Here is a 93,107-nt window from a genome sequence, read left to right on the forward strand (position 1 = left end):
GGGGATAGTATTCAAGGCTCCCCAAGCCGCTCAAACACGCAAAAAACACCGAGAAAGATACAAGAAACTTTGAGCGGCGCATTGCGCAATAGTCTCCTTCGGTTCATGCCTTGCTCGGGGAGCGATGTGTCACAAAAAAGGAGGCGAGGCCTAGTGAGTTACTAGATCTCGCCTCTGGATAAGAGTGTTTTGGGTAAAGCTATGCCCTCGTTTTATGGGCTTTGGCTCTCTCTTCTGCTATTCCTTCAGAGAGTCGTAGTAGGCATCGAGGAGCTTCTGCGCACCAACGAAGGAGGATACCATATCGTCTAGCACCTGTTGCTCGATGCCCGGACGCAGGGATTTGACCACATCGCTACCATAGAACGAGCGATGCAGTGCCTCGTTTACTGTTTCATACATCCACCATTTGGCCTGTCTTTGGCGCTTCTCGTAGAAGTAGCCAGAGTCCATAGCAAAGTGACGGTACTCATCGACCATATCCCAGATTTCCTTGATTCCGAGGCCGTAGAAGCCTGAGTAGGTCAGTACTTTGGGTTTCCAGCCCGACTCTGTAGGCGGGAATAGGTGTAGGGCATTGCGGAAGTGCGAGGCTGCTAGATTGGCTTTGGGGATATTATCTCCGTCTGCTTTGTTGATGATGATGGCATCGGCCATCTCCATGATCCCACGTTTGATCCCTTGCAGCTCATCTCCCGTTCCCGATAGCTGGATCAGCAGGAAGAAGTCTACCATAGAGTGCACTGCCGTTTCGCTCTGGCCGACCCCTACCGTTTCGACAATAATCGTGTCGTAGCCTGCCGCCTCGCAGAGCATGATCGTTTCTCGCGTCTTACGTGCCACACCTCCTAGAGAGCCTGCCGTAGGGCTAGGGCGAATGAAGGCGTTAGGGTGGTGAGAGAGCTGCTCCATACGAGTTTTGTCACCCAGAATACTTCCTCCAGAGCGTTCGCTACTTGGGTCGATTGCAAGGACGGCCAGCTTGCGCCCCTGCTTACACAGGTGTATCCCGAAGGTATCTATCGAGGTACTCTTACCTGCACCCGGCACACCCGTTAGACCAATGCGGATTGATTTGCCTGTGTAGGGGAGGCAACGCTCGATAATCTGCTGGGCGATGACCTGATGATCTGGGTGATTGCTCTCAACGAGCGTTACGGCTTGGCTGAGGATCGTAATATCCGATCGGAGTATCCCCTCGACAAACTCATCGACCGTGTACTGACGCCGTGGCACACGCCTAAAATTGGGGTTGAGCATAGGCTGTACACTCACACCCTGATTTACCTTGAGCCCCATGTAGGCAGGGTCGTTCTCGGGGTGATGCAGGAGTTCTTCGTTAATGTCCATGTTGTTGCTGTGGTTAGATGCGCTCGAGTACCATATCTATTAATCCCTCTATGCTGCCTTTGTAGTCGGTATTCATCTTCTCTGCCTTTCGTCCTGCGATGATGCAGCAGACCGTGAGGGCTCGATGTCCCATTAGAGCTGCTAGACCTGCTAGAGAGGAGCTCTCCATTTCGTAATTGGTGATGACCTGCCCGTCTAGGTCGAAGGCCTGAATCTTCTTGTTGAGCTCGGGGTCTTGTAGCGAGAGGCGTAGGCTCCGTCCTTGTGGGCCGTAGAAGCCATTGGCTGCAATCGTGTTGCCACGCAGAATGTCATCTTGGCAGATTTGCTCTAGTAGAGATGCATCTGCTGGTACGACGTAGGGCTTGAGCCCCTCGATCTGCCAGTCGAGCTGCTTGCATAGCTCAGCCTCGAATGTCTTATTGCGGATTTTGTCTGTATCGCCGTAGAAGTAGATTACGCCATCGAAGCCGATGCTGTGAGAGGTGGCTACGTAAGTCCCGATTGGGCTAACGTCTTGCAGGCCACCAGAGGTGCCGACACGCACGAGGGTAAGCTGTCGAAATTCGTCTTTGACTTGCCTTGTTTCGAAGTCGATGTTGGCTAGGGCGTCAAGCTCGTTAAGCACAATGTCTATATTATCGGTACCGATACCATGGCTCACTACGCTGATGCGCTTGCCTCGATACATGCCAGTAATGGTGTGGAACTCTCGGCTCGTGATGTCACACTCGATGCTATCGAAGCGCTTGGCCACTAGATCTACACGAGCAGGATCGCCAACGAGGAATACACGATCTGCTAATTGTTCGGGCTTGATATGTAGATGAAATATAGAGCCATCGGCGTTGATGATCAGTTCGGACGGTGGGATAACTCGCTTGTTACTCATAACTATAATCGAATTTTGATATTTATAATATATATACGTTGCTCCAAAGTTCCGATGATTAAGCCAATTTTCCAAATTTATTTGGCCCTTATTGCCTCAATCTACTCTCCCTATTTATTCACTCATTACATTGTATTCGCCGTCGGGTTCATACTCATTAGGCGTAGGTCAAGAGGAGCCTTGGCGTCGATCTGCTCGTGTCTGATCTGTACGATAACCTCCTGTCTTGGTAGCAGGTCGAAGCAGTTGCGACTGAAGCGAGCCTGTTGCTGGGCAAGTGTGAGCCAAATGTCTTTGATGAGTACTGGTGAGCTTAGGCGGAGCGTTGCTTCGCCTTGCTTCTGCTCTAGTATCTCGACCTTGACATGCTCCTGCTCTAGCTTCAGGTCTTTGGTCGGGCAAGGGTAATACTCTAGTTGAATAGGGTCATGATGAGCAAACTCTAGACTTATGGATAGTACTCGATCTCTAGAGCTGGGGTCCAACTCCCACTCCTGTGTCGAGATCGTCGATAGGTGTGTGAGCTGATTGGGTGGGCAGTTTGGTATACTGATGCTTGCCTGACGGATCTCTTTGCCCCCAAGTGCGTAGAGCCCTAGGCTTAGTTTGCCTTCTTGTAGAGCTTGTAGCTGGTCATTGGCTACATAGATGGCGATCGAATCCGATCCAAGTGGCTCGGCTAGTAGTGCAATAGGGGCGTAGGCCTCTCTCGTGGTGTAGTGCATAGCCTTGTAGTTTTGCCCGTAGTCGATGCTGCTCCATGAGAGAGCAGGCCAGACATCATTGAGCTGCCAGTAGAGCATACCCATACACACCGGTCGTTGGCTACGTAGAGTACGTATTGCCTTGGCCATGCCTCTGGCTTGTAATACCTGAGATACATAGACGAGTCTATCGAAAGACTGCGGTACTTGGTAGTACTGCTCCATATACTCCAATATGCGTTGGTTGCCAGTGGAGGCTTTCTGATGCACCCTCATCACCTCGGAGCCCAGATCATGATCCTCTGGCAGTGTAAAGCTAGAGATTAGGGCATGAGTCGGTAGGGACTGGAAGCCAAACTCGCTGACGAAGCGCATACCCCTAGCGGAGCGAAAAATCTCGAAAGGCTGCTGACCATACCAAAGTCCCCAATAGTGGCTGTCGCCATGTCCGAAACTCTCTGGTCTACCCCAGTTCGCTTGCATGGGAGAGCCGTGTATATAGCATTTTTGGCCGTCTAGGTTGGCTACCACCTCTGGTAGTGTCTGGCGGAAGAGTGGGGCGTATCCCTGCCTCATCTGTTGATAGTGCTCTGCGGAGTACCTGCTTGCCCAGCCCCAGTATTTGAGAGCCTCCTCGACTTCGTTGTTGCCACACCACAGGGCTAGAGAGGCGTGGTGGCGTAGGCGACGAACTTGATAATCAGCTTCTTGGCGCACTAGGGATAGAAACTCTCGATCGCTCGGGTAAGCAGTGCAGGCAAACATAAAGTCCTGCCAGATGAGTATGCCACGTCTGTCGGCCTCGTCGTAGAATCTCTCGTCCTCGTAGATGCCACCTCCCCAGACGCGGATCATATTCATATTGGCGAAGATGATGTCGTCGAATAGGCGCTCAAAATCCTTACCATGTCGCTTGGTCAGTAGTAGCTCCCCGGGAATGTAGTTCGCTCCCCGAATGAATATGGGGCGTTTATTGACCTCCCAGTAGAAAGAAGTCCCCCATTGGTCAGGCTGATTGACGAACTTAATCTCCCTAATGCCGATATGTTTGCTCCAGTGATCCAGTTCCTCTCCCAGCGCATTGCGTAGCGATACCGATAGCCGATAGAGGTAAGGATCTCCCCAGCCATTGGGCCACCATAGATGAGGTCGCTGCATTGTGAGCATTATAGGCTTCTGGAGGTCTGTGCTACGGCTCTTGGCGCAGATTTGCCCTTGCTCGTCCTCGAGAGCTACCTCATAGCAGAGGCCCGTGGTTGGGGTTAATAGAGTTAGCTCGGGCATAACCTCGATGCGAGCCTCTGTGGGCTGGTGCTCTTTGCTCCAGACGATGCTTGTGGATAGCGATACATCGTCTAGTCTGGCCTCCTCGTAGCTGCTTAGGCGTACGGGACGCCATAGTCCCATAGCGACGAGGCGCATTCCCCAGTCCCAGCCGTAGTGGTAGGGAGCTTTGCGCGTAAATGGGCTATATCGAATAGGGGCGTGATCGTTGTCGGCAGGGTAGTTGAAGCCATTGGAGAGATACTGTGCATGAGCCCTTTTGAGGGGGCTATGTATATGTACCGTTACGGTGTTCTCCCCCGAGGTTATATGTGGTGTGATGTCGTAGCGATAGGCCAGAAACATATTGCTCGTGCTGCCAAGATGACTACCATTGATATATATATCGGCATAGGTGTCTACACCGTCTAGCTCTAGGAAGTGCTTTTTATTCGCCGAGAGCGCATCTGTCGAGAGCACAAAGCTCGTGCGATAGATCCAGTCTTCTTCGCTAGGCCACTGCACTAGGGGCTCATTGGCTCGGTAGTGTGGGTCGGGTAGCTTGCCTGCTTTGATGAGTTCATCTTGGACGAGGCTCGGCACAGTGCAAGCTGTCCATAGACTATCGCCTAGCATCTGATACTGCCATTGGGTAAGTGGGGTAGAGGTGTGCCGAACCTTGGCTTGAGTGTTGGTTTGTCGGGGTTTCATCAAATGTAAATTAGCCCATAGGGTGGTATGGGCTAATAGTAGGATTAGTAATAGATACAGCCGATTCATAATGATTGTACAAAAAAGGGTCAGCTCATAGGTCGCTCTCGTAAGATAGCCCTTAGGGCTTGGTTGAGGCTATGATATTGAAATGCGAAGCCCTCTGCGATGAGTTTGTCGCAGCTGGCTGGTCTTCCTCTGAGTAGATCACGGCTCATCTCCCCTAGGGCTATTTGTATTAGTTTGCTGGGGACTGGGATACGCAGGTGGTCGTGCCCCGATATGCACGATAGACCGTACATAAATTGGTTGTTGGTCAGAGGAGCCTCGGCGCAAGCATTGTAGACGCCACTCATTTGCTCCTGCTCGATGGCGTGCGTGTAGATGCGACAGAGGTCGGCGATATGTATCCAGTTTACATATTGGTTGCCCTTGCCCAAAGGCGTGTTTAGACCAAAGCGTACGGGCAGGAGCATATTGGGCAGCCCTCCGCGATGTGGGTCTAGGACGAAGCCTTGTCGTAGCACCACGCTACGCACGCCAAGTAGCTCCTTTGCTCTAGAGGCTTCTGCCTCTAGCATCTCGTAGGCCTGAGCTAGGAAGCTGCGCCCTGCCCCTTCTTCTTCGTGGGCATAGATGCGCCCGCTCTTACTGGGGTAGAAGAAGAGTGATGATCCCCAAATGATTGTCTTGACGTGGTGCTCGATCTGTGAGAGGCGATTCACTAGTAGGCGTGCCGATAGGACACGGCTACGCAGGATATCTCGCTTGCGAGCTCTGGTCCATCGCTCGCCGAAGAGGCTCACACCAGCTAGATGAATGATGACGTCGGCTTGCTGTAGTGGGTGCTCTGCGATCAGTCGTTCCTCCATATCCCAGTAGAAAGCCTCGTCGCACTCCTCCATGCTCTCCTCTACATGGCGTGTGAGCCACAGAACCCTATAGCCTTGCTCTCTCAGATGTCGGGTAAGTCTTATCCCGATCAGGCTTCGCCCTCCGGTGATGAGAATGGTTCCTTTTTTGTCTTGATTATGCTCCATCGTCTTGAGTTTGTCTTGTCAATTAACGATATAAAGTTAGGAATAAAATCAGAGCCAACGCTCCAGAAGTTGAGTCGAGGGGATTTTCATGATCGCTTAGCCTAGATAGGTGAGTTCATTGTACTGAAGACCAAGGTGTGCTCGTATTCGTTTGTCTACACTTTTGTTAAGGTATGTAAATGGATTAGTGCTCATTCTTGCGAGCATAGGCTGGAGGTTCTTGAAGGTTGATACGGCTTTGCCGAAAAATTGAAGGACTAATCTGGGAGGATTGGTGGGCTAATCCTCTGCGATGTGTCCACTGACCTCAAAAGATTGATGGGAAGAAAAAACAAAACTCATGCCATGAGCTGACGAAAATGCTTGGCGTATTTATTTATATGTTTGTTTTCTAGTGTTTTGCATTTGGGCTGTTTTGGGTGGGGATCTTTGTTAGGCTGAGGAGAAGTGCTCAAACGAAGTCCAGCGCCGTGTCGAGCTTGCTAAGGGGGCAAATACGAGGTCTACACATTTTTGCCCAAGCACTCATGTGCTTTCCCATCAACAATCTGAAAAATGAGCGAAAATATAAATCCTGCCCCCTCCTGCGATGCTTGATTTTCGGCCTAGAATCCTAGTGGTTCTTCGGGGCGTGTTAGTTTTCTGAACTAATCATTTGGATAGCGTATCACGCAAGCAGATGTCGATAGCTCTCAATCGTACTGGTAAGGAAGTTCCAATAAATATGTTTGTTTCTTTGCAGAAAAAAAACTTATTTTGTAGATGAGTAAATTCAACTTCTCAGAGCGGGTTGATCCTTATCTCTCTAGATGTAGATAGGTATTCCCGTGAGAAGCAACACGTAGTACAAAGAAAGATTGTGTAATGATGGAAGCACAGCAATGTCCACAACCCCTCGCCAATCAAGACGAGGTGATCTCTTCTGCCACACCACAGACAGAGCAGAGTGAGTTAAGTCCCAACAGCGTTAATTACTCTACGCTAAATCCAAGCCAGCTTATTGACCACTTGGCCGTTATCCTGCAAGGAGCAGAGTTGCCAGAGCGTAAGCAAGTCGAGCTTATTCGCTCGATGTTCTACAAAAAGAAAGAGCAGCTACAGAGCGAAGAAAATGCCGATGCTCTAGCCCAAGCAGAGATCCAAGAGGAGCGCATGAATGATCTGCTACAAAACTTCAAGGAGCTAGATCGCAAGCGTATAGAAGAGCAAGAGCGTATCTATAAGGAGAATAAAGCTGTCTGCGATGATTTGCTCTCCAAACTAGAGGCTCTCTTGGAGGCAGGTGAGGACTTTGGTAAGGTCTATAGTGAGTTTCATCAGATCAGAGAGCAATGGGAGGCTGCACGCCCGCTAAGTCCACAAGACGAGAAGGCGCTAAGGAGCAGCTTCGGCGCACTACGTGATCGTTTCTATGAGCTCAAATCAATTAACGAGGAGCTCAGAGAGTATGACTTCCGCAAGAACCTCGAGGCCAAGACTCAGCTATTGGCCGAGATTGAACCTCTCGTCGGGCTAGATAATCCAGTGCAGGCGATTAAGGCGCTCAATCCTCTGGTCGATCGTTGGCACAACCTTGGCCCCGTGGCTCGTGAGCTGAGGGCTGAGATACACGGTAAGTTTAAGGAATTTACCACCGCTATCTATAAGCGGCACCAAGACCACCACGACCAAAAGCACCAGCAGGAGGCGGCTAACCTTGAGGCAAAGACGGCTATTTGCCTAGAGCTGGAGGAGTTGCTCCAAGAGGCTATGCCTCACCGCCGCAAGGGCTGGGACGAGCTGACCGCTCGCATTCATGATCTGCAGGAGAAGTGGAAGACTATCGGCTTCACGGGTCGCAAGGACAACGAATCGATCTATCAGAGATATAGAGCCTCGCTAGATACTTTTTTCCAGCGGAAGTCTGCTTTCTTCGATAGCTTCCGAGCCGAGCTGTCGGAGAACCTGACCAAGAAACGAGCACTGCTCGAGCAGGCCAAGGCGCTCAAGGATAGTACAGACTGGAACAAGACGGCAGAGGCGCTCAAGGCTCTACAAGCCGAGTGGACAAAGATTGGGGCAGTCCCCAACAAGTACAGCCAGCGCATTTGGAATGAGTTTAGAGCTTGCTTCGACTACTTCTTCGAGCGTCGCAAAAATGAGCGAGGAGCAATGCAGGGCAATCTACAAGCCAATCTGCAAGCCAAGCAACAGATCTTAGCCGAGTTGGAGGCATTGCGTACAGAGGAGGATATCAATCAGCTCCGTCTGCAGCTCGAGGAGTCGGGTAAGAAGTGGCAGAGCATCGGACATGTCCCCCACAAGGATAAGGACGAGGTAAACCGCAAGCACAAGGAGCTGCTCGATGAGCTCTACGGTCGTGTGCGCCAGCAGCGCACTCAGCGTCGCCTCAATGGTTACACCGAGAGTCTCAAGAACATCTCGGATCAGCAGGGAGGTCTTAGCCACGAGAGGCAGCGCATGACTCGCATCTTGGATCGTATGCGTAGCGAGCTACAGACTTACGAAAACAATTTGCAGTTCCTCAACATCAGCAGCAAGGGTGGATCTAGCCTGCTCAAAGATCTGGAGCGCAAGCGTGAGAAGCTCATGACCGATATTGAGCTATTAGAGGAAAAGATTAAACTGCTTATACAGAAAGAAGCCGAGTAGTACAGTGCTCGAGAGCCGCCTATGCGCTCTCGGATAGATGAATTACAGAGGGGGTTGCGTCGAAATACGTTTGGCGCAGCCCCTTTTTTAGGTGCCATCGGCAGGCTGTCTAGTATATGCCCCTTAGCTTGCGGTATGGTAGAGCAATGTGGGTGCTTTTTCTGCACTCTTATGTCCCTGTCAATGGATAGTATGCTGGCTTGATTGCGCTTGAGTGAGCGGTATTTAGTAGGTTGAGCAGGAGAGATAAATTGCCATTTATTGACTACCTTTGGCTTCACAATAATTTATTGAGCGAACTCATGGAGTCTATAAAACAGATATTTCGGATTGGGTATGGCCCGAGCAGCAGCCACACGATGGGGCCAGTGCGAGCCGCAGAAATGTTTCTCGAGCGCTGCCCCCATGCTGTGTGCTATCAGGTTTCCCTCTATGGTAGCCTTGCAGCCACGGGCAAGGGACACATGACCGATGTGGCTCTGCTACGCATCTTGGAGGCCAAGGCTCCCACAACCATCGAGTGGTTCCCCGATATCGAGTTGCCGTTTCACCCCAACGGCATGAAGTTCGACGGCTATGACCGTGATGGCAATATCATAGATACCTTCACGGTTTATAGTATAGGTGGTGGTACACTCGCCAACGAAGACTTCAATGAGCAGAAGATCAAAGATGTCTATCCTCAGAATACGATGCGTGAGATCATGTACGAGCTTAATCGCACCGGTATGAGCTATTGGGAGTATGTCGCCAAGTACGAAGATGAGGATATCTGGGACTTTTTGGCCGAGGTGTGGCGAGTCATGCAGCAGGCAGTAGAGGACGGTTTGGAAGCCGAGGGAATACTACCCGGTGGGCTAGGACTCAGGCGTAAGGCTGCTACCTACTTCGTCAAGGCCAATGGGTATGGCTCTGTGAGCATCAAGAACAGAGGCTTGGTCTATGCCTATGCCCTCGCAGTGAGCGAGCATAATGCTGCCGGTGGACGTGTCGTCACAGCTCCGACTTGTGGTAGCTGTGGTATTATACCGGCTGTGCTGTATCACCTCAAGAAGACTCGTGAGTTCCCCGACCAGCGTATTCTGCGTGCCCTCGCTACGGCAGGCCTTTTTGGCAATGTCGTGCGTACCAATGCCTCGATTTCTGGGGCAGAGGTTGGCTGCCAAGGAGAGGTTGGAGTGGCGTGTGCTATGGGAGCCGCAGCTGCTTGTCAGCTCTTCGGAGGCTCCAATCTACAGATTGAGTACTCTGCGGAGATGGGGCTGGAGCATCACTTGGGGCTAACCTGCGACCCTGTTTGTGGTCTAGTACAGATCCCTTGTATCGAGCGTAACGCCTTCGCTGCTGCGAGAGCTTTAGACGCCAATACATTCGGCACCTTCAGCGATGGGCATCATCGTGTTAGCTTCGACCAAGTCGTGGAGGTGATGCGTAAGACGGGCAAGGATTTGCCTAGCCTCTACCGAGAAACCTCTACTGGTGGGTTGGCTACAGCCTACGATGCGGACGAAGCTAAGTTCTATTAACATCATCTCACACGATAGCTATGTGTCGTCGATCTCCATGGCCCGCTTGGGCTACCCTGCTACTGCTCTACCTTGTGGGCCTGCTCGCAGGGCAGGTAGGCCAAGCCAAGGCTTGTGGCAGAGTACAGATCGATACCACTGCTGTGGTCAATCTTCCCTCTGTGCTGGTCCGCTCGTCCTACCGCACTCGTCCACTTAGTGGGGAGGAGCGAGCCGCCTATTGGCGGCGTATTAGGGACGTCAAGAAGACGCTCCCATACGCCAAGTATGTCGCCGCTACGATTATAGAGACCTACGAGTATATGGAATCTCTAGAGAGCGACGAGGAGCGTGAGGCGCATCTCAAGTGTGTCGAGAAGGAGCTTAAAGCCGAGATGGAGCCTAAAATGAGGGATCTCACCCTTCGTCAGGGGCAACTGCTCATCAAGCTCATCAATCGCCAATGTGGGCAAACCAGCTACGAGCTAGTTAAGGCTTTTTTGGGGGGCTGGCGGGCTTGGTGGTGGAATGCGTTTGCCAAGGTCGTGGGTGCTAACCTCAAGTCGCCCTACAACCCAAAGGAGGTCGAGGACGATGCCGTCACTGAGCGCATCATCAGGCTACTGGAGATGGGCCTGCTTTAATTCATTTGTCAGAATCGGATAAGATAGTATGATCATCAAAACGGCGGAATTCGTCATCAGCAATACGGACGTCAAGAAATGTCCCGATAGTGCACTCCCAGAGTATGCATTCATTGGTCGCAGTAATGTTGGTAAATCCTCTCTGATCAATATGATCACAGCGTACAAAGGGCTGGCCATGACCTCACAGAAACCGGGTAAGACGCAGCTTATCAATCATTTTTTGATTAATAAATCGTGGCATCTAGTAGACCTCCCCGGCTATGGCTATGCTCGCCTTGGGCAGAGCAATAGAGAGAAGCTCAAGACGATAATTGAGAGCTATATCCTCGACCGTGAGCAGCTTACCTGCCTATTTATCCTGCTAGACTGCCGCCACGAGCCTCAGAAGATAGACCTAGAGTTTATCGAGTGGGCAGGTGAGCATGGTGTGCCATTTGCGCTCGTCTTCACCAAGGCAGATAAACTCAGCCGAGGCAGGCTCTCGGCGAATGTGGAGGCGTACAAGCAAAAGCTGCGAGAGAGCTGGGAGGAGCTACCACCTATCTTCGTAACCAGTAGCGAAAAGAAGGAAGGGCGTGATGAGCTCCTTGCCTATATTGACGAAATCAACCAAACCCTCTAAGGCTAACTAAACGATAATAACTATATCACAATGAAAGGAAAAATCCTTGTAACGGGTGGAACTGGCTATATCGGTTCGCACACAACGGTCGAGCTGATCAATGCTGGCTACGAAGTCATATCCATGGACAATCTCTCCAACTCAAATATTGAGGTGCTTGATGGTATCGAAGCTATCACGGGTATTCGCCCTAAGTTTTACGAAACAGACTGCAACGACGAGGCAGCAGTAGAGCGTATCTTCTCAGAGAATCCCGGCATTGTCGGCCTAATTCACTTCGCTGCTTCCAAGGCAGTAGGGGAGTCGGTTCAGAAACCTTTGCTGTACTATCGCAACAATCTGCTCTCCCTCATCGTGATGCTCGAGGCTATGGAGCGCCACGGTACCAAAGGGATTGTTTTCTCCTCCTCTTGTACTGTCTATGGTCAGCCAGAGGTACTACCAGTGACGGAGAATGCTCCTGTGCAAGAGGCGCTATCGCCCTATGGCAATACCAAGCAGATTAATGAAGAGATCTTGCGAGATGCAATCTATGCAGGGGCTCCATATAAGGCCATTCGTCTGCGCTACTTCAATCCCATTGGAGCGCACCCCTCGGCGCTAATCGGTGAGCTACCTCTAGGCGTACCACAGAACCTAATCCCCTATTTGACGCAGACGGCTGCTGGTATTCGTCAAGAGCTAAGTGTCTTCGGCGATGATTACAATACGCCAGATGGATCATGTATTCGTGACTATATTAACGTAGTTGATTTGGCCAAGGCTCACGTCATCGCCATCGAGCGTATCTTAGATGAGGATAAGCAGAGTGAGCCGCTCGAAACTTTCAACATCGGTACCGGTCGTGGCGTTAGTGTGCTTGAGCTAATCAATACGTTTGAGCAGGTGACGGGTGTCAAGGTGCCACATAAGATCGTCGGCCGTAGAGAGGGCGACATCGAGCAGGTATGGGCCAATCCTAAGCATGCCAACGAGGTGCTTGGTTGGGAGGCTAAAGAAACACTCGCCGATACGCTCAAGTCTGCTTGGGCTTGGCAGGAGCGCATCACCAAGAAGGCGTAGAGGCTGCGACACTACATATTGTATTACCCATAGGGCTACCCACGGTCTACGACTAGGTCTAGCCCTATGGCTTTGCTAGATAGATATACTTGGATATGCCCTCGCACACCATTCGTACTGCAATCATAGGCCTTGGGTATCGTGGCTCCTATTTGCTACAGCTGCTACAGACGATAGGATTGTACGAGGTCGTTGCCGTTGCCGACCCCTCTGCCTCGATTGCTCTTTGCCCTAGCGCAAAAGTTTACAACCAGTCGGGAGAGGACTATAGACGTATGCTAGAGGAGCAAGAGATAGATCTTGTCTTCATCGCTTCGCCGTGGAAGATCCAGATGCAGCAGGCAGAGGATTGCCTGCATGCAGGCGTACACTTGGCTCTGGAGATCAAAGGAGGGTTGCATCAAGGGGAGTATGATGAGGTTATTCGTCTGAGCAGAGCCAAGGGGCTTAGAGTCTATCCTCTCGAGAATACACTATTTATGCGTGAGATCATGGCACTCCAGCAGATGGTATTGGCGGGTATATTGGGCGAGATTATTCATCTTAGAGGAGGATACCGACACGACCTTAGGACTCTCTTGATGCCCGAGGGGGCAGATGAACATTGGCGCACAGGCTACTACCATAGAGTCAATGGCGACCTATATCCCACTCATGGACTAGCTCCGCTCTGCTTCATAGCTGGTATTGGTAGACATGATCGACCTCTACACCTCACGGCAGTAGCATCTAGGGCGAGGGGGCTAGAACTCTATGCTCAACAAACTAATCGAGGGGATATAGAGCCTGTAGCTACTGGAGATATCATTTCTACTCAGATCACTACTGCGTCTGGAGTGCTCATTAGCCTAACTCACGACACAACTCTACCACGCCCCAAGAGCTTGGACTATGAGGTGCAGGGAACCAAAGGGATTTGGCAGGGCGATGGTCGCCGCATCTATCTGGAGGGTATCAGTCCAAGGCAAACATGGGAGTCTGATGGGCCCTACATAGAGCAGTATCTCCACCCCTGCTGGCACATCTGGGGAGAGGAGGCACTCCGACAAGACAAGCATCACCAAGGTATGGACTACATGATGCTACGTGTCCTTGGTGCAGACCTATTGGGTGAGGCTACTTACCCAGCCGACATCAAGGATCTTGCATTTTGGTGTAGTATTACGCCTCTATCAGCCCTCTCAATTGCCCAGAGAGGGAGCGTAGACTTTCCCAATACTTAATCCTTGGCATCTCTTGGCTGATCATGCAATTTGTGAGAAGCTAATATCATAGGTAGCCCTCCGATTTACGTACAACACACGGCTAAAAATCTTACCTTTGTGCTGGATATGAAGTGGGTCATCTATATATTTAGCTTGTATCTGCTGTTCTTATCGGCTATTCCTTGCCTTGATGCCCATGAGGGTGAGCATCATCATCATGCCGAGGCTCAGGTCTGTGCCGATATGGGAGCAGGGCATTCAGAGGGTTGCAGCCCGCTGTGTGCTTGTGCTTGTTGTGGTTTAATTATAGAGCCTACCATTAGATTTGCTGTGACGGTGGCAGTTCCCAGATATCCGACCGCCAAGCAAATCAAATTTGCAAACTACGAAGACAATCTAATACCTTCTTTCCTCGTCAGTATCTGGCATCCTCCACGATTGGCATAGTGTATCGAAGCACTTACATGGGGTGCCTATGCCCCTATTGATCTGTGCTTGTAGGCCCCCTGCGCCTACAACATCTTTATTGATGTGTTCCCTATATATAATAGGTTCGGCATATCAATCGGTTTTCACTATCAAACAATCATTATTATGCTAAATCGAATTATTCGGTACAGCATAGATCATAAGCCTTTGGTAGGCTTCATGACCCTCCTGCTAGTCGTTTGGGGCGTCTGGAGTATGACTAGGCTGCCGATCGATGCAGTGCCAGATATTACTAATAATCAGGTTCAGATCATCACGACCTGCCCTAGTCTTGCTAGCCAAGAGGTCGAGCAACTCGTGACATTCCCTATAGAGCAGAGTATTGCCAACCTGCCGGGGTTGGAGGAAGTGCGTAGTATTTCTCGCTTTGGACTCTCTGTCGTGACAGTTGTTTTCGACGAGGGAGTGGATATTTACTTCGCTCGTCAGCTCATCAATGAGCACTTGCCAGAGGCTGTCGAGCAGATGCCAAAGGGAGCAGGTACCCCCGAGTTAGCTCCAGTAAGTACAGGGTTAGGGGAGGTTTACCAGTATATTCTTCGGCCTAAGCCCGAGAGCGAGGGCAAGTATAGCTTGGAAGAGCTCCGCACGATGCAGGATTGGATTGTCGTACGTCAGCTCAATGGTACGCCGGGCGTAGCAGAGATCAATAGTTTTGGCGGTAAGGTTAAGCAGTATGAGGTAGCCGTAGACCCCAATAGACTTAGAGCTCTGGGCATTGGGGTAAGCGATATTTTTGAGGCTCTTGAGCAGAATAACGAGAATACAGGCGGGGCATACATAGACAAACAGCCCAATGCCTACTTCATACGAGGGATAGGTGTGGTAAGTTCCCTCGAGGATATTGGCAACATCAACATCAAGCACACGGAGCCGGGGCAACAACTACTCATACGTGATGTAGCTCGTGTGCAGATAGGCCACGCCACGAGGTATGGAGCGCTCACGCTAGATGGAGAGGGAGAAACGGTCGGTGGCATCGTCATGATGCTCAAAGGGGAGAATAGTGACAAACTCGTAGAGCGTGTCAAAGAGAAGCTAGTCAATATCCAACGCTCGCTCCCCGAGGACGTGGAGATTGTACCATTTCTAGACAGGACGGAACTTGTAGATCGAGCGATCTCGACAGTAGAGACCAATCTCATTGAGGGAGCCTTGATTGTCATCTTCGTCTTAGTCCTTTTCCTCGGCAATCTCCGTGCAGGCCTTATCGTAGCCTCTGCTATCCCTTTATCTATGCTTTTTGCCTTAGGAATGATGAACCTCTTTGGTATCAGTGCCAATCTTATGAGCCTAGGTGCGATAGACTTCGGGTTGATTGTGGACGGGTCTGTCATAGTTGTGGAGGCAACACTGCATCACATTGGGCTCCGAGCCATCAAAAGTCGCATGACACAGACAGAGATGGACGAGGAGGTGTATGAATCTACTAGGCGTATTCGTAGTAGTGCAACCTTCGGCGAGATTATTATTCTTATTGTCTATATCCCTATTCTCACGCTTGTTGGGGTAGAGGGAAAGATGTTTGCTCCTATGGCCATCACGGTTAGTTTTGCCATTATCGGTGCGCTTATTCTGTCGCTTACCTATATTCCTATGATGTGTGCGCTCTGCTTGAGCAAAGAGCCTCAGGTCAAGCGTACGGTATCAGATAGAATGATGGCTTGGCTACAGAGTCACTATACTCCTCTATTGGATAGAGCATTGAGGTTTAAGTATTGGGTTATTGGCGTTAGTCTTACACTATTTATTGCGAGTATCTTCGTCTTCCGTACGCTTGGGGGAGAGTTTATTCCTCAGCTTCAGGAAGGAGATTTTGCCTACCATTGTATCCTGCCACAGGGTACATCACTGAGTCAAAGCATAGCAACATCGATGCAGGCCTCACGTATTATGAAGAGCTTTGCCGAGGTACGTATGGTCGTTGGTAAGACGGGGTCTGCCGAGGTGCCTACCGATCCGATGCCACCCGAGGCGACAGACCTTATGGTCATTTTACACAACAAGAAGGATTGGCCAAACCCTAGTAAAACATACGATGAACTAGCCGATGAAATCAATGAAACTCTGACTGTAATCCCTGGTGTCTTTTTTGAGAAGAACCAGCCGATACAGATGCGTTTCAATGAGTTAATGACGGGTATCCGTCAAGATGTCGCAGTTAAGATCTTTGGCGAGAACTTGGATAGCTTAGCCTTATATGCAAATCGTGTAAGTAGTATCATTGGCGGTGTGCCGGGGGTTACGGCTCCTCAGGTGGAGCGTGTGCATGGGCTTCCCCAGATCAATGTTCAGTACGACCGTCTTCGCCTAGCGACCTATGGCATTACGATTGATATGGCCAATCAAGCTTTGAATACTGCTTTTGCAGGTCAGGCTGCAGGTCAGGTCTTTGAGAATGAGCGGCGGTTTGACCTTGTTGTACGCCTAGATAGTGCTTTTCGGACCGATATAGAGGATGTGCGTAATCTGCCTATTCCAAGTCACGACGGACTCCTCATACCACTTTCTCAAGTTGCCGAAATTAATTATCGCCCCGGGCCTGCTCAGATTAGTAGAGAGGAGGGTAAGAGGCGCATCGTTGTTGGCTTCAATGTATCTGGCCGAGATGTCCAGAGTGTGGTCAATGATATACACGATCGACTAGATGAGATGAAGCTGCCGACGGGGTATTACTTCACATACGGAGGACAATTTGAACATTTGCAGAAAGCAACGAGTCGTCTTCTTGTCGCTGTCCCCGTTTCACTTTTGCTGATTTTCTCTTTGCTGTATTTCACTTTCGGATCGGCTCGTTGGGCTCTACTTATTTTCACTGCCATACCGATGAGTGCCATTGGTGGGGTGCTAGCACTGTTGCTACGAGGAATGCCCTTTAGCATCAGTGCAGGTATAGGATTTATTGCTCTCTTTGGAGTCGCAGTTCTCAATGGGATTGTGCTGATCGGAACGTTCAACGAGCTGGAGAAGTCGGGCGTGAGTCTGCTTGAGCGAATTCGCCGCGGAGCCACAGAGCGACTTCGTCCCGTACTGATGACTGCCGCCGTGGCAAGTATTGGTTTCCTACCCATGGCGCTGAGCACCGGAGCTGGAGCTGAGGTTCAGAAGCCCTTGGCAACGGTCGTTATTGGAGGCCTGATTTCGGCAACTCTGCTGACCCTATTCGTGCTCCCTCTTCTGTATATGCTATTTAATCCAACTCCTCAAAAAATGAAGCACTCTAGGGTTGTTGGAGGGTTGATGATTGGAGGGTTACTCTTGGTTAGTACTTCAGCATATGCCCAAGAGGGGCATAAGCCGAAGATATCTTCCGTAGATGATGCGATAGCCTTGGCGATGCAGCATAACAGCCAGATACAGAGCGAGCGTATGCTTCTTAGAGCTAGTAGAGCGCTGCGCCCTACGGCATTTGCCCTGCCTCGTCTAGAGCTCTCGGCAGAGATTGAGGAGATGCCTAGCAAAGAGAAGGAGTTGTCAATTGAGGTTAGCCAAAGTATTCCTTTCCCGACGGTTTTTGCAGCCAAACGTAGCCTGCTCAAGACAGAGGAGGCCGAGCAAGAGGCCTTGATGAATGGTAAGATACGCCAGATCTTGACTCAAGTACGAGAGGCGTATATTCAGGCTATCTATTGCTGCGGTCGGCTCAAGCAAATGGAGCGGTTGGATAGTCTGTACACGAACTTTGTGCATCTCAGCCGATCGAATGTTAATAGCGGAGAGGGTAGCCCCGTGGAGCTAAATACGGCTCTCATCAAGCAGGGGAAGAGCCGGCAAGAGCTGGCAAGAGCACGCATCGACCTCAATCAAGCTCGGATTTACCTTGCTAGCTTATTGGGCCTAGAGGCTGAGCTTGACCTAAGTGAACATGATCATTTGGCTACACTTTCACTCCCTCGCCAAGGGTTGTCCAGTGATATCTCCGCACATCCAGAGCTCCGAGCTATCGCTCTTCAAGCTCAAGTTGCCAAGGATAGGGAGCGCCTAGAGCTACATGAAAGCCTGCCAGAGCTAATTTTGGGATATGCGAATAAGCCTCTAGAGGGGAGCCATGGCATTGGTCGAGGTAGCCTTAGCCATGGATTACGTAGTGAGGCTTGGAGTATTGGAGTTGCCATTCCTCTTGGTTGGGGAAGTAATAGGGCCCGCATTCGGTCTGAGAAGATGCGCCACTCCGCTCTATCCCTCTCTCATCGACAGCAGGAAAGAGAGATGCAAGCGAAGCTGCTGCGTACTTTAGCCGACTATGAGCAGAAGAACGCCCAGTGTGTCTACTATCAGCAGGAGGCACTGCCCATGGCCAAGGCGACATTGCAAGCAGCCCAATTGGCTTTTTCCACAGGAGAGATTAGCTACGTTGAGTATCTATATACGTTGGAAACAACGACCGAGCTAGAACTCTCTGCACTTGAGAGCGTCTACGAGCTCAATCAGTCTATCATACAGATTCATTACTTCATCAATCAAATTGACCAATCACGATGAAACCAATCATTATATATCTGAGTTTGATCTTTGGTATCCTATCTGCCTGTCAGCAGAGGCCTAACGTTCAACAAGAAAGAGAGAATCCAAATCAAGAGGAGGCGGAGTCGCACGACGATCCTATCGTGCACATTACTGCAGAGCAAATTAAGGCAGTCGGAATACAGCTTGGCCCTATTGAGCATAAGGAGCTGTCTTCTACGATACGTGCCAACGGATCGCTCAAAGTTCCCAAGACGCATAAGGGATATGTAACGACGCTCTACGGCGGTACAATTAGGCAGATCCACACACTACCGGGGCAGTACGTTCGTAGAGGCCAGCTGATTGCCACCCTTGCCAATCCTCAGTTTCTGCAGATACAAGAGGAATACCTCACTACTCTAAGTAGACTGACGTATGCACAGCAAGAGGTTGATAGACAGCAAATTCTGCAAGAAGGCGGTGCAGGGGCGACCAAAAATCTGCAGAATGCCAAGGCAGAGTTATCCAGCCTCAAGGCACGAACTGCTTCACTGGCTCAGCAAATGCGCTTGGCTGGCATTGATCCTAGTAGTATCTCGGCAGACAATCTCCGTGGCACGCTCTCTATTGTTAGCCCCATTGACGGAGTAATTGGTGAGATCATCGGCCAGATTGGTAGTTATATTGAGCCGTCCTCACCTATTGCCGAGGTCATCGATAATGCCTCTTTGCATCTAGATCTCAATGTCTACGAGCAAGATCTGCCCAAGATCAAGGTTGGGCAAACGATTCATTTTCGTCTGACCAACAGCCCGAACCGTGAGTATGACGCACGTGTCAATACTATTGGCTCTACCTTTGAGGCCAATAGTAGAACTATCGCCGTACACTGCGACTTGGTAGGAGATAAGACCGGGTTTATTGATGGTATGAATATCACAGGCGTTATTAGCCTTGGAGAAGAGCTACTGCCAGCTGTCCCCGATGCTGCAATTGTGCATGCCGATGGCAAAGACTATATTTTCGTACAACGGGATATGGGGCATAGCCATGAGGACGAATGGGAATTTACTCCAGTGGAGGTTATACGTGGGACATCTCAGTTAGGCTATACAGCTATTACTCCTCTTGAGAATCTGGAGGAGGGCGCTGTTATTGTGCTTCGTGGCGCTTTCTTCGTGAATGCCCGATTGAGAGAGGCTGATGCCGATCATGGTCATGCCCATTAAATGGTTGTAGAATGACGCGGCTCAAGTAGCCAATGGAATAGAATTAGGGGAGCTATGTCGCCGAGTTAATCTGCCGACATAGCTCCCCTAAGCGTTTGGGCTATTCTCTCCTTAGCGAAGATCTAGTTCCTCAATTAGACGAGGACATTTGCCCCATTTGTCAATCACGAATAGGACATAACGGATATCCACAGAGATTGTACGCTGCAGCTCGGGCTCGAACTCGATATCTCCACTCATAGCTTCCCAGTTGCCATCGAAGGCTAGTCCGATCACACGGCCATTCTTGTCGAAGACGGGGCTACCAGAGTTCCCCCCTGTGATATCGTTGTTGGAGAGGAAAGCTACATGCATTTTACCAGCATGATCCGCCCAACGGCCCCACTCTCCTTTCTTAACTAGATCAAGGAAGTCTGCCTTGAGATCAAATTCGGTTGATCCCGGTTGGTACTTCTCTAGGATTCCTCTTGGAGTCGTGTAGTAGTCATAAGTGATGGCATCGGCTGGTGTATATCCCTTGATGCTGCCATAGCTCATACGCATGGTGAAGTTAGCATCACTAGGCATTGGACGTTTAGGATCCATCTCCATACGACCAGCGAAGTACAACCGATTGCCCGAGTTAATATCATCACTGTATCTAGCTCGTTCGTCGCGGATTTTGCCGAAGAGCATTGTAGCTTGTGCCGAGAATAGCACGGCAGGGTCATTTTGTAGACGTTTCTTGAAATCTCCCTCCGAGAGGATCTTACTTACTTGCTCCTTGTGAGGTACGATGCTCCGGGTGAATAGATCGGCGGCAAATGCCTTCGTATCTCCGCCAAACTTCTGGTCGATGATGTCGAATACTATCTTGGCCTCATCAGTCTTAATGTTTTTTCTCAGTACATCAAGCATTGCAGGTAGCACTTCTTGGTCTAGTGCAGGTACATAATCCTTGTAGAATAGGTCGATCTGCTCCATGATACGTTTGCGAACCTTGGGGTCTTTCTCATCGGCATAGCGCTGTAGCATACGAGATATCTCTACAATCTCGGTTCCTCTAAGCAGAGTTTCGCTTACATATACAGAGCGACGATTGGCATCGCCCGATGCTTTATAGGCCTGCTCCATACGGCTCAAGACACCAGCATACTCCGGCTTGCTATTATTGTTGCGTACCCATGCATCAAAAGCCTTTTCTTCTGCCTGTTTACGCTCTACCACACCAAGGCGCTTGAGGCCCCTATTCATGCCGATGGAGTTCTTCCAGTAGTTTGAGCTAACGGCATACTTGCTAGCATACTTGATGCGTGTAGCCTGATCGGCATCCATTGCCTTGCGCCAGATAGCCTGCTTGATTCCACGCACTTCAATACGAGGATCATTTTCGTTGCTCATGCGGTTTTCAATGCCCCAAGATGGGATATACCTCTCAGTAGATCCGGGGAAGCCAATTGTCATTGCATAGTCCCCATGTCCGTAGCCCTGTGTAGAAACTGCCGCAAAGTACTTGGGTGTATAGGGCACGTTGTCCTTGTTGTATAGGGCGGGATTGTTGTTTTTGTCGGCATAGACACGGAAAACAGAGAAGTCGCCCGTATGACGAGGCCACATCCAGTTGTCTGTATCGCCACCGAATTTACCGATAGAGCTTGGAGGAGCGAATACCATACGTACATCACTGAAGACATCGTACGTAAGCATATAGTACTTGTTGCCTGCGTAGTATGGGCGTATGATGACTTCCTTGTGCTTGTTCTTTAGGCGCTTATTTTCTTTGGTGATAAGCTCATTGCTTAGCTTCTGGAGTTGAGTTAGACGATCGGTTTCGTTCTTTGGGTTGCGTAGCTTGGCCAGTAGGGTAGATGTTATATCTTTGATGTCACTTAGGTAGCGGATCTGCAGTCCCTCAATAGGTAGCTCTTGTTCTAGGGTATGGGAGATGAAGCCATCTCGTAGATAGTCGTGGTCCACTGTGGATTGGCTCTGGATAGCGTCATATCCGCAGTGGTGATTGGTCATAATCAGCCCTTGTTTAGATACTGTTACCCCAGTACAACCTCGACCGAAGATAACGACTGAGTTGGCGACACTAGGCTTGCTCAAGCTGTAGAGAGAGTCTGGTGTTAGCTGGAATCCAAGCTCTTTGATTTGTCGCAGATTTTCCTGCGAAAGCTCATTGAGGAGCCACATACCTTTGTCTGCCTTGGCGGTAGTCCCTAGGGATATGGCAGCTACACCAAGCATTAAGGCCTTTTTAAGAGAAAAACTCATAGTGAAAAAGCTTCTATTAATAAATTAAGAACTAAGCACAAAGATAAGAAACTAACCGTAATACTCTTGGGACTCAACAAAAGAGTATCCAAAGCTCTATGAGTAAAAAAGGGGCTGTGGACAAATTAGTTTTTGCCACAGCCCCTTCTCTTTGTTTTGATTCTTGATTTGTTGAAAGATCAAGGGTAAAACCTTATCGAAGCACCCTATAGTGGGTGCAAAAGCACCTATTATTGAGTGCATTCGCACCCACTATAAGGTGCAACACGATGCTTCCCCCCTTCAAAAAATGGCATTAGCCGAAACACAATCTGTATCATTTATCGAGATGCCAATTCTATAATATCGATAAGGGGCTGTGCAAAATTTGTTTTGCTTCAGCCCCTTTTAGTTTTAATACTTGACTTCTAGGCGATATGTTTTGCCCTTTTGGGTCGGGTAGCTCATCACATGGGCTTGCTTGGTGCGTTTGCCACGAATAACCTTACCGCTATGATCTACGAGGTTGTAGTGACCGAGAGCCTTGCCCATAATTTGTAGCGGTAGTCCAGAGCCTGAATGAATAGTAGCTTGTGTGATGCGTCCATTATTCCACTTGAAGCCTAGGGTGAAGTCGCCGGCAGCTTTAAGCCCAGAGATAGCACCACTAGACCAAGCCTTAGGCAGGGCTGGTAGCAGCTCGATGAAACCAAGGTGGCTCTGTAGGAGCATTTCGGCGATCCCAGCCGTAGCACCGAAGTTACCATCGATCTGGAAGGGTGGATGTGCGTCTAGTAGATTCTCGTACACACCTCCGTGCCTTACGTCCATGCTATTGCCTATCATCGATGTGTAGTTGAGGGCTTGTTTGAGTAGATGCCGGGCATGGTCACCATCGCCGAGCCTAGCCCAGAGCGCAATCTTCCAAGCACGGCTCCAGCCAGTACCGTCATCTCCACGGGACTCGAGTGAGATCTTAGCCGCCTTGGCAAGATTGGGAGTTGTATGCCAAGAAATCTGTTTGCCGGGATATAGGGCTATAAGGTGAGAGAGGTGACGATGATCGTCGCCCTTGATATCTTCTTTGATCTTCCACTCTCTGATTTGTCCCCAAGAGCCAATGACCATGCCTCGGTCTAGGTGCTTGAGCTTATCCTTGAGTTCGGCAACGAATGGCTTCGGAAGCTTAACCAGATCGGTGGCTTGTAGTGTTGCATCGAAGAGCTCCCAGATCAGTTGCTGAGCATAGGCAATGCCGTCTTCCCACGGACCATGCTCGGGCGACCACTCGGCGGGCGCTATCCATCGGCCATGCTCGTCTTTTTTTAGACGATCGAACCAGTATTCACAGGCAGAGCGCATGGCGGGTAGAGCAGTCTGCTCTAGGTAATGCTTGTCTTGAGTGAATAGATAATGCTGCCATAGGTGCATGGCATACCACGCATTGGTTGGGCGGTTGATGTTCCAGTCTGTATGGCTGAAGATGTTGCTCTGTGTGTGTAGACTCCAGCCACGTAGACCTTCGTTTTTGGCAGTTTGCCTCATGCCGCCATTTTCTTTGGCGGCCTCTACCGCTATATAGTGGAGGAATGGCTTATGGCACTCGGAGAGATTAGTTGTCTCGGCTGGCCAGTAGTTCATTTGGATATTGATGTTGGTGTGGATATCTGACTCCCAAGGAGGGGTGTTGCTATCATTCCATAACCCCTGCAGGTTGTTGGGTAGATCCATACCTCGGCTAGAGGCAATCATCAGATAGCGTCCATACTGGAAGTACAGCTCGTCTAGATAGGTCAGGCTCCTTTGGCGGCGAACGATCTCGTCGGTAGGTAGGGTTGGTACGATGCCCTTGGCTTCGGGCTCTAGATTGATTTTCACTCTATTATAGAGCTTTTGATAGTCGGCTATGTGGTCAGCCTTGATGCGTTCATAGCCCTTGGTGGTAGCTCTAGCGAGTGTCTGCTTGACGTGTTTGCGCACATCATCTAGCGAACCGGATGTGTAGGAGGCGCTATGGATATCGTAGTTCGTCTTGAGAGCAAGATACAGAGTTACGGTATTTGCGTCCTTGATCTTGATCCCGTTTTGTTCCTTGGTCAGCTCTATGCTCCCCCCCTCATTGATGGCTTGGAGCCCTGCCACGTAGCTCACTAGATCTAGTTCACCCTCGAAGATAGAGGTCGCACCCTGTGCTTGTAGTTGGCTCGTAGTTGCCTTGATCTTGTCGGAGGCTGGACGAGCATCTCTAAGGTTTATTTCAAGGCTTAGCTTCCCTTTTTGGTTGGGTGTCGTCAAGCGTACGGCGATGATGCCGTCAGGGTGGGAGGCCAGATACTCTCGCTCGTACTGCGTACCAGAGCTGGTGTAGACCACTCGCCCAATGGCGTCGTCTAGGCTTAGGCTACGCTTGTATCCATTGTAGTCGGGGTGATGCTCGAGGTCTAGGTAGAGGTCACCAAAGTTTTGGTAAGCCCCTCGGATCTGTGGGCTACCTATCCAGAGCGTTTTTTCGTTGAACTGGATACGCTCGTGGCGGTATCCTCCCATAAACATTGCGCCAAGCTCCCCATTGCCGATCGGTAGCCCCTGGGTCATCCAAGTGATCCCCGGACGATCGTAATGCAGGAGCATGGGGCGCTGAGCCGTCTGTGCACTCAAGCTCCCTAGGGTTAGGTTAGATGCTAGTAGACAGACTGCTAGAGTTTTGATGCTGTACTTTTTCATATAACTTGTGTTGTCCTAAAAATTGTGATAGCGTATTGGGCAATCTATGAGCATACCTCTAGTGGTAAGGCTAGTCGCCGATAAATGTTTCGTTGAGCACCTCTCGGTAGCTATTGAAGATTTTACTCTTGGAGATGAAACCAATGTAGCGCCCGTCGTCGTCTACGACGGGGAGTTTCCACTCATTGCTTTCGTCGAAGATCTGCATGATGCGCATCATTGGCATAGACATACGTAGCTTGATGCGTGGCGATACCATGATTTTCTTCACACTATGCCGCTCATACAGCTCGGGGCGGAACATGATGTTACGGATATTATCTAGCTCCACAACTCCGATTAGTATACCCTCATCATCTACTACGGGGAAAGAATTGCGGTGGCTAATAGAGATGACACGAACGAGATCCCCTAGATTCATCTCTGGTTTAACGGTTTCGAAGTCTGTTTCTAGCACATGCTCCACACTCATTAGTGTGAGTACAGCCACGTCCTTGTGGTGTGTCAGGAGCTTGCCTTGCTCGGCCAAGCGCAGTGAATAGATGCTATGTGGCATAAAGATACGGATCGTGCCAAAAGCTGTGATCGCTACAAGCATCAGAGGTAAGAAGAGGTCGTAACCCCCAGATAGCTCTGCGATCAAGAATACGCCAGTCAGTGGTGCATGCATCACTGCAGCCATGAGGCCTGCCATGCCGAAGAGTACATAGTTTTTGCTCGGCAGATACATCTTCGTAAAAGGGAGGTAGTTGATCAAGAAGCTAAAGAGAAAGCCCGTAATCGCACCGACGAATAGTGTAGGAGCGAATAGCCCGCCGCATCCGCCACCCGAGTTGGTTGATACGGAGGCAAATACCTTGAGTAGTACTGTCAGCAGGAGGAAGCCGAAGACAACCCAAAAGGAACCAGAGAAAGCCTCAAGCAGACTCCCCTCGAGCAAGCTCCCATACTGCCCGCTTAGTAGGAGGTTAATTGTATTATACCCCTCGCCATAGAGCGGCGGAAAGAGGAAGATGAGCAGGCTGAGGATTACGGCAGACGTCAGGTAACGCATCTTATAAGTGGAGATAGAGCGAATGCGCCCCTCTAGGCTAAACATAGTCTGAGAGAAGAAAAGAGCCATTAGACCGCAGAGCACACCGAGCAGAAGCATCATGGGGATATGCTCCATCTTGTATGGCTCGGTAAACGTAAAGCGGAATAGGCTCTCCCCCCCCGAGAACATATAGCTCACTGCCGCTGCCGAAACAGAGCTAATCAATAGCGGTAGTACCGACATCATCGTCAGGTCGAGAAGCAACACCTCGATGACGAATACCAACCCAGTGATTGGTGCCTTGAAAATACCTCCTAGCGCTCCAGCAACGCCACAGCCGATCAAGAGCATCAGATTGCGCTGCTCTAATCGGAAGGCTCGCCCGAAGTTTGACCCAATGGCCGCTCCCGTCAAGACGATTGGTGACTCGGCTCCCACCGATCCGCCGAAGCCGATTGTAATGGCAGAGGCGAAGAGAGAAGACCAAGTATTGTGAGGTTTGATGCGGCTTTTACGCTGCGATATGGAGCTGAGCACCTTGGTAACGCCGTGCCCGATGTCGTCACGAAGTAGATAACGCACGAATAGGCCGCTAAGCAGAATACCAATAGCAGGTAGGATCAAGTACATGTAGCTCCTGCCTTGTATCCCCTCGGTGAGGATATGCTCAAGGAGATGTATCACCTCCTTGAGTAGGGTTGATAGTAGCGCCATGGTAATACCAATACCAAGGCTAAGCATAAGAATAAAGTATCGCTCGCTGATATTGTGCTCTCGCCAGATGATTAGTTTGTCAAGGCTCTGCCGTAGGGCAGCTCGGTAAGTATTCATTTTCCTAAACCTTTGGCTATAGTTTGTATCGTGTAGAATAGTACAATGATATCTAGTCGCAGGGACATATTCTCGTAGTAGAGCCAGTCGTAGGCCATTCGCTCACGCATCTCCTCTAGGGTACTTGCATAGCCATAGCGCACCATGGCCCAGCTGGTGATACCCGGGCGCACATTGTGTAGCAAGAAGAGCTGTGGCGCATCGTCTACCAACTGGCGGATATAGTAGCTTCTCTCTGGTCGTGGCCCTACTAGTGACATATCTCCGATGAGTACGTTCCACAGCTGTGGCAGCTCGTCTAGGCGGTAGCGACGCATCACACGCCCCCAAGGCGTCACTCTAGGGTCTTGGTCGGAGCTAAGCTGTGGCCCAGTTTGCTCTGCATCTAGGTACATCGAGCGAAACTTGTAGATGATGAATGGCCGTCCTCTGAGCCCAATGCGCTCTTGGGTGTAGAGGATACCTCCCTCCGACTCTCTGCTGATGCGCCAAGCTATGTAGAGGAATAGTGGCGAGAGCAAGATGAGGCCAAGGGCGGACGAGAGTCTGTCTACGAGCCACTTGATATTGGCTGCAGACTCGCTCAGGTTGCTGGCCGTGACGTCCACTAGAGGCTCCCCAAGCATCGTATTAACTTTGAGTTTGAGCCCCACATACGGGATAGAGCGGGGCGATAGCTTGATCGGGATCCCTAGGATATATAGCTTGTAGAGCAGTTGGCTGACAAGCAAGAATGAGCAATCTGTCGTGGCGATGACTACCTCATCGGCGTACTTGCTCTGGGCCTCACGTACTAGGCGCTGTGCGTAGTTTTTTAGGTAGCTGGCCGTATAGTTGGTCTCTAGCTCCCTATCGGAGCACAGCGGTAGTCGAGCCACAATACGCATGCGCCCCTCATGCTCTAGCCATTGGGCTACCTCGTCGCCGATATTCCCCTCGCTTATCAGTACGATACGCCGCTTGTGCTCCTCGCTGAGGAACTGTCTGAGGAGCATACGTGTGACGCAAACCCTACCTACATATAATATAAGGAACCAAGATAGGTGTAGTAGCCCATAGAGCCTGAGGTAGTGAGTTGTCGAGGGTGTCACGTCATCGCTGATGACGAAGAGGAAGACAATCACAGCGATAATCGTCGAGGAGGATAGGCTCGTGGTAATGTCGCTCAGACGACTCTTGGCGTAGGGATTGTTGTAGTAACCCGAGAGCCAGTAGACACCCATAGCCAGAGTGACTACACCCAGTAGAGAGAGTAGGGTATTTGGGTGAGCCATGTAGCGTAGGAGCGACCCGAATGTGGCATAGTGCTCCTCGAGCTGATAGCGCAACACGTTGAATGTAGTGAATGCCACCACACTTGCTATGCTGTCTATGCCTATATAGGCTAGCCTATGCCGCCAAAGTCTGGTCATGGGCGAATGATTTTAACCTCGCCTTTGCTGCCCAATTTGATAATCTGAGATGGGGGAGCCGTCTTGGTGTCGCCTTGTCTATACCCAACGACATAGTCTACTGCATCAATGATCTCTTGGCTAATGGCAGAGAATATCAGTGGCGTCGGCTCGCCACTGATATTGGCAGAGGTAGACACGATAGGGGTACGCATCTGTCGTGCTAGAGCGGCAGAGAAGGCTTCTTTGCAGAGGCGTACTCCCAGACTACCGTCCTCGGCCAGCAGGTTGGGTGCTACGCCTCTGGCCCCGTCGTAGATGATTGTCATGGGGCGTATGGCTAGCTCGATCATATCGTAGGCGACCTCTGGTACCTCGGGTATGATGCTCTCCAGTGCAGCAAGGCTATCTACTAGTACCAGCATACTCTTGGCATCGGCTCGGCGCTTGATCTCGTAGATGCGTGCTACCGCTTCGGCGTTGGTGGCGTCGCAGCCTATCCCCCAGACGGTGTCGGTAGGGTAGAGAATGACGCCCCCACGGCGCATAACATCTACCGCAGCATCTATATCGTCCTGATAGGCAGGGCGTTCTTTGGTTTTGCTCATTCGGCTTATATTGTTGTGTGAGATGCCTTCTAGCACTAGCCTCGCTAGCCGGCATCACAGTGAATTATTCAGATCATTATTTGCTAGACAAATATATATATTCCTAGCCATACTCTAGTTAAATAATCCATTAGATTGATGGGCTGAAGGTTTTTAGCGATATTTGCAGACAATTCGATAGATTTTGGTTTATAATAGAAGTTGTGATGCAGATTAGAAATATCATACAGATTGGCCTATGTGTTTTGGCCTCTATGCTGGTTGGCTGTACTGGCTCCAAGCAGGGTCAGGCTGGCTCGCAAGCAGACCAGATGCAGACGATTGCACCCACCTCTGCGTTCGATGCCGATAGTGCCTATCGCTTCGTCAGTGATCAGGTCGCCTTTGGCCCCCGTGTCCCCGGTAGCGCAGCACACAGAGCTTGTGGCGACTGGATTGTCGCCAAACTGCGTGGTTGGGGTTATCATATCATTGAGCAAGCCTTTACTGGCAAGGACTACTTTGGCAAATCTATTCAGGGGCGCAATATCATCGCTACTCTAGCCCCAGAGGCTACTCCACGAGTACTGTTGATGGCACACTGGGATACACGTGCTGTGGCAGACCATGACCCCCAGCATAGTCGCCGCTCGGAGCCTATCCTCGGTGCCGATGACGGAGGTAGTGGTGTGGGAGTGCTACTCGAGCTGGCTCGTCAGCATGCTCAAGAGCACGTTGGCGTAGAGCTAGACTTTGTCTTTTTTGACCTTGAGGACGGTGGGAATAATGGGGATAACGATAGTTGGTGCCTAGGTTCGCAGCACTGGTCCAAGCACCCGCACCAGACCGATTACCAAGCTGAGTTTGGTATTCTACTCGATATGGTGGGTGCCAAGAAGGCTAAGTTCTATTGGGAAGGGCACTCTAGAGCCTATGCTGCGCCTATTCTCTACAAGGTCTGGGAGGAAGCTCGAGCACTAGGCTTCGGCGATTACTTCATCAGTGCTGGTGGAGGAGCTATGATCGATGACCATGTTCCCGTCATTCAGAACCGAGGGATCCCTGCGATTGATATTATCAATCACAATCCCCATACCGATCAGGGCTTCGGCGAGCATTGGCACACCCATGGAGATAATATGAATATCATTGATCGCAAGACCCTTGGAGCCGTAGGGCAGACATTGCATACGATGCTCCGCAATAAATATCGCAAATAGACTATAAACGAGATTATATACTTGGTATGCAAACGATAAACGAAATTCAAGACGAAATCATAGAGGAGTTTTCTGGCCTTGAGGATTGGCTCGATAGATATGAGCTGATCATCGAGATGGGCAATAGCCTAGAGCCTATTGACGAGGAGAAGAAAACTCCACAGAACATTATAGAGGGCTGCCAGAGCAGAGTTTGGATCACCGCAGAGATGCGTGATGGACGTGTACACTATGAGGCCGAGAGCGATGCGATCATCGTTAAGGGCATCGTGAGCCTATTGCTTCGTGTCCTCAACGATCAGACCCCTCAGGCTATTTTGGATAGTGATCTGTACTTCATCAAGGAGATAGGGCTTCAAGACCACCTATCCCCTACACGCTCCAATGGCTTGGTGTCTATGCTACGCCAGATGAGGCTCTTCGCCGCTGCCTTTGCTGCTCAGTAGGGGAGCAGTACATATTTTTCTAGGGAGGCGGTAGGACGTCAGAAGGCATATTGCATATTCTGCGTCCTACCGCCCATTTTGTATTTTTTTACAGATCTGTTGCATCTTCGTACCCTTTTATCTGCTCTTAAGGATAGAGCGCCTAGACCTCGTATTTGCCCCCTAGTAGGCCATACAGCGAGTTTTGCCCCGTTTGGGCACTCTAGCCCCAGCCGAATGGAGTTAGTACTCCAAAAGCGTTTTTTTGTAAGTATCTAATAAATAAGTGTTTGGTTTGGGTTTTTCCTGAAATTTGGTGCACTTGTATGGCTCCCTAAGGACTTTTTTCCCATCAATCCGCCCCAATTAGTGGGGATACCTTGAACGATTGACCCACCAATCCGAAAAAGTCTTCCCATCAAAATAGTTGTTTGAGCAGTTTGGTCTGGCAGAGTTAGTCTGTGTATTACTCAATTTATAGGCTGTTTGTTTACAGATCTTAACGAAAAAATAGCACGTTTGCGTGTCGCATCAGCGCGTCTTGTACTTGAGCACCCGCTTGTGTGTTTGGTAGGCGAGCTTCGCTGCTCAGTAAGGTGGATTGCAGGTTCGCTGTGCTCATCTGCGACGAGTCCGATATTTGATAGCCAAAGAGGAAATAAAACTATCTTTGTATGCATTATATAATATCAAGTATAGATTAAGATAAGAATATGAACTATTGGTTTGAGTGCAAGGTGTCTTACGAACGCCAAGCAGATGGTATGGGTATGAAGAAGGTTTCTGAGCTCTATCTCGTTGATGCTATGAGTTTCACCGAGGCTGAGGAGCGTGTCATCAAAGAAATTCAGCCTCTAGTATCTATTGGCGAGTTGGAGGTGTCCAATATCAAGCGCGTCAAACTGGCCGAGCTATTCCTCAACGAGAGGGAAGAAGCCGATCATTACTATAAGGCGAGGGTTAATTTCATCACGATCGACGAGAAGAGCGGTATGGAGAAAAAGGCCGGCGTCAATATGCTTATCAAGAGCGAGAGCCTCTCTGAGGCAGTCACAGAGCTCGTCAGCCAAATGGAGAAGCAGCTCGGTGCCTATGAGATTGCCTCGATTACAGATACACAGATCTTAGATGTCTTCCGTTATGGAGCTCAATAGTAGCGATACGATACCCAGTAGACTGGAGGCTGTCAAGGCGACCTTGAGAGAGGGCGTGCACCTTGTGGCAGTCTCCAAGTTTCACCCTGCCGAGGTCATTATCGAGGCCTACGAGGCAGGCCAACGTACTTTTGGTGAGAGTCGTGTACAGGAGCTTGTGGCTAAGCACGACATTCTCTCGGCGATCTATCTCGATCTACAGTGGCACTTCATTGGCCCTCTGCAAACTAATAAGGTCAAGTATATAGCTCCCTTTGTAGATACGATCGAGAGTGTAGACTCGCTCAAGCTCCTCAGAGAGATCAATAAGCAGGCTATCAAAAACCAACGTACCATATCGGTGCTTCTCGAGGTGCATGTGGCTAGAGAGGATAGCAAGAGTGGTTTTGATACCGATGAGCTCAGAGAGGTGCTGGAGTTGATTCACAACAATCCGCAAGACTTCGAGGGAGTTAGGCTCTCTGGCTTAATGGCTATGGCGTCTAATACCGACGATGAGTCGCTTATCCGCCGAGAGTTTGCCACGATGCAGGAGCTGTTTCATCGCATCAAGACCTCGGGTTTGCTACACGAGCCAGACGACTTCGAGGAGCTGTCTATTGGTATGAGTGGGGACTACAAGATCGCTATGGAGTATGGTGCTACACTTGTACGCATTGGCTCTGCTATTTTTGGAGATCGTGTAGGTTGAGCTTAAGCATCTAGCGCTAGTTAATACGATGAAGTGTGGTAGAGGTAGACAGCCCTCTGCCACACTTTCGTTTTGTATGTGTCTTATCCTGCGATATATTCGTAATTTTGTAACCGTTAAGTTGAAGTTAATTTAAGATTAAGATTAAGATTAAGATGAATGAAGTGATAGAGTGGTTCAGAGCGATGCTTCTAGAACCATCTAGTACACAGACTATTATTATCCTTTCTTTAGTTTCGGGTATAGGCTTGCTCTTGGGTAAGCTACGCCTAGGGCGTATATCTCTAGGGGTGACGTTTGTGTTCTTTGTCGGTATCCTTGCTGCACATTTTGGCGTCGTCACTCAGGCCGAGCTAACGAGCTTTGCACAGAGCTTCGGCCTCGTTCTTTTCGTCTACGCCTTGGGCGTTGAGGTCGGCCCCTCTTTCTTCCCCTCATTGCGTAGCCGAGGCATCGTGTACAATCTGCATGGCTTGGGTATGATTATCATCACCTATATCCTTATCCTCGGGCTGCACTACTGGACAGATATCTCTATGCCCAATATGTTGGGTATCATGTCGGGGGCTGTGACCAACACGCCCGTACTGGCAGCTGTACAGAGCACTCTACAGTCTACCTGTCCAGAGGCGACCGATATGGTCGCAGAGGCAGCCATGGCTACTGCCGTAACCTATCCGCTAGGTATAGTCGGGGTCATCCTCGCTCTCGCTCTGCTCAATGGCCTAGGCGCCCGCAAGAGTACCAAGAGCAAGGAGGAGTTTAGGACTGCATACGTTGCCGAGTTTGAGGTGATCAATGCGGCACTCTTTGGGCATACGGTTCGCGAACTTGTTGCTATGACAGACAAACACTTCATCATATCACGTGTTTGGCGCAATGAGGAGCTGATACTCCCCACCTCTCAGACGCAGCTACAGGAGCGTGATCATCTGTTGATCCTCTGCCACGAGGAGGACCTCAAGCATCTAGAGGCGCTCTTCGGGCGTAGAGATGACAAACAAGACTGGAACCGCCCCGACATCAACTGGGACGCAATCGATGCCAAGCTCAATTCCAAGCGTATCATTGTGACAAACCCCAAACTCAATGGGGTGAAGCTACAAGCCCTCAAGCTACGCAACAAGTACAGCATCAATATCACACGTATAGACCGTGCGGGTATCGAGCTCTTGCCCTCGCCAGATCTCTACTTACAGACGGGTGACCGACTAACGATCGTGGGCGAGTCGGTGGCGCTCTCTCAGGTATCTAAGCTACTTGGGAATTCCATTGAGATGCTGGATAAGCCCAATCTAATTAGCTTCTTCTTTGGGCTCTTCGTTGGCTGTCTTATCGGCTCTATTCCTCTGTATATCCCCGGTATGAGTATTCCTGTACGCTTGGGTTTGGCTGGTGGTCCTATCATCGTGGGCATACTGATGGGAGCTTTTGGCCCTCGTCTGCATCTAGCTACCTACATGACCAATAGCGCTACACAGCTTATCAAGCAGTTGGGTATCATCATTTACCTAGCAGGGCTCGGATTGTCTAGTGGGGCAGGCTTTGTCGATACTTTGCTCCATGGGGCAGGTTTGCAGTGGCTGATTGTGGGCTTCGCTATTACGGTTGTTCCAACCCTTATCTCGGGTTTCTTGTCGATGAAGATTTTCAGACAGAGCTTCTCCGAGGCTTCGGGAATGATATGCGGTACGATGGCCAATCCTTTTGCTCTTGACTATGCAGTAGAGCAGACGAAGTCACGCACCTGTTCGGTAGCGTATGCTACGGTCTACCCCGTAGCCATGTTCATTCGCATCATTTCGGCGCAGATTTTACTACTCTTCTTCCTCTAGGAACAGGGGAAAGTCGCTACAAAAAGTTGGGGGGGATTAGCATATTGGCTAGTCCCCCCTAATAAGTATCCTCCATGCAAAGCCTAATGATCAGCCTAATGTACTTATAGATGGAGTGATTTCACATTACCTCTTCATGTGCAGAGATAGCGAAAGAAAAGGGGCTGCGCCAAAACGAAGTTTGACACAGCCCCCTATCATATTGGGTTAATGAGCGTACACAATCACTTGACTAGGGTAATGTCTACTCGACGAGCTAGCTGATAGTTGCGCACTTGGCGGTCAATACCACCCGCAAATGTTTCGATCTGATTGGTGACGCCAGCCTCCTTGATAAAGGTTACAGCGGCTTGCATACGCTGGGCAGCTAACTGTTCATTACGTTTAGCATTGCCATCTGATGAGGCAAACCCAAGTACACGTACCTTAGCTTGTGGATGCTGACGAAGGAAGTCTACGACTTCGAGCAAGGTTTTATGGGACGAAGCATCTAGCTTAGAGCTAGCGACTGCAAAGTAAATCGACCGCTTGAAGTCCGACACATCTATCACCGATACCGTGTCCACCTTGTGCTCTACGATACGTACAGTATCGGTCAAGGATACGACCTGTGGAGCTTGCAAATCCATCTGCATCATCTCACCTCTAACAGTATCTATACGATGCACGTGTACAGTATCAATGCGGTAGACTGTGTCTACACGATGGTTCTGCTTCTGCGCCAGTAGACGGCTTAGCTGTTCCTCTAAGCGCACCAGACGATCGTTGTCTGCCTGTGTCGAAGCACTCATTAACTCAATCTTTGCATCTAGAGGTTCGGCAGAGGTTTTGTTCTTACGGCGTATGATGGTCCGGTTATTTGCGGTAGAAGCCTCCACTCTTTGGTTGAGCAGGAGCATAAGCATCGTTTCGATCCGATCGAGGCGAGCATCATAGCTCTCTGTACTCGGCATACGAGTAGGCTGCTGTGGCGCGGCATAGTAGTGACTGTCGCCCCCACCTTGTACTACGGGTGTTTGGGTTCTTGATGCAAGTAGGTGCAGGAGTAGCTGCTGTCTGAGGAGAGTCGTCCTAAGATCTGCACTAGAGCTAGGGCGTTCTTTCTGGAGAGCCTTGGATAGCTCATTTAGGGCACGCTCTAGATTATCTCGATCAATTTCTATTAGTTCCTCATCCGCCGTTGCTTTCGCTGTCGGATTGGCTGTACCTCTATCGGCACTCTGTGAGAATGCACTCACAGAGATGCCGAGGCTGAGGAATAGGGCAAAAAGCTTGTTCATACCTATATTCATTAGTTGATACAGATTTAGAACATCAAGCTATAGCCAACGGAGAACTGATGATTCTTGAAGTGAGGACGAAGGCTATAGTCTGCGAAGAATCTTCCTCCGAAGACGCTCTTGATAGTTGTTCCGAGTATCACATTAGTACCGAAGCGACCATTGCTGTTGATATCTGAGTAGCCGAAACCTACACCTGCATAGGGAGCAATCTTGGAGTTTGCACCTAGATCGAAGCGATAGGTTAGGTTAGCAGCCGCAGACCAAGCAGTCTTGTCGCCAAAGCCATAAGAGAACTCAGGAGAGAAGAAGAAAGCGGACTTGCCGAGCTGCCAGTTGGGGCGTACTGCTACATTCCATGTTGTAGCGTCACCGATACCCAGACCTGTCATGATGTCTACACTGGAGTACTTGAGGTAGCTGTCGGTAACGACCTCGTAGGACTTGCTTTTTAGCTGCTGCTTATCGTTGTCGATCGTGTGCACACGTACCTCTCTTCTGCCACTTACACCCTCTTGGTCTGTTTCGATGATCTGGATAGGCTGCTGCTGTAGACGGTTCGTTGCATCAATCATCTGCTGGCGCAGCATGGTCTCTTGCGTGCGATTGAGTTTATTCTCTAGACCATCTACCTTGCGCACCAGCTCCTCCGTCTTGTCAAGTACTTTGGATAGCTCTGCACTTGGTACACTCTGTGGCTGTACTACTGGCTGTACCTGCTGCTGTGCGGGTAGGCGATAGACGTTGTTGCCTAGTACACTGAAGAGTAGGATCTTGTCTAGGTCGCTCATGCCGCTTAGCTCAGACGACTTCTCTTGCTTGGGTTGGCTCTTCTCTACTACACGTGAGATTAGCTCCTCTAGCTGAGAACGAGTCATCACTACGGTTTTGCTCTGTGGCGTAGCTACAACTTCGGCTTCAACTTCACGTACGGCGATGTCTTCTTCCTTCTTGATCTTCGTAACGACCTCGTTCTTTTCCTCTACAACTTGCTTCCTCTCCTCAACGAGCTGAGCCATTCTCTCCTGATCTAGCTCCTCAGCAGCACGAGCAAGTTCCTCGTTAAGCTCGGCAATCTGAGCATCGTACTTGGCACGCATCTCGTTGAGCTTCTCCATGTTGGCTTGGCGCTCGCTGAGGCGCTCTCTATCGGCGTAGCTGCGGTAGAGAGCTTCGCCGCCACGGCTGCGGCTACCGAAGTTAAATCTCAGTCCAGTCTGGTACATCATGCTCACACGCACTTGCGAGGGCTCAGTTACGGCCTTGACATCTGGATTCTCTTGCTCGTTGAGCATTGCACTCGCGTTACCATACAGGGCGATATGGCGGCTCAGAGGGATCTCAATACCAGCACCACCCATAGCGAACCAGCCACTCTTGGCGTTGTGTGCTCCGTCGATATCAACGTAGTTTTTGCTATTGACATCTAGGTAACCACCACCGAGAGTCAGGTAGGGAGTTACACCACGAGGTTGATTAAGACGAGCGATGAGGTTACCACCATACATCTTGACGTCGTCTGTGAAGTTGAGGCTTAGCTTGAGTGGATCCTTGGTAGCTGCATAGTAGAAACCACGGATACCTAGTAGAGAAGTGAAGTCTATCCCAGCTGCTCCCCCTACGAACCATTGATCTTGCATAACAGACTTGTTGTGCAAATCAACATAGGCGATACCGGGCTCCAGAACAAACTTTATACCTTTGAAACCATCACTATAGAGTGCACGATAGGCTCGTGTGATGCGGTCGCCGCTCTGCTTGCGTCCACCTAGATAGAAGTCTAGCGATGCCTGAGCGCCCCAGTTCTGGAGTGTGTTGTCTGGATTTGCTCCTGCTGCTAGGTAGCGGTTGTTTTTGTTTAGATTGAATAGGGTGTTCTTACCTTCTAGTGATAGTACTGTGCGCTTGGTAAAGTTGATCTTGACACCAGCCCCAAGAGCTCCGTAGAGCTGTTCTTCTCGGTAAGATTTGTCTTGCTCTGTGTCGTACTTGATGTTCATCACACCAGCACCAGCCGTCACATAGGGAGTGAAGATTGTACCAGCCCAGAGGTTGAGCTTGAGCTCCCCGCCCATACGCTCAATCTGTGCCTTGGAACCCTCTAGCTTTTCACCTAGATTGTTTAGAGCATTCCAGTTGGCGCCCTGAAGTTTGCCTTTAAGGTCGAAGCTGCGTTCATAGTTCGCTCTTAGCTCAAGAATGGGGCCGAAACCGAAGCCTGCACGTACGCCCCAGAAAGGAGATTCTCCTAGGTTTAGATTCTTGTCCCACCACGTGTAACCAGCCATCGGAGACACCGTAAGGGTAACGTCATTAATCTGAGCTATTGCCTGACTGCTCATTCCCAATAGCATCGTAGCACATAGCACGGTAGTTTTCTTTTTCATCTTTATTCCACTATTTGAATGTTAATGGGGCTCCTCTTAGCGGTGCAAATCTGTTCTCTGAGCTGGAAGCAATAAATACTTCGTCTGGTTGCATAGCTTTAGAAGCCTCTTTCGATTATTTAACACATAAATTCGGCTAATTGTTTCGTATCGGCCAGTTTTTGCGCATTGTAGATAGACCAAAGGCTCTGCATCGGTGAGAGTGATGCAGAGCCTTTGCATGGTATGGATATTGCCTAGTGACTCTCTAGGCAAAGAAGAGAGTAATTTTAGTACTTACTCCATGGCTTTATCTGGACGTCATCTAGCGATAGGTTGCAGAAAGCCGTGATGAAGGCGGACGCTAGGCGTGCATTCGTCAGGAGAGGAATATTCAGGTCGATCGAGGCACGGCGAAGTCTATACCCATTGGTCAGCTCACGTGCGGTCAGATTCTTGTTGATGTTTACCACCATATCAATCTGCCGATCGTGGAGCAAGTCTAGAGCCTGTGGGTGTTTGCCCTCGTCGCTTGGCCAGTAGACAAGCGTGCTCTCGATACCATTTTCCTTGAGCATATCGTGCGTGCCTTGAGTGGCGTAGAGCTTATAGCCTTTCTGCCAGAGTAGGCGAGAGGCATCGAGCATATCTACCTTCTGCTTATACCCACCAGTGGAGAGTAGGACTGATCGCTCGGGGATACGGTAGCCTACCGAGAGCATACTCTTGAGAATCGCCTCGTTGGTGTCATCGCCGATACAGCCTACCTCTCCTGTACTCATCATATCTACGCCGAGTACGGGGTCGGCTTTTTGTAGACGAGCGAAAGAGAACTGCGAAGCCTTAATCCCTACGTAGTCGAGGTCGAAAGCATTCTTATTAGGCTTCTCAACGGGCAAGCCGAGCATCACTCGTGTGGCAAGTTCAATGAAGTTAATCTTGAGTACCTTGCTCACGAATGGAAAGCTACGAGAGGCTCGGAGGTTACACTCAATCACCTTGATTTCATTACCCTTGGCGAGGAACTGAATGTTGAATGGGCCTGAGATTTGTAGAGCCTCTGCGATCTGACGGCTGATGCGTTTGATGCGGCGTACGGTTTCTACATAGAGCTTCTGACCGGGGAACTGAATGGTAGCATCTCCTGAGTGTACGCCTGCAAACTCAATGTGTTCGCTAATGGCGTATGCGATGATTTCGCCATTCCTTGCTACTGCATCTAGCTCCACTTCTTTGGCATGCTCGATGAATTGACTCACTACGACGGGGTGCTCTTTCGATACATTGGCGGCTAGCTCCAAGAAACGACGTAGTTCATCAGCATTGGAACAAACATTCATTGCGGCACCAGAGAGGACGTAGCTAGGACGAACGAGGACGGGGAAACCAACCTCCTCTACGAAACTGTCAATATCTTCGAGTGTAGTGAGCTCCTGCCAGCGAGGCTGGTCTACGCCAAGTCTATCGAGCATAGCACTGAACTTGTGTCTGTCCTCTGCGTTGTCGATGCTCTTGGCCTGAGTACCTAGGATCGGTACATTCTGGGCGTCCAGCTTCATTGCTAGGTTATTGGGGATCTGGCCACCGGTAGACACGATTACGCCCTTGGGAGTCTCGAGATCCAGAATGTCCATAACACGCTCGAAGGTCAGCTCGTCGAAGTATAGGCGATCTGTGATGTCGTAATCCGTACTTACTGTCTCGGGGTTGTAGTTGATCATCACTGATCGGAATCCCTCCTTTCGAATGGTGTCGAGTGCGTTCACGCCACACCAGTCGAACTCGACAGAGCTACCGATACGATAGGCACCTGAGCCAAGTACTACCACCGAGCGCCCATCATTTTCGTAACTTACGTCGTTGGTCGTACCGCTGTAAGTGAGGTAGAGGTAGTTGGTTTCGGCTGGGTACTCGGCTGCTAGTGTGTCAATCTGTTTGACAACAGGTAGGACCCCGAGCGACTTGCGGTACTGGCGTACGGCAAGCGCTCTAGCATCTGCATTCTGATCTGTATCGCTTAGGACGAAGCGACCAATCTGGAAGTCTGAGAATCCCTGACGCTTGGCGTGTAGCAGAAACTCCTTAGATACCTCCTCTAGGCTGCTATACTTGGCTAGCTCCTCCGAAGTCTGTATGATGCTATAAAGCTTGTCGAGGAACCAGCGGTCGATTTTGGTTAGCTGATGGATCTGCTCTACCGTATAGCCAGCCTTGAAGGCCTGGCTGATTACGAAGACACGCGTGTCGGTAGGACGGCGAAGCTCGGTCTCGATATCGTCAATCTTAGGCTCTTTATTGCCTACGAAGCCGTGCATTCCTTGCCCGATCATACGAAGTCCCTTCTGCATAGCCTCCTCGAAGGTGCGTCCTATGGCCATGACTTCACCCACGCTCTTCATGCTGCTACCAAGCTCACGAGATACTCCATGGAACTTGCCAAGATCCCAGCGAGGGATTTTGCAGACAACGTAGTCGAGTGACGGCTCGAAGAAAGCAGGCGTTGTACGTGTAACAGAGTTGTTGAGCTCGTACAGACCATATCCTAGCCCTAGTTTGGCCGCCACGAAGGCTAGTGGATAGCCAGTTGCCTTGGAGGCTAGAGCTGACGAACGAGATAGGCGGGCATTAACTTCGATAACTCGGTAGTCTTCGCTATGAGGGTCTAGGGCATACTGCACGTTACACTCCCCGACAATGCCGATGTGGCGCACGATGCGTATGGCGATCTCCCGCAGTTTGTGGAATTCCGAATTGGTAAGTGTCTGAGATGGTGCGATGACGATACTCTCGCCCGTATGTATGCCGAGGGGGTCGAAGTTCTCCATATTACATACCGTAATACAGTTGTCGTAGCGGTCACGTACCACCTCGTATTCGATCTCCTTCCACCCCTTGAGGCTCTTCTCTACTAGTACCTGTGGGCTAAATGAGAATGCCTTGGAGCAGAGCTCGTCTAGCTCGGCCTCGTTGTCGCAGAAACCACTACCTAAACCTCCTAGTGCGTACGCAGCACGAATGATCACCGGGTAGCCAAGGCTGGCTGCTGCTCGGCGTGCGTCCTCGAGTGTTTCTACGGCTTCGCTCTGTATGGTTTTGACGTCAATCTCGTTGAGGCGATCGACGAATAAATCTCTATCCTCGGTGTTCATGATCGCCTCGACTTGAGTACCGAGTACACGTACACCATATTTCTCTAGTACGCCACTTTTGTGTAGAGCGACACCACAGTTGAGAGCTGTCTGCCCGCCGAAAGCGAGGAGAATACCCTCGGGGCGTTCTTTCTCAATGACTCGCTCGATGAAGTAGGGCGTCACGGGCAAGAAGTAGATTTCGTCTGCTATGCCCTCGCTCGTCTGTACCGTGGCGATGTTGGGGTTTACCAAGACAGTCTTGATCCCCTCCTCACGCATGGCTTTGAGGGCCTGGGATCCTGAATAGTCAAACTCCCCAGCCTCCCCAATCTTCAGAGCACCAGAACCTAGTAGTAGAACTTTATTTGGCTTGTCGTATTGCATCTTATTTTATGAGTTTGAGGGGTTAGAGTTTGCTTAGGAATTCTTCAAACATCGACATCGTGTCGGTCGGGCCGCTACAAGCCTCTGGGTGGAACTGGGCAGATACGTAGGGGAGTGTCTTGTGGCATACACCTTCGTTGGTCCCATCGTTGAGGTTGATATATTTTTCTTGCCAACCCTCGGCTAGGGTAGAGGGATCTACGGTATAGCCGTGGTTCTGGCTAGTGATGAAGCAGCGGTGTGTGCCCACCTCACGCACTGGCTGATTGTGGCTTCTGTGCCCATACTTCATTTTGCGTACTGTAGCTCCTGCTGCTGTCGCTAGGAGCTGATTGCCCATGCAGATGCCGTAGATCGGCTTACCCTTCTCAAGAGCCTTGCGTATGTTGGCCACAGTTGCGCCACACATATTGGGGTCGCCGGGGCCATTTGAGAGGAAGAGGCCGTCGAAGTCAATCTGATTAAAATCATAGTCCCAAGGCACTCGATAGAGCGTTACCTTGGGACTAATAAGCTGACGTACGATATTGTTTTTGGCACCACAGTCTACCAGCACGACTTTCTTGGGACCATTGCCGTATGTGGTAACCTCTGTCGGCGATACTTCTGCCACTAGGTTGCGCTCGCTATGATCAACAAAGGGAATATCTTCCCCTCCCTCGAGGACGATCTTCCCTTTCATTGAGCCTTTTTCACGCAAGGTCTTGGCAAGCTCTCGTGTATCAATGCCCGTTAGACCGAAGACCTGCTCTCTTTTGAGCCAACTCCCTAGCGACTCTACGGCATTCCAATGGCTATAGTTCTCCGAATAATCCGACACGATTAAACCCAGAGGGTGGATACGGTTGCTCTCCATATAGAGCTCTATGCCATGCTCGTCTTTCTCGTAGCTAGGGACACCATAGTTGCCGACCAAGGGGAAGGTCATCACCATAATTTGTCCACGATAACTGGGGTCGGTCAGGCTCTCGGTATAGCCTGTCATAGCGGTATTAAATACAACTTCGCCAGCGACGGCGGTTTCGTGCCCGAAGGCATATCCCTCGTATCGACTGCCGTCGTCAAGGATCAGAGTTGCTCTTTTGCGCTGTTGCATATCATTTATATTATGATAGTTTAATAGTTTATCTATGAAACTCTTTAGCTTATAGCTGGTCTAGCTCACTGCTTCAAGAACGCTTCTGAGCCACAAAGATACACTTATAATTGCGATTGTGAAACACGACCACAATTATAGGTGTATCGACCACTGAGCCTAGGCTTCACAGAGGGTTTACCCTTTGCTTAGATCTGCTTTTGAAGCTACTTAGCCTCCTCAGCTTTGTAGTGTTTGCGTAGGCGATCGAGCTCCTTGTGCATACGTGCCTGTACTTTGCGGTACTGAGGATTGTCATATAGATTGTTAAGCTCCTTGGGGTCTTTCTTGAGGTCGTAGAGTTCCCAAGCATCGAAGTCGCCGTAGAAGTGGATGAGCTTGTACCGCTTATCTCTCACGCCATAGTGGCGACGAACAGCGTGCTCACCCGGATACTCGTAGAAGTGGTAGTATAGGCTCTTGCGCTCTAGCTTATTGTCCTTGTTGGTGCGTAGTAGTGGAGCCAGAGATACCCCCTGCATATCCTCTGGTATGGGTGCTCCTGCCAGATCGAGGAAGGTGGGAGCGTAGTCGATATTCTGCACTAGCTCAGCAATATCGCCACGCTTCTTGAGCGAAGCGGGTAGGCGCATCACTAGAGGTGTGCGCATAGACTCCTCGTACATGAAGCGCTTGTCGAACCAACCATGCTCTCCCATATAGAAGCCTTGGTCGCTCGTGTACACAATGAGTGTATTCTCTAGCAGATCATGCTCACGCAGGTAATCTACGACACGGCCGATGTTACGGTCGAGTGACTTGACCACCTTGGAGTAGTCACGCATATATCGTGTGAACTTCCAGCGGGCTAGCTCCTCGCCCTGTGGGGCCTGTGCGTAGAAGGCACGAGCTAGAGGTCTGTATAGGCTGTCGAAATGAGCTCTGGTAGGAGCGTCCATTTGTTCTAGCTGCCCCTTGTACCAGCGGCCTAATCCCTTGGCTGGTTGTCCCTCCTCGAGCATCTTGAGGTCGTAGACTAGATTGAGGTCGTGCACGATGTGCATCTCTTGTTTACCAGCGGCTTGTCGCCCCTTGTAGTCGTCCCAAAAGGTATCGGGGAGCTGATACTCCTGATCCTCAAAAGCCTTGATATCCGTCGTGTCGGCTAGCCAGTTGCGGTGTGCCGCTTTGTGATGAATGAATAGGGCGAATGGCTTCTCCTTGTCACGTTTGTCTAGCCAATCTAGGCTGAGGTCTGTGATGATGTTGGTTACATACCCCTTGATCTGTACCGTATCGGTCAGTTTGTCACGGCCCGGTTGGACGAAGTGTGGGTCGTAGTAGTCACCCTGACCCGGGAGCATCGTCCAGTAGTCGAAGCCCTGTGGTATGCCCTCTAGGTGTAGCTTGCCTACGAGAGCCGTTTGGTAGCCATGCTTCTGTAGGAGCTTAGGCATAGTTTGCTGATTCTGATCGAAGTTCTGATCGTGCTCGTTGTTCTTCTTGCCATTGAGATGGCTATGCTTGCCTGTGAGCATACATGCACGGCTAGGGCCCGAGAGGGAGTTTGCTACGAAGCTCTCCGTAAAGCGCACTCCCTCTTGGGCTAGTGCGTCAATGTTGGGTGTCTGAATGTATCTCTGGTCGTAGCAGCTAATCATCTGCTGGGCATGGTCGTCGCTCATAATATATACGATATTAAGAGGCTTCTGAGCCTGCGCTAGCTGAGCTAGCGAGGCTGCCGATAGTACGCAGAGGACTGATTTGGTGTTCATATCGGGAGATAATTAATGGTTAATACAGATCAATAGGGCTGATGAGCACACGCATATCGTAGGCTTGGTAGGGTAGCAGATACTTGCTCTGAGGCAATGCGCCCCAGCTGTCGTAGCAGCCTAGCCCCATCTGGTAGCGATCTACCTGTACATCGGTGAAGTTGGCCCGTGGGATAAGCTCCGAGTGCTGCTGCGTCTTGTGTGGATAGCCATCTAGGCTCTCCAATGAGCGATCTAGGGCAGAGGCTTGTAGTGGATACTCGGCACGGAACTCTAGCCCGAAGCCACCACGATCCACAACACGATAGTAGCGTAGGTCGGCCTTAGCTCCCGTTTCTTGTGGGCGTATGTAGGGGTAGAATTGCTCGGCTACGGTCTGTTGGTATCGACCCAAGTGCTGCGAGGCTTTGCGGTCTGCGTAGTTCTCCACTGGCCCACGACCATAGAAGTCTAGACGGTCGTACACCAGTGGCATCTTCATTCTTAGCCCGAAGCGGAAGAGGTTGGCAACCTGCTTACTCGCTGTACTATCACTAGGCTTGAGGCTCTGGCTGTATATGATGCGTCCGTCGTTGTCTATGTCGTAGCTGATGCTGAGTGCACCACCCACACTAGGCATCTCGTAGGTCGCATCTATGCGCACGAACCCACTGGCCGATTGCTTGGCTTGTAGGCTCTTGAGCTTCATCTCCGGGGTGCGCCAGACCTTGTACTTCTGCTGTAAGCTGGCTCCCATATCGTTGTCGGTAGGCGCACGCCAGAAGTTGGGTCTGAGGTCTGCTCCCTCTGCTAGTAGCTCACGGCCAGCGAAGTCGTAGCGTGTGATAAAGCCCGTACGTCTGTCGATATCTAGGCGGAAGCGCTCGCCCTCTACGATGAGGTAGCGTACATCTCGCTCGTCTAGTGTGGCTGGCTTGTAGAGCTTATTGTGGGTGAGGGTGAGTGGCTGATACTCTGCAGCTTTGAGGACGAATTGCTGATGTGCCACCTCCTTGCCCGCCGGTAGCATACCCTCTGCTTGTCGCAGGCGATAGCTCAGTTGTAGGGTAAGCTCTTGCTCTGCTTTGACGGCTCTAGGCTCGATGCCAAGGCGTAGTCGCTCACGGCTCTGAGGGGCAATAGCAGGTAGCGCAATAGTCGCTGTCTGTACAGGTACGCCATCTACCGATAGTTCCCAGCGCAGATCGTAGCGACCTAGGTCGATGAAGAAGTTTTCGTTATAGACTTCTATCTCTGCCGTCTTGGCATCTACTAGGGTCGTCCAGATATTTTGGTACTGGTAGCGTACTTCCTCGGTGTGAGGGTTGGGGGTGCGGTCTGGGCTGTATAGACCATTGTTGCAGAAGTTATTGTCCTCGGCGTAGTCGTAGCGGTTGTAGTCGCCTGCGTAGGCGTAGAAGCTACGCCCGTCTTTGGTCTGGCTGCGTAGGCTCTGATCTACGAAGTCCCAAATGAAACCTCCTTGCAGAAGTGGCTCTTTGCGGATCAAATCCCAGTATTCGTCGAATCCTCCCATAGAGTTTCCCATAGCATGTGCATACTCACATAAGATGAAAGGCATCTTGGGGTTATTCTTGATGTACTCGATCATCTCGTGTGGACGGCGATACATACGTGTATATATATCGGTATAGTCGGTGCCAGAGCGCTCGTACTGTACAGGGCGGTGGGGGTCAATGGCCTTGATAGCATCGTAGGCTGCTCCGAAGTTCTTCCCCGGGCCTGCCTCATTGCCCGTAGACCAAGTGATGATGCTTGGGTGATTGTAGAGGTGCTCCACTTGGCGCACGTTGCGCTCTAGGTGTGCCTTGCGCCACTGCTTGCTGTGAGAGAGAGACTCTTTGTCGTAGCCCATGCCGTGGCTCTCTAGGTTCGCCTCGGCTACTACATAGAGCCCATACTTGTCGCATAGCTCATAGAGATAGCTATCGTCTGGGTAATGGCAGGTGCGTACCGCATTGATGTTAAGCTCCTTCATCAGGCGAATGTCCTGCTCCATACGTGCACGAGATACCACATAACCGCCATCGGGGTCTAGCTCGTGGCGGTTAGCTCCCTTGATCAGTACGGGTTGTCCATTGATCATGAACTGCTTGTTTTTCATCTCTGCACGTCGGAAGCCTACGTTTTGGCGGATCTCCTCCGAGCCACTGCGTATAATCAGTTTATACAGATAGGGATCTTCGGCAGACCATTTGCGGGGGTTCTCGATGTTGAGCAGGAGTTTGCTTTGCGCAGCAGGGAGAGTCTGTGCTAGTATCTGCTTGCCGTTGGCATCGAGTAGGGTAAGCTCTGCTGGCTGCGCTCCTTTGCGCTTGAGGTTGACCTCTAGAGTGCCATGCTGATAGTTGTCGTCCAATGAGGGCGTCAGGCGAATATCCTCGATGCCCTGACGCTCCCGAGCCAAGAGAAAGCAATCTCTACCTACTCCTGAGAGGCGCCAGAAGTCCTGTGTCTCGAGGTATGTGCCGTCGCACCAGCGGTGTACCTGAAAGGCGATCAAGTTCTCTGCTCCTACTTTGAGGTAGGGCGTTAGATCAAACTCTGCGGGCAACTTGCTGTCTTCGCTATAGCCTACATAGCGTCCATTGACATAGAGCGTCATGTTGGAGGTTACAGAGCCGAAGTGGGCGATGATGCTTTTTCCACTCCAAGACTTGGGTATGCTGATGATGCGTCGGTACGAGCCTACATGGTTGTTGTGCTCGGGGACTAGTGGTGGTTGAGTTTTGAATTGGTTGTGCCAAGGGTAGGGAACATTGGAGTAGAGCGGATCTCCGTAGCCATTGAGCTCCCAAACACCGGGGACAGGCATTGTAGCCCAAGCCTTATCGTCATAGTCAAGCTCAAAGAAGTTAAGTGGCCTCTGGTCAAAGTGCCTTACCCAATGAAATCGCCAGATGCCATTGAGCGATAGATAGTTTTGCGACTCTCTGGCATCGCTAGTGGCTTCACCACGGTCGAAGGCGAAGAAATTTGTGCGCATAGGCAATCTGTTGATGCCATTGACTTCGGGGTCTAACCACGGCTTGCCTTGCTGAGCGAAGGCAGATAGAGGTGCGGTCACTAGAGTGGCAGCTAGGGAGATAATCCCTATCGGTAGTTGTACTTTCATATCAAGCATAGTTTAGCCTAGGGGCAATCTATAAATGTCCATTAGATGCTTCTAGCCCCCTAAATTACTAAAAGATATTAGTACTATGGCATACTGAGGCAACAGATGCTCTCTTCGAGGAGTTTGAGTGCGATTATATAAATTGGTTGTAAAGATATGATAAGGGGTGAGGCGTAGATTTGTGGCGTTGAAGAGCTAAATCGAGGTCTAAGTATAGAGGAGGCTACAAAATTGATGGGAAGATTTTTTTGAATTGGTGGGCTGATCGCTTGAGATGTGTCCTCCAATCCCCAAGGGTTGATGGGAAGAAATACTCCAAGATGCTCACTGATGTACATGAGATTATCTGTGAGATTTGTTTATATTGTTGATTTTTAGTGTTTTATTTTTGTCTTGTTTAAGGCGGGTATTTTCATTTGTCTGGGCCCAAGTGCCGAAATAAGGCTGAATGTTAATCTAGGGCTTGCTAGGGGACAAATATGAGGCCTATTGTTTTCCTTCCTCCCTCGCTCTGGTCTTCTCATCAACATTCTGAAAACTGACCCAAAATATAAATAGCCACTTTCGGCATTGTCCTACCCTCATTGACCAACCATAATGAGGTAGGCTATGGCAAAAAGCCGTATCTTTGTGGGCTGAATAGGACACAAAGATGATTACAGTAGAACGCTATCACGACATCAGCATGGGGCACCGTGTGGTTGGCCACGAGAATAAATGTCGACACCTGCACGGACATAACTATCGCATTCATTTCACTTGCTCGTCCGAGGAACTCGATGCTCTAGGGCGCGTGATTGACTTCGGTGTGATTAAGGCCACTCTCTGTCAGTGGCTAGAGGAGAACTGGGATCATAAGATGATGCTTTGGGATCAAGATCCTCTGCTCCCAAGCCTCAGAGAGCTAGCACATGAGGACTTAGTCGTCGTGCCCTTCAACCCCACGGCCGAGCAGATGGCTCGCCATTTGGTGGAGGTCGTCGGGGTAGAGCTACTAGCAGGTACGGGCGTTAGCCTAATCGCTGTACGCATAGATGAAACCCGCAAGTGCTCGGCTACCTATACGAAATAATAGATACGATTACTCAAAACAAATTGATATTATGGCAGAAGAATTGCTCGGCTATGATGATATGGCCTCTGTGGCCTTCATTCGCAACTATATCCCACAGGAGCTCAAAGAGCTGCTTAGTGACGATGATATCATTTACTTCGTAGACCTGATCTATGATTTCTATGAGAGCCGTGGCCTGCTTGGTGATGAAGATGCCGATGAGGACGCAGTGGTAGAGTTCGACGAGGAGGAGCTACTCGACTATGTGGTCAAGAATGCGATGAAGGACGGCGTAGGTAAGTTCGATCGTGATCAGATCCGTTTCGTCGTGCAGGGAGAGATGGCTTATAGCGAATCTATCAATCTGTTTGAGGACTAATGGGGAAGAATAAGCTGGCCAAGTTTGCCCAAATGGAGAGCTATCCGCACGTTTTCCAGTACCCATGGGCACGCATCAGCCAAGAGGCTTTCCCGCTCAAGGGGCGTTGGCGAGAGGATTTCTTCGGCAATGACAACCCTATTGTCCTAGAGCTAGGCTGTGGTAAGGGCGAGTATACGGTAGGCTTGGGGCAGCGTTTCCCCGACAAGAACTTCATTGGTATAGACATCAAGGGGGCTCGTATGTGGACGGGAGCAACCCAGAGCCACGAGGCCGGTATGGCTAATGTCGCTTTCCTGCGCACGGAGATAGAGCTTCTGGAGCACTTTTTTACTGATGGAGAGGTCGATGAGATTTGGATTACCTTCCCAGATCCTCAGATGAAGAAAGTAACCAAGCGTTTGACCTCAACGGGCTTTGTCAGCCGCTATGCCCGCCTACTTAAACCCGAGGGGATTATCCACCTCAAGACCGATAGCCCCTTTCTCTACACCTATACCAAAGCTATGGTTGAGCTCAATGGCTTGCCTGTGCTAACCATTACCGACGACCTCTATGCTGGTGAGGTCGTTAGTGATATACTAGAGATTAAGACTTACTACGAACGTCAGTGGCTGAGCCGTGGTCTAACGATTAAGTATATTCAGTTCGTGCCACAAGTCCCAGAGGCTGGCTGGCAAGAACCCGATATTGAGATCGAGCCAGATAGCTACCGCAGTTTTAGTCGCAGTAGACGTGTACAATAAAATTATGTCAACAACAATATATCCCAATCTTATCCTTGAGGCCCTTAGCAAGGTTCGATATCCCGGTACGGGCAAGAACCTCGTTGAGTCTGGCATGGTAGAGGATGATATCCGTATAGATGGGCTCAAGGTGAGCTTTTCGCTCATTTTCGATAAGCCTAATTCTCCATTCATCAAGTCTGTTGTCAAGGCAGCAGAAACAGCTATCTTGACCTATGTAGGGCAAGATGTTGATATTCGTGGCAATATCTCGGTCAAGGTGCCAGAGGTAGAGGTCGCCGAGGCGCCTAAGCTGCTACCTGAGGTTAAGAACGTTATTGCGGTTTTCTCTGGTAAGGGAGGGGTCGGTAAGAGTACGGTTTCGGCCAATCTTGCTGTCGCTTTGGCTCAGGCAGGTTATAAGGTTGGTCTGCTGGACGCAGATATTTTTGGTCCTTCTGTGCCACTTATGTTTGGCTGTGAGGATGCTCGCCCTCTTCTTGAGGAGGTTAATGGCCGAGAGCTGATTCAGCCGATCGAGCGGTATGGCGTCAAGCTCCTCTCCATTGGCTTCTTTGTCAATAAGGAGAGCCCTGTGCTCTGGCGTGGTAGCATGGCTGGCAATGCACTCAAGCAGCTACTCAGTGAGGGTAACTGGGGTGAGCTGGACTATCTGCTTCTAGATATGCCTCCCGGCACGAGTGATATACACCTGACTCTAGTGCAGACGCTAGGCATTACGGGAGCAGTCGTCGTGACGACGCCACAGCAGGTAGCTTTGGCCGATGCAATTAAGGGAATAGGTATGTTCCTTGACGACAAGGTAGGGGTGCCCGTGCTTGGTCTGATCGAGAACATGGCTTGGTTTACTCCAGCCGAGCTGCCTCAGAATAGATACTATATCTTCGGTCGTGACGGAGGTCGCAAGCTAGCCGAAGAGTTGGGAATCCCTCTTCTAGGACAGATACCACTAGTGCAGAGTATCCGAGAGTGTGGTGATGAGGGGGCTCCCTCTGCCGTGCAGGAGGATAGCATGACGGCTATTTTCTTCCGTACACTAGCACAGAATGTAGTCGAGCAGGTCGAGCAGCGCAATGCCAACCTTGCTCCTACAACCAAAGTAGAGATGACGAAATAATTATAGCATAGCAGGCAGAGGGTCGGTCTGTCGCGCCCTAGTTCGTATGGACTAGCGGTGAGGAACGTCCGGGCAACGCAGAGCACCATACTTCCTAACGGGAAGCTATCCGTGAGGGTAGAGTAGTGTAACAGAGAACGACAGCCTCTTGTGATGGAGGTGATGGTGAAAAGGTGGGGTAAGAGCCCACCGGGCATTGTGGCGACACAGTGTGCCGTACACCTTATGGGTTGCAAGATCATGTAAACCGACGCTACGAGGGTTGCTCGCCCCATGTCGGAGGGTAGATTGCTAGAGCTGTGCAGCGATGCACAGTCGAGATAAATGACAGACGCTACAGCCTAGCTTGTAGTACAGAACCCGGCTTATAGACCCTCTGCCTGTGGCTATAATTCCTTATGGCACCCTATGCTACACTAGAGAAGAACACACTTAGAGGCACAGAGGGCGGTGTGCCGTAATACGCAAACTGCTCAAGTTACTTGCGGCATTTGCTCTGCACGGACTTCGGCGTTGGCTTCAGTCACATCACACTTCAGTATGCCTCCCTTAGCCTCACTCCTAGTGTCTTGTGTTTTGTGCATTCTGAAATACCTAAAAGGTGCTGCATCAAAAGCGAATTTTGTCACAGTCCCATATTTGTTTCTTTGGGATAAATCGCTACCTTAGCTCTGCTTTTGATAGGGCTAGTCCTATGGGCAGTCGGCTCTATTGATGGTGTTACCAGAGTTAAATACATCATTATTTCTTTTACTTCTATGAAAAAAATGACATCGACACTTACCAAACGTATGGTGCTTGCAGGTATGAGCATCGTAGTCCTTGCTTTTGCTTGCAAGTCTAGGGAAGATGCTATTGAGCCTAGAACTTCGCAGCACAATGCTACGGAGGCAACCCTCCGCCTCTCTATCGGGCGGCCCAATGAGGTCGTACTTCGAGGAGAGGGACAAGCCAAAAAGGATCCTCTGACCATGATCAAGCGCCTTCGCTTTGTGTTTTATCGTCAAGGCGGCAAGGGCTATCAAGTAGCTGTAATCAAAGAGCAAAACATCGAGGAGGATAGCCAGCTCGAGAATCTAAAGCTGGTTTTACCGCAAGATGACTACAAGCTTGTGGTAGTTGCCAATCCCAGCGCTCGGCTTATCGAGCTAACTGCTCCAGATATGCCTCTTGACTCTGTGGTGCAGGCTAGGCCGATGAAGTCTAGTCAGTTTAGAGTTGCTAGAGATGTATATGAGGGGGTATCCATGCTCAACGAGCAGGGGGCACTATCAATTCCTTCTGGGGCTTTCTCTGAGGGGCATCTACCTACTAGAGTGACTTTGGAGGCCTCGCTTGCTCGGGTGTTGGTTTATGGTAATCCACAGCTAAATGGAGGCCGTAAGGGGAATGCACCTGCACGATATGTCGTGTCCAACCTGCTCAATGAGGTTGCGCCTTTGCGACCACTCGGCAAGCTCCTCTCAGGGCAAGACGAACTTGTTGGTGACCAAAGCCTTAAATCCAATCGCTATGCTGCCTCCTCTGTTTGGGCACAATGGCAAGAGAGTAAGCCTCAGAACACTCGTGGTGTAGGGCATTTTACCCCAGAGCTGTATGCAATGGACGAGTTGTGGACCTCGGTGGCGATGACTCCAGAGGCCTATAAGAGCCGCTTAGGAGAGGGTAATTTGTATGTTAAGGAGAGCGTTATCCCACCGACTGCTTATCTCAGGGGGACAGTCCCTTGCGTGGTATTGGCTTATCCTTATATCCCAAGAGGGGTTACACTTACAGATGGTGAGGGCTGGGTTGCTTTTAGGGGTGTTTATTATTCGGAGAAGAGCTTCAAGTCCTTTATTACTTCACAGCAATATCCTACCGATGCACTCAAGGAGGCGGTTAATAAGGCTTCAATAGGCTTAGATGCCTTCAATCAATCTTTTGATAAGGAGGGGATCCGCTTCTATCATCAAGGTATCAGCTATTATACCATTTATATCAAACATTTTGGTCATAGTGAGTCCCCCAAAGCCCACGGTCTATACGGCGTTGTTCGTGGTAATGAGTATAGAGTTAAGTTGGTAAGTATATCCGAGCCGGGGCTACCAGTACCTCCAGTTTTCACAGATAATCTAGATGAGATCTCGGAGTCGTCTTTTACAGGTATCTCAACGGGTACGACGGCAGTAGTGGAGCGAGATCAATCAGCACAGCTCTAAATCAATAATTTCTACTAATGTATCGAGAGCATAACTGCCACTGCTTGGCAATTATGCTCTCGATACTTGTTTAGAGGATCATCTTGCAGAGCAGTAGCGTAGCTGAGCCGTCTTGTAGGGTTGTGCCAATGAGCATTGTTGATCCTGCGTCTTTGATCCCTAGCTTCTGTCGTAGTGCATCGGCTTTCATTGGGAAGTTTCGACAGCTAATCATGCTCATGGGTAGGCGCTTTTTGAGGCCTTTGATTGCAGCAGAGCGAAATGGAATGACCTCGAGTAACTCTAGCTTACGTCCCGGGAAGTCGGCAAGTAGTTCGTCCGATGTATAGAGATGGGTATGCTGGTGTAGTTGTGCAAGATTGAGCTGTTTGCCTAGGCTACGATACAGTCCAGACTTCATTATCGCAGCGTTGGGTTCGTAGATATAGGATAGTGGGCTAGGCGATATTTGTAGGGGAGAGGCTTGTTCTTCTACGTATGTACTTGTCACAGATGTTGCTCGCCCTATGGCATTAAGATCTGTAGCCCTAATCGTAATTTGATCTCTATGAAGTTGCGAGAGGTTTAGGTCGATCAAGAGCAATAGCTCCTTTACCTCGCCTTTTACAGCGACCACCTCGACTTGCTGGATATGTGGTGTATGCTCTAGAGTATGCTTGATGTCGAGCATAGGGGAGAGCTTGACCAAAAGCCTCGCAGGCTCGTTTAGCTGCTTTAGTCGCTCAATCAGCTCGTATAAGTTGGGGGTACAGTCTTCTATTGCGTAGACTCGCTTAGTGCCCATGATGTCTTCCCGACGGGCAGGGTCTACATAAATAATGGTAGGGTGGTGTTGGTCTATAATCTCCTCTAGAATCTGCATAGAGTCGCCGTGCAGCAAATTGACTTGACGGTCGGGGTGTAGCCTTGGTAGATTGTAGGCACTGGCTGAGTACATGGCTTCGTTTTGCTCGACATATATGGCTTCTTTGGCCACTTGTGCCATCGCCCAGAAATCAACGCCCAAACCTCCCGTCATATCGAGTAGGCTATCCTCGGGTAGGACGAACCTTTGTTTGTACAGAGCCGAAGCCTCGCCAGAGGCTTGCTCTAGGTTGATTCCCTCGGGGATATAGATGCCACACTTGCTCAAGCTAGGTAATTTGTTGCCGAGGAGCTGTTGTAGTTTGATCTGGGTAGCTACGGCCGGCCGATAAGTTGAGGGAATAGCGTTGCTCCCTAGCAATAACCTATCGGGAGGAGTCGTCGCATATTCGCTCCTCCAACGGCATATCTGCTCGATTTCCTTAGGCGTGTACATACTCTAGAAGGAGGTGGGCAGACCACTTGGTAGCTCCATAGAGGCACTACCTTGCTTGCCTCTTTTATCTCGGAGGCGTTTGTAGTACTCTATGTTTTTGTTTTCTCGTTTCCTTTTCTCTTCGGGCTTAGTCTTGCGGAGCTCTTCGGGTTTCTGTTTGTCTAGTGGCAGATCGAGAGGGAACCAGACTTCTGAGGTTGTGAATCCCTTCTTAACGGCTAGAGCTTTGGGGTAGTAATAGACCATTTCGGGCTGTTGATCGGGATATTTCCCTGTTGTCCAGTGCCCGTCTGCGTTGCTGTCGATATAGATACGTAGGTAGTAGTCGGCAGGCTTGAGGTCCACAAAAGTGATACTACGTGGCTCTATTGTCTTTTGCTTCGCTACAGAATCCTTCGGCAGAGCCAAGCTGTCTGTGGAGTTTGCAGGGCTAAGTGTACTATCGGTCACGGATATGCCCTCCTTTTCTGTAGCGGTGCGTGGCATTGAAGACGCTTTACCTTCAGATTGAGCAGCAAGAAGTTTCGTAAGCATGCTGTCTGCTTCTATACTTTTGGCTTGCTGTACCATACTGTCGCTTTGGGCACTTGCTTGGGAGTACTCAAGTACTGCCCCCGATTTGTCGAGTAGCTCAGCCACGATAAGGCTATCTGCTATATCTAAGCCTTGTAGGGATAATTGTATTTGCCCAAACTCTTTTTCTTGTAGTATCTCGTGTTGTAGAGATACTTGTTCACATGAATCAGAATAGATGCTCTGCACGCCGAGAGAGTCTATGTCGATTTTGTATTTCTCTCCGTAGCTCCATGCGATATCTAGGTGATATCGGAGTTTGTCTTTGGTGTCTTGGCGCACTTCAAATAATATGGGCGTGGCTACCGTGTCTACCATTTTACTAACTGATATGGCTGAGCTAGAGATTGAGTCGGTCGGTCTAGACAGCACGATGAATAGACTATCTCTCGGCGTCTGTGATTTAATACCCTTGCTAGCCTCTAGCTTGACCGTAAAGCCCTCTTTTTTGTCTTTCTTTTGGTTAGACGAAGTTTTGGCTTTGGGCTTGTAGAAAGTCAGAGTATCCGTTTGGGTGGCTGTCTGCATCAGGCTATCGGTCTTGGCGTAGGTGATGCCGAAGCGTAGTGAGTCGGCTTGCATCAGCAGGCTATCTCTAAGCCAATAGTTGATCCCCTTACCCTCTATTGAGGCGATGTAGACACTCTGAGGGTTACGTTGGGGGGAGTCCAATAGGTACATTGTGGGGACACTGTCTGGTATTGAGGCGAACTCCACACGGCAGACCATCGAGTCTAGTCGATCGTATCGATCTATCCCCATGCGCTTGACGTCCGAAACAAAATAGCGTAGGAGCAAATCACGTGGATAATAATAGGTGTAGGGATAGGTAACTAGCGAATCTCGATGCAGTGTATCTCGACGTACTATGGAGTCTATACGTATAGTATCTGTACGTATGCTATCCAGTAGCCAAGTCTTATGAGCTACACCATCGAAAGCTAAGCCCTCTGTAGGTTGGCTGTAGCGCAAGTCATTGTCGTCATCTTTGAGGCCAAAGACCAAATAGCTAGAGTCTTTAAGCCCACGAATGACAAACTGACCCATGCGGTTGGTCTTGGAGATGAAAGGTATAGGCGTGCTACTTAGCAGCGTGTCACTCTGCATTGAGGCAAAGTAGGCTCCAAGCATTAGATTCTGTACAGGCTCGAGGGTTTGGGCATCAAGTACTGTACCTAGAAGCTGCATACTGTCGAGAGTTTCGCCAGTAGAGAAGCTGTAGGAGAAGTCCTCAAGAGGGTTGTCTTCGTTGTTGTCTACAAGTGCATCGTCGAAGTAGAAGCTGTAAGTCGTGTTGGGTTTAAGCGTATCTTCTAGGTGTATGTCCACGACTTTGCCCGATGCCGAGATGCGTGCAGCTGTTTTTTGCGGAGGAGAGATGATGAGTTTATCTTGTTGATTGACCAGTTTGATAAACTCATCGAAGCGAAGAACGATGCGTTTCTCCGAAACGTTTCTGGCGCCTTGTTCGGGAAAAGCTCTTACGAGCCTCGGTGGAGTTACATCAAAAGGTCCCCCCTCGGGTGCACCTCTATTGGCGCAGCCAGCAAATCCGGATAGAATACCTAGTACGCCGATCAGATAGATGATGTGAAGACTTCTATTATTCACTTGATCTTGTCAGTCAATTAGTCGTTGATTTAGCCCCTCTAGCTAGCCGATACACGTAGCTTCTGTCCTATTTGTAGGCGTGTACTACTAAGCTTATTCCACTTCTGTAGCTGCTTAACGCTGACCTTGTGCTTGCGAGCAATGGTACTAAGCGTTTCGCCTCGTCGTACTTTGTGAGTTTTGCCTACATTAGTTTTCTGGGCTATTGCTTGTCCCTTGTGGGCAACTATAGACTTGTCTGGCCCTTCTAGAGCAATGCTCAGTTCGGGGGCTTTGATTGAGTCCGTTAGTTCCTCCAGCTTCATAATCCCTGCTATCGGTAGACGCACTGGGTAAGGCTCCGTATTGCCCGGGATAATGCCACGTCTAAACTGAGGATTGTAGGTCTTGATCTGCTCCCGGGATATGCCAGAGAGCTCCGAGAGTCTGTCTATGGATGTAGACTCTCGTACGATGTAGTAGTCTGTAGCTAGGGGAGTGCCGTGTACTCTCGGTTGAATGTTATGCTCCTTATGGTAGTACATCGCAAAGTAGGCTCCGATAAATAGAGGAACATATCTGCGAGTTTCACGGGGAAGATATTCGTAGATATCCCAGAAGCTCTGTCTGCCTCCGCCAGCTTTCCTGATCGCTCGGTTCACGTTGCCCGGTCCACAGTTGTAGGCCGCCATAACGAGGAACCAGTCCCCATACATATTGTGTAGCTCCTTGAGCAAGCGGCAGGCTGCCTCTGTGCTTTTGGTTGGGTCTAGGCGCTCATCAACGAGGCTGTTAATCTTGAGCCCATATATTTTACCTGTCGGGAGCATCAGCTGCCATAGACCTGCTGCTCCCATAGGAGAAACGGCAGATGGGTTGAGAGCACTCTCTACAATGGTAAGGTACTTGAGCTCTAGAGGGAGTTGGTTGCGATCGAGTGCCATCTCGATCTCGGGGAAGTAGAGATCTGCGAGGCTAAGCATTGTGCTGAGCAGAGGGCGACGACGGTAGAGGTACAGCTCTATGCTCTCTCGAACGAGCGGATTGTAGCTCATTCTGATAGCAGAGGGCATCTGGTCTAGAAGCTTGATGTATACACTGTCGTGTACATTGGGGGTGGCGAAGTGGTGAGCATCATCTCCCCAGTTGCTCCCTCGGCGGCTATAGCCTTCGTACCAACCTTGCAGTAGCTTCTCTAGTTCAAGATCGAGCGATGCCGAGAGATGAAACTTGTCATTGGGTAGCTTCTTAACTGTACTCTCCTGCTTTGATGTATGCTGAGCTTGCTTATGGGCGAGCGTGTCGAGCTCTGTGCCCAAGGATAAGGACGGGACTAATAGGGCTATGCTTATGCTGAGTGATAGATGACGGAGTAGTTGTTTCATTGTGTTGTTGCTAGAATGTTAGGCTACACATAACCCCCATTTGGTAGGAGGGTTGATGCCGTAGAGGGGGGAGAAAGGTTGGGCTAACCCGCAGGGAGAGGTCGGGCGAGATGTCGAAAGCATAGAGCTCGGCGTCTACATACGCATCTAGTACGGATAGGCCATATACGACAATGCCAGCCACGATACTTAGATCTCGGTAGCGTCTAAAGTAATCATTACCTCGCTTGAGTGTGGAGGCTAGATGCTCCATACGTTTGTAGTCCTCAGGTTTAGTGCCACGGGGAGCGAAGTCTAGCCAAGCAGTGTTCTTGCTTGGGTCGGCACTTCGAAGATCTCGGTAGGCAGCATGATACTCATCGTAGTGGCGTTGATTCCAGTCGATCGCATAGAAGCACGTCATCATAGCGCCCCAAACGATGGGCACTTTCCAGTATTTGCGGTTGTATATCTGTCCGCCTCCGGGCAAGATCGCCCAGAGCATCGCTTTCTTGGGGTTAGGTCGCCATAGACTACGCTCTATTGAGATAGGTTGTACTTGGCTACTCGAGGTGCTGATGTGCTCTAAGCTATCTACCCAAGTATAGGTTTTCGTAGAGCTAGTGGGCTCACTTGCCCACTGTGCCTGTTCCGAGGCAAAGCTTGTTGAGATGCCATTGCCCCTTAGCGTATCAATCTGGCTGGTCTGAGCCGATAGCTCTATCAAGCCAATCAATAGCATCGTACCTATCAATACCAATCGCCCTATCATAAGCCTTATGTCTGTTGTATGCGCTCTAGCAGTAGGATAATGCGCTCTAGATCCTCTTCACTGGCGAAGGGAATGCTGATGCGCCCCTTGCCTTTTGTCGAGCAGCTTAGAGATACTCTAGAGTCGAAGACCTTACCCAGATGTTTCTCTAGTGCCTTAAAGTCTTCTCTGCGGTCTGGTTTGCTCGTGACTGTCGTTGCTTTCGCCTCAGCTTTAGGCGACTGCTCACTGTCTTTGATGGCACGAGCTATCTCCTCTACCTCACGCACGCTTAGCTCTTCGCTGAGAATCATCTGATACAGCTCGATGAGTCGCTCTGTATCCTCTATTTGTAGCAGGGCACGAGCATGTCCCATATCGAGCAGTCTTTGGCTTAGCCCGAGCTGTACTTGGCTAGGTAGGCGAAGCAGGCGTAGGTAGTTGCTGATCGTAGCACGCTTCTTGCCCACTCGCTCGGCTAGGGCTTCGTGTGTGAGTTTAGTTGCTTCTAGTAGTTCCTGATAAGCTAGAGCAATCTCGATAGCGTTGAGATCCTCTCGCTGTATATTCTCTACTAGTGCTAGCTCTAGTAGTTCCTCGGCCTCTACCTGACGCATATAGACAGGTATCTGCTCCATACCTGCTATCTGGGCTGCACGATAGCGCCTCTCACCAGAGATAATCTGGTAGCGTCCGTCCTCGAGTGGCTGTACGGTGATAGGCTGGATAAGCCCTAGGTGACGAATAGAGGCTGCTAGCTCCTCTAGGCTACTTGGATCAAACTCCCTACGTGGCTGATTTTTGTTGGGGACTATGAGCTCTAGAGGCAGCTCTCTCAGTGTAGATGCCTCTTGGCTCTCGCTGGGTGTAGCCTGCGAGAGAAACGACTCGGTAGCGATGGGCTGGCTACCGCCGCCTAGTAGTGCGTTCAGCCCTCTGCCGAGGGCGGGCTTGTGCTTTTTGCTCATATCGCAATGCTACTTCTGATGTTTATTGATGAGTTCACGGGCCAACTGTAGATGGTTGATAGCGCCTCTGCTCTCTGCATCGTACAGTAGAGCGGGTAGGCCGTGGCTAGGCGCCTCACCGAGCTTGACGTTGCGCTGAATGACGGTGTCGAACACCAAGCTCTGGAAGTGGTTTTTGACCTCCTCGTAGATTTGATTATTGAGCCTAGTGCGGCTGTCGTACATGGTCATCAAGAAGCCTTCTATCTCCAAGCGTGGGTTTAGGCGGCTCTTAACAATCTTGATTGTATTGAGCAGCTTGCTGATTCCTTCAAGGGCGAAGTACTCACATTGCACGGGGATAATCACTGCATCGGCTGCTACGAGCGCATTCACTGTGATGAGCCCGAGCGAGGGAGAGCAGTCGATGATGATGTAGTCGTAGCGATCAACCACAGGGGCTAGGACGCCTCTGAGGACGAACTCTCGCCCCTCACGCTCCAGAAGCTCTAGATCCGCCCCTGCTAGATCGATGTGAGAGGGGATAATATCCAACCCCTCCACTGCTGTCGGGGTAATAACTTCGGCTGCTGGTAGGCCTGCACACAGGCACTCGTAGAGTGTTTGGCGTAGGTTGGCGACCTCTAGTCCCAGACCCGAAGAAGCATTGGCCTGAGCATCGGTGTCTACAATGAGCACACGGCGCTCAAGCGAGGCAAGCGATGCTGCTAAGTTGATGGCTGTTGTGGTTTTACCCACTCCGCCTTTTTGATTGGCTAATGCTATAATTCGACCCATATCTTATCTCTTTATCTAACGTAATATTCCTCCAAAATTATACATTTTGGGCCAACTCTCCCTCATTCTTTGGACACCGAAATCTGAAGCTACTGTGACCAAGTCGTATAGTCTAGGCTGTTTGCTGCAGCAATGTGTCTGACATAGAGAGATGCTCAAGAGAAGTGTAGGCTAGCGCTCTAGTTCCTTGAGGTTCTCAAGCTTCTTGCGCTGCATAAACTCGTAGATGCCCTCGAGGTGCTCGACTACTTTACCTCCACCGAATTCGTACACCTTAGATACTAAGCCATCGAGGAAGTCACGGTCGTGTGACACTACGATGAGTGTGCCATCGAAGTTGAGTAGTGCCTGTTTGAGCACTTCCTTCGTTTTCATGTCGAGGTGGTTTGTTGGCTCGTCAAGAATGAGCAGGTTGTATGGCTCGAGCAAGAGCTTCAGTAGGGCTAGGCGTGTTCTTTCTCCACCACTTAGCACCTTAACCTTCTTATTAGACGCTTCGCCGCCGAACATGAAAGCCCCTAGTAGATCCTTAATCTTCGTTCGTATTTCACCCTCAGCCACATCATCAATCGTTTGGAATACTGTCAGATTTTCGTCTACGGCTGCAGCTTCGTTCTGTGCGAAGTAGCCAATCTTGACGTTGTGGCCGATGTTTAGTTCGCCTCCATGCTCTAGCTCCTTCATGATGCAGCGCACCAGCGTACTCTTCCCCTCTCCATTCTTGCCGACGAAAGCGATTTTATCCCCTCGCTCAATTGTTAGATTTACCCTGTCGAAAATTTTCTTCTCTCCAAATGACTTCTCCACATCGCTCATCATAACTGGATAGTTGCCCGAGCGTGGAGCTGGCGGGAAGCGTAGTCTAATGGCCGATGTGTCGATTTCGTCCACCTCAACTAGCTCGAGCTTCTCTAGCATACGCACTCGGCTCTGCACTTGATTGGTCTTGGAGTACGTCCCTTTGAAACGCTCGATGAAGTCTGTCGTCTCGGCGATGAATTTCTGTTGTTCCTCGTAAGCCTTTTGTTGCTGTTCACGACGCTCAGCCCTTAGGCGTTGATATTCGGTATAATTGACCTTGTAGTCGTATAGACGCCCCATCGTGATCTCAAGTGTACGTGTCGTGATGCGATCGACGAAAGCACGGTCGTGGCTGATTACTACGACTGTCTGATTGTTCTCGACGAGGAAGTCCTCCAGCCACTGAATGGACTCGATATCGAGGTGGTTGGTGGGCTCGTCTAGCAGGAGGACATCGGGTTTGCGTAGGAGGAGCTTAGCTAGCTCGATACGCATACGCCACCCACCGCTAAACTCCGAGGTTTGGCGTGTGAAGTCGCTGCGCTTGAAGCCTAAGCCCAGTAGTGTGCGTTCGATCGCTTTGTCGTAGTTGATCTCCTCAATCGCATAGAATTTCTCCCCGAGCGCAGATACTTCCTCGATGATCGCCATATACTCGTCGCTGTCGTAGTCGGTACGCACCTCGAGCTGATGGTTGAGCTCTGCCATACGTGCCTCCATCTCGTGCAGATGGGCGAAGGCTTGCTCTGTTTCTTCGAATACGGTGCGCCCATCTTCTGTGAGCAATTGCTGTGGCAGGTAGGCTACCTTAACGTCCGTGGGGACATTGACACGGCCTCTGGAGGGCTCTCGCACACCTGCTAGTATCTTGAGCATCGTGCTTTTGCCTGCTCCGTTCTTCCCCATTAGGGCGATGCGATCTTTGGGGTTGATCACAAAAGATATGTCGGAGAAGAGTGCGCTACCTCCTATCTCGACTGTTAAGGCGTCTACTGATATCATTGCTTTCGTCTATATATATTTACGTTGGAGGCACAAAGATACGGATAATTGGATAGAAACAGTCGCCCGTATCGGCTAGTATTAGTCAAGGTATTAAATGCTTTCAAGAGGGACATCGTCGTATACAAACGGCTCGATTTGCTTGGCAACATTTGTGCCGCATGCCCTGCTTCTTCGTCTTGCTTCCTTGCCTTAGTATCCTTCCCATAGATTTAGTTTTGGCGCTTTGCATTTTGCACAATCTGAGGTGTCTAAAAGGGGCTGCGCCAAAAGTTAATTTGGACACAGCCCCTTTCGGATTGGTTCGCTTGCTATCCTAGAGGATATTTACCCAGCGCACGTATGCAAAGTCCATACGGTGAGGTAGCCCATCGTGTCGAGGCAGTATGCGTAGAGCCACCTTGTAGTGTCCCGGACGCTTGTTCATGAGTTCTATGCTGTAGACCTCCATTGTCCCTTCTGTAGCCGAGAGGTCTAGAGCCTCGGTCTCAACGAAGTGTAGTTGGCCATTTTCGTCTGGCTTGGCGAAGACAAGCTCCACATCGAGCTTAGCTTGTAGACGTCCCTTATCGAGTTTTAGGGATAGGACACCACTCGTGTCGATGTCACGCTGTCCTGCATTGAAGCCAAGAGTGCCTGCATCGCTGATCTCTAGGATCTGAATATCCTCCCAGTGAGCTGCCACTTCCTGTTTCCATGCTACGAGTGAGCGAGCCACGGCGTGGTCATCGGCATGTAGATGTGCCGAGCGCTTGGCTAGCTTGCAGTAGAAGCGCTCGAAGTAGTCGTCCATCATACGACGCATCGTATAGTGTGGAGCGATGAAGTTGAGTGAGTTCTTGACAAACTGCATCCATGCCTCGCTGAATGGCTTCTCTTGTCGGCCATCGAAATGTAGGGGTAGGATCTCACGCTCGAGCATATCATAGATGGTCGTAGCATCGAGCTTGTCTTGCAGTGACTGATCTTGGAAGGTCCGCTTCTCCGTCAGAGCCCAACCTGCGCCGGGTCTGTAGCCCTCGTACCACCAACCGTCGAGCACGCTGAGGTTGAGTACGCCATTCATCTCTGCCTTCTCACCCGATGTGCCGGAGGCCTCAAGCGGACGAGTAGGCGTATTCATCCAGATATCTACGCCAGCGATGAGCTTGCTCGCTAGACGCATATCGTAGTTCTCTAGGAAGATAATCTTGCCGAGGAACTCTGGGCGACGGCTAATCTCTAGGATATGCTTGATGAGTCCTTGACCACCGCCATCGGCAGGGTGAGCCTTACCGGTGAAGAGGAACTGTACGGGGTACTTCTCGTTATTGACGATACGGCTCAAGCGCTCTAGGTCGGTAAAGAGCAGGTGCGCACGCTTGTAAGTGGCGAAGCGACGTCCGAAGCCGATGAGCAGGGCATTGGGGTTGATGCCGTCTAGAATGGCCTTAGTTACCTCTGGCGTGCTGCTATTCTTGATCCAACGCTTTGCGTAATGCTTGCGGATATAGTCGATGAGCTGGAGCTTCTGGTTGTGGTGGATCTCCCAAATCTCCTCGCTGGGGATCTGCTGGATCTTGCCCCAAACCTCTTCCTTCGTCTGATTCTTGACAAAGTCCTTGCCGAAGTGCTTGGCGTAGAACTCCTGCCACTGAGGTGCTGCCCATGTAGGCATATGCACACCGTTGGTTACGTAACCCACGTGTAGCTCCTCGGCGAAGAAGCCTTTCCATACTGGAGCGAACATCTGCTGCGATACCTTGCCGTGTAGTTTACTTACACCATTGGCTTCCTGACAGGTATTCAGGGCGAAAGTGCTCATTGAGAACTTCTCGTCCGTACCGGGATTTTCGCGTCCCATGTCCATAAACTCCTGCCAAGAGATACCCAAACGCTGGGGTACGTGCCCGAGGTATTTACCCATTAGGCCTTCGTCGAAGTAGTCGTGCCCAGCAGGTACTGGGGTGTGTACGGTATAGAGCGAGGAGGCGCGTACTAGCTCAAGGGCTAGGTCGAATGGGTGCTTCTCCTTTTCTACATAGTCGAGTAGGCGCTGCACGCTCATGAAGGCGGCATGCCCCTCGTTCATGTGGTAGACTTCTTTCTTGATGCCGAGCTTATTGAGCAGTAAGACACCACCGATACCGAGCAGATACTCCTGCTTCATGCGGTTCTCCCAGTCGCCACCATACAGCTGGTGTGTGATGCTGCGATCCCACTCACTATTTAGACCATTGTCTGTGTCGAGTAGGTAGAGGCTGATGCGCCCTACACGCACACGCCAGACGTAAGAATATACGATGTGGCTAGAGTAGGGGACTTCTAGCACTACGGGGCTGCCGTCCTCGTTCATTAGCTGCTCGAGGGGTAGCTGAGTGAAGTCTTGAGCTTCGTACTGGGCAATCTGTTCGCCAGCTGGGCTCAGAGCTTGTGTGAAGTAACCATATCTATATAGGAACCCAACGGCCGTCAGACGGACATTGCTGTCACTTGCTTCTTTGAGGTAGTCACCTGCCAGTACGCCTAGACCACCAGAGTAGATCTTCAGCACATTGGTCAGACCATACTCCATACTCATATAGGCTACAGAGGGGCGCTCCTCGTCTGCAGGTTCGTCCATATAGGCACGGAAATCGGCATAGACACTGTCGATCTCTTTGAGTAGGTCTTGGTCAGCTGTGATTTTGCGTATTTCCTCGCCTGTAAGCAGGCGAGTTAGTTTCACAGGGTTGCCCTCTGTGCTATCCCATAGTTCTGGAGAGATACGCTTGAATAGGTTCTGAGCCTTTGGTGTCCATACCCACCAGAGGTTATGCGCTAGCTCATCGAGTTTGCTGAGTTCGGCTGGCAGCTTGGCGTACGTATATACGTCGGCCCACACCGCCTGATTGGTGCTCTTAGGTCTAATCATACTTTTATGTCTAGTGTTGTAGCTTCAAATGAGCCACAAAGGTAGCTCAAACTTTCTAAATAACAGAAAACTTAGCAGAGCTGTATATGCGGGGTATTAGTAGGTATTGAGGCGGAAAAATGAAGAAATTGATTTTAGCTAGTTGGGAAGTGCTTTTTTGAGGCCTATTGGGGTTGCGATGTGGAGGAGGCACTTTTCGCTTTTTCTGTTAATTAATGTTAATGGGTTTGGCTCCAATTTGGCTAACTCACGAAGCGGTTTGGGTCTTTTGCTTCGGTTGTTGGAGAAAGTTGAAGGGAAGATTTCTGCGGATTGATGGACTAATCTGCTGAGATGTGTCCTACAAACCGAAAAGATTGATGGGAAGAAACACAGAAAAAGTATGGCGATCTTAAAGGAAACTAACTAGATCTGTGTTTTATCAGTTTGTCTTTTAGTTTATTATGAAGTGTCCGTTTGGGGCGGGTGTTTTCACTAGACTGGGGACTAAGTGCCCAAATAGGGTCGGACGCAATAGAGAGCCTCCTAGGGGCCAAAGACGAGGTTTGCGTCTTTGTGGCTAGACTTAATAAGTCAGCCCATCAATAATCCGAAAAGTGAACGAAAATCTAAATTTTGTCCACGTGCTCGATCTGTCTTGAAGGCATATTGCGAGGTACCAACTTAGGCTCTTCGTCTAGAAGTGACACCTCTCTAGAGCAAGCCCTAGTTGAGGTTCCTCGGAGCTTCAGCCTAGAGGGACAAAACGAATAGGCCTGTGGGTGTGTTGATGAGTATAGGTAGGTTGGGAATGAGTAAAGTGTTTCCTACCTTTGTGCTAGTAATGAAATAAGTAATAGATGAGGCAATCAATTAGATACATATATACATATTTAGTCTTATTTATCGTTTCGGCTACGGGTAGTCTGGTTGCCCAGAGTACAGATACGGTTCACTACAATCTGGATAGCCTGCTTGCCAAGACTTCCTCCTCTCAGGCGTACTATGCCCCAAGCCCTCTTGTGGATAGTGCTCTGTTAGATTTGGTGCATCAGGCAGAGCAATCCCCCCTAATCGAATATCTACAAGTGGGAGATCTGGGTACGAAAGACCAAGCGCCATCTATCCTCGCCTACAAGATGTGTCTACCCCTTACGACCAAATACAAGACAGTGCAGGAGATAGGTAAGCCCTTGGCGCCTCTGTCCTTCTCGGTCGATGGACCCACTTACCGCGCTAAGGCTACAACCTATGAGCTACCGATACCTAAGTTTGCCCCCGATCTTGAGCTCAAACTTAGGTTGATGAACCATACTATGTTTGCTCTGCAGAGGGAGCGTGTAGATCTCTTCCACTATGGGGCAGAGGCACTCGGGACTAGAGAGGCACTCGGCATCTCTAACCTCAGCACCAATCCGCAGATGCTTGAGCAGCGCTTTGAGCAGCGTAGCGTTAAGCAGCTAGCAGAGGTACTACAGCTACAAGAGATTGAGCGTAGATACTGGATACCGGCCTTCGAGTGTAGCGCACAGTTCTCGCAGAATCATGTTTCGGATAACTGGCACAAGGGCGGTTCGTCCAACCTAAACCTCATCATGCGGAGCTATGCCTCGATGACCTATCTCAAGAAGTCTGTCAACTGGAAGACCGAGCTGGAGAATAAGCTCAGCATATATAATACGGATAAGTCGGAGAAAGACCGAGTGCGGAGCTTCCGCATCGCCGATGACCTATTGCGTCTGCGTAGCAACTTCGGCCTCAAGGCAAGTAAGCGCTGGTTCTACACCCTCGATGCTGAGGCACGCACGCAGTTGCTGAATAACTACAAGGGCAATACCAATATCCTACAGTCTGCGCTGCTTGCCCCTATGACCCTCAATATAGGTCTTGGTATGAAGTTCGACTACAGCAGTAAGTCCACCCGTGTCTACCGGCGCAAGTTTGCTTACTCAATGAACTTGGCGCCCATATCCTACACCTACCGCAGTACGGCTCGTCGAGATATTGACCTAGGGCGCCATGGTTTGGCAGAGGATAAGCTAGCGTTTCATCGTTTTGGCTCGACCCTTAGGGCAAGTATGCAGTGGGATATCAATATGAATGTGACTTGGCAATCTCGCCTATACTTCAATACATCTTACGCCAACGTAGAGGCAGAGTGGGAGAATACCTTGGATATGAAGATCGGGCGCTACTTCTCTACACGCATCAATGTACAGCTACGCTACGATGATGCCGTGCGCCCCGCTCAGGGTTGGAATAGATATTTGCAATTTAACGAGCTGATTAGCTTCGGGTTTAACTATAGACTATAAAATAATCGTTCAATGAAAATAGACGTCAAACGAACAAATCTTATCCTCAAAGTCATCGCTGCGGTGGTCGTCGTTGGGGCTGCTGTCTGGTGTATCTGGCTCAATGATGCCCAGAGAATCGTAGTAGCAGGAGGAGCTGTACTAGGGCTAGTCAATCTGCTTGGTCTGGCTTATTTCTTCAACAAAAATATGCGGCCACGTCGCTGAGGACTTCGGAGTAATGATTGCATTCTACACAGACGAGGATGTCCGTTTGCCTCGTATTCCTAGGCGCATACTCAAGCGCTGGCTCACCGAGGTGGCTCGTAGCCATGGCAAGCGTGTGGGCGACCTTTGTTATCAGTTTTGCTCGGATGAGCGCATCTTGCAGGTCAATCGTGAGTTTCTCGATCACGACTACTACACCGACATCATTACGTTTGATGAGAGCGAAGGCGATCGCATCTCTGGCGATATGCTCATCAGTCTAGACACGGTGGCGAGCAATGCAGAGCAACTAGGGATAGAATCGCTTGATGAGCTGTATCGTGTCATCGTACATGGCTTGCTTCATTTGGCTGGTTTGGGGGATAAAACCCAAGCCGAAGAGAAGCAGATGCGTGCTGCCGAAGATAAGGCACTGCTTCTGCTAAGGCAGATGCTCAGTGAGAGCCGCTAAGGCTGATTGGATTTACTAATAGTAGGATATACAAATCTAATTGGATAAGGGGCGAGATTGCTCTAGCTTTGCAGTATCATTAGTTACAAAACCATATTAATCGAACAAAACAATGAGCATTATCAATAGCCAGTTGCCAGAATTTAAGGTTCAGGCTTATCGTAAGGGAGAAGGCTTCGTAACCGTATCACACGAAGACCTCAAGGGTAAGTGGTCTGTATTCTTCTTCTACCCAGCAGACTTCACGTTCGTTTGTCCTACAGAGCTAGCTGACCTTGCCGACAACTATGCAGAGTTCCAAGCTTTAGGTGTGGAGATTTACTCGATTAGCACCGATACGCACTTCGTACACAAGGCTTGGTCAGATACGACAGACACGATCAACAAGATTCAGTACACTATGCTCGCAGATCCTACCGGTCATCTAGCTCGTGCTATGGGCGTGATGATTGAGGAGGAGGGTATGGCCTATCGTGGTACTTTCGTCTTCAACCCAGACGGTCAGGTTAAGATCGCGGAGATCCATGACAATGGTATCGGTCGTGATGCTCAGGAGCTGCTTCGCAAGATTAAGGCCGCTAAGTTCGTTCACGAACACCCCGGTCAGGTTTGCCCAGCTAAGTGGAAGGAAGGCGACGCTACCCTCAAGCCAAGCATCGATCTAGTTGGTAAGATCTAGAGTACTCAAGAGCTAATTACTTAACACTACTTATGGCAAGAGGAATAGTAGGCGTTGCCTCTGTCCTCTTGCCTTTTTTTGTATCAAATCATATTACGACTATGCGACTAGAACAAGCTGTACTCGATCAGCTCCGCAGCATATTCGCTGCGCTAGAACATAAATATACGCTTCGGGTAAGCGCCACGCCAGACAGCAAGGGGCAGGAGCTAACCGAGATGATTATTGACTTCGCCTCTACGAGCGACAAGATAGAGGTCGAGGTATCTCAGACCGATGAGTTGCGTCTTACCATTTGGCGAGATGGGCAAGATACTGGTGTGAGCTTCCGTGGTATCCCTACGGGGCATGAGTTTACCAGCCTTATTCTTGCTGTCTTCAATGCCGATGGTAAGGGTAAGAATCTCCCCGACGAGATACTGCTTCGCCGCATCAAGGCTCTCCAGAAGCCAATCAAGCTGACTTCCTACGTGTCGCTTACTTGTACCAACTGTCCCGAGGTCGTTCAGGCGATGAACCTAATAGCCCTTATTGCAGGCGAAGGCGTTACGCACGAGATGGTAGATGGGGCTGTGTACCAAGACGAAGTGAATGCTCGCAAAATCTCTGCCGTACCGACCGTATATGTTGGCGACGAAATCCTACACATTGGTCAGAGTAATCTAGGTGAGCTACTCGTCAAACTCGAGGAGAAGGTGGGCAAGGACGAGCAGGCCTCGGTCGAGCTTGTCCGCAAGGAGTACGACCTCGTGGTCGTTGGTGCGGGTCCAGCGGGCACTGCTGCGGCTATTTACTCGGCTCGTAAGGGGCTCAAGGTTGGCCTTGTCGCAGAGCGTGTGGGAGGTCAAGTCAATGAAACGACGGCTATTGAGAACATTCCCTCCGTGGCTAGGACAACGGGTACCCAGCTTGCCGCAGACCTCAAGCTACACGCCAGCGAGTACAGCATCGATATCTTGGAGCAGCGCCGAGTGGAGTGCGTGGAGCTTGTAGGCGAGTTCAAGGAGATTAAGACCTCTTTTGGCGAAGTGCTGGTTGCTCCTCAGGTGATTATCGCCACCGGTGCTGCTTGGCGTCGTCTAGGTGTACCGGGTGAGGCGGAGCATATCGGCCGTGGTGTAGCTTTCTGCCCCCATTGCGACGGTCCATTTTTCAAGGGTAAGGATATTGCGGTAGTAGGAGGCGGTAACTCTGGTATTGAGGCTGCGATAGACTTGGCTGGTATCTGTAAGAGCGTTACCGTGCTAGAGTTTGCCGATACGCTCAAGGCCGACACTGTACTACAGGACAAGCTCATGACTCTGCCCAACGTTACGGTACACAAGAGCGTTGCTACGCAAGAGGTTGTAGGCGATGGTACGGGTATCTCAGCCCTCAAGGTAGCTCCTCGTGACGGCAGTGTGCCTTTTGATCTAGCTGTCAATGGTGTCTTTGTGCAGATCGGTCTTGCACCCAATACCCAAGTCTTCGACGGTATCGTAGAGCGTAATAAGATGGGCGAGATCGTCATTGACGAGCGCTGTCGTACCTCGGTCGATGGTATCTATGCGGCAGGCGACTGCTCGACTGTACCTTACAAGCAGATCGTGATCGCAATGGGCGAGGGCGCTAAGGCCGCTCTAACGGCTTTCGATGACCGCATCCGCTGTGGTCAGAGCTGGGACGCTCAGAAGTAACAGAGCTTTGTAGCCACCGAGCTGCTCAATAGAAAGAGCCGCAAGCACTAGACGATGCTTGCGGCTCTTTCTGTGTTTGTCTACTGACCTATGCCATGGGAGGTCTGGGAGTATCTATTACTTCTTCGCATCAATCACCTTGAGCATCTCCTCTACGGCACGCTTGAGCTGTGTGTCTTGACCTGTGAGGTAATCTTCTGGGCTATTGTAAACTTCGATGTCTGGCTGTAGCTCCATATTCTCCAGAGCTCGGCCTTGGAGGTCTTGGCAGGTTACCTGTGGCACACCGAAGACTAAGCTGTTGTTGAACATTCGCTCCCACCATACAGCCGTCATCGTCCCCGGTACTGGCGCACCAATCAGCTTGCCGATGCCTAGCTCTTTGTACACCCAAGGGAAGCCGTGCCCATTGCTGTAGTTGCCTTCGCTCATCAATACGCAGCTGGGCTTGCTCCACTGCATGAATGGGTCGTCGCCAATGTACTGCCCACGTGGGTTGAAGGTGAGATACTTGCGTCCGCTGAGCAAGATCGCTAGATCCTCGTGTAGCCAACCGCCCCCGTTGTAGCGCGTATCAACGATAACGGCTTCTCTATTACGGTACTTACCCATTAGGTCTTTGAATACTGTGCGGAAGCTGGGGCTATTCATCTGTCTAACGTAGACGTAAGCAACCCTAGAGTTACTCCACTTATCTACTAGGTCGGCACGCTGCTTGAGCCAACGCTCATAGAGTAGCTCTCGCTCGTGGTAGAAGGTAATTGGTTTGACCAAGACCTCGCTTGTTTTACCCGTGCGCAGGTCACGCAGGCCGAGGAGTGTTTTCTTACCAGCTTTGCCCTGCATATAGTAGGCGAGGGCTCGATTGGCTTCGATCTCTTGACCATCGATGCTCTCGATGACCATACCTTCCTGCACTTTCCCCTCGGCCAGAGCTAGAGGACTACCGGGCATAATCTCCTCAATGAGAAAGCCCGCACCCTCGTACTTGCCGTCGAAGAAAGCTCCTAGACGCCCCGTAGCCCTAGATGTCCCTGCGGACATGGCACGGGCACCTGTGTGAGAAGCGTTGAGCTCACCAAGCATCTCGCTGAGCATCTCGGAGAAATCCCTATTGTTATTGATGTGAGGAACGAATTTAGCATACACAGAACGGTACTTCTGCCAGTCTACACCGTGTAGCTTGGGGTCGTAGAACTTGTCTAGGACTTGCTGCCAAACATGAGAGAAGACGTGCTCACGCTCGGCCATGGGCTTCTGCTCAAACTCGGCGGTGATGTTGATTGGCTTGAGGCTTGTGCCGTCAAGTTTCTTCAGACCATTGAAGCTAGCGAGGAATAGTGTCTTGCCGTCTGCTGCCATCTCTAGCGCACCTCCATTGGCTTGAGGTACGAGCACCTTGGTTGTGCGCTCTACGACGTCATATTCCCAGAGGTCTATGCTGCTCTCAAAGCGAGCGATGTAGTAGACCTTGGTACCCTCTTTGTTCATTGCTGCGTCTAGGATAGCACCAGAGGCTCTCGTTAGGCGAAGGGTACGGCGCTCACGTTGCTCTAGGTCTAGGCTAGAGATCTCTGCGTTAGGCTTAGTGGAGGCATCGTCGGTCTTTTTCTTATCCTTAGCCTTCTTACTTTTCTTCTTGTTCTTGGCCTCTTCTTCTTTTTTCTTCAGCTTGTCGGCCTCTTCTTTGAGCTCTTTGTCTATGGCTCGCTCTTCCTTGGTCTTGATGAAATCCTCGTAGGCTTTATGGTCGAGGAACATCAGATATAAGTCTTGGGTAGCTCCCCAGCTGCCGTGGCTACGGTAGCCAGCTCGATCACTTCCGAATAGAATTGCCTTGCCGTCTAGTACCCACCGACCACTACCGTCGTTGTAGCCGCTCTGCGTTAGGTTCACTTTCAGCCCGCTGCCATCGGCGTTGTAGACTGCGCAGTCTACATGTGTCCATCCACCATTGCCCATATAGTTCGTCATGATGTATTTGCCGTTGGGGCTCCATACGAAGTCTTGGTCGCCGTCTGTGTAGGAGTAGTTGATGTGCTCGGGCATTACGATACGCTCTTTGCCACTTTTGAGGTTGAGCACGACGATGCTTGTGCGGTTGCGTAGGAATGCGATCTCTTTGCCGTCGGGGCTAAACTGTGGCTGGAAGGAGGGGAGAGTGCCCTGTGTGAGCTGCTTCTCTCGGATCTCTTTGGCGTAGGCGAAATTGATATCGTCCTTACGTACCAGCTCGTTCTGGAAGAGTTGCCACTGTCCGCCTCTCTCGCCTGCGTAGACAATACTTCGGCCGTCGGGGGCGAAGTCTACTGAGCGTTCCTGCTCAGCTGTGTTGGTAATGCGCTTGGTCGTCCCGAACTCTACATTGACCACATAGACATCGCCTCGCTCTACGAAAGCAATTTCCTTACCCGAGGGAGCAACCGAAAAAGAGCTGATAGCATTGCCTCGTAGGATATGTGGTATCATAGCTCGCTCCTCGGCATCGAGTACAATATCTATATTGACTAGCTGAGGCTGACTGCCATCACGCATCGTATATATCTGTCCGTCGTAGCCGAAGCAGAGGGTGCCGTCGGAGGCTCGACTCAAGAAGCGAACAGGATTGCCAGAGAAGGTCGTGAGCTGCCTGTCCTTAGCTGAGGGGAGTGCTTGGGCTCTGTGGTAGACGTTGAATGTGCCGTCCTGCTCGCTCAGATAGTAAAAACCTCCTTGTCCGTCCCAAATGGCATTGCGATCTTCACCCGAGAAGGTCGTGAGCTTCTGATATCGTCCTTCTTTGTTGATGTGCCAGATATTGCGAGCGATCGAGGAGGTGTGGTGCTTGCGCCAATAGTCTTCGTATCCTTTGACGTCGGTGTATAGCACTTCTCCCGAGTTCGACAGGCTGAGGCCGTCCATCGGGATTGAATTCCATAGCTTAGGGCGGCCACCCGTAGTCGGCATCGCAAAGGTTTGAGCAAACATACCACTAGGATACAGATCGAACTGACGGTCTGGCATCAAGTAGGTTTGGAAGAGTACAATGCCATTATCGACAAAGGCAACAGGCCGCTCGCTGCCACTACCTACGGTCAGACGCCTGGGCGTTCCGCCTTCAGCAGGCATAATATAGAGATCATCTGTCCCCTCCCGATCGCTAGAGAAGGCGATTTGTTTGCTATCGGGGCTCCAGACAGGCGCTGTGTCGTAGGCGGCATTGGAGGTTAGCCGTTGCGCACGTCCTCCGGAACTCGATACGGAGTAGATATCGCCTTTGTAACAGAATGCGATGGTCTTGCCGTCGGGGCTGATGCTTTGATGCCTAAGCCATAGAGGCGCACTCTCGCTAGCCCAAGCCAGAGAGCCAATACAAGCTAGAGTGGCTAATAACCGATGTTTCATTTTGATTAGATGCGTTTATAGTGTTAATAATAATGTTATCAAGCAGTTTCCTCAAACGATAACAAAGCTAACCAAAGATATTCAATACACAAACCTCGCTACTGTGACAACCCGCATTTGCTGTTTACACTATCCATATAGGCTATTAGGCTGTTTTGATGGTAGGTTAAGGCTCTTAGGTTGGGTATATATGTCATAAGACTTGATTACAGACGTCTAAAAAGTGGTTCATCCTAGAATCCATCATCACGCAGAACCTCGGATGAAACAAAAAATGTTTGGGCTAATTCTCTGAATTTCTTCCCATCAATCTTTTGGGATTGTAGGACAGATTTAAGCAAATTAGTCCATCAATCTTTAGCAATCTTCCCACTAATTTGGAGAATAAGGTGCAGAAGGGCTTTTTCTCTGATTGGTTTGCTTGTCCCAAATAAGGAATAATTCGTTTGCAAACCTTAACAGAAAAGATTAAAACTTAGTTTATCGCTCGTTAGTAATGAGAGAAGTATGAAACTTCGGCGCAATGTGGTATCTTTGGGTTCGCAAGACGAAGAAATTATCAACCCCTAATTATATAGTACAGTATTCATGAACCTAAAAACTCTCTATGCCGTACTGCTGGGCTCGACTATGTCGGTAGCCTCGCTTTCGGCACAGCGTATTCATCAGACGCTGGAGAAGGACTGGCGCTTTACTCGTGCCGATGATCCCGCCTCTATGCGTCTAGATTTCAATGATCGTAAGTGGGAGAGCGTCCGTGTACCTCACGACTGGGCAATTTATGGTCCATTCAGCTTCGACAATGACAAGCAACACCTCGCTATTACCCAAGATGGCCAGAAGGAGGCTATGGAGCATGCGGGGCGTACGGGAGGTCTGCCCTTCGTTGGGGTGGGCTGGTACCGACGTAGTTTGGAGCTACCCAGTGACTTGTCGGGCAAGCGTGTCAAGCTCATTTTCGATGGAGCGATGAGTCAGGCTCGTGTCTATGTCAATGGCCAAGAAGTAGGCTACTGGCCTTATGGATACAATTCTTTCTATTTGGATATTACCCCCTATGTACATGCTGGAGGTAAGAACGTAGTGGCTGTTCGCCTTGAGAATAAGCACGAGAGTAGCCGTTGGTATCCGGGGGCAGGGCTGTATCGCAATGTACATCTTGAGATTACCAACGATATACATATTGCACACTGGGGTAACCAAGTGCAGACGCCGATCATTGAGGAGGAGTATGCTCGTGTAGAGGTACGTACTGTGGTACGCAACCTCTCAACCCTTGGTCAAGGCGAGATTGATGTGATTACCTCACTGATAGATCCGTCGGGGCGTGTCGTCTACAAGACTGGCGCATCTGGCTACTTCAGCCAGCACAATAGGGACTCGGTCTATCGTGGTCATCTGATTGCCCCCAAGCCTAAGCTGTGGGATATCAAACAACCACACCTATATAAGTACGCCATAGAGCTACGTCAGGGGGATAAACTCCTCGATAGTGATACGACTACTTTTGGTATTCGCTCCATCAAGATGGTGCAGAATGAGGGTTTTTACCTCAATGGTCGCAAGGTTAAGTTCCAAGGGGTCTGCCTGCATCACGACCAAGGCCCTCTGGGCGCTGTGGTTAATGAGGCGTCCTACCGCAGGCAGATACGCATCATGCAGGATATGGGCGTTAATGCAATCCGCACGAGCCACAACATGCCTGCACCTGAGTTCGTTCGCCTATGTGACGAAATGGGTATGATGGTCATGGCTGAGAGCTTCGATAGCTGGCGCATACCCAAGGTCCCCAACGGATACAACCTGTACTGGGACGACTGGTATGAGAAGGATTTGGTCAATCTGCTTCATCAGTTCCGTAACAGCCCCTCGGTAGTTATGTGGTGTATCGGTAACGAAGTGAGTGAGCAGTGGCACCCCGATGGCTCTAAGCGTGCCTATACGCTACAGAATATCTGCCATAGAGAAGACCCAACTCGTCCAGTAACCAATGGTATGGATAGTCCTCTATCGGTAATCAAGAATGGTATGGCTGCCGTCATGGAGGTGCCGGGCTTCAACTACCGTCCACATCTGTACGACACGGCGCATCGTGTACTCCCACAGGGCTTCATTCTCGGTAGCGAAACAGCCTCTACACTCAGCTCTCGTGGGGTGTATAAATTCCCCGTGGAGCGGAAAAGTATGGCCAAGTATCCCGATCACCAAGCCTCTAGCTACGATGTGGAGCACTGCGGCTGGAGCAACCTGCCAGAGGACGACTGGATACGTCATGATGACCTACCATGGGCCATGGGTGAGTTTATCTGGACGGGCTTCGACTACATCGGCGAGCCAACACCCTACTATAGCGATTGGCCCAGCCACAGCTCTCTATTCGGAGCCGTAGACCTAGCGGGTATCCCCAAGGATCGCTTTTATCTCTATCGCAGCCATTGGAATAAGGAGGCCTCTACACTACACATACTCCCTCACTGGACATGGCCGGGCCGTGAAGGACAGGTAACTCCGATCTTTGTCTACACCAGCTACCCAGAGGCAGAGCTATTCATCAATGGCAAGAGCCAAGGTAAGCTCAAGAAAGATCCGAGCATTGGCATTGATGCGACTGAGAATGATGAGGACAAGAAGAACTTCACACGCCAGAAGCGCTATCGTCTGATGTGGCTAAATACGAAGTATGAGCCGGGTGTGGTACAGGTCGTAGCATATGGCAAGGACGGTCGCTCGGCAGAGATTAAGGAGATCCGCACTGCTGGCAAGCCCGATAGACTGGAACTCGTGGTCGATCGCAGAGAGATCAAGGCTGATGGTAAGGATATTGCCTTCGTGACGGTTCGCCTCGTGGATAAGGACGGTAACCTTATCCCCAATGATCAGCGCTTGATTAACTTCAAGGTCAAGGGAGCTGGTCGATTTAGAGCAGCAGCCTCTGGCAATCCAGCTTCTCTCGACTTATTCCACGAGCCACAGCATCACCTCTTCTCGGGTATGCTTACCGCTCTTGTTGAGAGTGGAGAGCGTGCCGGAGAGATTACCTTCACGGCATCGGCCAAGGGTGTGAAGTCTGCGAGCATCACCATTCGCACCAAGTAGCCTATCTAGGGTTACTTGAGTCCTAATTCGTAATTATTTAGTAGTTTTGAAGTCTACCTCGGGGGCGTCCCCAAGGTGGACTTCATCGTTATTATGAATGCTCGTAAGACGCTCTATACTCTAGCTGGGCTACTACCTCTCGTCTATGTGCTCGGTGCACTATCGGCTTGTGGAGATCAACGGGACCTATTCCCTATACCACAGGCACGAGATGGGTATAGCTATTCTCTCTCGGCAGACACCATACAGATGGACACGCTGCCCTCTCTACATCTGTCCTCGACCTACAACCTACGTATTTATAATCCGAGTAAGCAGACCATTCGGCTCAAACGTATCGCCCTTAGAGGAGGGCAGGAGCGAGGTTATCAGATGAATGTAGATGGCCGAGCAGGTACCAGCTTCGGTAATCTAGAGATTGCCCCTCGAGATAGTGTTTTTGTTTTTGTGCGTGCCTTGCTCCCAGAGGGTTCTTCAGATCTGCCGACCGAGGTCAAGGACTCCATCATCATAGAGGAACAGACGGGTAGAGAGCGCTATATCCCTATTATCGCCGTTAGACTAAACGTGGAGCGGCTACAAGTGCTCCATATTACTGCAGACACTGAGCTTGCTTCACCACGGGCTCTGCTTATAGAGGATAGCATTGTAGTCGAGCCCGGAGTCAGACTTCTCATTAAATCTCCAGCTCGAGTCTTGATGTCGTCGGACGCATATATGAGGATTAATGGCCGCTTGGAGGTCAAAGCTAGTGCAGATCAACCAGTACGTATCGGTAGCCTGCGTTGGGATCAGTTTTTGCCACGTATTCCCTACACACGAGTTGCTGGGCAATGGGGAGGCATTATTTTGGGTTCGTCTGCTACGGCAGACCTAGAGGGACTTCATTTGACCAATAGTAAGTGGGGGATTTATATGCAGGAGCGAGAGAGTGCCAACGATGAGACTGTATTAAGGCTCGACCACTGTCGTCTTCATAATATCAGCGGAGTAGGTATTAGTGCCAATAGAGGACTACACAAGATCCATGATAGTGAGATCTCCAACACACTCGCCTCGTGCCTCTCTCTCTCTGGTGGTCGGTATGAGATAGAGCGGTCAAGCATCATCAATTACTACCCATGGCCCGGTATTCGTGCTGGTGCAGCTATTGTTTATCGAAATGCAGTCGATCGAGACCGTATCGTCAAGGGCATTTCAGGTAGTGCCCTGTATCTGCGGCACTGCGTTGTAGATGGTTCTATGCGTTTAGCGAAGAAGGCTGATAAGTCCGCCACGGGAGGAGAGCTAGACATCTCTCTAGTAGCTCCGGTGAAGCAGGAGCAGGTTATACTGCGGGAGAGCTATCTGCGCTCCATCGACTACAGCTCAAGAGAGGGGTGTAGGGTCGAGCAAATCATTTATACAGACCCCAAGATGCAGCCCGATAGTCTGTATATGTCCTTGGGCGTAGATGCACAGAAGCGTAGGGACTATTTTTTCGATTTTCGTCCTCGGTCTAGAGCTCCTTTTGTGCATCAGAGCCAAGATAACCAAGGATACACAGACCTAGATGGCAGACCTAGATCTACGCCCATGACCTATGGGGCTTATGAGTATCAGCCCAAATCATAGATTGGAAGGGTAAAAGCTACTATGTGATGGATTCGTACAACCTGACAATTATTTGGCTGATTGTAGTCTTCTACTTCGTCACAGTACTTGGAGTAGTGGGTACGGTTTTGAGCGAAAATCGCAACCCACTCAAAGCCTCGGCTTGGGTCTTGATTGTCGTCTTCATTCCCCTAATCGGACTACTGGCTTATGTGCTTTTTGGGCAAGATCAGCGCAGGCTGTATAGGTTAAGTAAGCGCTTCTATCGGCGATTGATGCGGGCGCCCTATCAGCTTTCGGTCCCCAGATACCTAACTACGACAGAAACCATGCTCGAGGATAAGCACAAGCTAATTAGTCTGCTTGAGCACTCGGGTGATGCACCACTCTTGGAGCTACGTAGTAGTGAGATATTCGCATGGGGAGAGCAGATGTATGCACGTATGTTCGAGGATATACGCCAAGCGGAGGAACACATTCATCTGCAAGCCTACATATTTGATGCCGACGATCTTTTTGATCGCCTAGAGGCATTGCTTATAGATCGTGCAGAGGCTGGCGTAGAGGTACGTATTATCTATGATTTCCTTGGCTCGTACGATGTGCCAGAGGCTAGGTGGAAGCAGATGAAGGCGCACGGCATACAGATTTATCCGTTTATGCGTGTGGCTATCCCGCTACTGTCTAGTACGGTGAATTATCGCAATCACCGCAAGGTCGCTGTCATTGATGGGCGTATTGGTTATGTTGGAGGAATGAATTTTGCTCAACGCTACCTTACGGGCAACCATTTGGGTAAGTGGAGAGATACCCATTTTCGTTTAGAGGGGGCGGCTGTCGGAGCTTTGCAGAGTGCTTTTCTACTAGACTGGTATAGTGTGTCTAGGCGTGTGCTCAATATGGAGCGCTACTATGGGCACTACGAGAGTCTTAGTCTGCAGCCTCATAGGTGTATTCAACTTGTGCTCGGAGGGCCTATCAGCAAGTGGCCTACCATAGAGCAGGCCTTTATCTCCATGATACATCATGCTAGGGAGCAGATCCGTATTCAAACGCCCTATTTTCTGCCTACCGATGGGCTCAATAGTGCGCTTATTACAGCAGCACTCTCGGGTGTTAGAGTAGAGTTGATGCTCCCTATTCGTACAGACTCTCGGGCTGCTACGTATGCTACGGCATCTTATCTCGCCGATCTGCTCGAGGCAGGAGTTAGGATATATCAATACGAAGGGGGATTTCTACACTCCAAGCTCATGATGGTCGATGGCGAGATCTCGGCGATTGGTTCGGCCAATATGGACTTCCGGAGTTTGGAGCACAACTTCGAGATCACAGGTATTGCTTATGACAGACAGCTGACTCTAGAGCTGGAGCAGCTATTCGAGCAAGACAAGCAGAGTTGCAGGATTTTGAATAGAGAAGTTTGGGCGTCTAGAGGTGCTAGGCGTAAGGTGCAGGAGTCTGTTATGAGGCTATTTGCTCCTCTACTTTAGAGGAGAAGCTAAAGTAAAGCTAGAATCTAAAGCAAATGGAGAAAATAGTCAGCCTGATGGCTATGGCTAGACCTAGTATCATGACCTCGCTACGGCGGTTGATACGTATCGCAACGTCTAGGTCTTCATGTGTGATCTCTCGATCATGTTCCCCGATAAACGGCTTGTCTACCGTCTGGCCAAAGTAATCGTGAGGGCCACCGAAGCGGCAGTCTAGAATGCCTGCTAGAGCAGCCTCTGGATAGCCAGAGTTGGGGCTGAGATGCTTGCGACCATTGCGCCAGACGAAGCCACCAAGATCTAGGCGGCCTGCTACGATGAGCATGCACAGAGCCGTTAGCCTAGCTGGAATATAATTGACTAGGTCGTCTAGTTTGGCGGAGAAATAGCCATAGTCGGCATAGCGCTCGTTCTTGTAGCCCACCATGGAGTCTTGTGTGTTGATCATTTTGTATGCGACCATGCCGGGAAGGTCGAGTAGCGCCCACCAGAATAGGGGAGCAGTGACGCCATCACTGAGGTTCTCACTCAAGGTCTCTAGTGCCGCAGTACGTACCTCCTGCTCGCTTAGGCTCTGTGTATCTCGCCCAACGATTCGGCCAACTTGCTTTCTCCCTCTCGCTAGAGAAGTCTGCAGGGCCTCAAAGACTAGCTTAACTTCCCGGACGAGTGTTGTCCCCGAGAGCATCAGGAAAGAGATCAGGCTCGTAAAAATGAAGTAAAGAGCCCAAATCCATAGAACCTCTTGAGGACTATCGATAAAGAAACCTAGCGGATGTATGAGTTCAACCAGAATTTGTGCGACATAGAAAGTGGCTAGGACTAGTCCGCCATTGTAGACGGCTCCTTTTAGCCGTCTATTAGTTCCCTTGTTCAATCGATGCTCTCCCCAAGCTATAGCATTGCCCATGCCTACGATTGGGTGCCACCTCGTAGGGTCGGCATACCGGCGGTCTAGTACATAGCCATGTATTATAGCCAAAGCTATCAAGCAGTATAAGCTACTCTTTAGACCAGAAGATAGCGACGGGTTGATTAGGATTGCTAGAACAGCTAATCCGATAGCGGCTAAGGTGCCCAAAAGGCAAGCAAGCAGAAGATGTAGGGAGTATCGCATATCAGACTTAGAAAGTCATTAGGATTGACGAGAGGCGATGCACAGGAAGCCCCATAACATTATAGAAAGATCCCTCAATTAATTGGATTGCTCTATAGCCAATCCACTCTTGTATGCCATATGCTCCTGCCTTGTCTAGAGGGCGATAATGCTCGATGTAGTAATCTATATCTTCTGTAGTAAGATGTGCGAACCTTACTAGTGTTGTGCAAGAGAAACGTTCGCATCGCTCCTGTGTCTGCACGCAAACACCCGTGATAACTCGGTGTTCCTGTCCACTTAGCTTATGGAGCATACTTTTGGCTTCGGATAGATCTTGGGGCTTGCCCAGCACTTCATCGCCTAGTAGCACGATTGTATCCGCCGTAATGAGGAGTGTGTTACGATTCATGCGAGGACTATACGCACCCGCTTTTTGCACAGCGAGATACTCGGGGATTGCTTCTAGAGCCAATTGATTTGGGTAGCTCTCGTCTAGGTCGGGCATAGCATCTTGCCTGAAGGTAATATCCAGTCCTCCTAATAGCTCCACACGACGAGGAGATTGTGACCCCAAGATGATGTCATACTTATTCAAATTCTCCCACATACTACTTGGTAAATGAATCTTTAATTGGATATTACCAGCCGAACCCCTCTCCGAGATCCCACTGATCGTTGGCCTTGAGCGTTTGTTCTATTACATCACGTACCACGCCATATCCGCCATCACATAGGGAGATATAGCGAGCCACCTGCTTGACCTCTGGAGCTGCATCGGCTGGAGCGCAGGGTAAAGCCACTAGGCGCATGATCTCAATGTCGGGGATGTCGTCGCCAATATAAACCATTTGCTGGCGAGTAATGCCGGAGAGTTGTTCTAGCTCCTCTAGCTTCTCCACCTTATCCTTGGCGCGCATATAGATATATTGGACGCCTAATTGCTCGAAGCGCATACGCATCGCATCACTTTGTCCGCCAGAGATGACCGCGATTGTATAGCCTCGCTTGACTGCGTACTGCATAGCATATCCGTCTTTTACATTAACGGTACGCATCGGCATCCCCGATATGTCTACGGGGCTGACTGTGGCACTCACCACACCGTCCATATCAAGGACGAATGCTTTGACTTTTTTTAGGTCAAAAGGAATACTGCTCATCTTTGTCTATTAATCGTTAGCTGGATTTTTGAGGTACATCTGTCCGATACTTTGGCTCAGCATTTGGTATAGCTTAGCCAGATTGGGGTTTACTTCGGAGAGCATCGTTTGGTGTTTGAGCATTGTGGCTTCATCTGCTCTTTTGGCAGGACCAGTCTGCGCCTCTCGAGCTGTCATTACTTTGACTTTGGCTACGGTTTCTTCTATCAAAGGCAGCAGGGCTTTAGGCTCAAGACTATGCCTAAGCATCCAATCCTCCGACAAGGTAAAAAGATGATTGACGAAGTTGCATGCTAGTACAGCTGCTAGGTGTATCTGTTGCCTCTGCTCACTACTCGCTTCGTAAACCAGGGAAGAGAGAGCGGAGGCCAAATGCTCCACTCGCTTCTTAACGAATTCGTTGGCTCCCTCTATGTAGATTGGTAGACTGGACCAGTCCAACCTCCGCTCCTTGCTGAAGGTCTGTAGTGGGTAGAGAACGCCACTGGCTGTATGGTAGGGCAACATAGTGGATAGAGGAACGCTCCCAGCCGTATGGAGCCAGATGCCAGAAGTGGGTGGCATATTTCTCCATACAGTAAGGAGAGCTGAGTCTGATATAGTGAAAATGTAGTAGTCGGCATCTAGAACGATTTCGCTGGTCTGATCTGTAGCTTCAGGCTGAGAGTCTATTGCATCGGCCATCTCACGAGCTTTCTCTAGACGACGACCGTAGATCTGTATGAGTACGAAATCCTCTATTTGGTCTAGGCGTTTGGCCAGATGATAGGCGACGTTGCCTGTGCCCAAGAGGACGACATTGAGTTTACGCTCCATAAATGCCCAATAGCTTTTATTCCTTATCTTCCCTAGGCATTTGGTATTTACCCAAATGTATCTTTTCCCACTTGAGGCTCTCTGCTGGGCGTTCGGGGGCATCGCCATTGACATAGCCAAAGCCCAAAACAGCCAAAACTTCTAACTGATAAGGTATGTCTAGTATCTTGCGAACATACTCGGCTGCATCTTGACCGCTAGGAGTAACCTTACCATGGATATCTCCCCAGCAAGACCCGATGCCAAGCTCCCAAGCTTGCAGCTGCATATAGCCAATGGCTAGACTAGCATCGGCAAGCCACTGCTGACACTCCATCGGTGATCCAAGTACTACAACAGCGAGGGGCACATCTTTGAGAAAGGCGATACCTTTCTCTCTGGCATGGCTCAAAGCTTCTAGAGTATTCTTGTCTTCAACCAATACGAATTGAGTGGTATGCCGATTCATTGAAGAGGGAGCTCGTAGCCCAGCTTCCATAATTACCTGTACTTGCTCTGGACTCAGGGCGCGATCTGGGTGGTATATGCGGATGCTTCGGCGAGTGCGAATCGCATCCATTACCTTGATTTCTTTTTCCATAATTGAAGTTTTGTATTAAAAAATTATTGTTTGCGTTGTTCGCCGTATAGTATGAGAGATAGTATTCTATTTTGACGTACGAGATAGACGACCAAGAGTGTCGGGATAAGTACGGCGAGAGATCCGAGTGTGACTACTACTATTTCCCAAGTCAGAGCTCTTATTTTACTCGTAATGCTAAGAATATAATCAGATACATGTGGCATTGAGAAAAGAAAGAAGTAGTGGGTCAAGTAGATAGGTAAGCTCGCTTGTCCTAGTAGTTTGAGAACTCTGTATATGGGATGACTGAGAGCATTATGCTTTTGGATAGCTGTATGAACCGTTCCATACACGAATATCAGCCCTGCAATAGATACCGGATAACCCTTCCATGGTTTGTAGCCATTGTATTCGATGTACAGGAGAGCAATGAATAATAGGAAACTCAATGCTACCACTAATGGCCGTCTGATAAAATCCTCTAACCAATAAAATCTTCCTACAAAGTACCCGAAGAGTAGATAGGGATATAACCAGTTGATATGCCTCCAGCTGAGAGTATTATATATCTCGGGAGATAATTTTGTTAGTAATGTATCGATTACGATGACTATCCCTATGCTAATGGTAGCCAAATAAAAACTTCGATATGGTTTGTCCTCTGCTCGCATTATTATTACCGTCCATCTGAAAAAGAAAAATGGTATGAACATCAAAAATAGAGAAAAGGTAAACCAGTAGCCTCCGTGGTAAAGGCTAAAAAGCATTTGTTCGGTACTAATCTCGGCAGTGAGTGCGTAGAAATAAGGTATAATGATTAGTGGCAGTAGTAACTGAATAGATTTTTTCGTCCAGTACTTAATGACTTTCTCACCCGTGAATTGTATTGGACGAGCCGAAAGGATCCCAGAGAGCATCACAAATAGAGGCATATGGATGCTGCAAATCATACTAAAGATAGGGGAGCGAGCATAGTCAAGCCCGAAAATGAAGATATGCCCCATGATAACAAGGAGAATGGCAATCCCCTTGAGTATATCTATGTGTGGCAGGTAGGTGTTGTGTTGCATATACAATTGTTATTTTACTATGCCTCTTGAGTGTCTTCTGTTGCTTCAAAAGTAGGAATATGGAAGTGGAAGAGGACCGCAAGTATTCGTAGCCCAAGTACTGCAGCGGCTGAAATGAACTGGATAATGGGTACGGACAATCCAGTCCAAGTCATCAAGGCGACATAGATAGCTCCACCGAAGAAACAAGCTAGGGCGTAGAAATCTTTGCGGAAAATAAGAGGCACCTCGTTGATGAGAATATCGCGAATGAGTCCACCAAACGAACCCGTTATTGTCCCCATCACGATGCCGACCCACCATGGGAAGCCCGCCTCGAAAGTCTTGGCAATACCCACGACCACGAATAGCCCTAGCCCGACAGAGTCGAAAAAGAATAGTGAGTGATTGGCACGGACAACCTGCTTACGTAGAGCAATAGTGAAGAATAGAGCAAGCCCCGTAATGATTAGGTAAGAAGGTTGGAGGAGCCAAAAAGGAGGCACGTTAATCATGATATCTCTAAGTGTTCCTCCGCCTACGGCTGTTACCATACCTACAACGTAGGCACCAAACCAGTCAAAGCCCTTGGAAGCGGCCAATCGAATGCCACTGATAGCAAATGCAAACGTCCCGAGGTAATCGCACCATGCGACGAAGTCGTTCATGTTTGCTATTTGGTTAATATCCATTGCAGTGATGCCTGATGATTAGTACCATTCATTTTGGTTGGGGAAAGTGCTGTCCTTAACGGCATCTACATACTCGCTAATAGCCGATGTGACGGCTTCCCCAAGGAGAGCAAATCGCCTTAGGAACTTGGGGCTAAAGCCTTCGTCTAATCCTAGCATATCTTGTAGCACCAAAACTTGACCATCTACGTCTACACCAGCCCCGATGCCGATTACAGGTATTTCTAGCCTATCTGCCACTTGCTTGCCTAGTACAGCTGGGATCTTCTCCAGCACCAATGCACAGCAACCTAGGCGCTCTAGTGTTTCTGCCTCCTCTAGTAGCTTGTGGGCTGCGGCATCTTCTTTGGCTTGCAGGTTGTAGCCCCCGAACTGATGTACTGATTGAGGCGTTAGCCCAAGGTGACCAACTACGGGAATACCAGCCTGCACAATAAGTTTGATAGCCTCATAGACGGCGGAGCCTCCCTCGAGTTTGACAGCATCGGCTCCCGTTTCTTTCATAATACGCACCGCAGATTGTACCGCCTCTATTGGGCTAGTCTGATAGGAGCCAAAGGGCATATCTACCACGACCATGGCACGCTTTACCCCTCGCACGACCGATGCCCCGTGGTAGATCATCTGATCCAGTGTAATCGGGAGCGTTGTGCTGTGACCAGCCATGACGTTAGCAGCAGAGTCGCCAACCAAGATCATATCTATACCCGAGGCATCGACCAGCTTGGCCATTGTATAGTCGTAGGCGGTGAGCATAGCGATGCGCTCTCCCGCTTGTTTCATTGCTATCAGGCGGCGTGTGGTTACTTTCTTGCCGTCTGCTTGATGTTTAGACATTGATGATGTATCTAATATGCAATAGCCCTAGGGCGAGATATGCCGACCTAGGACTATTGGGTGATTTGATTATTCTTTAGACCCTAAGCTCTTTACTCCCACTCGATTGTGCTGGGTGGTTTAGAGGATATATCATAGACAACACGATTGATGCCACGTACCTTATTGATGATCTCGTTCGATACCTTGGCGAGGAAGTCGTAAGGCAGATGCGCCCAGTCTGCACTCATAGCATCGGTAGAGGTCACTGCACGTAAGGCGACTGTGTACTCGTAGGTGCGCTCATCTCCCATAACGCCCACACTCTTGATTGGCAGTAGGATTGCTCCAGCCTGCCAAACATCGTCGTAGAGTCCCCACTCACGTAGCATGGACATGTAGATGTCGTCTGCATTTTGTAGGATTTCTATCTTATCCTCGGTAAGCTCTCCAATGATCCGGATACCAAGACCGGGGCCGGGGAATGGCTGACGTTTGATCAAGTGAGGTTGCATACCTAGCTCAAGCCCTACACGGCGTACTTCGTCTTTGAAGAGCAAGCGCAGAGGCTCTACCAGTTTGAGGTTCATGCGCTCGGGTAGCCCTCCTACATTATGGTGGCTTTTGATGACTGTACCCGTGATGCTGAGCGACTCAATCACGTCGGGGTAAATAGTGCCCTGACCAAGCCATTTGATATTCTTGAGTTTTTTGGCTTCGGCATCGAAGACATCAATGAAGCCTTTGCCAATGATTTTGCGCTTCTGCTCGGGATCTGTAACCCCCTTGAGGGCAGATAGGAATTGCTCCTTGGCATTTACCCCGATTACGTTTAGCCCCAGATGCTCATAGTCCTTGAGGACGTTCTCGAACTCATTCTTGCGTAGCAATCCGTGATCGACGAAGATGCAAGTCAGGTTCTTGCCGATCGCTCTATGTAGTAGTACAGCTGTCACAGATGAGTCTACACCTCCGGAGAGGGCTAGGATTACCTTGTCATCTCCTAGCGTTTGTTTCAACTGGGATATAGTACTCTCGATAAAAGAGGCAGGCGACCAGTTGCCTTTGATGCCCGTTACATTGAGGAAGTTCTCCAGAATACGCATGCCTTGCTCGCTGTGGAAAGCCTCTGGGTGAAACTGTACACCCCAAGTTTGCTCCCCATCTACTCGAAAAGCTGCCGCAGCTACATCTTCTGTACTTGCGATAATGCGGAAGTTGTCGGGTAGGGTGGTGATTGTATCTCCGTGAGACATCCACACAATGCCCCCCTGCTCTACACCCTCCATGAGCGGATCATGAGCATGCTTGATATCTAGGTGTGCACGGCCATACTCCCGACCATTGCAGGGCTCCACCTTGCCTCCAGCTTGGTGTACTAGGCTCTGGGCTCCATAGCAAATACCCATTAGAGGCAGATGACCACGAAGCGCCGAAAGCTCTGTACGGAAAGCCTCTGGATCGTACACAGAATACGGGCTACCCGATAGGATAATCCCTGCGATACCGTCTAGGCTCTCTGGGAGTTTGTTGTAGGGGACAATCTCGCAGTAGGTGTTCAGCTCTCTGAGGCGTCGGCCGATAAGCTGAGTCGTTTGCGAACCGAAGTCAAGGATCAGGATCTTTTTTTGCATGAATGATACGTTGTAAGTCTTATGTTATCTGTACACAAAGGTACACATTTTCTTGCGCTCTATCCATGGATAGGGGCTCAGCTCTGCTCTCTACGAAACCTCTGCTAGTAGCTCTGTGGCTGTACATCTCAGTATAGGGTGTATTTGCTCGGGAGCTATCTGGCTTAGTGGCTCTAGGACGAAGCGACGTTTGTGCATCTGTGGGTGCGGAAGGGTGAGTCGATCGCTATGCAGTACGAGATCGTCGTAGAGTAGTATGTCGATGTCGATCGGGCGGTCTTGGTATGCGCCATTGTGGCTTTTCTCCCTCCGCCCTAGCTCTCTCTCTAGCTGCTGAGTGCGGTCTAGAAGCTCTGTAGGGCTAAGCTCTGTTTCGAGCTCTACCACAGCATTGAGAAACAATGAAGACGAGACGAAACCCCATGGCTCCGTCTCGATCATTGATGAGGTCTGTATGATCTGCCCCACATCTCGGCTGAGGCAGCCGATAGCTTGCTCCAGAAGCTCACGTCTATTGCCTTGATTGCTTCCAAGAGAGAGGAAGATGCGATGCTCCATCCCTCTAAATAATGAGCAAGGCATCTCCGTAGGCACCGAAGCGATACTTCTCCTTGATGGCCACACTATAAGCATTCATCACATGGTCATATCCTCCGAAAGCCGCCGTCATCATCAGTAGTGTAGACTTGGACATATGGAAGTTGGTGATCAGAGATGTTGGGATCACGAAGTCGTATGGGGGGAAGATGAACTTATTCGTCCAACCATCGTACTCCTTGAGATGATACTCTGTGCCAGAAGCCGTCTCGATAGCTCTAAGGGTAGATGTCCCTACTGCACACACACGCTTGTCTGCATCTTTGGCTGCATTGACGATTTGGCAGCAAGTCTTGGGGACGATCATCTGCTCGCTCTCCATTTTGTGCTTGGTCAGATCTTCTACATCGATATCCCGGTAGTTGCCGAGGCCGTTGTGTACTGTCAAGAAAGCTTTGTGGATATCGTATATCTCCATACGCTTGAGTAGCTCACGACTGAAGTGTAGGTTGGCTGCAGGAGCTACGACTGCCCCCTCGTGCTCTGCGAATAGAGTTTGGTAACGATCCACATCGTCTGCTGTGGGCTTACGATCCATATACTTGGGTAGGGGTGTCTCTCCCATTGAGAAGAGTGTCTTTTTGAACTCCTCGTGCGTGCCATCGAATAAGAAGCGTAGTGTGCGACCACGAGAGGTAGTATTGTCGATTACCTCCGCCACTAGGCTGTCGTCCTTACCGAAATAGAGCTTATTGCCGATGCGGATCTTACGGGCAGGGTCTACCAGTACGTCCCATAGCTTGAACTGGCTGTTGAGCTCACGCAGTAAGAATACCTCAATTTGAGCACCAGTTTTTTCCTTATTGCCATATAGACGAGCTGGGAATACTTTGGTATCGTTGAAAACGAACACATCATCTTTGTCGAAGTAGCTCAACACATCTTTGAAGACCTTATGCTCGATTTCTCCTGTTGCTCGATGTAGAACCATCATACGTGACTCATCTCGGAAGTGGGTAGGCTTCTTGGCCAACAGGTTATCTGGTAGATCAATTTTAAACTGAGATAGTTTCATTCCTCTATATTCTTAATTATTGATTAGTCTTTGCTTGCTCAGCTTCTTGTCCCAGAGGCTCTACGTGTGCCTCTAGGAAAGGTTTGATGTCTTCGATCTGTAAGCAATCCTCTAGTCTAGCACTGCCCACCTGAGTACGTTGCAGTGCCGTGAGGTGGCCCCCAGAGCCTAATGCTACGCCTATATCTCGAGCCAGAGAGCGGATATAGGTCCCCTTGCCACAGACTACTCGAATGCGTAGGTCGGGTAGTGAACACGAGAGTAACTCTAGCTCGTGGATCGTAATGAGCTTGGTGGGCATCTCTATATCACGACCCTTACGAGCTTGCTTGTAGGCACGCTTGCCGTCTACTTTGACGGCGGAGAAAACCGGTGGAACCTGCTCAATGGTCCCGATGAACTGCCCCAAGGCCGAGCGAACCATCTCCTCGGTAATATGCTCCGTGGGGAAAAATTCGTTTGGTTCGCTCTCTAGGTCTAGAGTAGGGGTGGTCTGTCCTAGACGTATATCTGCTATATACTCCTTGACGCCCTGCTGTAGACTCTCGATTTGTTTCGTATGCTTGCCCGTGCAGAGGATCATCACGCCTGTGGCGAGAGGGTCGAGTGTGCCAGCATGCCCCACTTTGAGCTTCTTGATGTCTAGATGACGACAAGCCTCGTAGCGGAACTTATTGACCAAACTAAAGCTGCTCCAGCCCAAAGGTTTGTCTATGTAAATCGTAGCTCCCTCCCTCAGGTCTAGCATACCTATCGTACTCTTCATATTAGCTTAGGTGAATGGGTACGCCCATGAGCATTAAGATGGCGAAAACGATCGCAATGACGATGCGGTAGTAGCCAAAAATTCTAAAGCCATATTTGGTGACAATGCCGATGAAGAGCTTGATAGCGGCAAGAGCAATCAAGAAGGCTACGACGTTGCCGATGAGTAGTGTTTGCCAGTTCTCACTAAAAACATCTATGCCTGAGCTCTTGTAGAGCTTGTAGGCCTTCAGGAGCGTTGCCCCAAACATCGTCGGGATAGCCAAGAAGAAGGAGAACTCTGCGGCCTGACGACGAGTGAGCCCCTGCTGCATACCTCCAAATATCGTAGCCATGGAGCGAGATACCCCCGGTATCATGGCCAAGCACTGGAAGAGCCCAACCGTAAAAGCCCGTCGAGGCGTCACGGTGCGAGGTGTTTTGTTCGTAAATCGACGATCCATATAGATCATGACTAGACCACCGATGAAGAGCATTGCGATCACGACCCATAGGTTGCCCAAAAGCTGGTCAATGTACTCCTCCAGTAGTAGCCCCAGTACACCGGCTGGTATGCAGCCTATGATCATGAGGCCATAGAGGCTCCAGCCAGATAGCCCATAGTTCCCTCCTATGGGCTGATTGCGCCAAGGTAGGAAGCGCTCGAGGTAGAGCATGACTACGGATAGGATAGCCCCAAACTGGATCATAACGGTAAATGCACGTAGGTACTCCGTATTCTCCATACGCATAAGCCCCTCTGCTAGTATCATGTGCCCAGTAGAGGACACGGGTAGGAACTCGGTAAGCCCCTCCACTATGGCGATGATGATGCTCTCAAGGATCGTCATACCTGTTTATTTGCGTTTGGGTGAAGCTAGGATTGCATAGATCATCAGCAGAAATCCAGATAAGCACACTATGGGAGCCACTACGATGCGGCGAGTCGAGAAGATCTCAGGATTGAAGGTTTCGGGATCGGTAGAGCCTCCTCCCGACATCAGCGCAAAGCCTACGATGATGATAGCCACAGATAGGGCTACGAGCAGATAGTTGTATTTGCTATACGTCATAAACGATGAGGTTGTATATACTTCTTCAAGTCTAAATCAGATGGATTTTGTTGCCGTCCATACGAATGTACTTGCGGCTAGCTCTTAGGGCTGTAATGGAGCAGCTGAGCATACTCACTAGGGATAGCCCCACGGCAGCCAGCACAAGCAGCTTGAGGTCTAAGCTCTGGGCGATAGGTAGGTCGAACCAGTGCTCCAGACCCACAACGAAAATACCCAAAACCGCTATCGCCAGTATTGCCGACACTAGACCATCTAGGAGCGAACGCCCTACGATAGGGCGACGAATGAACCAGCTACTCGCCCCAACGAGGCTGAGTGTGCGTATCTTGAGCCTATCGGCATAGATGCCAAGCCTAGTGGTGTTGTTGAGTTGTATGAATGTGAATATGAGTTGTATCGCTAGTAGAGCCCAGAAGATCCACTCTAGGCGCTGTCGGTTGTACTCGACCGACTCGAGTAGATCGCCTTGATAGCTAAGTTTAGTGGACAACCCCAGCTCGGCGACCTGTGCCTCTAGCCTCTGTAGACTATCGGGAGCTAGACTGCTGGCGTGTACTTGGAACTGAAACATTGGGCTGAAGGGATTGTAACCTAGCAGTCCGAGCATCTCTTCTCTAGTCTGACCGATTTGGTGCGCAACCACAGAGGCCGCACTATCGGCATTGATGTAGCTTAGGTTCATCACTCCCGGCAGTTTGGCCAACTTGTCCTCTAGGGCTGTGATCTGCGTTTGCGTAGCCATGGGCTCAGGTATCTCTACAGAAAATGTTATCTGCTCCTTGACCGTCTGCCCAAGACTATAAACCCCTATGCGCATCAGGGCAATAAGACCGAGGGTAAATAGACTTACCGTAAGACCTGCTATGCTGACTAGGCGCATTTGCGTGAGCGTACTGCGTCTTTTATTGATGGGAGCTGACATATTTAGAAGAGCCTTTGTTCAGTGGCGAAATACAATATTGTTATGGACTGCCGTATGCCGTCCGTATGGACACAACTACGGCAATTTGCACGCAAAATTACAAAAACTAATTCATACATCGGAGTCATTGATCCGTATCTGCACTCTAGTCGAAGCGACTATCGGCTATCCAGTCTAGTACCTCCATATTGACCTCAGATACTCTAGCGTCTAGGTAACGCCATTTGCTGTACCACCCCATGCGCACAACCTCTTTGTCGTTTTTGTAGCGAATCGAGAATAGAGGTGAGATATCTACTCTCCCTCGCGGGCGATACGGATATGGCGTAGATCGTATGGCATAGGCGTAAACAGATTGTCTGCCTCTCTCAATGGAGCAACTCTATGTAGGCGCATTAGGGAGTCGAAGTGATGTTGCAAATATGGAGCGACACGCTTGGGTCTAGCATACCCCTCTATGGGAGTGGAGTAGCGGAACGTCAGAGGAAGATACGGCTTCCCGGACCAACCTTCTACTGGACCATCTCCATTGATCTCACCCGGTCTTGTTCTATCTCCAAGACTAACGCCTGATGGTCTGCCGTAAGCCCAGATAAGGTAGTAGCTTGTGTTGAATGGAATACCAAGGAACACTGCCTTTCTATCTCCTGTGTCTTTGAGTTTCTCCATCAACTCCGTGAAAAGGGAGTTGGCTCCTTTGGTTTGTCTGTGCTCAAAGGGCTCGGGGAGGTTGGGGAGATGAAGGGAGTCGACGTCAATAGGCTTAGTCCAAGAGATTTCAAGGCTCTTATATGAGCCTCCTCAGGCTTAGGAACTGTTATTTCTTGCTTGCCAGATATGTCTTCTTTGTCAGGCGACTGAGGCAGGAGCGGCTTGTCTTGGTTACAGCTGTACGAGATGGCAATGACCAGAGCCGACAGGCATAGCGCTGTCAGTATCTTCTTCATAATGTGACTTGTGGCTATAATTTATGGTTTACAAATAGGTTGATTTGTCCTCGTTAATCTTGTAAGAGATTCTCGTCTAGCAGAGGCTTTGTGGGGTAGTGCTACATTTATTGCATCGGCTGAGTTATTCTGCAAATAGTTTGCGAGTGATTGGCGCTAGCTCCTGCTTCTAGAGCATGCTACTTATCTGTTTTTGTTAAGTTATTACTTTGACAATGATACCAATGACTAGTTTCAGAAGTAATCCTCGAAAATTTAACGACTTATATGCAGACCTCCAAAAACTAGCGCCACATATCTGGTAGGTTACTCGGTCTGTTTTATTTGGACTGCACCATGGTGTGCTTATCCTTGCGCCTAATATCAACTGTCAGGTGTGCGATCCTCATCTTTTTAGTTAAGGAGTGTTAATGATTTAGCCTTAAATTTGGTGTAATGGAAAGGTCGTTCGTAAAGATTGGTGGTGCTCTCTCAGTAGATTGGTGGGAAGATTTTCTGACATTGGTGGACTAATCCC

67 protein-coding genes and 1 other RNA gene are annotated in these 93,107 nt (G+C 50.0%); 28 read left to right on the forward strand and 40 right to left on the reverse strand.

Going from position 1 to position 93,107, the window contains the following annotated elements:
* Positions 1 to 237: 237 nt before the first annotated feature.
* The 4 genes from meaB to HQ41_RS08325 all read right to left on the reverse strand — a co-directional run bounded on the left by meaB (position 238) and on the right by HQ41_RS08325 (position 5,960).
* Positions 238 to 1,329 (reverse strand): methylmalonyl Co-A mutase-associated GTPase MeaB, encoded by a 1,092-nt coding sequence (gene meaB / locus HQ41_RS08310; protein ID WP_044190538.1) that lies wholly within the window; start codon positions 1,327 to 1,329, stop codon positions 238 to 240.
* Positions 1,330 to 1,363: 34 nt separating this feature from the next.
* Positions 1,364 to 2,242, reverse strand: coding sequence for a nucleoside phosphorylase (locus HQ41_RS08315; RefSeq protein ID WP_044190394.1), 879 nt, complete (start codon positions 2,240 to 2,242; stop codon positions 1,364 to 1,366).
* Positions 2,243 to 2,367: 125 nt separating this feature from the next.
* A complete protein-coding gene (locus HQ41_RS08320; RefSeq protein WP_044190397.1) occupies positions 2,368 to 4,920 on the reverse strand; it encodes a glycoside hydrolase family 2 protein in 2,553 nt (850 codons plus the stop codon).
* Between the two features lie 89 nt (positions 4,921 to 5,009).
* Positions 5,010 to 5,960: a TIGR01777 family oxidoreductase gene (locus HQ41_RS08325; RefSeq protein ID WP_044190400.1), complete on the reverse strand. Its 951-nt coding sequence runs from the start codon at positions 5,958 to 5,960 to the stop codon at positions 5,010 to 5,012.
* An 864-nt stretch (positions 5,961 to 6,824) separates the two neighbouring features.
* On the opposite strand from HQ41_RS08325, the gene HQ41_RS08330 reads away from it, so the two are divergent.
* The 9 genes from HQ41_RS08330 (at position 6,825) to HQ41_RS08365 (ending at position 19,817) form a co-directional block, all read left to right on the forward strand.
* A complete protein-coding gene (locus tag HQ41_RS08330; RefSeq protein WP_052405358.1) occupies positions 6,825 to 8,612 on the forward strand; it encodes a DUF349 domain-containing protein in 1,788 nt (595 codons plus the stop codon).
* 302 nt (positions 8,613 to 8,914) lie between these two features.
* Entirely contained in the window at positions 8,915 to 10,138 is a 1,224-nt protein-coding gene (locus HQ41_RS08335; RefSeq protein WP_044190403.1) for an L-serine ammonia-lyase, read from the forward strand.
* Positions 10,139 to 10,158: 20 nt separating this feature from the next.
* Positions 10,159 to 10,761, forward strand: a complete 603-nt coding sequence (locus tag HQ41_RS08340) for a DUF4294 domain-containing protein (RefSeq protein WP_044190405.1) — start codon at positions 10,159 to 10,161, stop codon at positions 10,759 to 10,761.
* A 28-nt stretch (positions 10,762 to 10,789) separates the two neighbouring features.
* A complete protein-coding gene (gene yihA, locus HQ41_RS08345) occupies positions 10,790 to 11,386 on the forward strand; it encodes a ribosome biogenesis GTP-binding protein YihA/YsxC (RefSeq protein ID WP_044190406.1) in 597 nt (198 codons plus the stop codon).
* Positions 11,387 to 11,416: 30 nt separating this feature from the next.
* Positions 11,417 to 12,448 (forward strand): UDP-glucose 4-epimerase GalE, encoded by a 1,032-nt coding sequence (gene galE / locus HQ41_RS08350; protein WP_044190408.1) that lies wholly within the window; start codon positions 11,417 to 11,419, stop codon positions 12,446 to 12,448.
* Between the two features lie 95 nt (positions 12,449 to 12,543).
* The gene (locus tag HQ41_RS08355; RefSeq protein WP_044190411.1) at positions 12,544 to 13,671 is read left to right on the forward strand and encodes a Gfo/Idh/MocA family protein; all 1,128 of its coding nucleotides are present in this window, start codon (positions 12,544 to 12,546) and stop codon (positions 13,669 to 13,671) included.
* A gap of 108 nt (positions 13,672 to 13,779) precedes the next feature.
* The gene (locus tag HQ41_RS09670; protein WP_152567375.1) at positions 13,780 to 14,100 is read left to right on the forward strand and encodes a DUF6660 family protein; all 321 of its coding nucleotides are present in this window, start codon (positions 13,780 to 13,782) and stop codon (positions 14,098 to 14,100) included.
* 147 nt (positions 14,101 to 14,247) lie between these two features.
* Positions 14,248 to 18,624 carry a CusA/CzcA family heavy metal efflux RND transporter gene (locus HQ41_RS08360; RefSeq protein WP_044190414.1) on the forward strand — a complete coding sequence of 1,459 codons (4,377 nt, stop codon included), beginning with the start codon at positions 14,248 to 14,250 and terminating at the stop codon, positions 18,622 to 18,624.
* A complete protein-coding gene (locus HQ41_RS08365) occupies positions 18,621 to 19,817 on the forward strand; it encodes an efflux RND transporter periplasmic adaptor subunit (RefSeq protein WP_052405359.1) in 1,197 nt (398 codons plus the stop codon). Before HQ41_RS08360 ends, HQ41_RS08365 begins: the two co-directional genes overlap by 4 nt.
* A 111-nt stretch (positions 19,818 to 19,928) precedes the next feature.
* On the opposite strand, the gene HQ41_RS08370 is transcribed toward HQ41_RS08365, so the two are convergent.
* The 5 genes from HQ41_RS08370 to HQ41_RS08390 all read right to left on the reverse strand — a co-directional run bounded on the left by HQ41_RS08370 (position 19,929) and on the right by HQ41_RS08390 (position 28,642).
* The gene (locus HQ41_RS08370; RefSeq protein WP_044190418.1) at positions 19,929 to 22,073 is read right to left on the reverse strand and encodes a S46 family peptidase; all 2,145 of its coding nucleotides are present in this window, start codon (positions 22,071 to 22,073) and stop codon (positions 19,929 to 19,931) included.
* A 393-nt stretch (positions 22,074 to 22,466) separates the two neighbouring features.
* Positions 22,467 to 24,776: a glycoside hydrolase N-terminal domain-containing protein gene (locus HQ41_RS08375; protein WP_044190420.1), complete on the reverse strand. Its 2,310-nt coding sequence runs from the start codon at positions 24,774 to 24,776 to the stop codon at positions 22,467 to 22,469.
* Between the two features lie 70 nt (positions 24,777 to 24,846).
* Positions 24,847 to 26,643: a chloride channel protein gene (locus HQ41_RS08380; RefSeq protein WP_044190423.1), complete on the reverse strand. Its 1,797-nt coding sequence runs from the start codon at positions 26,641 to 26,643 to the stop codon at positions 24,847 to 24,849.
* Positions 26,640 to 28,055, reverse strand: a complete 1,416-nt coding sequence (locus tag HQ41_RS08385) for a sugar transferase (RefSeq protein ID WP_044190426.1) — start codon at positions 28,053 to 28,055, stop codon at positions 26,640 to 26,642. The genes HQ41_RS08380 and HQ41_RS08385 overlap by 4 nt, the downstream gene beginning before the upstream one ends.
* Positions 28,052 to 28,642 (reverse strand): L-threonylcarbamoyladenylate synthase, encoded by a 591-nt coding sequence (locus HQ41_RS08390; RefSeq protein WP_044190428.1) that lies wholly within the window; start codon positions 28,640 to 28,642, stop codon positions 28,052 to 28,054. Before HQ41_RS08390 ends, HQ41_RS08385 begins: the two co-directional genes overlap by 4 nt.
* Before the next feature lie 206 nt (positions 28,643 to 28,848).
* Between HQ41_RS08390 and HQ41_RS08395 the strand changes: the two genes are divergently transcribed.
* The 5 genes from HQ41_RS08395 to HQ41_RS08415 all read left to right on the forward strand — a co-directional run bounded on the left by HQ41_RS08395 (position 28,849) and on the right by HQ41_RS08415 (position 33,946).
* On the forward strand, positions 28,849 to 29,841 hold the full coding sequence (locus HQ41_RS08395) for a M28 family peptidase (RefSeq protein ID WP_235316959.1): 993 nt from the start codon (positions 28,849 to 28,851) through the stop codon (positions 29,839 to 29,841).
* Between the two features lie 26 nt (positions 29,842 to 29,867).
* The gene (locus HQ41_RS08400) at positions 29,868 to 30,287 is read left to right on the forward strand and encodes a SufE family protein (protein ID WP_044190431.1); all 420 of its coding nucleotides are present in this window, start codon (positions 29,868 to 29,870) and stop codon (positions 30,285 to 30,287) included.
* A gap of 692 nt (positions 30,288 to 30,979) precedes the next feature.
* On the forward strand, positions 30,980 to 31,420 hold the full coding sequence (locus HQ41_RS08405) for a DUF4494 domain-containing protein (RefSeq protein ID WP_044190434.1): 441 nt from the start codon (positions 30,980 to 30,982) through the stop codon (positions 31,418 to 31,420).
* On the forward strand, positions 31,407 to 32,111 hold the full coding sequence (locus tag HQ41_RS08410) for a YggS family pyridoxal phosphate-dependent enzyme (protein ID WP_044190436.1): 705 nt from the start codon (positions 31,407 to 31,409) through the stop codon (positions 32,109 to 32,111). The genes HQ41_RS08405 and HQ41_RS08410 overlap by 14 nt, the downstream gene beginning before the upstream one ends.
* Positions 32,112 to 32,266: 155 nt before the next feature.
* Complete coding sequence (locus HQ41_RS08415; RefSeq protein WP_044190438.1) at positions 32,267 to 33,946, forward strand: putative transporter; 1,680 nt, start codon at positions 32,267 to 32,269, stop codon at positions 33,944 to 33,946.
* Positions 33,947 to 34,170: 224 nt separating this feature from the next.
* On the opposite strand, the gene HQ41_RS08420 is transcribed toward HQ41_RS08415, so the two are convergent.
* The 6 genes from HQ41_RS08420 to HQ41_RS08445 all read right to left on the reverse strand — a co-directional run bounded on the left by HQ41_RS08420 (position 34,171) and on the right by HQ41_RS08445 (position 47,072).
* Positions 34,171 to 35,226, reverse strand: a complete 1,056-nt coding sequence (locus HQ41_RS08420) for an OmpA family protein (RefSeq protein WP_161780601.1) — start codon at positions 35,224 to 35,226, stop codon at positions 34,171 to 34,173.
* A 26-nt stretch (positions 35,227 to 35,252) separates the two neighbouring features.
* Entirely contained in the window at positions 35,253 to 37,613 is a 2,361-nt protein-coding gene (locus HQ41_RS08425; protein ID WP_044190444.1) for an outer membrane beta-barrel protein, read from the reverse strand.
* A gap of 269 nt (positions 37,614 to 37,882) precedes the next feature.
* Positions 37,883 to 41,107 (reverse strand): carbamoyl-phosphate synthase (glutamine-hydrolyzing) large subunit, encoded by a 3,225-nt coding sequence (carB, locus tag HQ41_RS08430; protein ID WP_044190446.1) that lies wholly within the window; start codon positions 41,105 to 41,107, stop codon positions 37,883 to 37,885.
* Positions 41,108 to 41,129: 22 nt separating this feature from the next.
* Positions 41,130 to 42,203, reverse strand: a complete 1,074-nt coding sequence (gene carA, locus HQ41_RS08435; protein WP_044190448.1) for a glutamine-hydrolyzing carbamoyl-phosphate synthase small subunit — start codon at positions 42,201 to 42,203, stop codon at positions 41,130 to 41,132.
* Positions 42,204 to 42,409: 206 nt separating this feature from the next.
* Positions 42,410 to 43,957 (reverse strand): sulfatase, encoded by a 1,548-nt coding sequence (locus tag HQ41_RS08440; RefSeq protein ID WP_044190451.1) that lies wholly within the window; start codon positions 43,955 to 43,957, stop codon positions 42,410 to 42,412.
* Positions 43,958 to 43,976: 19 nt separating this feature from the next.
* A complete protein-coding gene (locus tag HQ41_RS08445; RefSeq protein ID WP_044190546.1) occupies positions 43,977 to 47,072 on the reverse strand; it encodes a glycoside hydrolase family 2 TIM barrel-domain containing protein in 3,096 nt (1,031 codons plus the stop codon).
* A 652-nt stretch (positions 47,073 to 47,724) separates the two neighbouring features.
* Here HQ41_RS08445 and HQ41_RS08450 point away from each other — a divergent pair.
* From HQ41_RS08450 to HQ41_RS08475, 6 genes are all read left to right on the forward strand, one after another.
* Positions 47,725 to 48,144 (forward strand): 6-carboxytetrahydropterin synthase, encoded by a 420-nt coding sequence (locus HQ41_RS08450; protein WP_044190452.1) that lies wholly within the window; start codon positions 47,725 to 47,727, stop codon positions 48,142 to 48,144.
* 31 nt (positions 48,145 to 48,175) lie between these two features.
* Positions 48,176 to 48,505, forward strand: a complete 330-nt coding sequence (locus HQ41_RS08455; protein ID WP_044190454.1) for a hypothetical protein — start codon at positions 48,176 to 48,178, stop codon at positions 48,503 to 48,505.
* Entirely contained in the window at positions 48,505 to 49,251 is a 747-nt protein-coding gene (gene trmB, locus HQ41_RS08460; protein WP_044190455.1) for a tRNA (guanosine(46)-N7)-methyltransferase TrmB, read from the forward strand. The genes HQ41_RS08455 and trmB overlap by 1 nt, the downstream gene beginning before the upstream one ends.
* A 4-nt stretch (positions 49,252 to 49,255) precedes the next feature.
* Complete coding sequence (locus tag HQ41_RS08465) at positions 49,256 to 50,368, forward strand: Mrp/NBP35 family ATP-binding protein (protein ID WP_044190457.1); 1,113 nt, start codon at positions 49,256 to 49,258, stop codon at positions 50,366 to 50,368.
* 14 nt (positions 50,369 to 50,382) lie between these two features.
* Positions 50,383 to 50,752, forward strand: an RNA gene (rnpB, locus tag HQ41_RS09410) — RNase P RNA component class A.
* A 383-nt stretch (positions 50,753 to 51,135) separates the two neighbouring features.
* Complete coding sequence (locus HQ41_RS08475; protein WP_235316949.1) at positions 51,136 to 52,569, forward strand: fimbria major subunit; 1,434 nt, start codon at positions 51,136 to 51,138, stop codon at positions 52,567 to 52,569.
* Positions 52,570 to 52,639: 70 nt separating this feature from the next.
* On the opposite strand, the gene HQ41_RS08480 is transcribed toward HQ41_RS08475, so the two are convergent.
* From HQ41_RS08480 to glgP, 8 genes are all read right to left on the reverse strand, one after another.
* Positions 52,640 to 53,869: a class I SAM-dependent methyltransferase gene (locus HQ41_RS08480; RefSeq protein WP_044190463.1), complete on the reverse strand. Its 1,230-nt coding sequence runs from the start codon at positions 53,867 to 53,869 to the stop codon at positions 52,640 to 52,642.
* A 3-nt stretch (positions 53,870 to 53,872) separates the two neighbouring features.
* On the reverse strand, positions 53,873 to 56,053 hold the full coding sequence (locus HQ41_RS08485; protein ID WP_044190465.1) for an Ig-like domain-containing protein: 2,181 nt from the start codon (positions 56,051 to 56,053) through the stop codon (positions 53,873 to 53,875).
* 38 nt (positions 56,054 to 56,091) lie between these two features.
* Complete coding sequence (locus HQ41_RS08490; RefSeq protein WP_044190466.1) at positions 56,092 to 57,417, reverse strand: lytic transglycosylase domain-containing protein; 1,326 nt, start codon at positions 57,415 to 57,417, stop codon at positions 56,092 to 56,094.
* Between the two features lie 10 nt (positions 57,418 to 57,427).
* Positions 57,428 to 58,168: a DUF5683 domain-containing protein gene (locus HQ41_RS08495; protein WP_052405361.1), complete on the reverse strand. Its 741-nt coding sequence runs from the start codon at positions 58,166 to 58,168 to the stop codon at positions 57,428 to 57,430.
* Positions 58,169 to 58,173: 5 nt separating this feature from the next.
* Positions 58,174 to 59,115 (reverse strand): ParB/RepB/Spo0J family partition protein, encoded by a 942-nt coding sequence (locus HQ41_RS08500; protein WP_044190468.1) that lies wholly within the window; start codon positions 59,113 to 59,115, stop codon positions 58,174 to 58,176.
* 9 nt (positions 59,116 to 59,124) lie between these two features.
* The gene (locus HQ41_RS08505; protein WP_044190470.1) at positions 59,125 to 59,892 is read right to left on the reverse strand and encodes a ParA family protein; all 768 of its coding nucleotides are present in this window, start codon (positions 59,890 to 59,892) and stop codon (positions 59,125 to 59,127) included.
* 171 nt (positions 59,893 to 60,063) lie between these two features.
* A complete protein-coding gene (locus HQ41_RS08510) occupies positions 60,064 to 61,695 on the reverse strand; it encodes an ABC-F family ATP-binding cassette domain-containing protein (protein WP_044190473.1) in 1,632 nt (543 codons plus the stop codon).
* A 316-nt stretch (positions 61,696 to 62,011) separates the two neighbouring features.
* Positions 62,012 to 64,588: an alpha-glucan family phosphorylase gene (gene glgP, locus HQ41_RS08515; RefSeq protein ID WP_044190476.1), complete on the reverse strand. Its 2,577-nt coding sequence runs from the start codon at positions 64,586 to 64,588 to the stop codon at positions 62,012 to 62,014.
* A gap of 839 nt (positions 64,589 to 65,427) precedes the next feature.
* On the opposite strand from glgP, the gene HQ41_RS08520 reads away from it, so the two are divergent.
* The 5 genes from HQ41_RS08520 to ahpF all read left to right on the forward strand — a co-directional run bounded on the left by HQ41_RS08520 (position 65,428) and on the right by ahpF (position 69,895).
* The gene (locus HQ41_RS08520) at positions 65,428 to 66,882 is read left to right on the forward strand and encodes a DUF3078 domain-containing protein (protein ID WP_052405362.1); all 1,455 of its coding nucleotides are present in this window, start codon (positions 65,428 to 65,430) and stop codon (positions 66,880 to 66,882) included.
* Positions 66,883 to 66,894: 12 nt separating this feature from the next.
* Entirely contained in the window at positions 66,895 to 67,089 is a 195-nt protein-coding gene (locus tag HQ41_RS08525) for a hypothetical protein (protein ID WP_044190479.1), read from the forward strand.
* Between the two features lie 13 nt (positions 67,090 to 67,102).
* On the forward strand, positions 67,103 to 67,540 hold the full coding sequence (gene ybeY / locus HQ41_RS08530) for an rRNA maturation RNase YbeY (RefSeq protein WP_044190483.1): 438 nt from the start codon (positions 67,103 to 67,105) through the stop codon (positions 67,538 to 67,540).
* A gap of 112 nt (positions 67,541 to 67,652) precedes the next feature.
* Positions 67,653 to 68,219 (forward strand): alkyl hydroperoxide reductase subunit C, encoded by a 567-nt coding sequence (ahpC, locus tag HQ41_RS08535; RefSeq protein ID WP_044190486.1) that lies wholly within the window; start codon positions 67,653 to 67,655, stop codon positions 68,217 to 68,219.
* Between the two features lie 101 nt (positions 68,220 to 68,320).
* The gene (gene ahpF / locus HQ41_RS08540) at positions 68,321 to 69,895 is read left to right on the forward strand and encodes an alkyl hydroperoxide reductase subunit F (protein WP_044190489.1); all 1,575 of its coding nucleotides are present in this window, start codon (positions 68,321 to 68,323) and stop codon (positions 69,893 to 69,895) included.
* A 117-nt stretch (positions 69,896 to 70,012) separates the two neighbouring features.
* On the opposite strand, the gene HQ41_RS08545 is transcribed toward ahpF, so the two are convergent.
* Positions 70,013 to 73,279, reverse strand: a complete 3,267-nt coding sequence (locus HQ41_RS08545; RefSeq protein WP_044190493.1) for a S41 family peptidase — start codon at positions 73,277 to 73,279, stop codon at positions 70,013 to 70,015.
* A gap of 588 nt (positions 73,280 to 73,867) precedes the next feature.
* Between HQ41_RS08545 and HQ41_RS08550 the strand changes: the two genes are divergently transcribed.
* The 3 genes from HQ41_RS08550 to cls all read left to right on the forward strand — a co-directional run bounded on the left by HQ41_RS08550 (position 73,868) and on the right by cls (position 79,461).
* Positions 73,868 to 76,375 carry a glycoside hydrolase family 2 TIM barrel-domain containing protein gene (locus HQ41_RS08550; RefSeq protein ID WP_044190496.1) on the forward strand — a complete coding sequence of 836 codons (2,508 nt, stop codon included), beginning with the start codon at positions 73,868 to 73,870 and terminating at the stop codon, positions 76,373 to 76,375.
* 93 nt (positions 76,376 to 76,468) lie between these two features.
* On the forward strand, positions 76,469 to 77,989 hold the full coding sequence (locus HQ41_RS08555; protein ID WP_044190498.1) for a right-handed parallel beta-helix repeat-containing protein: 1,521 nt from the start codon (positions 76,469 to 76,471) through the stop codon (positions 77,987 to 77,989).
* Positions 77,990 to 78,015: 26 nt separating this feature from the next.
* The gene (gene cls / locus HQ41_RS08560; protein ID WP_052405363.1) at positions 78,016 to 79,461 is read left to right on the forward strand and encodes a cardiolipin synthase; all 1,446 of its coding nucleotides are present in this window, start codon (positions 78,016 to 78,018) and stop codon (positions 79,459 to 79,461) included.
* Positions 79,462 to 79,480: 19 nt separating this feature from the next.
* On the opposite strand, the gene cbiB is transcribed toward cls, so the two are convergent.
* The 16 genes from cbiB to HQ41_RS08640 form a co-directional block, all read right to left on the reverse strand.
* Entirely contained in the window at positions 79,481 to 80,452 is a 972-nt protein-coding gene (gene cbiB, locus HQ41_RS08565; RefSeq protein ID WP_235316952.1) for an adenosylcobinamide-phosphate synthase CbiB, read from the reverse strand.
* A gap of 133 nt (positions 80,453 to 80,585) precedes the next feature.
* Positions 80,586 to 81,167 carry a Maf family nucleotide pyrophosphatase gene (locus HQ41_RS08570; RefSeq protein WP_044190503.1) on the reverse strand — a complete coding sequence of 194 codons (582 nt, stop codon included), beginning with the start codon at positions 81,165 to 81,167 and terminating at the stop codon, positions 80,586 to 80,588.
* Positions 81,168 to 81,198: 31 nt separating this feature from the next.
* Positions 81,199 to 81,720 carry an HAD family hydrolase gene (locus tag HQ41_RS08575; protein WP_044190505.1) on the reverse strand — a complete coding sequence of 174 codons (522 nt, stop codon included), beginning with the start codon at positions 81,718 to 81,720 and terminating at the stop codon, positions 81,199 to 81,201.
* A gap of 9 nt (positions 81,721 to 81,729) precedes the next feature.
* On the reverse strand, positions 81,730 to 82,536 hold the full coding sequence (locus tag HQ41_RS08580; protein WP_044190507.1) for a Rossmann-like and DUF2520 domain-containing protein: 807 nt from the start codon (positions 82,534 to 82,536) through the stop codon (positions 81,730 to 81,732).
* 16 nt (positions 82,537 to 82,552) lie between these two features.
* Complete coding sequence (locus HQ41_RS08585; protein ID WP_081964820.1) at positions 82,553 to 83,116, reverse strand: nitroreductase family protein; 564 nt, start codon at positions 83,114 to 83,116, stop codon at positions 82,553 to 82,555.
* 23 nt (positions 83,117 to 83,139) lie between these two features.
* On the reverse strand, positions 83,140 to 84,168 hold the full coding sequence (locus HQ41_RS09995) for an acyltransferase family protein (RefSeq protein WP_044190509.1): 1,029 nt from the start codon (positions 84,166 to 84,168) through the stop codon (positions 83,140 to 83,142).
* A gap of 17 nt (positions 84,169 to 84,185) precedes the next feature.
* Positions 84,186 to 84,815, reverse strand: coding sequence for a trimeric intracellular cation channel family protein (locus HQ41_RS08595; protein ID WP_044190510.1), 630 nt, complete (start codon positions 84,813 to 84,815; stop codon positions 84,186 to 84,188).
* Between the two features lie 42 nt (positions 84,816 to 84,857).
* Positions 84,858 to 85,676: a 3-methyl-2-oxobutanoate hydroxymethyltransferase gene (gene panB / locus HQ41_RS08600; RefSeq protein ID WP_044190512.1), complete on the reverse strand. Its 819-nt coding sequence runs from the start codon at positions 85,674 to 85,676 to the stop codon at positions 84,858 to 84,860.
* Positions 85,677 to 85,768: 92 nt separating this feature from the next.
* Positions 85,769 to 87,289 (reverse strand): glutamine-hydrolyzing GMP synthase, encoded by a 1,521-nt coding sequence (gene guaA, locus HQ41_RS08605; protein ID WP_044190513.1) that lies wholly within the window; start codon positions 87,287 to 87,289, stop codon positions 85,769 to 85,771.
* 90 nt (positions 87,290 to 87,379) lie between these two features.
* On the reverse strand, positions 87,380 to 87,847 hold the full coding sequence (folK, locus tag HQ41_RS08610) for a 2-amino-4-hydroxy-6-hydroxymethyldihydropteridine diphosphokinase (RefSeq protein WP_044190516.1): 468 nt from the start codon (positions 87,845 to 87,847) through the stop codon (positions 87,380 to 87,382).
* A 4-nt stretch (positions 87,848 to 87,851) separates the two neighbouring features.
* Positions 87,852 to 88,901, reverse strand: coding sequence for a tRNA preQ1(34) S-adenosylmethionine ribosyltransferase-isomerase QueA (gene queA, locus HQ41_RS08615; RefSeq protein ID WP_044190519.1), 1,050 nt, complete (start codon positions 88,899 to 88,901; stop codon positions 87,852 to 87,854).
* Between the two features lie 16 nt (positions 88,902 to 88,917).
* Entirely contained in the window at positions 88,918 to 89,667 is a 750-nt protein-coding gene (gene truB, locus HQ41_RS08620; protein ID WP_044190522.1) for a tRNA pseudouridine(55) synthase TruB, read from the reverse strand.
* 1 nt (position 89,668) lies between these two features.
* Positions 89,669 to 90,496 carry an undecaprenyl-diphosphate phosphatase gene (locus tag HQ41_RS08625; protein WP_044190525.1) on the reverse strand — a complete coding sequence of 276 codons (828 nt, stop codon included), beginning with the start codon at positions 90,494 to 90,496 and terminating at the stop codon, positions 89,669 to 89,671.
* 6 nt (positions 90,497 to 90,502) lie between these two features.
* The gene (locus HQ41_RS08630) at positions 90,503 to 90,718 is read right to left on the reverse strand and encodes a DUF3098 domain-containing protein (RefSeq protein WP_044190527.1); all 216 of its coding nucleotides are present in this window, start codon (positions 90,716 to 90,718) and stop codon (positions 90,503 to 90,505) included.
* A gap of 31 nt (positions 90,719 to 90,749) precedes the next feature.
* The gene (locus tag HQ41_RS08635) at positions 90,750 to 91,643 is read right to left on the reverse strand and encodes an ABC transporter permease (RefSeq protein WP_044190530.1); all 894 of its coding nucleotides are present in this window, start codon (positions 91,641 to 91,643) and stop codon (positions 90,750 to 90,752) included.
* A 294-nt stretch (positions 91,644 to 91,937) separates the two neighbouring features.
* Entirely contained in the window at positions 91,938 to 92,312 is a 375-nt protein-coding gene (locus HQ41_RS08640) for a hypothetical protein (protein WP_044190533.1), read from the reverse strand.
* Positions 92,313 to 93,107: the final 795 nt, after the last annotated feature.

This window comes from Porphyromonas sp. COT-290 OH860, from assembly GCF_000768935.1.
GTDB lineage: Bacteria > Bacteroidota > Bacteroidia > Bacteroidales > Porphyromonadaceae > Porphyromonas.

Excerpts from the sequence above, each read along its gene's own strand:
- HQ41_RS08315 (WP_044190394.1), bottom strand. The coding sequence starts at position 2,242 with ATGAGTAACAAGCGAGTTATCCCACCGTCCGAACTGATCATCAACGCC.
- HQ41_RS08320 (WP_044190397.1), bottom strand. The coding sequence starts at position 4,920 with ATGAAACCCCGACAAACCAACACTCAAGCCAAGGTTCGGCACACCTCT.
- HQ41_RS08325 (WP_044190400.1), bottom strand. The coding sequence starts at position 5,960 with ATGGAGCATAATCAAGACAAAAAAGGAACCATTCTCATCACCGGAGGG.
- HQ41_RS08330 (WP_052405358.1), top strand. The coding sequence starts at position 6,825 with ATGATGGAAGCACAGCAATGTCCACAACCCCTCGCCAATCAAGACGAG.
- HQ41_RS08335 (WP_044190403.1), top strand. The coding sequence starts at position 8,915 with ATGGAGTCTATAAAACAGATATTTCGGATTGGGTATGGCCCGAGCAGC.
- HQ41_RS08340 (WP_044190405.1), top strand. The coding sequence starts at position 10,159 with ATGTGTCGTCGATCTCCATGGCCCGCTTGGGCTACCCTGCTACTGCTC.
- yihA (WP_044190406.1), top strand. The coding sequence starts at position 10,790 with ATGATCATCAAAACGGCGGAATTCGTCATCAGCAATACGGACGTCAAG.
- galE (WP_044190408.1), top strand. The coding sequence starts at position 11,417 with ATGAAAGGAAAAATCCTTGTAACGGGTGGAACTGGCTATATCGGTTCG.
- HQ41_RS08355 (WP_044190411.1), top strand. The coding sequence starts at position 12,544 with ATGCCCTCGCACACCATTCGTACTGCAATCATAGGCCTTGGGTATCGT.
- HQ41_RS09670 (WP_152567375.1), top strand. The coding sequence starts at position 13,780 with ATGAAGTGGGTCATCTATATATTTAGCTTGTATCTGCTGTTCTTATCG.
- HQ41_RS08360 (WP_044190414.1), top strand. The coding sequence starts at position 14,248 with ATGCTAAATCGAATTATTCGGTACAGCATAGATCATAAGCCTTTGGTA.
- HQ41_RS08365 (WP_052405359.1), top strand. The coding sequence starts at position 18,621 with ATGAAACCAATCATTATATATCTGAGTTTGATCTTTGGTATCCTATCT.
- HQ41_RS08370 (WP_044190418.1), bottom strand. The coding sequence starts at position 22,073 with ATGAGTTTTTCTCTTAAAAAGGCCTTAATGCTTGGTGTAGCTGCCATA.
- HQ41_RS08375 (WP_044190420.1), bottom strand. The coding sequence starts at position 24,776 with ATGAAAAAGTACAGCATCAAAACTCTAGCAGTCTGTCTACTAGCATCT.
- HQ41_RS08380 (WP_044190423.1), bottom strand. The coding sequence starts at position 26,643 with ATGAATACTTACCGAGCTGCCCTACGGCAGAGCCTTGACAAACTAATC.
- HQ41_RS08385 (WP_044190426.1), bottom strand. The coding sequence starts at position 28,055 with ATGACCAGACTTTGGCGGCATAGGCTAGCCTATATAGGCATAGACAGC.
- HQ41_RS08390 (WP_044190428.1), bottom strand. The coding sequence starts at position 28,642 with ATGAGCAAAACCAAAGAACGCCCTGCCTATCAGGACGATATAGATGCT.
- HQ41_RS08395 (WP_235316959.1), top strand. The coding sequence starts at position 28,849 with ATGCAGATTAGAAATATCATACAGATTGGCCTATGTGTTTTGGCCTCT.
- HQ41_RS08400 (WP_044190431.1), top strand. The coding sequence starts at position 29,868 with ATGCAAACGATAAACGAAATTCAAGACGAAATCATAGAGGAGTTTTCT.
- HQ41_RS08405 (WP_044190434.1), top strand. The coding sequence starts at position 30,980 with ATGAACTATTGGTTTGAGTGCAAGGTGTCTTACGAACGCCAAGCAGAT.
- HQ41_RS08410 (WP_044190436.1), top strand. The coding sequence starts at position 31,407 with ATGGAGCTCAATAGTAGCGATACGATACCCAGTAGACTGGAGGCTGTC.
- HQ41_RS08415 (WP_044190438.1), top strand. The coding sequence starts at position 32,267 with ATGAATGAAGTGATAGAGTGGTTCAGAGCGATGCTTCTAGAACCATCT.
- HQ41_RS08420 (WP_161780601.1), bottom strand. The coding sequence starts at position 35,226 with ATGAACAAGCTTTTTGCCCTATTCCTCAGCCTCGGCATCTCTGTGAGT.
- HQ41_RS08425 (WP_044190444.1), bottom strand. The coding sequence starts at position 37,613 with ATGAAAAAGAAAACTACCGTGCTATGTGCTACGATGCTATTGGGAATG.
- carB (WP_044190446.1), bottom strand. The coding sequence starts at position 41,107 with ATGCAATACGACAAGCCAAATAAAGTTCTACTACTAGGTTCTGGTGCT.
- carA (WP_044190448.1), bottom strand. The coding sequence starts at position 42,203 with ATGCAACAGCGCAAAAGAGCAACTCTGATCCTTGACGACGGCAGTCGA.
- HQ41_RS08440 (WP_044190451.1), bottom strand. The coding sequence starts at position 43,957 with ATGAACACCAAATCAGTCCTCTGCGTACTATCGGCAGCCTCGCTAGCT.
- HQ41_RS08445 (WP_044190546.1), bottom strand. The coding sequence starts at position 47,072 with ATGAAAGTACAACTACCGATAGGGATTATCTCCCTAGCTGCCACTCTA.
- HQ41_RS08450 (WP_044190452.1), top strand. The coding sequence starts at position 47,725 with ATGATTACAGTAGAACGCTATCACGACATCAGCATGGGGCACCGTGTG.
- HQ41_RS08455 (WP_044190454.1), top strand. The coding sequence starts at position 48,176 with ATGGCAGAAGAATTGCTCGGCTATGATGATATGGCCTCTGTGGCCTTC.
- trmB (WP_044190455.1), top strand. The coding sequence starts at position 48,505 with ATGGGGAAGAATAAGCTGGCCAAGTTTGCCCAAATGGAGAGCTATCCG.
- HQ41_RS08465 (WP_044190457.1), top strand. The coding sequence starts at position 49,256 with ATGTCAACAACAATATATCCCAATCTTATCCTTGAGGCCCTTAGCAAG.
- HQ41_RS08475 (WP_235316949.1), top strand. The coding sequence starts at position 51,136 with ATGACATCGACACTTACCAAACGTATGGTGCTTGCAGGTATGAGCATC.
- HQ41_RS08480 (WP_044190463.1), bottom strand. The coding sequence starts at position 53,869 with ATGTACACGCCTAAGGAAATCGAGCAGATATGCCGTTGGAGGAGCGAA.
- HQ41_RS08490 (WP_044190466.1), bottom strand. The coding sequence starts at position 57,417 with ATGAAACAACTACTCCGTCATCTATCACTCAGCATAAGCATAGCCCTA.
- HQ41_RS08495 (WP_052405361.1), bottom strand. The coding sequence starts at position 58,168 with ATGATAGGGCGATTGGTATTGATAGGTACGATGCTATTGATTGGCTTG.
- HQ41_RS08500 (WP_044190468.1), bottom strand. The coding sequence starts at position 59,115 with ATGAGCAAAAAGCACAAGCCCGCCCTCGGCAGAGGGCTGAACGCACTA.
- HQ41_RS08505 (WP_044190470.1), bottom strand. The coding sequence starts at position 59,892 with ATGGGTCGAATTATAGCATTAGCCAATCAAAAAGGCGGAGTGGGTAAA.
- HQ41_RS08510 (WP_044190473.1), bottom strand. The coding sequence starts at position 61,695 with ATGATATCAGTAGACGCCTTAACAGTCGAGATAGGAGGTAGCGCACTC.
- glgP (WP_044190476.1), bottom strand. The coding sequence starts at position 64,588 with ATGATTAGACCTAAGAGCACCAATCAGGCGGTGTGGGCCGACGTATAT.
- HQ41_RS08520 (WP_052405362.1), top strand. The coding sequence starts at position 65,428 with ATGAGGCAATCAATTAGATACATATATACATATTTAGTCTTATTTATC.
- HQ41_RS08525 (WP_044190479.1), top strand. The coding sequence starts at position 66,895 with ATGAAAATAGACGTCAAACGAACAAATCTTATCCTCAAAGTCATCGCT.
- ybeY (WP_044190483.1), top strand. The coding sequence starts at position 67,103 with ATGATTGCATTCTACACAGACGAGGATGTCCGTTTGCCTCGTATTCCT.
- ahpC (WP_044190486.1), top strand. The coding sequence starts at position 67,653 with ATGAGCATTATCAATAGCCAGTTGCCAGAATTTAAGGTTCAGGCTTAT.
- ahpF (WP_044190489.1), top strand. The coding sequence starts at position 68,321 with ATGCGACTAGAACAAGCTGTACTCGATCAGCTCCGCAGCATATTCGCT.
- HQ41_RS08545 (WP_044190493.1), bottom strand. The coding sequence starts at position 73,279 with ATGAAACATCGGTTATTAGCCACTCTAGCTTGTATTGGCTCTCTGGCT.
- HQ41_RS08550 (WP_044190496.1), top strand. The coding sequence starts at position 73,868 with ATGAACCTAAAAACTCTCTATGCCGTACTGCTGGGCTCGACTATGTCG.
- HQ41_RS08555 (WP_044190498.1), top strand. The coding sequence starts at position 76,469 with ATGAATGCTCGTAAGACGCTCTATACTCTAGCTGGGCTACTACCTCTC.
- cls (WP_052405363.1), top strand. The coding sequence starts at position 78,016 with ATGGATTCGTACAACCTGACAATTATTTGGCTGATTGTAGTCTTCTAC.
- HQ41_RS08570 (WP_044190503.1), bottom strand. The coding sequence starts at position 81,167 with ATGTGGGAGAATTTGAATAAGTATGACATCATCTTGGGGTCACAATCT.
- HQ41_RS08575 (WP_044190505.1), bottom strand. The coding sequence starts at position 81,720 with ATGAGCAGTATTCCTTTTGACCTAAAAAAAGTCAAAGCATTCGTCCTT.
- HQ41_RS08580 (WP_044190507.1), bottom strand. The coding sequence starts at position 82,536 with ATGGAGCGTAAACTCAATGTCGTCCTCTTGGGCACAGGCAACGTCGCC.
- HQ41_RS08585 (WP_081964820.1), bottom strand. The coding sequence starts at position 83,116 with ATGGAAAAAGAAATCAAGGTAATGGATGCGATTCGCACTCGCCGAAGC.
- HQ41_RS09995 (WP_044190509.1), bottom strand. The coding sequence starts at position 84,168 with ATGCAACACAACACCTACCTGCCACACATAGATATACTCAAGGGGATT.
- HQ41_RS08595 (WP_044190510.1), bottom strand. The coding sequence starts at position 84,815 with ATGAACGACTTCGTCGCATGGTGCGATTACCTCGGGACGTTTGCATTT.
- panB (WP_044190512.1), bottom strand. The coding sequence starts at position 85,676 with ATGTCTAAACATCAAGCAGACGGCAAGAAAGTAACCACACGCCGCCTG.
- guaA (WP_044190513.1), bottom strand. The coding sequence starts at position 87,289 with ATGCAAAAAAAGATCCTGATCCTTGACTTCGGTTCGCAAACGACTCAG.
- folK (WP_044190516.1), bottom strand. The coding sequence starts at position 87,847 with ATGGAGCATCGCATCTTCCTCTCTCTTGGAAGCAATCAAGGCAATAGA.
- queA (WP_044190519.1), bottom strand. The coding sequence starts at position 88,901 with ATGAAACTATCTCAGTTTAAAATTGATCTACCAGATAACCTGTTGGCC.
- truB (WP_044190522.1), bottom strand. The coding sequence starts at position 89,667 with ATGAAGAGTACGATAGGTATGCTAGACCTGAGGGAGGGAGCTACGATT.
- HQ41_RS08625 (WP_044190525.1), bottom strand. The coding sequence starts at position 90,496 with ATGACGATCCTTGAGAGCATCATCATCGCCATAGTGGAGGGGCTTACC.
- HQ41_RS08630 (WP_044190527.1), bottom strand. The coding sequence starts at position 90,718 with ATGACGTATAGCAAATACAACTATCTGCTCGTAGCCCTATCTGTGGCT.
- HQ41_RS08635 (WP_044190530.1), bottom strand. The coding sequence starts at position 91,643 with ATGTCAGCTCCCATCAATAAAAGACGCAGTACGCTCACGCAAATGCGC.
- HQ41_RS08640 (WP_044190533.1), bottom strand. The coding sequence starts at position 92,312 with ATGGAGAAACTCAAAGACACAGGAGATAGAAAGGCAGTGTTCCTTGGT.